This window comes from Sphingomonas sp. F9_3S_D5_B_2 (assembly GCF_054263715.1).
The window spans coordinates 404,479-498,298 of sequence record NZ_JBSZFB010000003.1; the positions used below are offsets into that span (position 1 = coordinate 404,479).

Sequence of the window (93,820 nt, forward strand, 5' to 3'; positions counted from 1 at the left end):
GCGGTCTCTCGAACCGTCGCCTCGCCCAGTCGCGGCTGATGGACGAAGTCCAGCTCGCCAAGCTGTTCGACGTGATCGCGCCGCGCTACGCGGGTCGCAGCGGCGGCTACACCCGCGTGATCAAGGCAGGCATTCGGATGTCGGACGCCGCCCCGATCGCGATCATCGAGTTCGTCGATCGCGACGTCAGCGCCAAGGGTCAGGACTCCGGCCCGGTGATGACCGAGGAAGAGTTCGAGGCAGCCTAAGCGCCTCCTCCCCGGCGAAGTCGTCGGCGGGTCCCAACACTGCACCAAGCTGAACGGCCGCAAACGCGCGGTTCACTCGTCATGCATGCCTGAAACGACAAGAACCTCAAACGGCCAGCCGTGCGTTGTGCGTCGGAGCCGGGAAGGCGTTTGAGGAGACTGGCCATGTTGGCTCTGACGAAAGTTATGGCAGGCGGCGTCGCCGCAGCCGCGATGTTCGGTGCGGCGCCAGCAGCCGCGCAATATTATCCCTATGGCGGCACCGGCTACGGCAATAGCGTCGCCGTTGGCACACAGGCTTACGGCAACAGCAACGGCTACGGTTACGGGAACGGCTATGCCGGCGGCCAGCAGGCACTGGTCAGCCAGTGCACGGCAGCGGTCCAGGCGCGGCTCGGCGGCGGCTACGGTTACGGCTCGCCCTATGGAAGCCGCGGCGGCGGCCGGGTGCTCGGTATCAGCCGCATCGAACCGCGCCAGAGCGGCGGGCTGACCATTCGGGGCGTCGCGAGCAGCAGCGCTTACAGCCAGCACCCGGATCTCACCTTCAGGTGCCGCGCTGACTATCGCGGCTACGTGACGAGCGTCGAAATCCAGCAGGCGCAGCGCGTGAATGGCTATGCCGCGCCCTACGGTGGCTCACCCTATGCCGGCTCAACCTACGGTGGCTCGCCCTACGGCTACGCGGATCAAAGCCCTTACGATTCCAGCCCCTACGATTCGACCCCATACGATCAGGGGCAGTACGATACCGGCCCTTACGGCTACAGCCGCTACTAAGCCCGATCCAAATCGACAGTGAAGGCGTCGGAGCTTCGCGGCTCCGGCGCCTTCTCCGTTTTGGAGTGCGGCCGCCGCTGGCCCGAAGCTTACGCGAGTGGCAAAGACAATTCGTGGGTTACTCGTTCGAGATCGTCCAGCAGGCCAACGTCCTCGCGGCGCAGGGTCGCGGGGCCGAAGCGCTGGCGCTGGTTCAACGAAGCATCGCCGATGGCAATCCGTTCGCCGACTTCACGCTCGGCGACTGGGCGCTTCGTGGTGTCGTGGTCCCGCAGGACACCGCTCGCGCTCGTGCTTTGTTCAAGCGCGCCAGCGATGCCGGCATGCCCACCGCGCGCAAATTCTACACGAATCTGCTCGTCGGAGGGGTCGGCGGCCCTGCTGACTGGCCACAAGCACTGGAGAGGCTCCGCGCCGAAGCCGCGACCGACAAGACACGCGCCGCAGCTCTCCAGCTCGTAGAGGCCATGCAACTCGACCCCCACGGCCGCCCCACCACGCTGCCAGCGGAAGAAGCCCTCTGCGACGCTCCGGAGATACGTCTCTTCCGCGGCCTCTTCACCCCCACCGAATGCGCGTACCTGAACATGGTTGCGGAGCCGGGTTTCCTGCCCTCGGTCGTGACTTCGGACGGCGGCGCCCGCGATCACGTCGATTCAGCGCGCACCTCGGAAGGGTCGACGATGAACTGGCTGCTGGTCGATCCGGCCATCCAGGCTCTCAACGTCCGCGTCGCAACCGCGAGCGGGACGACCGTCGAACAGGGCGAGCCGCTGCAGGTCTTGCGCTACGCCGTGGGCCAGCAATTCCGGCCTCATTCCGACTGGATCGAAGGCGCACCCAACCAGCGCATCAAGACCGCGCTCGTTTACCTCAACAGCGGTTACGAAGGCGGGGAGACGCGGTTCATCAACGCCGGCATCGACGTGAAGGGAGCAGTCGGGGACGCGATCATCTTCCGCAACGCGGCAGACGATGGCACGCCCGATCCACTCTCGTTGCATGCCGGCCTTCCGGTCACAGCGGGCGTCAAGCTGATCGCCAGCCGCTGGATCCGCGTGCGGCCGTTTGACGAAACGAACGATCGGCAGGCGCACTAACTTTACTGCGGCGCGGATGCTGCCTATCCGCCCGCCATGACGGTCCAGCCCACAGAATCGATCCTCATCGTCGACTTTGGCAGCCAGGTGACGCAGCTCATCGCACGCCGGGTGCGGGAGGCGGGGGTCTATTGCGAGATCGCTCCCTTCAACGCTGCCGAAGCGGCTTTCGATCGGCTCCAGCCAAAGGGAGTCATCTTCTCGGGCGGACCGGCCTCAGTCACTGCGGAAGACAGCCCCCGCGCTCCCCAGGTCATGTTCGACAGCGGCTTGCCGCTGCTCGGCATCTGCTACGGCCAGCAGACGCTCCATCAACAGCTCGGCGGCAAGGTCGTGACTTCTGACCAGAAGGAGTTCGGCCGCGCCTTCATCGAGATCGCCGCGCCCTCCGCCCTGTTCGACGGATTGTGGGAGGTCGGCGAGAAGCACCAGGTGTGGATGAGCCACGGCGACCGCGTCGAGACGCTCGCGCCCGGGTTCGAAGTCGTCGCCCGCTCGGAAGGTGCGCCTTACGCCATCGCGACGAACGAAGGCGCGCGGCGCTACTCGCTGATGTTTCACCCGGAGGTCGTGCACACGCCCGACGGCGGCAAGCTGCTCGCCAATTTCGTGCGTCACGTCTGCGGCTGTGCGGGCAACTGGTCGATGGCGAGCTACCGTCAGGCCAAGATCGCCGACATCCGCCAGCAGGTCGGCACCGGCAAGGTCATATGCGGGCTCTCGGGGGGCGTCGACAGCGCCGTTGCTGCCGTCCTCATCCACGAAGCAATCGGTGAGCAGCTGACCTGCGTGTTCGTGGACCACGGCCTCATGCGGCTCGGCGAGGCGGAGCAAGTCGTTTCCCTGTTCCGCAACAGCTACAACATCCCGCTGGTCCACGTCGACGCCAGCGCCGACTTCCTCGGCGGCCTGGCCGGCGTCGGCGGCCCGGAAGCCAAGCGCAAGTTCATCGGCAAGACCTTCATCGACGTGTTTGAAGCCGAAGCGAAGAAGATCGGCGGCGCCGACTTCCTGGCGCAGGGCACTTTGTACCCGGATGTGATCGAAAGCGTCAGCTTCACCGGCGGTCCGTCGGTCACCATCAAGAGCCATCACAATGTCGGCGGGCTTCCGGAGCGCATGAACATGCAGCTGGTCGAGCCCTTGCGCGAATTGTTCAAGGACGAGGTTCGCGAACTCGGCCGCGAGCTGGGCCTTCCCGAAGCCTTCGTGGGTCGCCATCCGTTCCCGGGCCCGGGCCTGGCGATCCGGATCCCCGGCGAAGTCACTCAGGAGAAGTGCGACATCCTGCGCAAAGCCGACGCCGTCTACCTCGAGGAAATACGCAACGCCGGTCTTTATGATGCGATCTGGCAGGCCTTCGCGGTGCTGCTTCCCGTGAGGACCGTCGGGGTCATGGGCGACTACCGCACCTACGACTACGTCTGCGGTCTTCGCGCGGTGACCAGCGTCGATGGCATGACCGCCGACGTCTACCCGTTCGACTCCGCGTTCCTCAGCCGAGTCGCGACGCGGATCGTCAACGAGGTCTCCGGCATCAACCGCGTCGTCTATGACTACACTTCGAAGCCGCCGGGCACGATCGAGTGGGAGTAACCGCCCTCTCGTAAGCAGCGGTTTCGCCCAGTTAATCAGTAACTTCCGGTTAGCCGCCCGCTTGACTCTTGGCGCGCGCTGCGGCTGGTTCGGCCATCGGAGGAGGGCCGGGAATGGGCTTGCGCAAGCTTTTGAAGTGCACGGTGCCCGCGGCAGCGGCGGCAATGATTGCGGGGTGCCAGACAGCACCCGCACCGAAGGTTGCCCAAACGCCGTTGCCGGCAGCGCCGAAGAACCAGCTTCCCTACAAGTGGACGCAGGGCAGTGCGCCGCGCGCGCACGAAGATGCCGTGGCCTTGTTCGGCCCGCTGCACCTGAAACCCGGGGAATATCTCTGGGCGACCAGCATGCCCAAGGAGAAGGACACTCGCGTCGTCGTCGACCTGCTCAGCCAGCTCTTCTACGTCTATCAGGGCGACGCCTTGGTCGGCGTGACGACAATCTCCAGCGGCAAGAAGGGGCGTGAGACGCCGCTCGGCTTCTGGTCGGTCATCCGCAAGCAGAAGCTCGGCCACAGCCGCAAGTACGACAATGCGCCCATGCCGTTCATGCAGATGTACGACGAGAAGGGCATCGCCTTCCACGCCGGCCCGAACCCCGGACGCCCGGCAAGCCACGGCTGCATTCGCTTGCCGCTGAAGTTTGCGGCGAAGCTCTACGACATGACAACGGTCGGCACGAAGCTCGTCATCGAAGGCTAGGAAGGCCGGCGAGGCCCATCAGGACCTCGCCAGTCCAAACGCATCGTCAGCCGCCGCGGCCGCCGAAGCTGTTCTCGCTGTTGTTGGTGCCAAGCGTCGCGGCGCTGTTCGGCTCGATCGTCGACTGCGGCTCGTTGCCCGGGTCGGTTGTCGTGCCCGCCGTCCCATCCATGTTGTGCTGGGCGTTGAGCTCCAGCTCTGTGTCCTGCGCCGATTGCTGCGAACCGCCGCCTGAACCGCTCGACTGGCGGTTGCTGCGCCAGCTGCTGAAGTCCTGATGGAACTGCTGCTGCCGCTCCCGGCAATAGTCCTGATAGTCGCGGTCCAGCGCGTCCATCTGCTGCTGCCGCCAGCTCAGGTAATGATCGTCCTGGTGGCTGCCGAACTGACGGTTCTGGCCGCTCGGCTGCTGGCGCGATTGGCCCTGCTGCCCGCCCCAGCTACCGCCGCCACTGCGCTGCTGTCCGTTCGGCCGATAATCATGCTCGTCGTCACGGAACCACTCGCGCGCCTGCTCCGCCGTCTGCGAGAAGAAGCCGCGGTCGTCGCCGCCGCGATCGCGTGATTGGTCCCAACCGCCGCCACGCTGCCCCTGCCAGTCGTCGACACGATCGCGCCCTTCGAACATGAAGCGGGAGTCGCCGCCGCCGCGGCCTCGCTCACCACGATATTCACCCTGGCGGCCACGCTCGCGCCACTCGTCGCGATGCTCCCCGCGCCAGTCGCCGCGATCGTTTTCGCGGCCGCCGTCAGGGTCGCGATCGCCGTATTTGCCATAGCCGTCGCCCAGATATCCGTGTGCCATGCTGTTCGTCTCCGTGCCGGTGCAAAGGCGGCCCTCACGGCCGTCCACCGCACAACGAACGAACGGCGCCGCGGCTGCGTGTTGCGGGGCCTGCGGCAACGGTCTGCCGCAACGCCTGTTCGCTTCAGACCGGCTGCGTGACCGGAGCCTCGGAGGGTGGCGCCTGGTCCGAGACCGGCAGCTGCAGCATGGCGATCAGGCCCGGTGCATTTTCCTCGAGCACCAGCTCGCCGCCATGCAGGTGGGCAATGGACCGCACGAGCGCCAGGCCCAGTCCCGCCCCCTCGTCCGAACGGCTGGAGTCCAGACGTCCGAAGCGCCGCAGCGCCTCGGTCCGGCGCTCCGCCGGTATGCCCGGTCCACGATCGGTCACTGCGATGATCAGCCGCCGCTTCTCCTTGATGGTGAGGAGGTGGATGTCGCCTCCCTCGGCGCCATAGCGGATGGCGTTCTCGACGAGGTTGCTCACCGCTTGCGCAATCAGCTGGCGGTGGCCGAAGATCGGCAGAGCGCCGGCGGTACGCTCGATGTCGAGGCGGGCGCCGGCCTCTTCCGCGACCGGCTCGTACATCTCGCAGAGCTCGGCGGTCAGCTCGCCGACGTCGAACCACGCGAACTGCTCGCGCCCGGTCATGGCTTCCGAACGGCTGATCTCAAGCGCCGTCGCGAGCATGCGAGTCAGGGAGTCCGCTTGGCGGAGGAGGTTGCCCAGGTGCTGGTCGCGCTCGCCCGGATCACTCGTCTCCGCTGCCGCATGGGCTGCGGCGCGCAAGCGGCCTACCGGTGAGCGCAAATCGTGCGCCAGCGTGTCGGTCACCATCCGCAACTCGTCCATCAGGGTCGAGATGCGGTCGAGCATCTCGTTGATGCGGTGGCCAAGACGGTCGAAGGCGTCGCCATTGTTCGACAGGGGAACACGACGGCTGAGGTCGCGCGCGGTGATGCGGCTGGTCACCTCGACGATGCCGCCGATCCGGCGCCCGACATAGTTGGCCAGGATGACACCGCACGCGAGGCCGAGCAGCACGGCCACCGCAAGGGCGATCAGCAGGGATCGTTCGATCGTCTGGCGCAGCGCGAAGCTGTCCGCGACAGTCCGGCCACTGACCAGCCACTGGCCGGTCGGCAAATGCCGGAAGTCGAGTGCAGCCTGCTCCGGCGTCGTCGCGCCCTGGAACCGCAGAAGACCGTTCCGGAATCCCTCGCGAAGCCGGCCCTGCGAGCTTGGCAGCGAGGCGAGGTTTCCGACCTGTTGGTGCCCGGAAGCATCGAACAGCGCGACGGCCGTTTGAGGGTCTCCGAAGGATGTGCTGTCCTGGATTGCATCCTGAAGCGCGGTCATGCCGCCGGTCCGATAAACGTCGGCAAGCACCGCGCCCTGCTCGATCACCTGCCGGCGCAGCGCGGAGGCTGCCTCATCGTGCGTTCGCCAGTAGATGAAGCCGAGGACGGCGAGGTTCGAAACGAGTGCGAGAAGCCCTGCCAGCAGGGCGATCCGGACGCTTGTCGGCACCCGCGCTAGGCCGCCAACATGTAGCCGGCACCTCGCACGGTGTGCAGCAGCGGCCGCTCGAACCCGTCCTCGAGCTTGCGGCGAAGCCGGCTCACATGCACATCGATGACGTTCGTGCCTGGGTCAAAATGATAGTCCCACACCTGCTCCAGAAGCATGGTGCGGGTTACCACACGGCCTTCGTTGCGGGCGAAATATTCCAGCAGAAGATATTCGCGCGGCTTGAGCTCGATCTTCTTGCCGCCGCGCTTCACTGAGCGTGCAAGCGGATCGATTTCGAGATCGCCAACCGTCAGCCGGTGATCGGCCGGGTTGAGCCGCGCCTCGCGGCGCCGCAGCAGCGCGTTCACGCGGGCCAGCAGCTCGGCAAAGGAGAATGGCTTGACGAGATAGTCGTCGGATCCGGACTCCAGCCCGTCGATCCTGTCGCCGACCGAGGCAAGCGCCGACAGGACCAGCACCGGCGTGGTCACCTGCGCAGCTCGGAGCGCTTTCAGAACCGCTATACCGTCAAGCACCGGAAGCATGCGGTCGAGGATGATGAGGTCGAAACTGCCGTCGCTGCCGCGGAACAGCCCCTCCTGACCATTGCCGGCGATCTCGACGCTATGGCCCTCCTGACCAAGGCCTTTGGCCAGGTAAGCGGCGGTCTCGGCGTCGTCTTCAACGAGCAGTATTTTGCGGCCCATGGGCTCTCCGGTGGAAATGTCTACGTCCGACAGCTTGCCGTCGGCAACAGTGGGGACCGCGCGGCGCGGATGGGCATCGAGTTCGGGCATCGTCGCCGCACCGCGCGGTTTCGATGCGACTACTTCTTTGCCGCTGCGGTGGTCTTTTTGGCAGCGATACGGGCATGGCTGACCCGGGCGTGCGTCTTCGCGCCTGCCTTGGCCTTCGCAGCCACGGGCGTAACCTTGGTCGTGACGGTCGTCGTCGCCTTGACCGTGCCCGCCTTGTTGGTCGTCGTGATCGTCTTGGCGGCCTTGGCCGGTGCAGCGAGCGCCGGAGTAGCGATCAGGCCAAGGGCAGCGAGTGTCGCAATCAGTCGTTTCATTGAAGCCTCCTGAAAATCCGGCAGCTGCCGGTGCCATTATGCCTACGAACGCCGCTCCTGCGGGCCGCTGGATGACAGGTTAAATGCAGTTCATTGCCTTGGCCCTGGTCCGCCCGGCGTCACGGGGGAACGCGCACGCCGGGCGGTCGGACTTGCTGACCCCGGGGGGTCAGGGTCCGGCGCATCTCCCCCACCTGTCGGGCGCATTAAGAGTTGTCCATGGAGGACGCGGCCCGGCAGTTGCGCTTGGCTCCCCTTGCGCTACCTTTCGCGGGTGCTCGCCCAGAAGACCCGTTATGCTCTGCGTTCGCTGCTGTTCCTGGTCGAAGAGGGCGGCGGTGTCCCAGTGCAACTTGGCCGCATCGCCGAAACCCAGCGCGTGCCGCCGAAATATCTCGAGCTCATCATGCTCGATCTGAAAAAAGCCGGCCTCGTGAAGAGCGCCCGTGGGCCCAAGGGCGGCTATCAGCTCGCCCGTGAGCCGGAGCTGATTTCGTTTGGCGAGATCGTGCGCAGCATGGAGGGGCCGATCGCCCTGGTCTCCTGCGCAAGTGTCAACTTCTACGCTCCGTGTGGTGACTGCCAGGACGAAGCCACCTGCGCGATCCGACGTGCATTCACGATCCTACGCGACCAGAGCACGGCGGTGCTCGATTCCATTTCGCTGGCCCAAGGCGCGGGCTGGGAGCAACGGCTCGGCGGCGCAATCTAGGCGTTTTGAGCACGCACGCATTTGCGCTACAATGCGGGTTCATCGGAGAGGGGGCTCCATGGAAGACGCCTACGCTTCTCGCGCCGTACCGCGCTGGTTCCTGGCTGCTGCGATTGCGTCTCTCCTGTTCATGCTGGTCGGCGTCGCCGGCTATGTGATGGACCTGGTCATGGACCCCCAGTCGCTGGGCGCACAGCAACAGGAGCTGATGGCTGCGCGGCCGATCTGGATGAAGGGCGCTTATGCCGTCGCAGTCTGGTCGGGCCTGGCGGGCGCCGTGCTCCTGCTCATGCGCAACCGCCTTGCCGAGCCGGTGCTGCTGCTCTCGCTCGTCGGGACGGTCTTCACCTTCATCCCATACGCGCTGGTGCCGGCGGTCCGGGATGCCGTGAGCAGCGCCGACATCATCGCCGGAGTCGTCGTCACCGCGATCGTCGCGTTGATCTACGCTTTCGCACGCCGGGCGTGTGGCCAAGGGTGGCTGCGGTAGCTCACGGCGGCTAAGGGTCGGCAATGTCGACCTTCACCATGGACACCAGCACCAGCCGGGCGACTCCGTCGCCGGTGCCGGGCAAGCGCACGACAGTGCCGGCGATCCGTTCGCGCAAGCTCGCCTCGGACAATGGCTTTGCCACCGAACAGCCGATCGTGATGCTCACCGCATACACCATGCGGATGGCCCAGCTGCTCGATCCGCATTGCGACATGCTGCTGGTCGGGGACAGCCTCGGCCAGGTCATTTACGGGCTGCCGTCCACCATCCCCGTTACGATGGAGATGATGTGCGCGCACGGTGCTGCCGTGGTTCGCGGCAGCTGGCATGCGCTGGTCGGCGTCGACATGCCGTTTGGCAGCTATGAGGGGTCGCCCGAGCAGGCGTTCGCCAACGCTTCCCGCATCCTCAAGGAGACCGGCTGCGCCGCCGTGAAGCTCGAAGGCGGCGACGCGATGGCGCCGACCATCGCCTTCCTGGCGACGCGCGGCATTCCGGTAATCGGCCATGTCGGCCTCACGCCCCAGGCGGTGAACGTCCTCGGCGGCTACGGGGCTCGCGGCCGCGAGGACGAGGAGGCAAGCAAGATCCTCGCCGACGCGCGGGCTGTCGCCGATGCGGGCGCTTTCTGCATCGTGGTCGAAGGCGTTCTCGAACAGATCGCCAGCGACGTTTCGCGCAACGTTGCGCCTCCGGTGATCGGCATTGGCGCCTCGGCCGACTGCGACGGGCAAGTGCTCGTCACCGACGACATGCTCGGTCTGTTCGAGCGCACGCCACGCTTCGTGAAGCGCTACGACGACCTCGCATCCCGCATTGGCGAAGCGGCGGCAGGCTATGCCGCCGAAGTCCGCGCCCGCACCTTCCCGACTCCCGACCAGACCTACCGTCCGAAAGCAGGAGCCTAGGTCGTCTGAAATCTTGCGTTTCAGCGCTTAGCAGGTAGACGGTTGGCCGCCAGCTTCCGTTAATCTGCATTGCGGAAGGAAGCCGCCGGCACCGACCGTCCATTCTATCTCGAGGCAAATTTGGCGCTGACTCCCGACCAGAGCGACACCTTCGTCCGCGAAGTCGACGAGAATCTGCGTCGCGATCAGGTTCGGGATTTCGCGAAGGACAATGCCGGTCTGCTGATTGGCGCCGTGATCCTGTTCCTCGCAGTCTGCGGCGGCCTGATTTTCTGGCACGAATATCGCGGCCGCAAGGCGCAGGAGCAGGTTGAGCAGCTCGCTCAGGTCTACACCAGCATCGATGCCGGTAACACGCGCACTGCTCCCCAGCAGCTCGACAAGCTCTCCGACAGCAGCAGTAAGGGCGTCCGCGCCTCGGCTATGTTCGGCCGCGCAGCGCTTGCGATCCAGCAGGGCGAAACCAAGCTCGCGCTCGCCAAATACCGAGAGATCGCCGGCGACGACGGACTCCCGAAATCATTTCGCGACCTCGCGCTGATCCGCCAGACGGCGCTCGAGTTTGACTCACTCCCGCCGCAGGACGTCATCTCCCGCCTGGAGCCGCTCGCGAAACCCGGCACGCCGTGGTTCGGAAGCGCCGGAGAGATGACCGCGATCGCACTGATCAAGCAGGGCAAGAAGGACCAGGCCGGACGCGTTTTCGGAGCGATGGCACGGGACAAGAGCGTTCCTGACGCAATCCGCGCGCGCTCCATTCAAATCGCCAGCACGCTCGGGGTCGATGCAAGCGACGCGATCCCGTCGGCACGCGCACAGTAGGATAGACGATGAAGAGAATGAACAGCATCCACGCGGGATTGCTCATGTCCCTGGCGCTTGCCGCCGGCGGCTGCAGCCTGCTGAAGAAGTCGACTCCGACCACGCCGGTCCTCGGCGAACGCATTCCCGTTCTCGCGGCCGAGGGCGACATCGAAGTCGACCCGGCCACTGCGGCTCTGCCGATGAGTCTTCCAGATCCGGCGGTGAACACCGAATGGACCCAGTCCGGCGGCAATCCGACCAAGTCGATGGGCCACCTGGCGCTCGGCCGCTCGCTCAGCCGCGCCTTCACCGTGCAGGCCGGGCGTGGCAGCGTCGTCACTGCCCGGCTGGCTTCGCAGCCCGTTGTTGCCGAGGGTCGCGTCTACGTCATCGACACGCTCGGGACCGTGCGCGCCTTCGACGGCCAGAGCGGCGCCCGCATCTGGGAAAGTCAGACGCCCGTCGACAAGGGTAACGAGCGGTCGCTCTACGGCGGCGGCATCGCCTACGACAACGGCATGATCTACGCGGAGAACGGCCTCGGCTACGTCTCTGCCCTCGATGTGCGCACCGGCGGGATCGTCTGGAAAGTGCGCCCGGGCGGACCACTGCGTGGCGCGCCGACGGTCTCCAACGGCGCCATCTACGTGGTCAGCCAGGACAACCAGATCTACTCGCTGAAGGAATCGGACGGCTCGACCAACTGGTCGGCCGCCGCTTCGCTGGAAGTCGCGGGGATCTTCGGCTCCGCCTCGCCCGCGGTCGGGCAGGGGACCGTCGTCGCCGGCTTCTCCTCGGGTGAACTCAACGCCTACCGCTACGAGAACGGGCGCCAGGTCTGGCAGGATGCTCTGCAGCGCACCGGAGTCACGACCAGCGTCTCGTCGCTGCTGGACGTCGACGCCGATCCGGTCATCGATCGTGGCCAGGTAATCGCCGTCGGTCAGGGCGGCCGCATGGTCGCGCTCGACATCACCAGCGGCCAGCGCATCTGGGAGCTCAACATCGCCGGCATTGCGACGCCGTGGGTGACGGCCGACTGGGTGTGGGTCGTGACCAACGACGCCCGCCTGCTCTGCATCTCCCGTGCGAACGGACACGTCCGCTGGATCCAGAAGCTGCCGCAGTTCCAGAAGGCGAAGTCGAAGAAGGGCCAGATCGACTATTCAGGTCCCGTGCTCGCGGGCGGGCGCCTCGTGCTGACCGGCTCGAACGGCGTGATCGTCCACATCGACCCGACCAACGGCTCCTTCCTCAGCCAGACGACTGCCGGTGCAGGGGCAAGCCTTGCGCCCGTCGTCGCCAATTCGACTCTTTACATCCTCGACGACCAGGGCCGCCTGAGCGCCTTCCGTTAAAGAGCGTCACCGCGGCTCCGAAGCGCTTCTCGCAATGGCGATGCGCTTCGGCTAGGCGCGCGCAATGCCAGTGCCCACCGTCGCAATCGTCGGCCGCCCGAACGTCGGCAAGTCGACCCTTTTCAACCGGCTGGTCGGCAAGCGTCTCGCGTTGGTGGACGACCGCCCAGGGGTCACCCGTGACCGGCGCGAGGGTGACGCGAAGCTGCTCGGGCTCGAGTTCCGGGTGATCGACACCGCCGGCTTCGAGGACGAGGACCCGCAGACACTTCCCGGACGCATGCGACAGCAGACGGAGGCCGCTGTGCGTGATGCCGACGTCGCGCTGTTTCTGATTGATGCGCGTGAGGGTCTTACGCCGCTCGACGAGGAAATCGGCCGCTGGCTCCGGGCGGAATCGACGCCCGTCGTGGTCGTCGGCAACAAGGCCGAAAGCCGTGCCGGCGAGTCCGGGATCCTCGACGCCTACCGGCTTGGGCTTGGCGAACCGATCGCCATCAGCGCCGAGCATGGCGAAGGCGTCGCCGACCTGTTCGGAGCGCTGCTGCCGCTGGTCGAGCGAGACGAGCTCGAAGAGGAAGAGGAGCCCGGCGAAGGCGCGACGCTCAAGATCGCCATCGTTGGCCGCCCGAACGCCGGCAAGTCGACGCTGGTCAACCGCATGCTGGGCCAGGAGCGTATGATCACGGGACCGGAGGCCGGGATCACCCGTGATTCGATCAGCCTCGACTGGGAGTGGAACGGCCGCCCGGTCCGGCTTGTCGACACCGCCGGGTTGCGCAAGCGCGCCAAGGTCGAAGACAAGCTCGAGCGCCTGTCTGCGAACGACACCAAGCGGGCTATCGACTATGCGGAAGTGGTCGTCCTCCTGCTCGACGCGACGCGCGGGCTTGAGGCTCAGGACCTGCGCATCGCGAGCCAGGTGCTGGAAGAAGGTCGCGCGCTGATCATCGCGCTCAACAAATGGGACGTCGCGGAGAATGCCTCCTCGCTGTTCAATGGCATCAAGGCGGCGCTCCAGGAAGGTCTCGCCCAGCTTCGCGACGTGCCCCTGCTCACCGTGTCCGCCAAGACCGGCAAGGGCACCGACACGCTCCTGGAAGTCGCATTCGACCTCCGCGAGGCATGGAGCCGCCGCGTCGGTACGGGCGAGCTCAACCGCTGGTTCGAGGCTGCGACTGACACCAACCCGCCGCCTGCTCCAAAGGGCAAGCGGATCAAGCTTCGTTACATCACCCAGGTGAAGTCACGGCCGCCGAGTTTCGTGGTGTTCGGCAATCGCACCGATGAACTCCCGGAGAGCTATCGCCGATACCTGGTGAACGCACTCCGGCGGGACCTCAATCTCGGTGCCGTGCCGGTGCGGCTCGAGTTCCGCGGGCGAAGCAACCCCTTCGACCGCGACCGTCGCTGAGCGCCGATAAGCCAAAGTTTACTCTTTGCGGCCTAATCCATTCCCGTGGGACCATGCCCGCGGTGATCGGGATCGAGGAAAAGGCATTGAACGACGACACGCTCGACATCGTCGACTGGGCACTTTTCGAGAAGTACCGAACGGAACTGGGGCCCAGCTTCATCCGAATTCTCAGCTATTTCCGTGAGGACGGCGCCAAGTCCGTGTCGCAGATCGAGCAGGCCATGCGCGAGGAGAACACGGTCGCGCTCGTGCTCCCGGCGCACACCATAAAAGGCGAATCGCGCCAGCTCGGCGCAGAGCCGCTCGCCAAGATCGCGGAACTGATCGAATCGACCTCGCGGCTGTGCGTGGAAACGCACCGCTTCCCCGACGAGCTCGTCCCGCAGGTCGTCAAGTTGCGGGCCCTGTTCGCGGATACCGTCGAGCTGTTCGACAAGGCGACGAACCCGCTGATGACGCGCGCTGCGCCCGGCGGCTTCGGGCGCAAGGCCAATAACCAGAGCTTCGGCCGCTTCTAAGCAGCCAGGCACCGCTCAATAGGCGCCCGCTTCGGCATCGGGCATTGGTCCCGTGCGACGATGCGCCCGCCAGGTGCCGACCGCCAGGATGATCAGGATCGGATAGCTCCAGAAGGCGATTGCCGCGCCATAGGCGAGCGGGATCAGTCGGACGTCGATCGCCTTGAGGACGTGCGCCATCGTGCTCGTCAGTTGCAGGCCTGCGACCCACAACGGCCAGAAGCGGGTCGAGCGGAGTGCAACGGCAACGAAGCTCGCCAACACCGCCAGGTCGACCAGCAGCAGGCCCATCTCGACGCCCGTGTAACGGACGCTCAGCGGCGAAAACGCGGCCCGGGAAGCGAGCGTCGCTCCCAGGCAGACGGCCGCGACCACCCGCTCGTCGCCGCGGCCTCGCCAAAGCGCGTAGCCGCAGCTGAGAACAAGTAGGGCCCGGAAGAAATATTGATGCGGCATTGTTGAACGACTGGACCACATCGCCGTGGCCCGGTCAAAGCCCCTGTCAGGCGACGATTCGCAGGTCGGCGCGCGCGCTTCCGCTCGCCGGCGGGCAGTCGCCGTCATCGCCCCATCCGACCGTGCGCAGTCCGGGGATGGTGCGCTTCGTCTCGACGAGCGCTGAATGGCAGCTTCCGATGCTGCCGCGAGCGGCGATCAGGTCGCGGGTGGTTGCCCCAAGCTCCTGGAAGGCGGCGTGGCTGGCGGTGAAGCCGGCATTCGTGACCGTGCGCGCGTGGACCATCTTGGTCTGCAGCTCGGCCAGTTCGACGAGCGCGGCCTCGATACTCTCCTCGACGGCGCGAATCTGGGTGGCGACTTCGTAAGCGGCGTTTTCCATCATCTGCTTGCGCATGACTGTCCCTTCCCCGGCGCAGCGGCGCCGAAGTGGCTGTCGGTCCGATCAAAGTGTCGGTGTGCTTAGTGGTGAAGCAACCTGGAGAGGCTTTCGAGCCCGGCGAGATACATGCCCGCCGAGAACGCTGCTCCGGCCGCGATCGCCGCGATCCAGAACAACCTCTGACCGACGCTCATCTCATTCCGGGGTTGGCTCCTGGTTGCATACGGCAGTTGCAGGGAAGGGCCGAAAGTGACGGCCCGTTGCTCGGTCCGGAAACCGGCCCCTTCGTCCTTCCCTGCACGGTCAGCGTGCCGAATCTGAAGTCTGACCGCCGCATCGGAATGGTCGCCGGAACCCTCGTCCTCAATGTACGGCGTTTGATGTATCAAGCGTTGATATGGCCCGCAGTGTTGCGCCACCAGCCGTGCCGCCTGCGTCCGCCGTTCGACTCCGAGGATGTGGAGCGCGCCGCGGATCCGTTGGTCGACGGTGTGCGGAGATATGGCCAGTTCCGCTGCGATCTCCTTGGACGAGTAGTGCGCATCGACGAGCCGCAGGCAGTCCAGCTGGCCCGAGCTTAGACGGGCCATTCGCGATGAAATGTCATCGTTGCCGCCGGCTTGGTCCAAACGGGTCCGAGCCACGATCGGCTCCTCCTTCAAAGCAACTGTCGACGCCCGCATCACAGCCCCTCCGCGAGTCAGATGAAAGGGCATAGCGGACAAATCAGTCCAATTCAGCGACTTTCGATGAATTGCACTGTGCAACTGACATGGGTCGGGCACAACCCTCCGCTCAGCGCAGCTTGGCGATCTTCAGTCCGTCGTCCTTCGCCCGCTGCTTCACCGATTCTTCGCTGCGGGTGAGCGCCTTGGCAATGGCTTTGAGGGCCATCCCCTTGCCTGCAAGCGTATGCAGCTTCTGGATCTCGTCCTGCCGCCACGGCTGCCGGTGCCGCTCGAAACGTTCGCTCATTGGCCGCTCCCCCGCAATTTCCGGAGCGGCTTATGCTTGGATCGCCGATCAGTCGAGCTTCAGCCGTACGAAGCCCATCGCACCAGTCGGATGATTTCCACCGTAAGACGCCGCCAGAGAGTCCGGCACGAAGTTGACGGAAAACAGGCCGCCCACCCCGGCGGAAAGGTGATCGGCGATACGGAAATCTCGCACCGCACCTGCCGAGACCTTGCCGACGCGCAATGCCGGCCCATGCGCCGCCTGCGCAAGCTCGCGGTTCTCGGTAAGCTCGCCCCGGCCGAACAGCGTCCATCGTGCATGCTTGAGCGACGCCTCGGCAGCGAAGCCGTCGTCACTGTGCTCTTCGGCCGACCTGCGGCCCCAGGCGAGCGTCGCCGCCGCCTTCCAGCCCGGCGCAACCTCGTTCGCCCACAGCGCGCTTGCCGACCAGCGCGTCTGGTCGACACCCGGCTCAAGCTGCTCGGGATCCTTGAACCGTCCCCAGCTGCCCTGCAGCGCCAGCGTGCGCGATGGATTCCACGACACGCGAAGCGAGGTCGAATCGAGCGATCCCGTCTCAAGGTCCCAGCGACGCTGGTCCGGCTCCCGAGCGTTGAACCGGCTGGCCTCGATCTTGAGTCTGTCGAGCACGACACCGCCGGTAACCACGCCGAAGGTGATGTGGGTGGAATCAAGCCAATGGTGAGTGATCGGCGCTTCGGGCGAATCCAGGATCGCCTCGCGATGCATGAAGGCTGGCGGCCCGAAGGCCGGCTCCCCGGGCAGTCCGGCGTACAGGAACACGCTGCTGTTCGGGCCGACGTTCTGCGAAACCGAAGCGGACAGCTCCATGAACAGGTCGTGCGGATGCTGTCGGTCGACCAGCCGGTCCGTGCCGTTCGCCGTTTCCCCGGCGGCGAGGAGGAGCGGATAACCGCTCCGTCCCATCAGCGGGTCGGGACTGACCATCGCCTTCAACTGCAGCGTCCCGTCGCCGAGCGGCCGCCGCGCCATGCCCATCAGCATTCCCGATGCGAACGCCTTCTCATCGCCTCGCCGCCCGCCTTGCCGATCATAGACCAGGTTGAGCACGCCGTGCGCCATGAGCGTCCAGCCGCCGCTCATCGCGTGAATCTCGCTATGCTCCGTCGTGTCCGGCTGCCAGGCCGTGCCGGAAGACTCGCGCTCCATCGGATAGGGTCCGAGCGCGCCGGTCATGGTCATTGGACCACTTGCATGCTCCCCGGCTGGCATCATCATGCCGCGCATCTCGGAATGGTCCATCGGAGTAGCCGGCTGCGGTTGGGTCGGCGTTGCCATGGACATCGCGCCGTGGTCCATTTGCCGATGGTCCGTCGGCAGCGCCTCCGGCTTCGAAGCCGCTGACCTGGCTTGAGGCTGCGTCCGCTTCGGATGCGCACCGACGGGCGGCCTCGGCGTGGCGGACCGCCTCTTTGCCGGGCGCGTCTTGGACCCTGCCTTGCGAATTGCCTTCTTGGCTGCCGCTTTCGGGGTCACCGGCATGGTCATGCCGGGCATGTTCATCGTCTGCGCCTCCGCGGGAACAGCGGCAGCGCCGAAAGCCAATGCGCTTACTGCGCCTAACAATTTCATCTTCACGCGACGCTTACCCCATCACGGCCATGAACACGGCCATGACGATCATCATCAGGTTCTCGGTCAGCGACACGAAGCCCAGCGGCACGTTGCTCGCGCCGCCGACGCACGCGCACTTGAGCGAGCGCTTGTCGATGTAAACCGCCTTGAACACGGACACCGCGCCGATCGTCCCGATGAACAGTGCGACCGGTACGGACACCCAGTTCAGAACGCCTGCGGTCATCAGCACGCCGGCAAGCCCTTCCGCGAACGGGTAGACGTACCCGTACGGCACCCAGCGCTTTGCCAGCAGGTCGTAGTTGAGGAACATGGTCGAGAATGTCTCGACGTTCTGCAGCTTCAGGAGCGCGAGCACCGTCATCGAGAAGGACACGAACCACATGGCGGCGCGGACGGTCAGGGCATCACCGGTCGCAGCATAGCTTGCCGCAAGCGCGAGCAGCGCCGTCATCGCGAACAGGGCGAGAACCGGGCGGTAGCTGGTCGCCTTGGCATCGGCGACGCGTTTGCCAAAAAAGCGACGCAGGTCGTCGTAGCCGCCGATCCGCTGCCCGGCGATGAACACCTGGGGAGTGGTTGCGACATCGTGCTGCGCCTTGAACGCGTCGGTCTCGGCGCGCGTCTTCAGGGGGTGATCTTCTACCTTATAGCCTTGCCGCCGAAGCAGCTCGCGCGCCTTCAGGCCGTAAGGGCAGGTGTGCTCCGGCATCACCATCCGGTACAGCACGGCGCGCTTCGCGGCCGTCGGATGGTTCGACATCTCGGACATGGCAGGGCTCCTTGAGTTCATGTCCGGACCCATATAGGTTCCGTACCATGGTACAGAGTCAAGAGACCCCGCCGCTTACCATCGGCAAACTTGCGGCGGCTGCCGGCGTCGGTGTCGAAACCGTCCGATTCTACCAGCGGCGCAACCTGCTTGAGACGCCAACGCGCGAGGCCGGTGTCCGTCGCTACGACTCGGAAGATCTGCGCCGCCTTCGCTTCATCCGCCAGGCGCAGACCGCCGGCTTCACGCTCGGAGAAATCCGCGAGCTACTCGAACTCGACGCCAGCGAGGACAGGAGCCGAGCGCGGGAGCTTGCTCAGACCAGGATCGAAGCACTCGGCGAGAAGATCGCCGAACTCGAACGTGCCCGCGATGCTCTGCGGCGGCTCGCCGGAGAATGCGCGTCCGGTTCAGCCGGTCCCTGCCCGATTCTCACCTCGTTCGGCGTCTGACGCCCGATCGTCAGGCGTTCTCTTTCACAGGCGCTTCCCGGCCGACCATCGCCATCTGCGCCGGAGCATAGCGGTCGCCCGCGGTCTGGATCGTCGCCGCACCCTCATCGATCTCGCGCAGGTCGTCGGGCGTCAGCTGGACCTCGACTGCGCCGATGTTCTCTTCGAGCCTGTGGAGCTTCGTCGTGCCGGGAATTGGCACCACGTAGGGACGCTGGGCAAGCAGCCATGCGAGCGCAACCTGCGCCGGTGTCGCGCCCTTCTCGGCCGCTACACGCTTCAGCAGGTCGACGAACGCCAGGTTCGTTTCCATCGCTTCCGGCGAAAAGCGCGGGCTTGAATTGCGGAAGTCGTTCTCCGCCAGCTTGGTGTCCTTGGTAATCGCACCCGTCAGGAAACCGCGTCCGAGCGGCGAATAAGGCACGAACCCAATCCCCAGCTCGTCGCAGGCGTCGAGAATGCCGCCGGTTTGGGGCGCTCGCCACCAGAGCGAGAACTCGTTCTGAAGCGCAGTCACCGGCTGCACCGCATGCGCACGACGGAGCGTCTGCACGCCGGGCTCCGACATGCCGAAATGCCTGACCTTGCCCTCGCCGATCATCGCCTTGACCGTCCCTGCGATGTCTTCGATCGGCACGTCCGGGTCGACCCGGTGCTGATAGAGCAGGTCGATGGTCTCGATGCCAAGCCGCCGGAGAGAGCCTTCCACGGCCTGCCGGATGCGCTCCGGCCGGCTGGTCACGCCGCGGTTCTCCCGCGTCTCCGGATCGATGTCGAAGCCGAACTTCGTGGCGATGACCACCCGATCCCGGACCGGCCGCAGCGCCTCGCCGACGACCTCTTCATTGACGAACGGTCCATAGACTTCGGCCGTGTCGAAGAAGGTCACGCCCCGCTCCACCGCGCCGCGGATCAGCGCGACGCCATCATCCTTCGACAGCGGCGTGCCATAGCTCTGGCTGATGCCCATGCACCCGAGGCCGATCGCAGATACCCGAAGTCCGCTGTTGCCGAGTTCACGCGTCTGCATTGGCTTGGGTCCTCCAGGCAGGAAACTACACACACGTTCAGGCGGGGCATCGAGTTCCGGCCCTCGTTCCGAACGGTGCCGCGGTTGCGCTATGCCGCGCCTAGATCTTGCCCGGGTTCACCGGGCGCAGCGCCCGGTCGACCTTGAACCGGAACGAGCTCTTGCCGCGCCGGAGCTTCGGTGAGCGGAGCGGCGGGTCGACCAAACCGGTGAGTGCCGCAAGGACGGGCATCAGTCGGGGCGATCGGCGCTGCCACAATCTCCGGCGCACCTGCAGGCGCGCCCAGCCTCCTCCGCAATATCGTTCGGGGATGTCGACGCCGAGCAGGCGTTTCGCCGTGCGCAAGTGCACGTGCATCGCGTTTCGTGCGGGCCCTGCTGGGAAGTAGCTCTCCAGCTGCTCCCAATCGACGCCTGCTTCGACGAGCCGCGGCGTCTCGATGAGGTGCCGCACGTCGATGAGGCCGCGCCAATAATCTCCGTCGTGAAGCTGATCATGGAGTATGTAGAGTAGAAGCGCGCAGGTGGGCGAGGGCAGCAGCGCCTCTCCAGCTTTCAGCTTGACCGGATTGCAAAGCGGCCGAACCCGATCGAAGTCGATGCCGAGCGCATACGGCTGCATGTCGGTATGCAGGTCGACCATGCCGACGTCCTCGCCGCGACCAAGCACGACCGAGAAGGGGGGGCCGTGGAACCCCTGGAAAGTCTCGTAGCCAAGCGATCGCAGCCCATCGAGGCAATCTTCCCGGCGCGATTGCGGCACCAGCAGGTCGATGTCCGACAGCAGCCGCCCGCGATCGCGTTGCTCCTCAATCAGCGACGCCATCCCTCGCATCACGATGGGCTGGACCCCGGCGGCGTTCAGCACCGGCAGGAACTGCGAGAACTGCGCCTTGAGCCGGCGATTGCGTTCGTGGGTCCGCTCGAGAACGTCGCGGAGCAAGCCCGTAACGGCTTCGGGCGCGTTGGCCCCGATCTCCGACCCAAGCACTGCCGAGGCGAGCATTCCGATCGTCAGGGTGTCGCTTGCAAGCTGAAGTAGCGGCTGCCAGTCGGCCGGCGCTTCAGCCTGGCCGGTGAGACTTCTCAGGAGGAGGGCGAAGGTGGGATCGTCGGCCATTGGCTTCGCTCAGCAAGGACATCAGCGGCGTCCGTCGACTCTCCATAGCAGAGCTCGACCGCAGAGGCGCCTCGGACGAGCTCGGCAAGGGCATGAAAGGTCTCGGCGGAGCAGCGGCCGCTCGGCGATCGTGCTTCCCGGAACAGCTCGGCAAGTCCCTCGCTCGACGACAGCGCCGTCAGCCGGGCTTCTTCGCCGGCGGAGCGGCGCAGGCGAACGATGGCAGTGACCTTGCGCTCGTCGGCCCTTTGCGACGTCATCGGCAGCAAGCGGGCGACGATGCCGTCGGGGCGCGTGTGGACCGGCAGTGCTTCCAGCTGCTCGGGATCAACCACGCCGAGATTCCACGATCCCGACTTCAGAGCCGGCGGCAGCGGTACGCCGGCCACCCGTCCGTTCTTCAGGACGAGAGTCACGTCGTCACAGACGTAGCCGAACCCCTGGGCGAGCAAGCTCAGCAGAAGCGTCGTCTTGCCCGCTCCCGGGGACCCGATCAGGACCAGCGTCTCGTCGCCCCGGGTGACGCAGGCTGCGTGCAGCGCCGCCAGGTATTCCGCTTTCGCGAGCACCTGCTCCAGGATTGTCCCCTTCAATCGGATGGCCGCGAGGGACTGGTGGAGGAGGACGATCTCACCGCCGCTTTCCTGGATTGCGACGAGGTCACCTGCCGGCGAAACGTCGTACGCCGCTCCGATGCGGCTTCCTTCTGCCTCCAGGTGGGCGAAGGGTGGCCACAGGAGGTCGAACAATTCGCGGGACGAGAAGCTCACCACGAAGCCGACGCCGGCAACCGAGATCGTCCGGACCCATTCGCGTTGCGGCGCTTGGCGCTTCTCAACGCGGAGAAGGTTCAGCTGCGAAATCTCGGACAGAAAAGCTTCGACCCAGCCTCTGGCCTGCAATGCATCGGCACCGTCACGCACCAGTTCGCCTTCGAGCTCGGCGTGCGTTGCCCCACCGCTCAGGCGGCGGGCGAGAAGCGCACTGGTGGCGTTGAGTTGCTGGACTTCCTGCCCGGCTTCCGAAAACAGCACGGCGCCATCGGGCAGCTCTTCGATGATCGCGCCGTCGCGCAGCGCAAACCGCATCAGGTTCAATCTACCGGCCTCAAACGAAACGGAGACGCGCTCCTCCAGGAACGCGTCTCCGCAATTTTCATCGCTGTCCAGACATTCGATCACGAACAGCGGCGGCTCACCCCTTAGTGGTTGCCGTTGTTACCGTGATTGCCGTTGTTGCCGTTGTTATTGGCGTTGCTGTTGCCACTGTTGCCGTGGCCGTTGTTGCCGGGATTTCCCGGGCCAGTGCCCGGTCCATCGTTAACCGGCGGATTTCCCGGCGGCTGCGGGTCCGGCCCGTTGCCGACGCCGTTATTTCCCTTCGGCCCGCCATTGCCGCCGCCACCGCCGGTCGACGCTGCGATCGCCGGCGAGGACATGGACGTGGAAAGAAGTGCCGTGATGACCGGCGGAGCAATGATTGCTGCCCGACCGAAGTTCGTCACGAACGCGCGACGATCCGTTTCAACTTTGCCCAACTGCGGCTCTGACATTTCAAGCCTCCCGTTAACCCGCCCAGTAAACGAGGATTTAACACAAATGCTGTGGGCGGCAAGCTAAAACTTGTCCCGATTTTGGACTCGCTCCAGGCGCTTAGCCGCGCTCCGTCGGCGGGAATGGAGGAGGCGCGGGCTCAGGCACAATCACCTGTGCGGGCGGAGGCGGCGGAGGCGCTGGAGCAGCGACCTGCTGCTGCTGCGGAGGAGCGCGCTTGCGCCCCGGTGCGGCAACGATCAGCCCGCCTTCGGCGCCCGCAAGCAACACGCCAGCAACCGCACCGCCGCCACCGCCACCGGCACCGCCGCCGGTTGAGGCAGCAATCGCCCGCGACGACATCGATGTCGCGATCAGTGCAGTGAGAACTGGAGGCGCGACGAGCGCGGCCTTGCCGTAGGTGTTCAGGAACGCCCGGCGATCTTCATCGACGAACTGGTGGCGCTTTTCGGTCGCCTCATTAACTGGTTCGTCCATTGCCCGCTCCGCAACTCGGCGTGGTTAAATTTCTGTATAAATTACTCTTGTTGCTCAAAAGTTCCACCCGGTTGCTTCGCTGACTGCCCCAAATCAGGACGGCGAGCGCCTTGGGGCTCTTCGGGATTGGCTTGTGAAAGGGCTGCTTCAGCCGTCCGCTGGACGGCCGGGCTCAGCGCCCAAACTGCAACCATGCCCACCACTCCGGCCAGTCCGTCGGTCGCGTAATGCCACCCGAGCTGGACCGACCCAACCCACACGAGGATCGTGTAAACGAGTGCGAACGGTGCCGCCCGCGGCGCCATGGCCCGCGATGCCAAAAACATCCATGCGCTGATCGCGACGTGGATCGACGGAACCGCCGAAATGCCTGCAACGAGGCTCGGCCGGCCCGATGCCATTGAGCTCCACATCAGGTCGGACTCGGCGATCACGAACCATGCTCCGCGTTGCTCCAGCGCCTCCCGCAATGGCGCGAAGTGCGTGCCGCCCGACAGGCGGTCGTAGAAGATCGGCCCGGCAGAAGAGAATGCGAGCGCCGCGACGACGCCGAGCAGGAACCAGCCGAGGACGTAGGCGATCACTACGCGCGACTTCGTTGCAGACGCCGGCTGGAGCAGGACCATGAACAGGACGATCGCCTGCGCCGGCAGCCACAAGGCGTAGATCCAGTCCATGGGCACCACTGCCCAGCCGAGCGAGCGGTCGAGTAGAAGCCACGGATCCACGGTGAACAAGCTTTGCTCGGCATGGGCGAGCGGTGCATCCAGCCAGAACGGCAGAACGCTCGGGATCGCATATTTCAGAGGCAGGAACAGGCTCGCTCCAGCGCCGACGAGGAAGGTCGCCAGCAGCACGCTGCGCCAGTTGGGACGAGCGGCGCGCCCCTGCAGAACCAGCCGTAGAACGAGCGCTGCGCCGAGCCCGGCGAACGTGATCGCGAGATACGTCCCGAGGTGCGGCGCGGGCGCAAAGCCGCGCGACCATGTTACCACCCACCAGATAAGCTCGAGCGCAGTCACAGCGGCCATGACCAAAAGCCACGGCGCATCCTTGCCGATGCTCCACACCGTCGCTCGCCGCTGCGCCGCCGTTCCTGTTCGAACTTCCACCCTCAAGCTTCGAGCGAAGCGTCAGCCGCTGGCAACCGGGGCGGGATGAGCGCTCAGCGGCTGCAGCTCGTCCACTTCGTCGGGCCAGTTCGTGCGGCGGCCAAGCCGCGGACTTGCGAACAGGACCGGCAGCTTCAGGAACAGGAGCTCGCTGTGGATGAACGTGTCGATCGCCCGTTCCCACCAGCTCGATTGCCGGCGTCCATGCGCCCGTAACCAGTCGTCATAGGGCGCCCAATGGCTCGGCTCATCCTGTTCGATGATCCGGAATATCTTCATCAGCGTTTGATCCGCGCCGACCACTGGATGGCGAAGCAGGATCTCGACCTGCCGGTGACCACGCTTCTCGGTAAGCGAGATGACCCGGCACATCCGTTCGAACAGGTCATCGCGGCCGACGATCTCGAGCGGGTCGAGGTCGTCGATTGCCGATCCGAACATGATCCCGACAAACCGGTCGATATGGCCGCAAGTACGGTCCACCGCCATCGGCATCACGCCGCGCCGCTCGAACCAGCGGCGGAACATCAGATAGTGTTTTCGCTCGTCCGCGCGGTGCTGCTGGATGCGCGCGATCAGTACATGATCTTCGGGCCAGCGGGCGCGCACCGCCGCAAGCACGCGATCGATCGCCGTGTAGCCCCGATGCTCGTTGTAGATGTAGATCGAACCCAGCAGGTCCAGATATCGACGGCGGTACCAACTGCGCATGAAACCTCGCTTCTTGGCACCCTCTGCCTCGCCCCCCGGCTCAACCGCTGTAGCTTACTGCAGTTCCTATGAGAAAGTCGCGGCGTTAGCCGCCTGGGCGGCACTTGCGCAGGGTGTCGCGCGTTCCCACCCGAACACCATTTGGCGGAGCTCCTAAAATGAACATCGATACTTTGGCTGGCGAAGGCACCGAGGTGAAGGGCCGTTTCAAGGAGACGCTTGGCACGGCGACCAATGATCCGGCGCTGCAGCAGGACGGAGTCGTCGATCAGTTGGCCGGCAGGGCGCGGCAAGGTTTCGGCGCGCTGCGCGACTTCGCCCGCAATCAGCCGCTGGCCGCGGCGGCGCTCGTCGGGGTGCTCGGGATCTCGCTAATCCGGGGCATGCGCGGCCAATCCGGATCGCGCCGCAACCGCTAGAACAGCTTCCGCAGCGTCAGCTTCACGGTTCGTCCAACCGGGTCGAGCAGGTCCGGCTGGAATCGGTTCGGCACGCGGCCGTTCGCGTCGTGAACGTGCTGGTGCGAATCCGTGATGTTGTTGAAGTCGAGCTTCAACTGCGTGTGCTTGGTCCAGGCCTGCTTGCGCAGGAAATGGTGGACGCTCACGAATGCGCCGACGTTCAATTTGACGATCGGACCGAAGTAGAGGTCGCTCGCCGGATTGTCGCTGCGGATGCGGCCGGCGTTCTGCAACCAGCCATCGATGCTGATGCCGTTCCCCAGGTAGCCGATCCCACCGTAGAAATAGGCCGTCGCGCGTGGGATCGCCCACCCCTTCACCGTGTCTCCGTGAAGCAGGTCGAGCGTCCGCGTCCCGGGGCGAAGCTGAAGCTTGTCTGTGAACCTGAAGGTTGGCCCTATCCCCCCGTAGTAATTCGGCCGATTGCCTTCCTTGCCGTCCTTTCCGGGGGCTGGCTTTTTGCCGATGACGCCGTTTGCGTTGACGGTGATGGCCAATGAGCGCTGCCGCTCGCGGTAGAAGTTGGTGGGCGCGAAGGTCACCGCCACCAGCCGCCCGCTGGAGTCCCTGACGAAACGGTCGGGGAAAATGTCCTCGAACTCGGGCGTCAGCACAAAGATGTCGCCCGTCTGGTTCCGAATGTCCGTGTCGTCGAAAGTCGCGCTGACGTTGAGCTGAGTCTTAGGGAAGGGCTGCGCGACGACGGTGATCGAGCGGCTGTGCCGCCGCTCGGCGCTGAGGTCGGGATTGCCCCCGGTCGTCAGGGTAACGACCTCCGTGCGGCCGGTCGCGAAGTCGAACACGCCGAAGTTCGCAACCCGAACCACCGGGCTCGCGAGCTTCTCCATGTCGGGCGCGGTGCCGCTGCGCTTGTCCTGGACGAGCACCTGCAGGCCCTTGAGGGGGCGCCAGTTCAGGCCCAGCGTCCGGTCATGCAATCCGCCGACGCCCGTGACTCTGCGGGTGACCGCCGAGGCATTGACGGACAGGTCGCCGACCGCCCCCAGCACGTGGTCCGCGCGGGATGTCAGCGGCACGTCCACTGCCAAGCCAGCCTCGCTGCGGGTGCGGCCGAGTTGGAGTGCGAACGGGTTGGCGCCTCGAGTTACGGAATCCGCCGAGAGCCGCTCCGCTTCGAGAGTGCCGGTCACCGTCACTTCCCCGGCCGGCAAGTGCAGCGGCATCCGGCTGACGACCAGCTTCGTCCCCATGTTGCGCGTCCGCAGCCGTGCCCGGTCGGTCAGCCGCCCGGCCAGCAGGGCAGGGTCGAGCGGCGCGAAAGGGTTCGTGCCCGCTGCGATGGCCGCGTTCGCGGGGGCGAGGTCGATGCCCAGTTCGCTGATGCCGCTGATTTGCTTCTGGTCGAAGGCGCCGGTCAGGTCCCATCGCCATCCCGCAGTGACTCCGCGCAAGGTACCGCCGCCATGGAGCGTCGTCGTCGTCTGTCGCACATGCAGCGGCTCGACTTCGGTCAGATAGCGATGCAGCAGGACGTCGTTGCCGAATGGCGAAAACGGGTTTGTCGCCGGCACCGTCAGAGTTGCGGCGGCCGGTCCTGTGGTGGACCGGTCGGTGCTCCGCTCGGCGGTCAGGTTGAGCGACCCGGACAGCGTTCCGCCGAGCTTGTTGGCAACGACGCCTTCTGCTTTCCAGGCGTCGTTGTGCGGCACCAGGTCGCGATAAGGACCCACGTCGAACAGCCGGGTTTGGTTCGCACCCGCAGCGAAGCCCCCGAGTGATCCGCTTGCGCCGCCCCCATCCGGTACCGGCGCCACGGTCACGACCTGCCCTGCGAGCTGCGACAAAGCCGGGTCGATCTCCCCGAGACCCAAGCCGGTGACATTGCCGAGCCCGTCGAACAGGAGGTCGGGGTCGGGCGCGACGTGCCGTTCCGACTGAAGCAGCGAGGACGTGTGCCGGCTCTCGAGCGCCAGCGTCACCCGCCCGTTCTTGCGCAAGCGCGTCACGTTGACGTTCCCGTTCGCCATCAGGCTGCCCGGCCGCGTGGTGCTGCCCAGACTGCCGCGAAATTCGATCTGCCGGAAACTGCGCTTGGTGATGAAGTTCATCAGGCGCCGCGTCGGCGGATAGCCAAACTTCAGCGCGGCAGCCTCCGGCAGCACCTCGACCTTTTCGATCGCCTCGGGCGGCAGCGAGCCGATCTCCTCGTAGCCGGACACGCGCTGGCCATTGAGCAGATAGATCGGTTCGCCGCCGTCAGAGGACTTTGCCAGCGGCTTGATGATGCGCAGCAGCTCGGCCATCGACGTCGCCCCGGTGCCACTGATGGCCCTGCTGTCGAAAGTCGCCACCGGCGCGACATTGGTGACTGCTGAGCGCCGGTCACCGATGATGATGATCTCTTCGCGGTTGTCGGGCTTCACCTCCGGAGGGGCAGGACGCTGCGAAACCTGTGCTTCTGCCGCGGTAGCGCCGAAACCCGCGAGCGCCAGGGCGCACACGGACAGCAGGGGAGCCCTGGGCCGAGCAAGGCCTCGAACTTCACTCGGCATGATCTCACCCGCCAAGGTTACTGACCAGCAGCAGTCACAGACCGTGCACGTCCATCCAGCACGCGCCCGCTGCACCTCGTCAGTGTAACCGCTCGACGGGTCTCCGCAACGCCTGCGACGCATCTGTCCTCGGAGGTGCTCGGTTGGCGTGTTGTCCGATGCCCGCCGCAGACAAGAAAAGGGCCGCCCGGATACGGAGCGGCCCTTCTTGTTCCTGAACCGGAATTGCCGGGCTGATTAGCCGAGCATCTCCTGCTCGAGCTTCTTGGCCATTTCTTCGATGTTCTCGGGCGGCCATCCGGGGATGTCCATGCCGAGGCGAAGGCCCATGCTGGCGAGCACTTCCTTGATTTCGTTCAAGGACTTGCGGCCGAAGTTCGGCGTGCGGAGCATCTCCGCTTCCGTCTTCTGCACCAGATCGCCGATGTAGATGATGTTGTCGTTCTTGAGGCAGTTGGCGCTGCGCACCGACAGCTCCAGCTCGTCCACCTTCTTGAGCAGGTAACGGTTGAGCTGGTTGGTGTCCGCCTGCGTCTCGATCGGCATCGCCGCGGTCGCGCCGATGATCGGCGACGGCTGCATGCGCACCTGGCTCTCGTCGAAGTGGACGAACAGCTGCAGCTGGTCCTGGAGGATCCGCGCCGCATAGGCGAGCGCGTCCTCCGGGCTGACGGTGCCGTCGGTCTCGATCGTCAGCGTGAGCTTGTCGTAGTCGAGCTCCTGTCCGACGCGGGTGTTCTCGACCTTGTAGGCGACCTGGCGGACCGGGCTGTACAGCGCGTCGACTGGGATCAGGCCAATGGCTGCGTCCGCCGGACGGTTCGCTGCCGCGGGCTGGTAGCCCTTGCCGATGTCGGCGGTGAGCTCGGCGTTGAGCGTCGCGCCTTCGTCGAGGTGGCAGATCACCAGGTCCGGATTGGTGACTTCGATATCGCCGCTGGTCTGGATCATCCCGGCGGTCACTTCCGCCGGGCCGGTCGCCGCGAGGTGAAGCCGCTTCGGGCCTTCGCCTTCCATGCGGAGGGCGATCTGCTTGACGTTGAGGACGATGTCGGTGACGTCCTCGCGAACCCCGGTCAGGCTCGAGAATTCGTGCAGCACGCCGTCGATCTTGATCGAAGTGATCGCGGCGCCCTGGAGGGAGCTGAGGAGAACGCGACGCAGCGAGTTGCCGAGCGTCATGCCGAAACCGCGCTCAAGCGGTTCGGCGACGAACACGGCGCGGCGGCGGCTGTCGCCACCGGCGGCCTTCTTCTCGAGTGCGTTCGGCTTCTTCAGTTCCTGCCAGTTCTTTGCGTTGACGGCCATTTTCATTCCTTGGCAGTTGGGGACCTGGATCCCTGATTTGGAACTTCGTGTTGAGCGGTGCCGGCAGCCTCAGCGTCCGGCGACGCTCTTAGACTCGGCGGCGCTTCGACGGGCGGACGCCGTTATGCGGGATCGGCGTCACGTCGCGGATCGAGGTGATCGTGAAGCCGACCGCCTGCAGTGCGCGGAGCGCGCTTTCGCGGCCCGAGCCGGGGCCCTTGACCTCGACCTCGAGCGTGCGGACGCCGTGTTCGGCGGCCTTCTTGCCGGCGTCCTCGGCGGCGACCTGCGCTGCATACGGAGTCGACTTGCGGCTGCCCTTGAAGCCCATCATTCCGGCGCTCGACCAGGCGATTGCATTGCCCTGCGCGTCGGTGATGGTGATCATCGTGTTGTTGAAGCTGGCGTTCACGTGGGCGACGCCGGCCGAAATGTTCTTGCGCTCTCTCCTGCGGAGACGCTGCGGTGCTTGAGCCATTGAACTATCCTGTCCCTAAATCCGGAATGCCGCCCGGTTCCGAGCGGCGAGCAAAGTCGAAGAAGCGTCCCGAAGGACCGCTTACTTCTTCTTGCCGGCGATTGGCCGCGCCTTGCCCTTGCGGGTGCGGGCGTTGGTGTGCGTGCGCTGGCCGCGGACGGGCAGGCCCTTCCGATGGCGAAGCCCGCGATAGCAGGCGAGGTCCATCAGCCGCTTGATGTTCATCGCGGTCGTGCGGCGCAGGTCGCCCTCGACCGTGTGGTCGCGGTCGATGGTCTCGCGGATGTGCAGTACCTCTTGGTCGGTGAGGTCCTGGACCCGCTTCTCCGGCCCGATTCCGAGCTTCTCGACGATGTCCTTGGCCGTGGTGCGGCCGATTCCGTGAATGTAGGTCAGCGCGATTTCCACGCGCTTGTTGGTGGGGATGTTCACCCCGGCGATACGAGCCATTCTCTACCCTTCTTCAGCTCCACGAGCGGGATTGCGGAGGGAGAGTCCAACGCATATCCACGCCCATCTCAGCGCTTCATGGTCCCGATCGAACGAAAAAGCCGACGCGCGCACGAATGCGCCGCCGGAACCGGTGGATCGGGATAGCGCGCAGATAAGATTCGCCTCTTGGAGAGTCAAGGCGGCGAGTTGACGAATTATGACGGCCGTGCGTTGCCGCCCCGTGCACGAAAAACGCGTTCACCAGATCTTCGTCGTCAGCGTCCTCGCCAAGGGCGCCCACGCGCTGTTCGAGATCGTCGCCGGCATCGCCCTTTACCTCGTCAGCACCGAGACGATCCTCCGCATCATCAACCGCTGGAGCTATGGCGAGCTCGTCGACGATCCCAACGACTGGATCGCCACCCACCTGCTCGCGTTCGGCCGCTCCTTCTCGGTCGAAGCGCACAATTTCTACGCTTTCTACCTGCTCAGCCACGGGATCATCAAAGGGGCCCTCGTCTTCGGCCTGCTGCGCGAGAGGCTGTGGGCCTACCCCGCGAGCTTCGCCGTGTTCGGCTGCTTCATTGCCTACCAGCTCTACCGCTACAGCTTCACGCACGACATCATGCTCATCCTGCTCAGCATCTTCGACCTGTTCGTGATCTACCTTGCGGTCCACGAATTCCGCCTCCTTCGCAAACACCTCCCGACGCACTAAGACCCTCGCCAATGCAGCGGCTCACCCTCGCCGGCGGCGTTCCCGACGATCTGAAGGGAAGCATCGTCGCCCTCGGCAACTTCGACGGCTTCCACCTCGGCCACCAGGCCGTTGTCGGGCGGGCGATCGCGCGCGCCTTTCACGAGCGGCGGCCGGTTCTTGTCGCCACCTTCGAGCCGCACCCCGTGCGCCTGTTCAAGCCGGACGTGCCGCCGTTCCGCCTGACCACGCTGGATCAGCGGGAGAGCCTGTTCGCTCACGCCGGCGCCGACGCCATGCTGGTCTTCGAATTCGACGCCACGCTCGCGGCAATGGACGCCGAGAGCTTCGTCGCCGAGGTCCTCGGCAGCCGCATCGGCGCGAACGGCGTCATCACCGGCGACGACTTCACCTTCGGCAAGGGGCGCACCGGCGACATCGCGCTGCTGAAGGCGGTTGGTGAAGCGCATGGCATTGGCGCGGAAGCGGTCTCGCAAGTGCTGGTCGGCGGCGTCCGCGTCTCGTCCGGCCGTGTCCGCGATGCGCTGGTGGCGGGCGATACCGCGACGGCAACCCACATGCTCAGCCGTCCCTACGCCATCGAGGGCGTCGTTCAGCCTGGCGACCGGCGCGGCCGCGAGCTCGGCTATCCGACTGCCAACCTTGAGCTCGCCGACTACCTGCGCCCGCGCTACGGCATCTACGCGGTGCGCGTCACGCTCGACGACGGCACCGAGCACCCCGGCGTGGCGAGCCTCGGCGTCCGCCCCACCTTCGACCCGCCGCGCGAACTCCTCGAAGCCTATCTCTTCGACTTCGAAGGCGACCTTTACGGCCGCAAGATCGAGGTCGCGCTCCACGCCTTCATTCGCGACGAGGAGAAGTTCGAAAGCCTCGACGCGCTCATCGCCCGGATGCGCGAGGATGAGGCGGAAGCCCGCCGCCTGCTCGGCTGACGCCGTGCGTTTGCAAAGTGTCGCCTGACCGCTAGAGCCGCGCCCAAATGGCCGACGCTCCCGACAAACCCGAAAGCTCCAAGCAAGATTGGCGCTCCACCGTCTTCCTTCCGAAGACCGACTTCCCGATGAAGGCCGGCCTGCCGCAGAAGGAGCCAACGATCCTCGCCAAGTGGCAGGAGCAGGACCTCTACGCCCGCATCCGCGAGGCGCGGGCAGGGCGCGACAAGTTCATCTTCCACGACGGCCCGCCCTACGCCAACGGCGACATCCACATCGGCCATGCGCTCAACCACACGCTCAAGGACATGGTCGTCCGCACCCAGACCCTGCTGGGCAAGGACGCGCCCTACGTGCCCGGCTGGGACTGCCACGGCCTGCCGATCGAGTGGAAGGTCGAGGAGCAGTACCGCAAGAAGAAGCTCAACAAGGACGAGGTCCCGGCGAAGGAATTCCGCGCCGAGTGCCGCGCCTATGCCCAGCATTGGGTCGACGTCCAGCGCGAGCAGCTGAAGCGCCTCGGCATCAGCGCCGACTGGGACCATCCCTATCTGACGATGGCTTATTTCGCCGAGGGCACCATCGTCGGCGAGCTCTTCAAGTTCGCCGAGTCAGGCCAGCTCTACCGCGGCGCCAAGCCCGTGATGTGGTCCCCGGTCGAAAAGACGGCGCTGGCCGAAGCCGAGATCGAGTATGAGGACATCGTCTCGACCCAGATCGATGTCGCGTTCGAGATCATCGAAGCGCCGTGCGCGCGTGATCTGGAGGACTGCCACGCCGTCATCTGGACGACGACGCCGTGGACGATTCCCGTCAACCAAGCGATCGCCTACGGACCCGATATCGATTACGTGATGCTCCACCTCAATCGAGGATCATGGAGCGGCATTAGTCACATCCTCGTGGCAGACGTGCTCGTTCCACAAGTGCTGGATCGACTTGGGCTTGGCAAAGGTGACGTAGTCGTCGCTTGGCGGGGCAAAGGCTCCGACCTCGCCGGCACCGTCGCTCGTCACCCGATGCACAAGCTTGGCGGCTTCTTCGCCAAGCCGCGTCCGTTCCTGCCCGGCGACTTCGTCACGACCGACCAGGGCACCGGCCTCGTCCACATGGCGCCCGATCACGGCGAGGACGATTTCGAGCTGTGCCGCGCCCACGGCATCGACCCGGTGTTCGCGGTCGACGCCGGCGGCATGTACCGCCCGGACTGGCTGTGGCTCGGCGGGCAGGGCAGCGTCATCAACAACAAGTTCAACGCGCCCGACGGCCCGATCTGCTCGGACCTCCGCGACGCCGGCGCACTCCTCGCCGCAAGCGCCGACCTCAAGCACAGCTACCCGCACAGCTGGCGCTCCAAGGCCAAGGTCATCTATCGCTGCACCCCCCAATGGTTCATCGCCATGGACAGGCCGATCGAGCTATTCTCGCCGATCACCCGCCCCGAACAGCGCTGGGAAAACGAGGGCGGCGGCGCCAATCCCACCGAAGATGAGCTGTCGAGCAGCCCGTCTTTGCGCAGTTTGGCGAACCGCGCCATCCGCCAGACCCGCTTCATCCCGGAAAAGGGCCGCAACCGCCTCGGCTCGATGGTCGAGGGCCGCCCCGACTGGGTGATCAGCCGCCAGCGCGCCTGGGGCGTCCCCATCGCCCTGTTCGTCGATCGCAAGTCCGGCGAGCTGCTCGTCGACCCGGCGGTCAACCGCCGCATCGTCGCGGCGATCACCGCCAACGGCGTCGATGCGTGGTCCAACGATAATGCCGCATCCTTCCTCGGCGAAGGCCGCAATCCCGACGAGTACGAGATGGTCACCGACATCCTCGATGTCTGGTTCGACAGCGGCTCGACCCACGTTTTCGTGCTCGAAGGCGGCCACTGGCCGGAGGAGCGCTGGCCGGCCGACATCTACGTCGAAGGCTCCGACCAGCACCGCGGCTGGTTCCAGTCATCGCTTCTCGAAAGCTGCGGCACCCGCGGCCGCGCGCCCTTCAACGCCGTACTGACCCACGGCTTCACGATGGACGCCAAGGGCATGAAGATGTCCAAGAGCCTCGGCAACACGATTAACCCGCTCGACCTCATGCGCGACTATGGCGCGGACATTTTGCGGCTCTGGGCGCTGTCGGTCGACTTCACCGAGGACCACCGCATCGGCAAGGAGATCCTTGCCGGCGTCGCCGACCAGTATCGCAAGCTCCGCAACACGTTTCGCTATTTGCTGGGCGCGCTTGAGGGCTTCTCGGACGAGGAGCGGCTGGCGGACGTCGCTGCCTATCCCGAGCTGGAGCGCTACATGCTCCACCTCACTGCGGCGCTGGACCAGAAGTTGCGCAACGCCGTCGACGACTTTGATTTCAACACCTACGTCCGCGCGCTGACGGATTTCTGCAATGAGGACCTCAGCGCCTTCTACTTCGATATCCGCAAGGACAGCCTTTACTGCGACGCGCCGTCGGACCCGAAGCGTCGCGCCTACCGCACTGTCCTGGACACCCTGTTCCACGCGCTTGTGCGCTGGCTGGCGCCGGTGCTGGTGTTCACCAGCGAGGAAGTCTGGGGCACGCGCTACCCCGACGGCGGCTCGGTTCACCTGCTCGAATGGCCGGAAATTCCGGCGGTCGACGCCGACGACGGCAAGTGGGGCGAGCTTCGCAGCCTTCGGGCCGAAGTTACGGAGCGCATCGAACCGCTGCGCCGCGAGAAGGTCGTGGGTTCCAGCCTCGAAGCCGAAGTGACCCTCCCAAGCGCGACCGATCCGGCCCTGCTGGCCGAGCTGTTCATCACTTCGACAGTGCACGAAGGCGATTGGAAGGTCGTGAAGACCGATCAGCACAAGTGCGGCCGCTGCTGGCGGCATCTGCCGGAGGTGACCGGTGACGGCGATCTTTGCGCCCGCTGCGACGGAGTCGTGAATGGTTGACTGTGTCGGTCACCCTGAACTTGTTTCAGGGTCCGTTTCTGCGCCCGCGACGGCGCTCACCGGGTGGATGCTGAAACAAGTTCAGCATGGCGGATCGGTGGCTCGGCGTCCCGGTCTGTCCTACAGCCCAACGGATGTGCATGGTTGCGGCGCGACACTGGCAACTGAGCGGCGCAACACCAGCTGCCTCCACCAGGTCGCGCAAGACCTGCTCGTCAGTGAGAACATTGGGAACATTCGGGGGATTTCACGATGAAGGCGCGGCCCTTCGGTTTCGCGATCGCGCTGTTGGTGTTCGCGCTCGACCAGCTGGTGAAGTGGATCGTCACGGGTCCGCTGAACCTCAATCGGCTTGGCGATCAGCTGGTGCTGCTCCCGATCTTCAATTTCACCTACACGCAGAACCAGGGCATCTCGCTTGGCCTGCTGAACGCCACGAACCCGGTCGGCCGCTGGATGCTCGTGGCATTCACCGCGGCGATTGCTATCGCCGTCGCCGTCTGGATTACGCGCGAGAAGAACCGCGTTGATCAGATCGCCCTCGGAATGGTGCTTGGAGGAGCGCTCGGCAACATCCTGGACCGGGTGCGGTTCGGCTATGTCGTCGACTTCGCCGATCTGCACTTCGGCAGCGTCCGTCCGTTTCTGGTCTTCAATGTCGGGGACGCGGCGATTAGTATCGGCGTCGTGATCCTGTTGCTGCGCGCGTTCCTGAGCCGTAAGGATCGTCCAGAGGAGACTGTCGAACATGCGTAGAGCTTTCACCGCCGTCCTGCTGGCTGCTGCGGTGGCCACGACCGGATGCGCCCATCGCGGCTCATCGACGCCGGACGAATTCGCGGTTGCCCGCAACGCGCCGCTCGTGATCCCGCCCGATTTCAGCCTCACGCCGCCGGTTGCCGGCACCGCTGGCCTGACGCCGGGCGATGCCCAGCAGCAGGCTATCGAGACCCTGTTCGGCGGCGCGGCTCCGCGCAGCGCTGCGGAAACCAGCATGCTCGACGCGGCGGGGCGTGACTCGGCACAGCTGGGCATTCGCTCCACAGCCTGGGACCCGGACACGCGGATCGTCGACAAGGGCCGCACGACGCTGGACATCCTTTCGGCACCTGCTGCCGACAGCAACATCGCCTCTGCTCAGGCTGGGCAATAGCCAACACCGGGGGGTGCAAGACGTCTGATGGCTGAACAGAACCTCTCCTCGCGACTGGTCGATATCGAATCGATGCTGGACCGGTCCCGCCGCCGTTTCGAGGAGGGCACCCGGCTGGTCGAGGAAGCGCATCAGCTTCTCGCCGACGTCCAGCAGGCCCTGCTCGGGGCACCGGCAACCGGCACCTCCGACGACAATGACGAGACGGCGTCGCGCCTGCTCGCCTCGATCAAGGCGAGCGGCGGTGAAATGCCGGAAAGCCTCTGCGGCGGCCGGCTCGCCGTCGACCAGGTCCAGCGCCTGATCCGCATCGACGGTCACCCGATCGGCATCACCGAAATGGAATATCGCGTGCTGGAGCTGCTCGCTTTCGCCCGCAACAACGTCGTCACGCGTCAGATGCTGCTGAAGCACCTTTACCGGCGTTCCGATGACCAGCCGCAGCCGAAGATTATCGACGTCTTCATCTCCAAGCTGCGCAAGAAGCTGCGCAACGCTAGCAGCGGCGCCGAATTCATCGAGACGATCCCGCAGCGCGGCTGGATCCTGCGCGACATCGACGCGTCGAACGGCGCCTAGGGATTCATCCTTTCTTAGCCACGCGGCGCCTAGCTGGTGGCTATGCTTCACCTAGTTCCCGTCCCCGAGTCGGACGCTCAGCCCTATGCCGAAGCGGTCTCCCGCCTGGCCTCGGTGCGTCACGCGATCCGCCTGGTCGAGCCGTTCGGTAGCGGCCCCGCCTCGGACATCGCTGACGACGAGGCGATCCTTGCTATCTGGGACGAAGCTGGCGAACCTCGCCGCCGCTGGTTCGACCGCCGCTCCGCTCAACTGGTCAGCGCCACCGCAGCCGGAGTCGAAGCGCTCCTCGAAGAGCGCGAGAACGGCAATGAGCCGCATGTCGAGGCAAGCCGGGCGCTGGTGGAGCAAATCCGCCGTGAGCTCGCCGAAGTCGCGCGGGTCGTCCTCGCCTAGGCGGGACCGACTGCCTTCGGGGTCGCCGGGTCGGCACCCCACTCGCTCCAGCTTCCATCGTAAAGCCGCGCTTCGGCGTTCCCGAGCAGATGCGCTGCAAAGATCAGCGAATTCGCCGTAACGCCCGATCCGCAAGTAGCGATGAACGGCTGCCTCGGGTCGACGCCGACGTCGGCGAACAGCCGCCGAAGCTCGTCCACCGGCTTGAACCGCCCGTCATCGCGGTAAAGGCTCCCGAACGGGAGGTTGCGCGCGCCAGGGATGTGGCCCGCCGCGACTCCCGGACGTGGATCGGCCTCGGAGCCCTCGAACCGAGCCCTGCCGCGAGCATCGAGCAGTTGCGCATCCGATCCGGCAAAGAGCTGGGCCTTGGCAACCACCTCGCCGTGCCGCTCCTGCGCGTCGAAGGTCGCTCGCCGCGGCTTCGGCTCCCCGCTCTCCACCGGCCGTTGTTCCGCGATCCAGCGCTGGAAGCCACCGTCGAGGATCGCCACGCGCTCTGCCCCGAAGTGGCGCAGCATGAACCAGCCGCGCGCCGCGGTGCGCACCGGTGAATTGTCGTAGACGACGATCCGATCCGAGCGGCCGACGCCCAGCGCCTCCATCGCACGTCCGAACTCCTCCGCGGGCGGCAGCATGTGCGGCGCTGGATTGGAGCGGTCCGCCACGGCATCGATGTCGAGGAAGCGAGCACCGGGAATGTGGGCCTGCAGAAATTCCTCGCGGCCGCTTCGCCCGCTCGCCGGCATGTGCCAGCTTGCGTCCACCACGATCAGGTCTGGCTCGCCCAGGTGCTGCTGCAGCCAGTCGCTGGAGATCAGCGGGTCCATGCGGCGGAGGATAGGCTTGCGGGCCCGCAAGTGCTAGTCGGCCGCGCCATGGAAACCACCCACCTCGGCAAGGCGACCGGGCTGCCTTCGTCCCCCGAAGCGGCAACGCTGGACTACGTGCCCAATCCGCGCCCCGGCGCGATTTACCTCGTCCGCTTCACCGCGCCGGAGTTCACTTCACTGTGCCCGGTGACCGGCCAGCCCGACTTCGCCCACATCGTGATCGATTATGCTCCGGACGTCACGATCGTCGAGAGCAAGAGCCTGAAGCTGTTCCTCGGCGCATTCCGCAACCACTGCGGCTTCCACGAGGACGTGACCGTCGGCATCGGGCAGCGCCTTGCGGACGAGATGAAGCCGCGATGGCTGAGGATCGGCGGCTATTGGTATCCGCGTGGCGGGATGCCGATCGACGTGTTCTGGCAGTCGGCAGCGCCGCCGGAAGGCCTGTGGCTGCCCGATCAGGGCGTGCAGCCCTACCGCGGCCGCGGCTAGCGGTAGTCGGCCTCGACTGGCGCGCGTTGGTCGTCCGTTCCAAGCGGCACCGAAGCCCGTCCGCGCGTCCAGGCGTACAGCCCCAGGATGGCCGCAATGAACAGCACTACGCTGACCGCCGGCGCCCAACCGTAGGTCTCCACCACCGCAAGGACGTTGCCGCTGTCGGCCGAACCGGCCTTCTCCGCGGCCGCGACCACCGCGGCGTAGGCAACGCCAAGCAGGCTCTCGCCGACGATCAGGCCCGTCGCCATCAGCGTTCCGAGCCGCTCGGCGAAATCCGGGTTCGGAGCGCGCGCTGCCCAGCGATTGTAGAGCCAGCCGATCAGCGCGCCCAGCGGGATGAACAAGGTCAGTTCCATGGGTAGGTAGATGCCCATCCCGACCGCCAGGGCCGGCAGGCTGTAGCGGCTGGTCGTCTTCTTCAGCACTTCGTCGATGATGACCACGACGACGCCGATGCCTGCTCCAAGGCCGATCAGGCTCCAGTCAAGGCTGCCGCCAAGGACTCCCTGCGCGATGGCCGAGATCAGCTGCGCTTGCGGCGCTGCAAGCGCGTTCGGCCCTGCACCCGGCGCGCCCTGGAAGCCGAACGCGGTGTTCAGCAGGGACAGGATCGGCGGAATGATCACGGCGCCGAACAGCACGCCGAGCACCAGCGCGACCTGCTGCCGCCAGGGCGTCGCGCCGACCAGCTGGCCGGTCTTGAGATCCTGCAGATTGTCGTTCGAGATCGTGGCAACGCCGAACACGATCGCGGTTACGAACAGCGCAAATGCGACGAGGCTCTTGCTCGCATTCGCATCGGCATGCGGGAACAGCGCGGCGAGGATGAGCGAAATGCCTAGCACTGACAGGATGCCGACGCCGGAAATCGGGCTGTTCGACGCACCGATCAGGCCGGCCATGTAGCCGCACACGGCGGCGATCACGACGCCCGCGATCAGGACATAGATGATGCTGAGCGCCACTGTCGTGCCAGGGCTCGCAGCGATCGGATTGCTCTGCGCGAAGGCGGCGAGCAGCAGGCCAATGGGCACCATCAGGACCAGGATCGTACCACCCACGATGGAGATCGGCAGGTCGCGCTCGGTCAGGGCGAGCGAGCCGCTACCTGCGGCGCGGCGGGCGCGATTGGCTGCAATTGCCGACGTGATTCCGCCGATGATCGGTCCCAGGATCCGGAGCAGGGTCCAGATCGCCGCGACGCCGATCGTGCCGGCGCCGATGAAGCGGACCTTGTGAACAAAGATGTCGTGAACCCAATCGTCCAGCGAGACGCCGGCCGCCGCCGGAGCAAGCGCGGTGTAGTGCGGGACCAGCCACACCCAGCTGATCAGCAGGCCCACGAACATCGCGATACCGACCGCCATTCCGACGAGGTGTCCGACGCCGATCAGCGCCATCGAGAGACTGGTGGAGACAGCCGAAGCGCCTGCGCCCACGCCGAACGCCTTGGATGCGGCGTCTGTTACCAGACGCATCTTCGCGAGCAGGAAGTAGCCGCCTGACGCGAGACTGGAGAGGATGATGGCGTTCAGGCCGCGCCGGTTCTCCTCGGCTCCCCCGACGCCAGCACCGACTTTGAGCACCTCGGCCGCGGCCACGCCTTCAGGGTAGGGCAGGTCCGTGCCTGTGACGAGCGCACGGCGAAGCGGCACGGAATACATCACGCCCAGGATGCCGCCGATCGCAATGACCGCGACGGACAGCCAGTAGGGGAAACCGGTCCACCAGCCGACCATGATCAGGCCCGGCAGAACAAAGATGATCGCCGACAGCGTTCCCGCGGCAGACGCGATCGTCTGGACGATGTTGTTTTCCTGGATTGTCGAATTGCTGAATGCCTTCAGCACCGCCATCGAGATCACCGCAGCCGGGATGGAGGTCGCGAAGGTGAGGCCGATCTTCAGGCCGAGATAGACGTTGGCTGCAGTGAACAGCACCGTGATCACCGCGCCGAGGATGATCCCGCGTACGGTCAGTTCGCTGATCTTCCCCGACGTCCGGAGTGCCGCTTCCTCAGTGCCTGCCATGTTCGTCCTTCGTTTGGTCTAGCTGCTGCCGGCGCACTCACCCGCCGGCGCGGGGGTCGAGTGGCGGCGGATCACGCGCCAGCGACCATCGTCGAACACCCAGACATCGGTAAGGAGGACGCAATCCTCGATCACCCGGCTCATGTACTTGATGCGCCAGCGGGCGAGGACCGTTCCGACCAGAACATGCTCGAGGACCGACGCGTCGCGAACCTCGATGTCGATCGAATCAACATCGCGTCGCTCGATCGCCTCCAGCCATTCTCCGCGGGTCATGCTGAAAGCGCCCGCCGCGCGGGAGCCGATCAGCACGAAGTCGGGGTGAAGCAGCCGCTTGAGAGCTTCGATGTCCTTCTTGCACAAGGCATCGCGCCACTGGTTCTCCAGTGATTCGATCAATTCGCAATTGCTAGCGGCCACGCATCAGACCTCCGAGGATGCCGCGAAGCAGCTGATTGCCGAGTTGGCGGCCGACCGAGCTTGCCGCTGCTCGCGTCGCCGAAACGATGACCTTGTCGTAGACGGTCGGACGGGCCGCCTCGCGTTGCGCACGCGCCTGCTGCTGGGCTTCCTGGCGCTGGCGCTGCGCATCGAGCCGCTCCTGCTCGCGCTGGGTGCGCAGCCGTTCGCGCTCGGCAGCAGCATCCGCCTTCGCCTGCTCGGCGGCGGCACGATCTTCGTCCGTCTTGGCCTTCACAGCAGCGGTTGCCGCGGCGGCCTCGGCCGTCTTCGCGCCAAGCATCTCCTTCGCGGACTGGCGGTCGACGGCCGCATCATACTTATCGGCGATCTGATCGGTGGTGACGAGCACCTGACGCTCCTGCGGGCTGATCGGGCCGACCCGAGATGACGGTGGCTTGATCAGTACACGCTGGACCGGCTCGGGGGAGCCGTCTTCCTGAAGGAGCGAGACCAGAGCTTCGCCGATCTTGAGTTCGGTAATGGCACTCGAAACGTCGATCGCCGGATTTGGCCGGAACGTGTCTGCCGCTGCCTTCACCGCCTGCTGGTCGCGCGGGGTGAAGGCGTTCAGCTTGTGCTGGACGCGGTTGCCGAGTTGGGCCGCGACGGTGTCCGGGATGTCGATCGGGTTTTGCGTGATGAAGTAGACCCCGACGCCCTTCGAACGGATCAGCCGAACCACTTGCTCGATCTTCTCCAGCAGCGCCTGCGGAGCGTCGGCAAACAGCAGGTGCGCCTCGTCGAAGAAGAAGCAGAGCTTCGGCAATGGCTGGTCGCCGACCTCGGGCAGGTCCTCGAACAGCTCGGAAAGCAGCCAGAGCAGGAAAGTGGAATAGAGCCGCGGGCTCTGCATCAGCTTGTCGGCAGCGAGGATGTTGACCACGCCGCGAGCGCTCTCGTCGACGTGCAGGAAGTCCTGCAGCTCCAGCGCAGGCTCACCGAAAAAGTGATCGCCGCCCTGACTACGCAGTTGAAGAAGCGACCGCTGGATCGAGCCGACCGACGGCTTCGAAACGTTGCCATATTCGAGCGTCAGCTCGTCTGCGCGCTGCCCCACGTTGACCAGCATCGCCTGAAGGTCGTCGAGGTCGAGGAGCGGCAGCGCTTCCTTGTCGGCGACGTGGAAGGCGATGGTCAGCACGCCCTCCTGCACTTCGTTTAGGTTCATCAGCCGCGCCAGCAGGAGCGGTCCCATCTCGCTGACCGTAGTGCGGATCGGATGACCCTGTTCTCCGAACAGGTCCCACAGCTGGACCGGACACTCCCGGTACTGCCAGCCAGCATAACCGATATCCTGCGCACGGGCCGCAAACACCTCGTGGATCTTCGACGTCGGCGATCCGGGCATCGCGAGCCCCGAGAGATCTCCCTTCACGTCGGCGACGAAGGTGGGGATGCCGGCGGCCGACATGCCCTCGACGATACCTTGAAGGGTGACGGTCTTGCCCGTCCCGGTCGCTCCAGCGATCAGGCCGTGGCGGTTCGCACGCGAGAGATTGAGCTGCTGCGAATTACCTCCGCCTGAAGCAGCTCCAATGAAAATTGCAGCGTCGCTCACGAGCTCCCTCTCAGCTGTCGCGCCACTTTGCCGACAGAGCGGGTAAGCGCAAGTGCAACAGTGGCGGATTCCCGATCCGCCACTGCCGAGGACCTTAGTGGCCGCTGATGTCCACGCCGACGAACGCTTCCGGCGAATTGCCGCGCTTCACCAGTAGAAGCACGCTCGGACGTCCGGACTGGCGGGCCGCGTTGACGGCCGTGATCACCTGCGCAGGACTCGTGACCAGCGCGCCGTTCACCGAGATGATCAGGTCGCCGCGCTGCAGGCCCTCGTCGGACGCGTCGCTGTTCGGATCGACCGCCGTGACGATGACGCCATGGACACCGGCCGGGAGGTTCGCCGCACGGGCGACGTCGGGCGTAAGCGGTGCAAGCGAAAGGCCGAGCGCCTTTTGCGCGGGCGCACTCGGAGTGGCCGTGCCGGTCCCCTCGTCGCTCGACCCGCCGCCGCTGATCTTGGCGAGTTGCTCTTCCGTCGGACGATCGCCGACGACGACGTAAACGGTCTGGCGCCGACCGTTGCGGAGCACATCGAGAGGTACTCGCGAACCGACCCGGGTGTTGGCGATCAGGTAGGAAACGCTTTCTTCCTGGCTGACCGGCCGGCCGTTCACCCGAACGATCACGTCGCCCTGCTGCAATCCGCCGCGAGCCGCCGGACCGCCGGCAACGACCGAGCGAACGAGCTCGCCGGAGTTCTTGGCGATGCCGAGCGCAGAAGCCTTGGAATCATCGTCGACGGACTGCAGTCCGACGCCGAGGTAACCGCGCTGGGGGCGCTGGCCGCGCATCAGCGATTCGATCACCGGCCGAGCGAGCTCAGTCGGGATCGCGAGGCCAATGCCGACCGAGGCGCCGGTCGGAGAGATCAGCGCCGAGTTGATGCCGATGACGTTGCCGTTAAGATCGAACATCGGGCCGCCGCTGTTGCCCATGTTGATGGCAGCGTCGGTCTGGATGTAGCGGTCATAGGCGCCGTTGCCGGTGATGCCGCGATGCAGCGCGGAGATGATGCCCGCGGTGACTGTGCTGCCGACGCCGTAGGGATCGCCGATCGCGATAACCCAGTCGCCGACGCGGGCGCGGGTGCTGTCGCCCCACTGCACGAAGGGCAAGCTGCGGCCGTCGATCTTCAGGAGCGCGAGGTCCGAAGTGTCGTCGCGTCCGATGATCCGCGCTGTATATTCCGTGCCGTTGGTCGTCGTGACCGTCACCTGGTCGACTGTACCGGTGCCGTTGAGCCCGGCGATGAGGTGGTTGTTGGTGACGATGTAGCCGTCGGGCGAAATGATGAAGCCGGAGCCAAGCGAGCCGGCTTCGCGCGTGCGGCCCTGGCCGCCGTTGGCGCCGCCGCCGCTGTTGTCCCCCTGGCCCGGGGCAACCGGACTGCCGAAGCGGCGGAAGAACTCCTCGAACGGGTCGGTTTGGGCTTTGACCGGGATTCGCTGCTTGGTGGAGATGTTGACGACCGCGGGCTGAAGACGCGCCACCAGGTCCGCAAAGGACATCGGCGCGCCGGGGCGCGGGGCGATGGAACTGGGGGCGTTTTGCGCGACCTGTGCGCCAGCCTCTCCCGTAGCGAGAGAGAATGCCGTTCCTCCGAGCAACAGGGCCATTGCGACCCCATAGGCGTAGCGCACCTTTCCGGACTCCTTCGAGATCATGGATACTCCATCAATTGGCAGGTTACGCAAGGCGGTAATGTCCCTCCGGCTGAACGCGGATTGAACGTGTCAGTTCATGGCTCAGCGGGAGTGCCCAGCGAATTCCTTGAGATAGTCGTCATTGGGTGACAGCACGACGGTGGTCGGCGCCGATGCCTTGCCGTCCTGATCGCCCACGAACGTGGTTTTGTAGCTCTGCATCGCCCGGTAGAAATCGTAGAACTGCGCGTCCTTGCCGAAGCTTGCGGCGTAGGTTTTCGCCGCGTCGGCGTCCGCCTGAGCCTGGATGATCTGCGCCTGCTTCATGCCCTGGGCGCGGATGGAGCGTGCTTCCTGGAGACGTGCGGTGCGCATGCTCTCGTAGGCGGACTGGAGCGGAGCGCCGTCCGGCAGGTCGGTTTTCTTGATCCGAACGTCGATGATCTGGACCCCGTACTGGCGCGCGATGCGGTTCAGCGAGGCGCGGACGTTTTCCATTACGCCCTGCCGCTCAGGAGACAGAAGCGCCGCGAATGGCCGCTTGCCGAGCTCGTTGCGGACTTCGGAGCCGAGGATCGGCCGAAGCTGCTCACGAAGCTGTTCCTCGTCTCGGGCGCGGATGTACATCAGCAGCGGGTCGACGATGCGGTATCGCGCATAGGCATCGACCTGCAGCCGCCGTTGGTCTGTCGATAGCACCTGCTGGGGCGCCATGTCGACGTCGAGCACGCGCTTGTCGATCCACACGACGCTCTCGGCGAACGGCAGGCGCCAGGAGATTCCGGCGCCGGGTGCGCCGATCGGGCGGCCCGCCTGGTAGCGGTTCAGGATACGGACCGGCTTCCCAAAGCGGACAACAACCGCCTGCTTGGTCTCCGGAACGATCGGGAAGCTTCCAAGCACGATCAGCAGCGCGAGGAAGGCGACGATTGCGGACAGGAGCGGCCGCTCGCGGACGAAGCTGGTCATTGCGCAGGCGCCTTCGGCTGCGAGCGCTGGACCTGGGGCAGCGGCAGGTAGGGAACGACCCCCGGCGTATCGACGATCGTCTTGTCGACCTTCGAGAGCACCTGTTCCATCGTCTCATAGTACATGCGCCGGCGGGTCACGTCGGGGGCCAGCTTGTACTGCTCATAGACCTTGTCGAAAGCCGCGGCCTCGCCCTGGGCCTTGGCAGTGATCTGCAAGGCATAGGCGTTCGCCTGGTTCACGTAGGACTTGGCGTCCTGCTGCGCGGCGGTCACTTCCTTGAACGCGTCATTGACGGCGTCCGGCGGGTCGGCCTGCTTGATGACAACGCCCTGGACCTGGATTCCGGAACGGTAACCGTCGAGAATCTGCTGCATCTTTTCTGCGACTTCGCCCTCGATCATGCTGCGCTTGTCGCCCATTGCGTCGTTCAGGGTGACGTGGCTGATGACGGCGCGCATCGCCGTTTCCGCGACCTGCTTGATGGTCTCGTCCGGCTCGGAAAGCTCGAACAGGTAAAGCTCCGGAGTGCGGATGTTCCACCGGACCGAGTAAGCGATGTCGATCAGGTTCTGGTCGCCAGTCAGCATCAGGTCTTCCGTGCTCGCCGACCCCAGGTCGACGCTCCGGATGTTCTCGACATCCAGCTTCTTCACCCGGTCGAAGGGCGAGGGGAGGGTGATGCCGACGCCCGGCCCCAAGGTAGAATTGTAGCGGCCGAAGCGGCTCACGACCCCGCGCTGGCCGGGGGAGACAGCGTGGACCGAGGTGAACACGAGCCAAAGGCAAACGAGCGCCAGGACTGCCCACACGAGCACTGAACGGTCTCTGCCGCCGGGCATGCCGCCGCCGAAGCGGGCACGGCTGCGCCGCAGCAATTCCTCGAGAGAAGCGCTGCTGTTGCCTGCCGAGATAGCCGAGCGGCGCTTGCGCGGCGGTCCACCCCAGGGGCCGTGGTTGCCCTCTTCGCCGCTGGCCGGGTGATCGTCGGCGCCGCCAGTCGAGCCGTCGCCCGATCCCCAAGGTCCCTTGCTGTCGATGAAAAGGCCCCGGACGCGGGCGCCCAGGCCAGAATGGATGGTCATGACTGCACTGTATAGGAACGGCTGGTCCCGAAAAACAGTGGCGCGAAAAACTGGCAAGTGCGGCCGTGCACCCTATGTCTGCGCAATGGACGACCTCGACACCCTTGATGCGCTACCGCACCGAGACCGCGTTCGTTCGCGGCGCCTTCAAAATGGGGTGGCGACGATCATCGCCGATGCCAGCGGATTGTCGGAAGCCGAGGGCCGGGCGCTGGAGCAGGAGCTGCGTTCCGCCGCGCTGGCGCTACCCGGCGTAACGGACGCACGCGTGGCCATCACTGCGTCGCAGCCAAGCCGAATGCTCATCGCGGTTGGCAGCGGCAAGGGCGGTGTCGGCAAGTCGACCGTCGCCGTGAACCTTGCTGTCGCTCTGGCGCGGATGGGACGCAAAGTCGGATTGGTCGACGCCGACGTCTACGGGCCATCGCAGCCAACGCTCCTGGGCAGCGATCAACGCCCCACGGCAGCGAAAGAGCAACTGATCCCGGTCGAAGCGCACGGGCTCCGATTCCTGTCGCTTGGCCATCTTGTCTCGCCCGGCCACGCGCTCGCCTGGCGTGGGCCGATGGCGACTGGAGCCCTTGCCAAGCTGATGGACGCCGACTGGGGCGATACCGAGCTCATGATCGTCGACATGCCTCCTGGGACTGGCGACGTGCAGCTGTCGCTGATCCAGAAGTCCCGCCCAACGGGTGCGGTGGTCGTTTCCACGCCGCAGGACCTCTCGCTCATCGATGCGCGCCGCGCGGTCGACCTGTTCAACAAGATGAGCGTGCCGGTGCTCGGACTGATCGAGAACATGGCGACCTACGTTTGTCCGCACTGCGGCGAAGCCTCGCACCCGTTCGGGACCGGCGGCGCGGAAGCTGCAGCGACCGAGCTCGCGATTCCGTTCCTCGGCAGGTTGCCATTGTCGCTCGCGATCCGCGAAGCCTCGGACGCAGGCACGCCGCCGGCAGCTTCGAACGGCCCAGAGGCGGACGCGTTCACAGCGATCGCCGCGAAACTGTTAGCAGCCGTGGCGCATTGACCCCTCAACAAGGAGCCTGCAATGCCGCTGACGCGTGACGAGGATATCGCCGAGCTACTTGCGAATGCCCGCACGATAGCGATGGTTGGCGCGTCGGACCGCCCCAACCGCCCGTCCTATGGCGTGATGCAGTTCCTGCAGGAGCATGGATACCGCGTCTTCCCCGTGAATCCGCAGATCCCCGGCGAGCGAATCCTCGGCGAGTTCGTCTGGACGGAGCTGGCGCGGATTGGCGAGCAGATCGACATCGTCGACATCTTCCGTCGCCCCGAAGCGGCCGGCGAGGCCGTAGACCAGGCGATTTTCGTCGGGGCAAAGGCGGTGTGGATGCAGCTGGGCGTGATCAACGAGGAGGCGGCTGCTCGCGCCGAAGCCGCTGGGCTTCAAGTGGTCATGGATCGCTGCCCCAAGATCGAGATCTCGCGCCTGCGCCAGCCGCCGATATCTGGAGACGGCGCCTAGGCCGCGCCGACGGTCATCTCAGGAACTAGAATGGTCGGCGCATCCACGCCGCGGCGCAGGACCAGGTCGGACGCTGGCTCAAGTGTCGCAAACATCTCCTTGAGGTTCGAGGCGATGGTAATCTCGGATACGGGCTCGGCGATTTTGCCACCGCGAACCATGAACCCGACGGCGCCGCGGCTATAGTCGCCGGTGACGCCGTTCACGCCCTGGCCGATCAGCTCGATGATCAAAACGGCCTCGGGGAAGGACGCAAGCAAGTCCTCACGGCTGCGGCTGCCCGCTTCCATCCACAGGTTGCTCGGAGCGGCGGCGGGAGCACCTCCCGCGGACCGCACGGCGTGGCCGGTCGGGGCAATGCCGAGCTGCCGAGCGGAGGCGCTCTCGGAGATCCAGCCCGTCAGGAGGCCGTTAGCGACGAGCTCGCGCCGGTTCACCCGAACGCCTTCGGCATCGAAGGGCCGCGAGCGCAGGCCGCGCGGACGAAGCGGATCGTCGATGATCGTTACGCCCTCGGCAAACACCAACTCGCCAAGCTGGTCCTGAAGGAAGCTGGTCTTCCTGGCTACCGACTGGGCAGTGATGACGGTCGACAGGTGCCCCAACAGGGTCGGCGACACGCGCGGGTCGAACAGCACAGGGTAGCGGCCGGGGCGGGGGCGGGTGGCATTCAGGCGCGAAGCGGCCCGCTCACCGGCGCGACGGCCAATCTCGCCGGCGCTTTCCAGGTCCGCCAGGTAACGCGTGCTATGTCCCTCATAGTCACGCTGCATGCCGGCGCCTTCGCCCGCGACCACGGCGGCCGAGCAATTGTAGCCGGTCGTTCGGTACGCGCCGGAAAAGCCGGCCGACGTCGCCAGGGCGAGCGATGTCGCCGAGGCCCCGGCTCCGGCACCGCTTGAGTTCGAGACGCCGGGCACCGCGAGAGCAGCCGCTTCCGCTTCGAGAGCACGGGCCTGCAGCTCGGCAGGAGTTGGGTCGGCAGTGTCGGCGCTGTCGAAAGGCGGAAGTTCGCCGCGCTGCAAAAGGTCGTCCGGCGCGAGACCTGCGTAGGGGTCTTCGGGTGCCTGGCGAGCCATGGCAACGCAGCGCTCGACCAGGGTCTCGAAGGCTTCTTCCGAGAGATCGGACGACGCGACGGTCGCTGACCGCTGTCCGATGAACACGCGCAAGCCCATCTCCTCGCCTTCGGAGCGGTTGACCGATTCGAGTTCACCCAAGCGCACGTCGACGCTGGTGGATAGCTGGCCGACGTAGATCGCATCTGCTGCGGACGCGCCGGCGGCGAGCCCACGTTGGACGAGCGATTCGGCGAGGCGGCGGGCGTGTTCGGGATCAAGCATGGCCGGCCGCTAGCGCGACGAGAGGCCCACGACCAGCATTGCGAAGAACACGAGCAGGCCGCAACTCCGGTTCGAGCGGAACAGACGAAGGGCGAGCGCGCCATCGCTCGGATCCGCGCGCAGCGCCTGATTGCCCAGGTGCAGAGCTGCCGGGATGAGTGTCGCGATGGCTAGCCAGTCGGGGCGAACGGACCAGATCGCCGCGCCCCAGAGCAGCAGTGCTGCTGCGTAGAACAGGCCAACTCCCAGCGATGCATTCTGACCTAGACGACGTGCGGACGATTTGACGCCTACCAGTACGTCATCCTCGATGTCCTGGATCGCGTATAGGGTGTCGTAGCCGATCACCCAGGCGATGCTTCCGAACCACAGAAGAAACGGCGTCCAGGACAGGGCTCCTGTCAGGGCCGGCCAGCCGACCAGCGCGCCCCACGAGAATACAAGCCCAAGCCACGCCTGCGGCCACCAGGTGATCCGCTTCATGAATGGATATGCCGCGACTGGTGCGACGCTGACGATCGCGACGACGGCAGCCGTGAGGTTGAGCTGGATGAGAACAAGCAGTCCGATCGCGCAGAGGACGCCAATCAGCAACCATGCGGAGCGGAGCGAAACGCGGTCGCTGGCGAGCGGGCGGAGCCGGGTCCGCTCGACCATCCTGTCGAGATCCCGGTCGACGATGTCGTTGTACACGCAGCCGGCGCTGCGCATCGCGAATGCGCCCAGCGCCAGCCACAGGAACAGTTCCCAACGCCCGCCTACGCCAGCCAGTGCGACGCTCCACGCGCATGGCCAGTAGAGCAGCCAGCTGCCGATCGGCCGGTCCAGCCGCATCAGCGACGCGAACGGGCGCAGGCGCGGGGGCAGCGCCCCGACGAAGCCTTGGCGCTCGCTGTCCGGAACGATGTCGGTGGTGGCGGTCACTGCCGCACCTAAGTAGGAGGCGGCGATGCCCGCAACCCCCGCTTGGCCACCCAAGAGCCTGCCGCGCCTGTTCGTGCGCGCGCCACTAGGCAACGCAGCGAGCATCGAGCTCGACTCCAAGCAGGCGAACTATCTGGGGAATGTGCTGCGGATGGGCATTGGCGCCGAACTGCTCGTGTTCGACGGCGCTTCGGGAGAGTGGCTCGCACGGGTCGAGGAGGCGAGCAAGAAACGAATGACGCTCTCGATCGAGCGGAAGACGCGCGAGGCGGAGACGATTCCCGACGTCTGGCTGGCGTTCGCGCCTGTGAAGCGCACGCAGACTGATTGGCTGGTCGAGAAAGCGACCGAGCTCGGCGTGGGGAGACTCGTGCCGGTGATGACGGAACGAACGGTCGCCGAACGCGTGCGCCTGGACCGGCTTGGAAGCATCGCCATCGAAGCGGCGGAACAATGCGGACGGACACGCCTGCCCGACATCGCCGAGCCAGAGCCGCTGTCCCGGTTGCTTGCCACCCGCGAGGTCGAACGCACGCTCTACTTCGCGGACGAAAGCCGTGACGGAGAGCCGGCTGGAACCGCGTTCCAATCAGGGGCCGCGCTCATCCTGACCGGCCCGGAAGGCGGCTTCACAGAGGCCGAGCGGCAGTCGGTCCGCGCGGCGCCCAACGCCATCGCCCTATCGCTCGGTCCACGCATTCTTCGCGCGGAGACTGCCGCGCTTGCAGCGCTCGCTGCTTACATGACTGTTGTTGGCGACTGGCGCTGAAGTCCCGCCACCGCTACGGCGCGCGCCGATGACGACCCGAACCGATGACGGCGAAAGCCCGCTGATCGAGACCCGTGAGGACCTGCTGGCGGCGTTCTCAGGAGGCGAGAAGCCGCTAGAGCGCTGGCGCATCGGCACGGAGCACGAGAAGTTCGTGTATCGCGTCGCCGATCACCGCGCCCCGAGCTACGATGAGCCAGGCGGTATCCGCGACCTGCTGATGGGTCTGACGGAATATGGCTGGAAGCCGATCGTCGAGAACGGCAACGTCATCGCCCTGAGCGGCGTCGACGGTAACATCAGCCTGGAGCCCGCCGGCCAGTTCGAGCTTAGCGGAGCGGCGCTCGAGAACCTGCACCAGACCTGCGCCGAGGCGGCGCGGCACCTCGACCAGTGCAAGTCGGTCGGCGAGCGGCTTGGGCTTGGCTTCCTTGGGCTGGGCATGTGGCCGGATAAGGCGCGCACCGACCTGCCGCGCATGCCCAAGGGCCGCTACGCGATCATGCTGAACTACATGCCGAAGGTCGGCATGCTGGGTCTCGACATGATGCTTCGGACCTGCACGATTCAGGTGAACCTCGACTATTCGAGCGAAGCAGACATGGTGAAGAAATTCCGGGTGGGCCTGGCGCTGCAGCCGATCGCCACCGCGCTGTTCGCAAACTCGCCGTTCACCGAAGGCAAGCCCAACGGGTTCAAGAGCTTCCGTAGCCACATCTGGGAAGACACCGACCCCGATCGGACCGGCATGCTGCCCTTCGTCTTCGAGGACGGGTTCGGGTACGAACGCTACTGCGACTACGCGCTCGACGTGCCGATGTATTTCGTGTTCCGCGACGGCAAGTACATCGATGTCGCTGGCCGCAGCTTCCGCGATTTCCTCGACGGGCGATTAGCGGAACTTCCAGGGCAGAAGCCGCGGGTCAGCGACTGGATCGATCATCTCTCGACGGCTTTTCCGGAGGTCCGGCTCAAGAGCTTCCTTGAGATGCGGGGCGCCGATGGCGGCCGCTGGGGGAAGATCTGCGCTCTTCCGGCGCTTTGGGTCGGGCTGCTTTACGATGACCAGGCCCTGGACGCGGCGTGGGACCTGGTGAAGCACTGGACAATCGAGCAGCGCGAGCAGCTCCGCCACCAGGTGCCGCGCCAGGCGCTCGACGGCACAACGCCTGATGGCGAACCGATGCGCGAATTCGCTGCGCGGGTGCTCGACGTTGCTGCGGCGGGACTGACCCGGCGGGCCCAGCTCAACAGCGCCGGCGACAATGAAGGTGGGTTCCTCGACCCATTGCACGAGGTGGTGGCGACGGGCATCACGCCCGCCGACCGCCTGTTGCCCAAGTATCATGGCGAGTGGCACGGCGACCTTTCGCGCATCTACGAGGAGTTCAGCTTCTGATGGACATGCCCGTCGCAAACCGCCGCACCCTGTACCCAGAGATCCAGCCCTACCGGAGCGGACACCTCGACGTTGGCGAGGGCCACAATCTCTATTGGGAATTGTGCGGCAACCCCGGAGGAAAGCCGGCCGTGTTCCTTCACGGCGGTCCCGGCGGCGGCATCAGCGAGGATCATCGGCGGCAATTCAACCCCGAGAAGTATAATGTCCTGCTGTTCGACCAGCGCGGCTGCGGCAAGTCCACGCCGTATGCGAGCCTGGAAGCGAACACCACGTGGGATATCGTCGCCGACCTCGAGAAGCTGCGCGAGATGCTCGGCATCGAGCGCTGGCAGGTTTTCGGAGGCTCCTGGGGCTCTACGCTTGCGCTCACATACGCGGAGGCTCACCCGGAGCGGGTCACCGAACTCGTGCTTCGCGGCATCTTCCTGTTCCAGCAGTTCGAGATCGACTGGATGTACAAGGAAGGCGGCGCATCGCAGCTGTTCCCTGACAAGTGGGAAGAGTTCGTCGCTCCGATCCCAGAGGATGAGCGCGGCGATCTGGTCGAAGCCTACCGCAAGCGGCTGACGGGCGAAGTCAAGGACGAGCAGCTTCGTGCCGCCAAGGCGTGGAGCAAGTGGGAGGGCGAGATCGTCACTCTGCTACCCAGTCCGGAGACGATCGATGAGTTCACCGACGCCAACAAGGCCGTCGCGATTGCGCGCATCGAGAACCACTACATGGCCAATTCAGGCTGGCTCGACGAAGGGCAACTGTTGCGCGACGCAGGCAAGCTCAAGGGCATTCCTGGGGTCATCGTGCAGGGCCGCTACGACTGCTGCACCCCGCCCAAGGCCGCATGGCAGCTGAAGAAGGCTTGGCTTGACGTCGAGCTCAACATCATCCCGGACGCGAGCCACATGTATAACGAGCCGGGAAACCTTGATGCTCTGATCCGCGCCACGGACCGGTTCGCGGACGCCTAGGACTCAGGCTGGCAGCGCCGAAGGTTTCTAACCCGCTCCGCATCGCCTAATGGCGCGGCGCTATGCATTTTCTCGACCAAGCCAAGATTTTCGTCCGGTCCGGTGCCGGCGGCCCCGGCGCCGTCAGCTTCCGCCGTGAAAAGTTCGTTGAGTTCGGTGGCCCTGACGGAGGTGACGGCGGCAAGGGCGGCGACATCGTCTTCGAGGCCGTGCCCGGACTGAATACGCTGATCGACTTCCGCTACACCCAGCACTTCCGTGCTCCGCGCGGCAAAGGCGGATCGGGAAGCAACCGCACCGGCGCAGGCGGCGCCGACCTGGTCATCAAGGTGCCTGTTGGGACGCAAATCCTCGCCGATGACGAAGATCGCACCCTGCTCGCTGATCTCACCGAGGTAGGCCAGCGCATTACCTTCCTAGAGGGCGGAATGGGTGGGCGAGGCAATGCGAGCTACAAGACATCGACCAACCGCGCGCCGCGTCAGCACCAGACGGGCATCCCGGGCGAGGAAATGTATGTCTGGCTGCGCCTGAAGCTGCTTGCCGATGTTGGCTTGCTGGGCCTGCCGAATGCCGGCAAGTCGACGTTCCTGAACGCAGTTACGAACGCTGCCGCGAAGGTTGGTGACTATCCATTCACAACGCTCCGTCCGCAGCTTGGCGTGGTCAGGCACAAGGGCCGAGAGTTCGTGATCGCTGACATCCCGGGTCTCATCGAGGGGGCCGCCGAAGGCGCCGGGATTGGCGACCGCTTTCTGGGCCACGTAGAGCGCACGCGGCTGCTGCTCCACCTGATTGATGGCTCCGGGAACGATCCGCTCGATGCCTGGCAGATCGTCCGCGGGGAGATCGAGGATTACGGCTCCGGCCTAGGTGAGAAGCCGGAGATCATCGCTCTCACCAAGGCGGACCTGCTGGACGACAAGCAGCGAGCCAAGCTGATAAAGGCCTTGGAAAAGGCGACGGGGCAGAAGGTCTTCCCGATCTCCGCCCCGCTCGACGAGGGTGTCGGCGTCCTGCTCGACGCGATCATCGAGCGTCTCGGCACGGCAGCCGTCGAGAGCAAGGAAGCCGCCGCTGACGAAAAGCCCTGGACCCCGCTGTGAGGCTGGCGATCACCGGTGGCACGGGCTTCGTCGGCTCGCATCTCATCGATGCCGCACTGGCAGCGGGTCATACGGTCGCCGCACTGACTCGCCGCGAGCAGCCGGAGCGGGAGAATGTGGAATGGGTCAGCGGTAGTCTCGAAGACCGCGATGCCGTCCGCCGGCTGGTGACGGACGCTGACGCGGTGGTTCACGTCGCCGGCGTGATCAACGCGCCGAACGCAGCCGCTTTCGAGCAGGGCAATGTCGCCGGAACCTTGTCGATGCTCGCTGCGGCCACGGCGGGCGGCGTGCACCGGTTCGTTCACGTGTCCTCGCTGGCGGCCCGAGAGCCGAACCTCTCCTTGTACGGTGGGTCGAAAGTACGGGCCGAGGACCTCGTCATGCGCTCCGGGTTGGACTGGACGATCGTTCGGCCGCCGGCGGTTTACGGCCCGGGCGACCGCGAGACGCTGGAGCTGTTTCGAATGGCGAGGATGGGGGTCCTGCTCATGCCGCCCGGCGGGAGGGTCTCACTCATCCACGTCGATGACCTCGCCAGGCTGTTGCTTACGCTGGTCGGCGATGCACCAGGAAACCTCATCATCGAAGCTGATGATGGGCGACCCGGAGGCTGGAGCCACCGCGAATTCGGCCGTGCGCTCGGCGGGGCCGTCGGGACGCGGCCCGTCATAGTATCGGCACCCGCTCTGTTTCTTCGCTTGGCGGCCCAGGCCGACCAACTCGTGCGGGGCTCGCGCGCGAAGCTGACCCCGGACCGGGCCGCTTATTTCCTGCACCCGGACTGGGTCATCGATCCGAAACGGGCGTGCCCCCCTGATCTTTGGCGGCCCCAGGTCGAGACAATCCAGGGGCTGAAAGACACCGCAGCCTGGTATCGGCGGAATAACTGGCTCTAGGCACCTGACTACGCGTTCGGACGGGAAATCTCGAACAGCCAATTCTTCGCGCTTGGACGCTCCGGGCCAAGGCCCCATTCCTGAAGGGTCCCAAGGCTCACGCATTTGAGGCCGGCCTTAGTGGCCAGAGACTGGAAGAAATCAGGCCCGGCTTCGGTGACCGGAAACTCGAGCCACGATCCGCGCTGATTGAAGGGCGTTCCCTCCGGCGTCACCCATGCCGAGAACCAGCCGATGCCGTCAGGCTTCAGCAGCGTCGCGGCGGCTTCCATGAAGCGTTCGACCAGCCGCAGCGGGAAATGGATGACGACGTTGAAGCTCCACAGGCGGTCGAATGTCCCTGTCGGCAGCTGATCCAGACCGAAGTCATCACTGCGGATGAGCTGCGGCTGACGCTCCAGCAGGTTGAAGTGCGCCGCAACGTCGCGCGCCGCAGCGATCCGCTCAGGGCTGATGTCGACGCCGGTATAGTGGCCCGGCTCCAGGTAACGGATCAAGGGAGTGCCGATCTGAAGCGGGCCGCAGCCGATCTCGAGAAACTGGTGCTCTGGCTGAAGCCCGAGCCGCTCCAGCATCCTGGCCTGCAGTTGTTGGTCGCCCTGCCAAACGCCGGTTGGACCCCGCATCAATTCCAGGCGGCGCTCAAGGTCGACGTCTTCAAGCTCGAGATTGTCGGTCGAAATGTGGATCATCCGCGGCCCGTAACAGCGTTCCAGCCGCGATAACAACAGACTAGCCGAGCAAGGACCGCGGTTTGTCGGACCAGGTACCGGGATCGGTCCGCCTGCCGCCGCAATCGCGCCCCATTGCGTTGCGAAGCGGGCACTCCACTATTACGAGCCACACATGCCTGACCGCCAGCAAACACTCCGCAAAGTCCTCGACCTCATCGAGCCCCTCAACAAGAAGGGGGTGACCGTCACGGAATCGACCCGTTTCGCCCAGGATCTCGAGTGGGACAGCCTCACCGTCCTCGATTTCGTCGCGACCATCGAGGACGAGTTCGACGTGATGATCACGATGAACATGCAGGCCGAGATCGAGAGCGTCGGTCAGCTGGTGGACTCACTGCAAAGGCTCACGGCCGCCAAGTGACGGACCTGTTCGCCAAGTTCCAACCCATGATCGAGGTGCGCGAGCAACTCCTCGAAAGCGGGGTCACCGACCCGTTCAATCTCGTCATGGAACGGGTTGAGAGCCCAACGGTCGCTATCTGCAACGGCCGCCGCACGATTCTGCTAGGCACTTACAACTACATGGGCATGACGTTCGACCCGGACGTCATCGCCGCCGGCAAACAGGCTCTAGAGGAGTTCGGATCAGGGACGACTGGCAGCCGGGTGCTCAATGGGACCTATGCAGGGCATCGGGCTGTCGAAGAGGCTTTGAAGGAATTCTACGGGATGGATCACGCGATGGTCTTCTCGACGGGCTACCAAGCCAACCTCGGTATAATCTCGACGCTTGCCGGCAAGGACGACTACATCGTCCTGGACATCGACAGCCACGCGTCGATCTACGACGGTTGCGCGCTCGGCAACGCGCAGATCGTGCCGTTCCGCCACAATGACGTCGGAGCGCTGGAGAAGCGGCTCCAGCGCATTCCCGAGGGCGCCGGCAAGCTCGTCGTTCTTGAGGGCGTCTATTCCATGCTCGGCGACGTTGCGCCGCTCAAGGAGATGATCGCCGTCTGCAAGGCGAACGGCGCAATGGTGCTGGTCGACGAGGCTCACTCCATGGGATTCATGGGCGAGCGCGGCCGAGGCGTCGCGGAGGCGCAGGGCGTCATCGACGACGTCGACTTCATTATCGGCACCTTCTCGAAGTCCGTAGGGACGGTTGGCGGTTTCTGCGTGTCGAACCATCCCAAGTTCGAGATTATGCGGCTGGTCTGCCGACCCTATGTATTCACTGCGTCGCTGCCGCCGTCGGTAGTTGCAACTGCGGCCACATCCATTCGCAAGCTGATGCGTTCCGGCGACAAGCGCGCCCATCTTTGGGAGAATTCCAAGCGCCTTCATGCCGGCCTCCGGCAGCTCGGCTTCACACTGGGCACGGATGAGCCGCAATCGGCGATCATCGCCGTCATCATGCCCGACCTCGAGAAGGGCGCGGCCATGTGGGAGGCGCTCCTCGACGAGGGCCTTTACGTCAATCTGGCGCGCCCACCGGCGACGCCAGCCGGAATGACTCTGCTGCGCTGTTCGCTGTGCGCTCTCCACACGGAAGAGCAGGTTGGCGAAATCCTGGACATGTTCGCTGCGGCAGGACGTGCAAGCGGCTGTATAAGCTGAGCAACTAAAGCCACGTGTGGCTTCCGCCCAATCGTTAACACGTATAGACTGAACGCATGATTGGGGACGGGGACGAAGTCCGGGTCGACTGGCGGCGCGGGGGAGCGGCGGCTGCCGGTCTGCTGGCAGCGCTCGTCCTCATGACGATGGTCGTTCTCGTCGCTTTGTCGAACGGCTCGCGCGAAAAGGCCCTTCAGGCGGAGCGGCACGCCTATGACGTCGCGCTCGTCGTGCGGAACGTCAGCTCCAACACCTCGCGCGCCGAATCCGCTCTCGCCCGCTTCGTTCTGGACGAGTCCCCTCTGACGGGGACCGTCTATTACAATGACTGGCAGCTCGCGGGATACCAGATCGAGCAGCTCGGCAAGCTGGTGCACGGCGAGGCCGAGCAGCAGAAGCGGGTTGGCGAGCTTCAGGTGCTGTACCGCAAGCGTGGCGACCAGCTTGCCCTCGCCGCCCAGGCTGCGGCGCTCGAAAAGGGCCAGAGCGGCATCAACTACTTCTATAGCGCCGGCAAAGACCCGACGGCACAGGCGCTCGACGCCAAGTTGGACCAGATTATCGCCGCCGAACGGCAGTCGCTGCGCAACCGCCAGGAACAGAGCGAGTTCTTCACGGCCCAGGCGGATCAGTTCACGGATTACCTGAGCTGGCTGGGTATTCTCGTCGGTGCCGGCGCAATCTTCCTTGGTGTGGTGGCTGTGCAGGCGCTTCGCCAGAACGCGCGAGCCCGCAAACATGCCGAATCGGAGGCTGAGCGCGCCGAAGTCCTCGAACAGGCAGTGCGTCAGCGGACGCAGGAGCTCTGGGAAGCCAACGAGGCGCTCAAGGCGGAAGCGGAAGAACGACAGGCGGCCGAGGCCCAGCTTCGGCAAGTGCAGAAGATGGAAGCGGTCGGGCAGCTGACCGGCGGCATCGCGCACGACTTCAACAACATGCTTGCGGTTGTGGTGGGCGGCATCGACCTTGCCCAGCGGCGGCTGAACGGGCCGCGCCGCGAGGTCCTGACCCATCTCCAGAATGCGATGGAAGGCGCGACCCGCGCCGCCGCACTGACCCGTCGTCTGTTGTCCTTCGCCCGTTCTGAGCCGCTGCTGCCCGAACGGGTCGACAGCAACGAACTGATTGCCAGCATGTCCGACCTGCTCGACCGTACGCTCGGCGAGCGGGTTCGCTTCAAGGTCGACCTCTCGTCTGACGCATGGCCGATCTACGTCGACGCTCACCAGCTCGAGAACGCGATCGTGAACCTGGCGGTGAACGCGCGCGACGCAATGGACGGTCAGGGAGTGCTTCGCATCAGCACCGCGAACGTGCGGCTTGGCGCCAACGAAATCGGCGACGTTCGGGCGGGAGAATATGTGCGAGTCAGCGTCTCGGACACGGGATGCGGCATGCCGCCCGACGTGCTGGAGCGAGCTTTCGAGCCCTTCTTCACCACCAAGCCGGTTGGCAAGGGTACCGGCCTCGGCCTCAGCCAGATCTTCGGTTTCGCGCATCAGTCGGGCGGCGAAGTCGGGATCCAGAGCAGGGTCGGCCAGGGGACCACCGTATCCATCTACCTGCCTCGCACCGAAGCGAAAGCGCCGGTGCGGTTTCATCCGACGGCAGCGCGGGTCGAGCCGGAAACGCATGTCCCCGGCGCGCGCATCCTGGTTGTCGAGGACGACCCGCGCGTTCGCTCGGCAACGATGGGCGCGCTCGAAGACCTTGAATATGAGCCGGTCGCCTGTTCGAGCGGTGCCGAGGCGATCGCATTGTTCGAGAGCCAGGATTTCGACCTCGTCATAAGCGACGTCATCATGCCCGAAATGACCGGGCCCGAGCTCATCCGGTACCTGAAGAGCACCTACGCTCGCAGCTTCGCCGTCCTGTTCGTGACCGGCTACGTGGGCGACGGAGAAAGCGATGACCTCCGCGGCTACGAGTTGCTGCGCAAGCCATTTACCGTCAGCGCACTGGCGACAGCGGTGTCCGGCGCCCTGACGCGCAGCGTCAGCGAACGGCGCCCGATCTCAGCAGCCGTGGCAAAACGCTAATCGCCGCCAGCAGCGGGTGGCGCCGTTGCCAGGGTTTGAGTTCGATGGCTGTACCGGCGTGCCGGTTGATCTTCCAGACTATGTAATCGGCGCCACCAGCGAAGGTCAGGCTCGCCTTGGCGAGGCGTGCTACTGAGTAGCGCTTCCCATGGGCCTGCATTCGCCGCCACCAGCGTTCAGCCTGGGGTCGACTGCGGATCAGGGGCGCCTCGCCAGTGGAACCGATCTCCTGGCCTGCGGTGATCTGCTTCAGCGCGGCGATGCCGAACCGCTCGTAACGGTCCGGGTCGGCCTCGACGAGAGAGGTGGCCCGGCTTTGGCGCTCCGCTCGAAGCTCCGCGTTGAAAGTCAGCTGAAACGCCTTGCTCCACAACAGTTGGGGAGAGGCTGTTCCAGCGATCGGGAGAGTCCATCCGAGCAACGAGGGAGCAGCCGCATTGATGGCATCGACGACTGTGCAACTTGCTTCTTGGTCAGCTGACCACACCAGCCGCGAGGGCTGCGCAAAACGAGCCGCCGTCGACACCGTCCAGGCCTCCGGGCCGCACTCGTGGGCGAAGTCGCGCTCATTGAGGACCGCATATTTGGCGACCAGCCCGGAATGCTCGAAATAGAATACGTTCGGCGGGATCAGCCGGTTGGCCGTGGCAAGCCAGCGTTTCGTGTAGGCGGCGCGATAATCCGAAACGATCAGGTAAAAGTCGAGCATCAGCCCTTCGAGCTCGCGCTGGCGCAGGCAGGATCCGTAGAAGAGCACCGCTCGGCTTGCTGCGCCGTGCTTCTCGGCGATCGCCCGCGCCATCTCACTGACGCGCGGGTCGACAGGCAGCGCCAACTCCTCGGCAACGAGCTCACGCACTTCCGACATTGAAACCTGGTTAGGCGGCGAGCTTGACGAAAGCGAGCGGAGTAGCCGGACGGAGGTGGATCGGCCGGCCGGTTTCCGCGCGGAAGGTTTCGCCGTCGAGGATGACGTTGGAGCTGTCGCCTTCGATCGTGATCTCGTCCGCTTCCTCGAAGTGGACGCCGCGCACCTTCGACCGCCCGAGCTTGCCGCCCAGCGTTGCCGCAAAGGCGCGGATCAGCGATGCCGGCTTCTCCTCGATGGCGAGCAGCTTCAGAACGCCCTTGCGCTTGCCGCCCAGCTCACTCGACAGCAGCAGCTTCTCGAGTGTGGTCACGGCCAGGAGCGAGAACTTGCCGGTCAAGCGGCTCTCGTGCTCGCGCATGGAGACGTTCAACGGCTTGGGGTCCGGCGGCAGGAAGCCTGCCTTCACGCGCAGCAACAGCTTCGCGAACAGCGCTACGGCAGTGAGCGCATGCGCAAGTCCGTTGGGCAAGCCCAGCGGATAGATCTTGTCCCGGCAGTAAAGCATCGTGTCCGCCAGCCCGGCGCCGCCAAGGAACATGCCGATGACCGGTCGGTCGTCCGTGCCCGCGGTCCTCCGGAGCGCGATCAGCTCGCGCGGAACCACGAAGGGTGCGATGTCGCCGCTGCGGACGATCTCGATGAGCTGCTCGAGCGCCGCGATCGGGTCGCCATGGGCGCCCAAGTCGAGCGCGATGAGGTTGGTCTTGCCGCTCGGAAGAACCGCGACTGGAGGCGGCCGGTCACCGAAGTGGCCGCCGTTGTACAATTCGGTCAGCGCCGCCTGCACCGTCCCGTCACCACCGTTAATGACGAGCACCTTCGGCCGGACCTGCGCGATCGTCCGCAAGGCTTCTCCGACCTGGTTGGCGTGCTCGACCTCGTAGTGGAAGATGTCCGGGTGCTCGGCGCAGAATGCGCGGATGCGGGGAAGCTGCGCGAGATTCCCTGTCGACCTGGGATTGGAAAGCAGAGCGATTCGGGAACGGGTCATCAAGCCTCTGTGCCGGCGAGATGTTCGTTCGAAACTGCAGACGTTTTCGACATGATTTCGCAAACCGCTCCGCTATAGGCAATCAGTGGACGGACCCGTTCACAACGGATGCATCCGTCCGTGTTTGCAATGTCGGTCGCCTTTGCGGCCAAATCATGGTGTTGGAACGACCGAATTGCTCCGGTTGCCGCTCATCGACCGATACCTCGCGCGTTCCATCGCCGTCCCTTTGTTCGGCTCGCTGGTCCTCGCGGCGATGCTGCTCGTGCTCGATAAGATGCTTCGGCTCTTCCAATACGTGGTCGACGCGGGTGGCCCGGTCAGCGTCGTCTGGCGGATGCTTGCGAACCTCTTGCCGGAATATCTGTCGCTCGGGATCCCGATTGGGCTGATGCTGGGAATCCTGCTGGCGTTCCGAAAGCTGGCGCTGTCCTCCGAACTGGACGCGCTGCGCGGCATCGGGGTGGGCTACGGGCGCCTGCTGCGAATTCCCTACGCCTTCGCGATCCCGCTGATGCTGCTGAACCTGTTCATCGTCGGCTATCTCGAGCCCTGGTCGCATTACAAATACGAGGGATTGCGGTTTGACTTGAAGTCGGGGGCGCTCGGTGCGGCAATCAAGGTCGGCGAGTTCAACCAGCTAGGACATCGGCTGACGCTGCGGATCGACCGTAGCGAGAGGAAAGGTACGCAGCTCCAGGGCATATTCATCCAGATGGATGACAGGTCCGGCATGACGGTGGCCGCGACGGCGGAGCGGGGACGATTTCTGTCGACAGACGACCCCAACACCATCCTCTTTCGGCTCATCAATGGCCGCCTGATACAGGACTCACCCAAGTTCACGACACCCAGGACGCTGTCCTTCGACTCGTACGACTTGCCAGTCAGCTTGCCTGCCATCGATCAGTTCCGTGGCCGAGGGGGGACGGATTTCGACGAATTGTACCTGCATGAGCTTGGGCGGCTGGGATACGGCAGTGGCGCCATCGATCGGCATCAGCGGCTTGAGGCACAGGCGACACTCCACTTCCGCCTGGTCGAGGTGATCATGATGCTGATGCTGCCATTGCTGGCCATCGCGCTCGCCGTGCCGCCCAAGCGGAGTTCGTCGTCGCTCGGCATTTTCCTCGGAATCGTGATTGTCGTCGCGTACCACAAGGTGAACCAATATGCGGAGCAGGCGGGCGCGCAGGGCCGCATCGAGCCGGTCCTGGCCTTGTGGGTTCCACTGCTTGTGCTCGGCGGGCTGATCATCTGGATGTATCATGTCCTCGCCCACAAGCCCGGGGGCCAGCCCATCGGCGCTCTCGAGCGCGGGGCGGCGAAAGCATGGCGCGCGATCCGCTCGCTCTTTCCAAAGGCGCGAACGGCGTGATCAGCCTCAGGCTTTTCCCGTCCGGACGGATCGCGATTTACACGGTTCGGCTGTTTCTTACCCGGAGCCTGGCGGTGCTGCTCGCGCTAGTACTGATCCTGATGACGCTCGACCTCCTGGGCGAGTCGGGCAAGATCCTGGCGGTGCCCGGCAATGGCGATCCCCAGCTGTGGCAGTATGTCGCGCTTCGCCTGCCGCTGCTGGTCTCGCGCTTCCTGCCATTTTCGGTCCTGCTCGGAGCGCTCATCGCTTTCGTCGGGCTGAACCAGCACAGCGAGGTGGTTGCAATGAAGGCCGCCGGCATTTCTGCGCACCAGCTGCTGGCTCCGCTCATCATCGCGAGCATCGTGATCGCTGCGGCACTGTTCGCTTTTAACGAGACGGTCGTGGTCAAATCCGGTCGCGTGGTCACCGCCTGGAGCGACAACGATTACAAGCCGATCCCGCCGGAGACTGGGATCGTCAGCAATGTGTGGTTGATGAACGGAGAGGACTTGATCCGGGCGGGGCATGTCGGTGGCTCCGGGAGGGCATTCCATGCCGAGACTGTCAGCATCTATGATCGCACCGGCGGCGCGTTGCAGCGCGTCATCCGCGCTGACCGGGCAGTGCCAGTGGCGCCGGCCAGCTGGCGGCTCGAAAATGTCCGGACCTACGATGCCAATATGAACCTGGTCGTCCGCAAGCCGGAGATGATCGGGCTTGCCGGCGTCACGCCACAGCAGCTTACGCTGGCCAAGGTTGATCCAGCCGAGCTCGATTATTTCACGCTGAAGCAGCGGATCGGCGAACTCGAGCGGGCCGGCCGACCCAGCGACGAAGCGAAGGCCGGCCTCGCCCACAAGATCTCCGGACCCCTGTCCACCGTTCTGATGCCGCTGCTTGCGGCCGTCGCTGCGTTCGGGCTTGCGCGCTCTGGCCAGGTGCTGGTGCGTGCAGTCGTCGGCATGGCGCTCGGCTTTGCCTATTTCGTCGCCGACAACTTCAGCCTCGCGATGGGCAACGTCGGCACTTATCCGCCCATGGTCGCTGCCTGGGCGCCGTTCCTTCTGTTCCTGCTGATCGGCGAGACGGTCCTGATGAGGACCGAGGAATAGCGGCGCGCCTCGTTTTAGAACGCCATCCCCGCGCGCAGCCCCCAGCCGTGAATGGCGCCTACGTCAACCCAGCCGGACAGCAAGGGGGCCTTCCGGCCGCCACCAAGCCCGACGCTCAGTCGTCCCGAGGTTCCGCGCCGGCCCAGATTGATCCGCTCGCCTTCATCACCATTGCTGATGCGAAGGACGTCGGAGCCGGAGAATTGATGGAACAGCTGGCCCTCGGCAAACAGGTGCAGCGGTCCCGCTAGGCTGGCCCTGACACCAGCGCGCCCGCGTACCCGCGTTTCGTCATCCGTGTCGAACCGCGTGCCGTCGATCTCGAATCCATCCAATTTCGACTGCACGAGGGACATTCCAAGCTCAAGGTCGAGCGATGCCGGCAACAACGCCGTGCGCCAGCCAAGTTCGACGTCAGCTCCGCTCGACCGCCCGTCGAGCTTCGGTGCCGCGATCGTCGCATTGTGGAACCGCACGCCGTAGCGATCGTGTTTGAGGGTCAGCACGGCGTAGGGGCCGACCGCTGCGCCCACTGTCGCGTAAGCGCCGATGTTCCAACCGCTCGCCGAGAGCCTTGATGACCCACCAGCGTCGCTGCGTGCCCTCTCGTAGCCGGCCGTCGCGCCGACCAACGCTGGACCTGCACTAGCGTCCAAGCCGAGCTGGCCGCCCAGCCGATCGGTGTCGAGCCGCGTTGAGATCGGCGTGTCCGCTCCGAACAGCTCGACGTGGCGCTGTCCACCGGAGCGATCGCTGCCGCCATAAGCCTGACCCCACACACCGAGCTTCGGGAAGAAGCTGCCTCGTCCCGAAATGCTTGCGCGCAGCGCATCGAAGCTCTGGAACCACATGTCGGAACCCGCCCGCCCGATTACCGCCAGATCGGTCGCCGCTGGGTCGAGCGCCGCAACGATGTACAGGCCGTCGTCCCGCGCCCGCACCACAGGTGCGAACAGGCCGTAGTCGCCAAGGCCCTGAATCGTGAACGCATGCGCGTCCGCCGATCCCTCGACCAGGCGCACGCCGGCGGCGTTCACCGGAGCGTTGCTGTCGAGCCAGTTGATGGAGAGCACGGTGTTGCCGCTGATCGTGCCGTCGACGGCAAGGACATCCGCGACATCCAGCGATCGGCTGATGTCCAGCAGAACCGCTGCGCCGGTGCCGCCGCTGTAATCACCGGTCAGACGCAGCCGGTCGCCGGCAACGCCGTTCTGCAGGCTGACCGTCCCGCCGGCGTTCTGGAAAGCCTCGAGGTGCGCCAGCGTGACGTTGCCCGAGGTGTTGAGCTGGCCCGTGTTGGCGAAGAGGTCACTGCCGCCGCCGAAATCGCTGTCGCGGCTGATCGAGATCTGCCCCGCATTGTCGACCCGGTCTTCACCGTCACCGAAGTTCAGCTGGCCAGTGACGGAACCCGTTTCGGCAACCGAAACATGAACGGGCCCGCCGAAAGCCTGGATCGCCGGCCCTTCCGCCGACGCAACCGCTCCGGCAATGTCGAGGGTCGTGGCGCCGGCGTTCGATATGATGCCGCCCGTGAGTCCGGACACCTGGCGGCCTGCCTCCAGAGCGAGAGAGAATGTCGAAGCGTCGCCGACCAGGATGGCCGTTCCCTGCTCGCTGACGATATTGCCAAGGATCTGCGGTGCGAGGTTCGTCGCAAAGGACGAACCAGGGAGGGCATCGGCGGCAATCCGGATCCCGTCTGCGCCATCGCCGGAGACGTGCACCCCGCCCAACCTGAGGTCGTAAACCATGTCCGTGGTGGAGGGATGGATGTTGATGCCGTGGGACTGCACGCCCGTGGTCGTCACCTGGCCAGTCGCGAGGGTGATGAACTGATAGCCGGACACCAAAACGCCGACACTGTTGTCGCCGCTCGTCGTCACGTCGCCCGTGGTCAGGATCGTGTCGGCGACATTGACGCCGTTGCTGTTGTTCCCGGTCGTGACGATGTTTCCGACGGTGCCGATGGTACCACCGAAAGAATAGCTCCGCAGCCCGTCGGCGTCATTGCCGCGGGTAGTGATGTTTCCGAGCGAGAACATCGTTTCGTTGAGGTCGGCGCCGGCGCTGCCGTCTCCTTGGGTGGAGATGTCGCCGCAAGTGGCGAAAACGCGGCCGTCGCTGCCGTAGGTCCGCAGGCCAACGCTGTTGCCTCCCGATGTCGCAATGCTGCGGCAGTCGAGATGGATTGCGCCGTCATGGGTATTTAGGACGATGCCGCTGCCGCCGTCGCCGGTTACCTGGACGTCCAGAACTTTCAGGTCGATGTCACCGAAGTCCAGCGTGCTGACGCTAACACCTGCATGATTGGCGATGACATTGCCCAGGTTGATGGCGCCGGTCTCGGTCGCGACGCTGACGCCGTCCGACCCTGCCCCGGTCGCGCTTACGTCACCGCAGGCCAGCGTGGCGCTCGAGCTTGCGAAAACGCTGACGGCGTTCGCGTTCGCGCCCGTCGTGCTGACATTGCCGCACTGGACCGACGCTCTTGAGAAGGTGTCGAAGAATGACAGGCCGGCCGTTACGCGAACGCCGTTCGCGTCGGCGGCTTCGGTGCTGACATTGCCGACGCTTACAGTTACGTCGCCGTCCGCACCCGCCAGCAAACCGGCCGATCCCCCTCCGAACGTTTCTAGATTGCCGTCCTGCCGGTAATCGATATTCCCGCCGGCGGTGAGCGAAACGGCCCCAGCGCCGGCGGATAGCGTGCGGATGTCACCGACGATTGTCCCGCTCAGGTCCGCGCCGCTGGATCCCAGCAGCCCCTCGCCGGGTATTACGCTGCCCGGTGTAGCCTGGCCGGTTGCGGTGACGCTGCCGTTTTCGACGCAGTCCACCTGACCGCCGGCGCTCTGGCTGCACACGGCCTGAGCGGCCGCCTGCCCGCCCACGAAGAGTGGAACTGCCGCGACCCCCGATAACACCGACGATCGATACGCCATCAACTTACGCAACACCGCAGTCCCCCCGACTCCAGCCCGGTCACGCTCCGTCGGCGAGACCGACAGTTGCGATGTGTTCAACGTAACATGAACTTCCCGCCGGTGGATACGGAAACGGCTGCCGCTAATTTAGGCGCGGATTGCGAGAGCTTCCCGCCTGGGACTTCTCACTCCCGCTAGCTCGACTGGCCGGTAAAGCTTGGTAGCCATTGAGGAGCGATGGTGGAGAGGGCTGGATTCGAACCAGCGTACGCTTGCGCGGGCAGATTTACAGTCTGCTGCCTTTAACCACTCGGCCACCTCTCCACGAGGCTCGCCACGCGCAGACCATCACGAGGACGGTTGAGCATGACTTAGGCAAGGCGCGCCAAATGGCGGTGCGAGCGCAGTGTGTCAACGCGAGGTTCGCCTAAGTTTTCGGCTCGCCAGATGCTCCGCGCCGCGCACGCTGGGTCGCTCGGCTGATTAGGCTGGAGCGGGTGAAGGGAATCGAACCCTCGTCGTAAGCTTGGAAGGCTTCTGCTCTACCATTGAGCTACACCCGCGGGCTTTGGGAAGGACGGAGCGTCTCCCCAGGCGCCTAGACGCTTGTCGATTGCCACAACGAACTCGCCCGGGTCAACTAAAGGCGGTGGCTCGCGTCTGCGGGCGAGCCCCGAACTTCGCGCATCTGACAAGCGCGGCCAGGCCTTACTCGAGGCGCAGTTCGAATGCGGCGTTTCGGGGCGAATGTCCGAAAACGCGCCGAAAGGCGTGGCTGAAACTGCTCGCACCGGCAAATCCGTAGTCGTCGGAAACATGCGCGATCGTCACGCGGCGGCGCTGGGCCTCGGCCATGGCGGTGCGGAGGCGCAGCTTGCGATGGTAGCTCGCGGGCGTCTCACCGAAACAGTGCTGGAAGGCTCGCAGCAACTGGAACGGAGAACTGCCTACCACTCGCCCAAGCTCATCAAGGCCGACGGCCCGATGCAAGATGCTGTGGAGGAAACTCTGTGCCAGCGTAGCCCGACGAAGCATTTCGTAGCGAGTTGCTGCCTTGGCAGCCTTTACCTGAGCAGATTGTTCGAGGAGCGATCTCGTGACGACAGGAATCTTCGTGCGCAATGCTGTGACCAACTGGGCTGCGACAAGTTCCGGGCGGCCAGACTTCAGGAGGGCGCCGGCGGATTCACGCATCACGTCCCCCACCGGGGTACAATCCGCACTGACGACTAGCGGACCCAGGTTATGCAAGCGGCAATTCGACGAACCGGCGAACTGCGGGCGTTTCGCGGCTGGTTCAAACGAAGGCGGAGATCATTGGGCACGGTTGCGTATGGGTCCATTTCGTTTCGGCTCCTCCGCGAAGTGTAGCGTTTCAGGGCGGGCGGAAGTTGACGGTTCTTGCGCGATTGCAGGCAGGGCGCGGCCTTTCGACTGCTCACTGGCTGCGCGCTTACGAACTACCCCGCTGCTGACCGTGCCCCGCTTGACCGGGTGCAAGCCCTTGCCTAGCAATCGATTCGATGACGCGCCCCCTCGCCCCTGCTGCTGCTTACCGCTGGTGGCGGACGTGCGGCTTTGCGGCGCGATGGCGCGACTGATCGACTGACAACCGATCATCGCCAGCCCGCCCGCCACCGGCGGGTTTTTTTGTGCCCGCGTCATCAAGGAACCCTAAGATGCTCACCACTGCCAAAGCCGCTCCAGCCCAAGCTCCGGCTGCCCAAGCGGCGTCGCATCCAGTGCCGAACCCGTTGCCAAAGCTCCTCACCGGCGAGGACCTGCCGATCGAGGATTCGGAGCACCTGTTCGAGCGTCTCGTAATCGGCAAGCTGGAGCCGGCCGAGATCGCCGGGATGCTCATTGCGCTGCGAATGAAGGGGGAGACGGCGGAAGAGATGATCGGCGCCGCAAAGGCGCTGTCGGCCGCTGCCCTCCCGTTCGAGCGGCCGGATTACCTCTATGCCGACTGTTGCGGGACCGGCGGCGATTCCTCGGGGCTGATCAATGTTTCCACCGCCACCGCCTTTGTCGCGGTCGCCTGCGGTCTGCCCGTGGCCAAGCACGGCAACCGGAGCATCAGCTCACGTTGCGGGTCGGCGGACGTGCTGGAAGCGTTGGGCGCGAAGATCGAAGTGCCGCCCGAAAAAGCGCGGGCATTGCTCGACGAAACAGGGTTCTGTTTCCTGTTTGCGCCGGCTTACCACCCCGGAATGAAGCATGCGGCGCTTGTTCGGCGCCAACTTCAGGTGCGAACCATCATGAATTTGCTGGGACCGTGCATCAATCCGGCGCGGCCACCGGTGCAGTTGCTCGGGGTGGCGGACCCAAAGATGCTGCGCCGGGTCGCGCAGACGCTCGAAGCGATGGGCGTGCATCAGGCGCTCGTCGTGCACGGGTCCGGCCTCGATGAAGTGGCGCTGCACGGGGAGACGCGCGCGGTGCGCCTCTCGAACGGCACTATGGACGAGATTGAGCTCTCGCCCGAAGACGCGGGTCTCGAACGCGCGCCGCTGAAGGTGGTCACCGGGGGCGATGTCGAGGAAAATGCGGTGCGCTTCAAGGCGCTGCTCGCCGGGCGCGGGACCAAACCCGAGGAAGACATCGTTGTCCTCAACACCGCGGCATTGCTGATGACTGCGGGACAGGACGAGAGTTTGCGCGAAGGTGCGGCCCGGGCTCGCCAGGCGATCGCATCGGGCGCGGTGGCAAAGGCGCTCGCGGCCTATGTGGAGGCGAGCCGTGACTGAGAGCGTTCTGGGCGAGATTGCTGCCCGCAAGAAGGTAGACCTCGCGGCGCGATATGGTGGGGTGACGCTCGACAGGCTGCGGGAGCAGGCGACGCCGACCGACCGCAGCCTAGTCAAGGCAATCGCCCGGCCGGGTGCCCGCTTCATCCTGGAAATCAAGAAGGCCTCGCCTTCCGAAGGGGCAATCCGCGCAACGGCAGACCCGGCCGGCTTGGCGGCGGCATATAGCGGCATCGCCGATGCGCTGAGCGTGCTCTGTGACGAGCCCTACTTCGGCGGCTCGCTGGACGATCTCACTGCCGCCCGAGGCAGCTTCGACGGGCCAATCCTGGCCAAGGACTTCTTCCTCGATGTGCGGCAGGTCGTCGAGGCACGGATCGCCGGCGCGGATGCGGTGCTCGTGATGCTCTCGCTCCTCGATGACCAAGCCGCCCGCGAGATCATCGGCGAGGCGAACCGCTTCGGGATGGATGCGCTGGTCGAGGTTCACGACGAAGCGGAGATGCACCGCGCGCTGGCGCTCGGGGCTCCACTGATCGGCATCAACAACCGCGATCTTCGCGACCTCTCGATCGACCTTTCGGCGACCGAGCGCCTCGCACAGCTTGCACCTGATCGCCTGCTGATCTCGGAATCCGGGATCCGGAGCCGCGCCGACGTCGAACGCCTTTCCGGTCAGGTCGATGGGTTCCTGGTTGGCACCTCGCTGATGCGGGCCGCCGAGCCGAGCCAGGCGGCGCGTGAGCTGGTGTTCGGGCGGGTGAAGCTTTGCGGATTGAACCGGGAAGAAGACATCGCCGCAGCGAGCCTGGCGACGTTCGCCGGTCTCGTGTTCGTGCCCGAAAGCCCGCGGTACCTGACCGCCGAGCAGGCCGCGCCGCTTGCAGGTCTCGCGCGGCGATCAGGCATCCTGCCCGTGGGCGTGTTCCGCAATGAGGAACTGGGCGTCGTCGCTGACGTCGCAACGCTGCTCAACCTGCACGCGGTACAGCTGCACGGTGAGGAGGACGCCGATTACATCAGCGCGCTGCGGGAGCATCTGCCACCCGCGACCGAGATCTGGGCCGTGGCAAGCGTCGGGCGGGGCGGGCTTTCGCCGCGTGGCGCCGAACGGATACTATTCGACAATGCCGACGGCGGTTCGGGCCGCGCCTTCGACTGGAGCGCCATCGCCGATCATCCGAACCTCGCCGGTGCGATCGTCGCGGGAGGGATTGGCGTCGAGAACGCGCGAGCGGCGCAGGCGTTGGGAGCATATGCGATCGATGTCGGCTCGTCGGTCGACGAGACCCCAGGCGTGAAGTCCGCTCAGAAAATTGCCGAGCTGTTCAACGCGTTGCGGCCCGCGTGCAGAGAGGCAGTGTCGACATGCGCCTGAACGGCCGCTTTGGCCGGTTCGGCGGCTGCTATGTTCCCGAGATCCTCGTTCCTGCGCTCGAGCAGCTCGAGGCTGCGTTCCTCGACGCCCAGGAGGATTCCGCCTTCACGACCGAGCTGAATGGATTGCTCGGAGAATATGCAGGGCGCCCGACGCCGCTGACCCGCTGCCGCAATCTCCCGTCCAACCTCTACCTCAAGCGCGAGGACCTGCTTCACGGTGGCGCGCACAAGACCAATCAGGTGCTCGCCCAGGGGCTGCTTGCCAAGCGCATGGGCAAGACCCGCCTGATCGCCGAGACGGGCGCGGGCCAGCACGGCGTGGCGACGGCGATCGTCGGCGCTCTGCTGGGTTTCGACACGGTCATCTACATGGGCGCCGAAGACGTCGAGCGGCAGCAGCTGAACGTGTTCCGGATGCAGCTGATGGGCGCGACGGTGGTGCCCGTCGAAAGCGGGGGCCGCACCCTCAAGGACGCCATCAATGAGGCGCTGCGCGACTGGTCGGCGAGCTTCGAAACCACGCACTACCTTCTCGGCACTGCCGCCGGCCCACACCCCTTCCCGCTCATGGTGCGGGAGTTCCAGCGCGTTATCGGCCGTGAAGCCCGGGCGCAGATCATCGAGCAGGTCGGGCGCTTGCCGGACGCGGTCGTTGCCTGCGTTGGCGGCGGGTCGAACGCAATCGGGCTGTTCTCCGACTTTGTGGACGACGACGTGCGGCTGGTCGGCGTCGAGGCGGCGGGCAGGGGTCTCGACGGTGCCGACCATGGCGCCACGCTTCTTAAAGGACGCCCGGGCATCCTGCACGGTGCCGAGACCTACCTGCTGCAGGACGCGGAGGGGCAGGTGGATGACACCTGGTCGGTATCCGCCGGCCTCGATTATCCCGCCGTCGGGCCCGAACATGCGCACCTCAAGGACTCGGGACGCGCACAATATATAGGCGCGACGGACACCGAGGCGCTGGCCGCCTTCACGGCTCTGGCAGAGAACGAGGGCATTCTCTGCGCCTTCGAGTCCGCGCACGCGCTCGCCCATGCGCTGAAGCTCGCGAGCGACCATCCGGAAAGCGTTATCGTCGTTGGACTTTCCGGTCGAGGCGACAAGGACGTGGCCCAGGCGCAGCAGCTGATTGGGCCGTCCGCGTGAGCCGCTACGCAGCCATGTTCGAGCGTCTCGGGCGCCGGGGCGAGGCGGCGTTCGGCGCTTTCCTGATGCTCGGCGATCCCGATCTCGAGAGAAGTGCCGCGCTTCTCGACGTCGTCGTCGAGGGAGGTGCCGATATGATCGAAGTCGGAATTCCTTTCTCCGACCCTGTGGCTGATGGACCCGTCATCCAGGCGGCCGGTCAGCGGGCGCTTGCCGCCGGTGTTCGGGTGGGCGACTGCTTCGCCCTAATCGCGGCATTCCGGCAAAGACACCCGGACGTGCCGGTCGGCATCCTGACATATGCGAACCTCGTGATGGCTCGCGGCGGCTTCGCCCGCGATGCGGCCGAGGCGGGGGCAGACAGCCTGCTGATCGCCGATGTCCCCTCCATCGAAGCGGAGCCGTTCGCCCTGCAGATGGAGCAGGCGGGCATCGAACCGGTGCTCATCGCGGCGGCAAACACTCCGGACGCTGCGCTGGCGCGCATCGCTTCTGTGTCGAAGGCTTACACTTACTGCGTGAGCAGGTCGGGGATCACCGGAACCCACGTTGGGGGCGCGTTCGATCCAACCCTCACCAGCCGGTTGCGAGCCGTGGGCGCTCCGCCGCCGGTATTCGGCTTCGGCATCTCGAAGCCGGAGCACGTCCGAGTTGCCATTCACGCAGGAGCGGCAGGCGTCATCTGTGGCTCGGCGATCGTCGATTGCGCGGCGCAGGGGAGTGACGTTGCAGCGCTGGTCCGCAGTCTCAAGGCGGCGACACGGAACGACTCGGCTGCGCAATGATTGAATCGTCCCAGCGAAGGGAGACGATATCATGGCCGCGAGACCGATCTGGCGAGGACAAATCCGGCTGGCGCTGGTGTCCATTCCGGTCGAGCTTTACTCGGCGACCAAGAGTGGCGCGGCCATTCAGTTTCACCAGGTCCACGAGCCGACCGGCAAGCGCATCAAATATGAAAAGGTGGTGCCCGGCGTCGGACCGGTAGACCGCGACGAGATCGTCAAAGGCTACGAGGTGTCGAAGGGACATTACGTGCTGCTCGATCCTGAAGAGATCGAGAGCGTGAAGCTCGAAAGCCGCAAGACGCTCGACCTCGTCCAGTTCGTCGACGCCGACGATATCGATGCCATGTACTTCGACCGGCCGTACTTCATCGTACCGGCTGACGATCTCGCCGAAGAAGCGTTCGTGGTCCTTCGCGATGCGCTGCGGGCGGCGAAGAAGGTCGGCGTCGGACAGCTTGCCATGCGCGGACAGGAATATGTGGTGGCAATCAAGCCGTGTGGGCGCGGGATGCTGCTGGAAACGCTGCGCTACGCCGACGAGGTCAACAAGGCGCAGTCCTATTTCCGCGAGATCGGCGATGAGAAGCCCGACGCAGACCTGCTCGACATGGCGTCGATGCTGATCGAGCGGAAAACGGGCAAGTTCGATCCATCCGAGTTCCACAACCGCTACGTCGATGCGCTTCACGAGCTCATCGAGGAGAAGAAGCGGGCGAAAGGCGAGAAGGTGATCCAGGATCCGGACGCTGATGCGCCGCCGCCGAAGGGCTCCAACGTCGTGGACCTCATGGCCGCTTTGAAGCGCAGTCTTGGCAATCAGGATGAGGCGGGCAGCGCGAACGACAACGCCGGCGCGAAGAAGAAGGCCACCGCCGCCAAAAAGGCTCCGGCGAAGAAGGAGCCTGCGAAGAAGGCCGCCGGCGGCCGCAAGCGGGCATAAGCCATGGCCCGGCGCGTGCCGCTCGACATCGACACCTACAACCGCAAGCGCGACTTCTCGAAAACGAAGGAGCCCAAAGGCCGCAAGCTAAAGGGCAAGGGCGACAGCTTCGTCGTCCAGAAACACGACGCGTCGCGGCTGCACTGGGATTTTCGGCTGGAGCTCGACGGCGTGCTGAAGAGCTGGGCGGTGCCGAAAGGTCCGAGCCTCGATCCGGGGCAAAACCGGCTGGCGATGCGGACCGAGGATCATCCGCTCGACTACGGCACCTTCGAAGGCACGATCCCGGCCGGTGAATATGGCGGCGGCACGGTGATGCTGTGGGACCAGGGTCGCTGGATACCGGAACCGACAAAGGACCCGAGCAAGACGATCGAGGAAGGTCACCTCCACTTCACGCTCGAAGGCGAGCGGATGAAGGGCGAGTGGGTGATGTTTCGCTTGAAGCCCAAGCCCGGGGAGAAAGCCGAGCCGTGGATGCTGAAGAAGGTCACGGACGAGTTCGCCGCTCCCGACGACGGCGACGCGCTCGTCGACAATTGCGTGACCAGCGTGACGACGGAGCGGACGATGGCCGAGATTGCGGCGGGCGAAGACGTCTGGCGTTCGAACCGCGGCGGTCAGAAGGGCGGGCGGGCGAAGAAGTCCGCAGCGAAGGCGCCGCCGTTTGAGGAGCCACAACTCGCTACCCTTGTCGACGAAGTCCCGACCGGGAACTCGTGGATCCACGAATACAAATATGACGGCTACCGGCTGCTGCTGTCCGTCGGCGATGGAGTGGCGACCGCCTGGACGCGCAACGGCAAGGACTGGAGCGACAAGTTCAAAGCGCTGGTGAAGGCGGCGGCGAAGCTGCCCGCCGGCTGCCTGCTCGATGGGGAAGCCGCGGCGCTCGATGACGAGGGGCGCCCGAGCTTCCAGCTGCTCCAATCCACGCTGAAGGACAGCAAGGGCGCCAACCTGGTCTTTTATGCCTTCGACCTGCTGATCGACCGAGGCGAGGACATCCGCAAGCTGCCCAACATCGAGCGCAAGGCGCGCCTGGCGGCGCTGCTGGAGGGCGTGTCGCCGCCGATCATTTATGGGGACCATGTCGTCGGCCGCGGCGAGGCTTTGTTCACCGAGGTCTGCAAGCAGGGCGGCGAAGGAATCATCTCCAAGAAGGCGGACGCTCCGTATCGCGGCACCCGCACGCGTTGCTGGCTCAAGGTCAAGTGCATCCAGCGCCAGGAGTTCGTAATCGTCGGTTGGTCGGAGAGCGACAAGCGCCGCGGTTTCCGGTCGTTGCTGCTGGCGGCAAGGGACGGCAGCAAGCTGAACTACGTCGGCAAGGTCGGCACCGGCTTCAACGCCAAGCTGATCGACGAACTGATGGAGCGGATGGCGCCGCTCGCCGTAGAAAAGGCGCCGGTGAAAGTGCCCCGTGGGGATCAGCGCGGCGCACACTTCATCAGGCCGGAGCTGGTCGGAGAAATCGCGTTCACCGAGTTCACGACCGACGGCGTGCTTCGGCACCCCAGTTTCATCGGCCTTCGCGAGGACAAGCCCGCGTCACAGGTGGTCCGGGAAACTCCGAAGCATCTCAAGAACGCCGAGAAGAAGAAGGACAGGCCGACGGTCGAGAACCTCGGCATCAAGCTCACCAACCCCGAGCGGCTGATCTTCCCGGACGAGAAGCTGACCAAGCTCGACCTCGCCAACTATTACACTGCCGTGGAACCGCTGATTCTGATCGACGCGGCGAACCGTCCGATGACCCTGATCCGCTGCCCGCAGGGACGGGCGAAGAAATGCTTTTTCCAGAAGCACGACAGCGGCTCGTTCGGCGAAGAGGTCAAGCACGTCCCGATCAAGGAGAAGGACGGCTCCATCCAGGACTACCTCTACTTCGAAGACATCAGGGGCCTGCTTGCCTGCGTGCAGATGGGCACGATCGAGTTCCACGGCTGGGGAAGCAAGATCGAGAAAGTCGAATATCCGGACCGGCTCGTGTTCGACCTGGACCCGGACGTCGGCCTCGATTTCGCCAAGGTGAAGGAAGCGGCGGTTCGGCTAAAGGACCTACTCGGCGACCTCGGGCTGAAAACCTATCCGCTACTCTCGGGGGGCAAGGGCATCCACGTCGTGGTGCCGCTGGACGCGTCGCGTGATTGGACGGCGGTTAAAAGCTTCGCCGAGCGGTTCAGCCGGGCAATCGCCGAAGCCGAGCCGGAGATGTTCACCGCCAACATCCGCAAGGTGCAACGGCAGGGACGGATATTCCTCGACTGGCTGCGCAATCAGCGGGGCGCGACGGCAGTGATGCCCTACTCGGCGAGGGCCCGCGAAGGCGCTCCGGTGTCGGCGCCGATCGCGTGGGAAGAGCTCGACCGCTACAACAGCGGACACCACTTCAGCATCCGTGATGCCGACGAGCTTCTCGAACGCGCAAGTTCGAAGATGCTTGCAGGCTGGGGCCAGGCCAAGCAATCATTGCCGGATGCATAGAACCCGCCGCGCCGCCTTCCTTCCGCTACTGCTCATCCTCACTGCTGCCGCGCCTCCCGAACTCGCCCGATGGCGCTCGGAAGCGGCTCGCGTGACGATCACGCGCGACGAGTGGGGCATCGCGCACGTGCACGGCAAGAGCGATGCCGACGCGGTCTTGGGCATGATCTATGCGCAGGCCGAAGACGACTTCCCACGGATCGAAGCGAACTACCTGACCAATCTGGGGCGCACGGCGGAGGCAGATGGCGAGAAGGCGATCTGGCAGGATCTGCGGGCACGGCTCTACGTTAGCGAGAGCGAATTGAAGGCCGAGTACGCGGAGAGCCCCGCGCCGATGCAGCGGCTGATGAACGCTTGGGCCGACGGGTTGAATTATTTCTTGGCGACTCATCCGAATGTCCGTCCGCGTGTGCTCACCCGGTTCGAGCCATGGATGGCCTTGAGCTTCACAGAAGGAAGCATCGGCGGCGATATCGAGCGCATCGATCTGGATCAGCTGAAGTCGTTCTACTCGCGCCGTCATGATGACGTTGTTTCAGTATCCGTTCCGCAGACTGCAGCTGCCGCGAACAGATGGGCCCGGAAACAAACGCGGAGTGACGATTACACGCGCGACACCGAGCCGCGGGGCTCCAACGGGATTGCAATCGCCCCAAAGCTGACCGGCGACGGTGCGCTGCTCCTCATCAATCCGCACACTAGCTTCTACTTCCGCTCCGAACTGCAGATGTCGAGCGATGAGGGGCTGAACGCTTACGGCGCGGCCACCTGGGGACAGTTCTTCATCTATCAGGGCTTCAACCCGCACGCGGGCTGGATGCATACGTCGAGCGGCGTCGACAACGTCGACGAGTTCGCCGAGACCATCCGGCGGCGGGGTCGCGGCTTCTGCTATCGCTACGGCAGTGAGTGCCGGCCCGTGGGCGTGCGGCCGGTGACCATCGGCTACCGTACTGCCGCCGGCCGCCTCGCGTCGCGCAGTTTCACGACCTACCGCACGGGACATGGGCCAATCGTGCGCTCGGAGAAGGGACGGTGGATTGCATTCGCGATGATGAACCGCCCCATAGAGGCGCTTCAGCAGAGCTTCCTGCGCACGCGCGCCACCGACCTGCAGTCCTTCATGAAAGTGGCGGAGTTGAAAGCTAACAGCTCGAACAACACGGTGTTCGCCGACGACAAGGGCGAAATCGCCGTGCTCGCGCCGCAGTTCATGCCGAGGCGCGACAACCGCTTCGATTACACGAAGCCGGTCGACGGCAGCGATCCGGCAACGGACTGGAAGGGGCTGCACGCCGTCTCGGAGCTTCCGAACACCATCAATCCGCCGACGGGCTGGGCGTTCAACAGCAACGACTGGCTGTATTCGGCGGCAGGGCAATATTCGCCGAAACCGAACAACTTTCCTGCCTATCTGGACATGGCCGGAGCCAATTACCGGACGGTGCATGATGTTCGGCTGCTCAGCCAACCGGGGCGCTGGAGCCTCGACCGGCTGCAAGCCGCCGCCTACGACAGTGCGCAGCCGGCGTTCGAGGCACTTGTGCCGATGCTGGTCAGGGCTTGGCAGGTGCTGCCGTCCAGCGATCCACGCCGCGCACGCTTCGCCGACTCGATCGCTGCGCTGAACAGCTGGGACAAGAGGTGGTCGGTAGGCTCGGTGCCGAATACGGTCGCGAACTTCTGGGGTGACGAGCTCGCCAAGGCAGTCAACGGCCGCACTTGGGCAGACCACGACAATGCCTTCCGCCACATGGAGCGCCTAAGCAGCCAAGAGAAGCTCGTGACCTTCGGGCGGGCTCTGGACCGGCTGCAGCACGACTTTGGCGGGTGGCGAGTGCCGTGGGGCGAGGTGAACCGTTTCCAGCGCATCTCGCCCGCGATCGACTCGCCGTTCGACGACAAGGCGCCGAGCATTCCGGTGGGCTTCACGTCCAACCGCTGGGGATCGTTGGCGTCGTTCGGCGCGACGCAGAAGCCGGGCACGAAACGATGGTACGGGACGAACGGCAACAGCTTCGTCGCGGTAGTGCAGTTCGGGCCACGGGTGCGGGCGCGGGCAGTGACGGCGGGCGGCGAGAGCGGGCACCCGCAATCGCCGCACTTCGCCGACGAGGCGCAGCGTTACGTCTCGGGCAACCTGCGCGACGTCTACTTCTACCCGGACCAGCTTCGCGGCCACACCGAGCGTGCCTACCGCCCGGGCCAGTGAAGCTCAGGCAGCGAGAGCCTCGCTTGCGAGCTCATCAGCCTGTTCTGCGAGGCTGAGCCGCATCAGCCGCGCCGGAGCGTCCTCGCCACGCGCGCAGCTCATGCGCGGAACCACGATGCCGACCGGTTCGAAGCCGAGCTTTTCGAGCACTCGCCCCGACGCCGGATTGTCGAGGAAGTGCGAACCCTCGAGCTGCTCGAGACCAAGCGCGCGGGCAATCTCGATGAGGGCCGAGCAGGCCTCAGTGGCGAAGCCGCGGCTCCAGTAGGAGCGGGCGACCCAGTAGCCCATCTCGACGGCGCCGGACCGACGCCGGCCGAGGCCGCAGGAGCCGATCAGGTTCGGTGCGCCGCTCGTGCGCTCGAAGATCAGGAAGGACGGCAGCAACGGATCTCGCGGGCTGGCGAGGAACGCTTCGGCGTCGCGCATGCGATAGGGCCACGGCGCCGTCGTGAGATTGCGGACGATCGTCTCGTCCCCGATCGCCTGCGCAAGCGCGGGCGCATCCTCGGGAAATCCGGGCCGAAGCAGCAGTCTTGGCGTCCTTGCGAACATCGTCCTTCTCCTCGCGCGCCGCGTAGCAGCGGCGTGTGACAGTTCGGGAGAAGGCATGAAAAAAGGGGAGACCCCTTCCGGGGCTCCCCTTCTCCCTTGATGGTCTCGATCCCTTGGGATCTCGTCCGGGCCGCCCCTGGTGGGAACGGCCTTTGAACCGTTCCTATTCTGCTGCTTCCGTAAGCATGGGCATAATATGCACGTACTTGCGGCCGAGCTTGCCGTCACGGAACGTGACTTGGCCGTCGGTGAGCGCAAAAAGGGTATGATCCTTGCCCAGGCCGACGTTGTCGCCCGGGTGCCACTTCGTGCCGCGCTGACGCACGATGATGTTGCCCGCGCGTGCCGACTGGCCGCCGAACAACTTCACGCCGAGGCGCTTGCTTTCACTGTCGCGGCCGTTCCGTGACGAGCCGCCTGCCTTTTTATGTGCCATGACTGTTACTTAGCCTTTGGAGTCTTCTTGGCCGCTGCCTTAGCAGGCGCAGCATTTTCTGTCGACGGGGTTTCGGCCGTCGGCTTGGCCTTGGACTTCGCAGTCTTTGCCGGCTTGCCGTTGCCGTTGCCGTCGCTCGGCGGATTGGCCTGCTTCTCGTTGTCCGGAGCCGGGTTTTCGGTCGGCTGCGTCTCCACCTGAGCAGGTCCGCTTGGGGCGGCGGCCGGGGCCGGAGTCGGCGAAGCTTCGGCCGGCTTTGGCGCTTTGGCTGCCTTTGCCGGAGCCTTCTTCTCTTCCTTCTGGTCGCCGATCGAGACGATCCTCAGGATCGTGTGCTGCTGGCGATGGCCCTTCTTGCGGCGATAATTGTGACGGCGGCGCTTCTTGAACACCGTGACCTTGTCGGCCTTCGCCTGAGCGACGATCTCGGCGGCGATGGTGAGGCCGTCCGTCGACTTGAGGTCAGATCCGTCGCCTGCGAGCAGGACGTCACCAAGGGTGATCTGGTCACCGGCATTGCCGTCGAGCTTTTCGACGACGATCTTATCTCCAGGGGCAACGCGATACTGCTTGCCGCCGGTGCGCACGACTGCGAACATTGGCTCTTCTCTTCTCTTCGAAACTGACTTCCCGCGCGCCTGTGCGTGTCTCGGCACCGCAGCGACCGGGAAAGCGCGCGGCCTATGGCAGGGGCTCCGCGGTGTCAACCGCACGGCCGTCGCAGGTGTCATGTTGCACCGCAACAACACTTTTCCCGAAATTTGCCGAGTGTGGGCGGCGAGAGGTTGCAAGCGAAAACCCTTATCCCATCTGCCGGACACGGTCAGCTGCTCACCCCAGAGGGAACAGACCCGTCCACATCACCAGACAGGCGTTCGCGCCTGAATGGACCTTACAACCTCTTGGCAGCAGGGCAGAGGACAAAATGTTTCAGCGTCACACTCAGGGTCAAACCGATCATTCCAGGAACGCCGCTCTAAGCGCGCGGGCAGCGAAGCTCGTGACCGCATCGGCAATGGCTCTGCTGTGCTCGGCACCGCTGCAAGCGCAGGTCACCGCCCCAACTCAGACGCCGGCCGGGCCGACCGGAGCCGCCCAGGACCAGCAGGGCGCCAGTCCGGCTGCGGCGCCAACGCCGCAATCGAGCGCGGACGCAACGACGCCGACGGCAAGCGGCGACATCGTCGTGACCGGCACCCGCGCGCCGCGGCGCTCGCGGCTCGATACCGCCTCGCCGGTGGACGTGCTCTCTGCAGCGAGCCTCCAGCATCAGGGCACGACCGAGCTCGGTGCGGCGCTCGCAACTGTCGCTCCCTCGATCGACTTTCCGCGCCCGTCGGCAACCGACGCCACGGACGCCGTTCGCCCGGCAACGCTGCGCGGCCTTTCACCAGACCAGACACTGGTTTTGATCAACAACGTCCGCGCGCACCCGGCCGCGACGCTCAACACCAACGGAACGGTCGGTCGCGGCTCGGCCGCGGTGGATCTCAACACGGTCCCGACACCGGCTCTCGACCGGATCGAAGTGCTGCGCGACGGCGCTTCCGCGCAATATGGCTCGGACGCGATTGCCGGCGTCATCAACCTGCGCCTGCGCCAGGCGAGGACCGGCGGCGCGATCTCGATAACGCACGGCTATTATCATACGCACGCCGTCACGGCGCGCGATGATCGTGACATTACGGGCGAGCCGACGACCACTGTTCAGGGCTGGAAGGGCCTCGGCTTCGGCTCGGACGGGTACGTCACAGTCTCCGGCGAATACGTTAGCCGTTCGCCAACCAACCGCTCCGACGCTCCAGCACCGAATGCTGTGACGCCGGTTTCCGGCCCGACCGTGCGGGGCCGGTTCGGTGACCCTTCGGTCAAGCAAGCGTCCGGTTTCGTGAATGCCGGCACGAGCATTGCACCCGATTGGCAGCTTTACGGCTGGGCCGGCTACCAGCGCCGCCACACCTCAAGCGCGGCCTTCCCGCGCCCGACCAGTGCCGGCACGGTCGATTTCGCGGCGCTCGCGGGCTATCCCAACGGGTTCCTGCCGCTGATCGACACCGTTTCGAAGGATCTCAACAGCGCCGTCGGCGTGAAGGGTGTCGTCGGCGACGGCTGGAACGTTGACGTTAATGCGAGCTATGGCCGCAACAAGGTCAGCTTCCGTACCGAGAACTCCGCCAACTATTCGTATGGCGCGGCTTCCCCGCACGACTTCTACGACGGCGCGCTCATCTATGATCAGCTGGTCGGCAACCTCGACGTCACGAAGACGCTGCCGGTGTTCCAGTCGCTCAACCTGGCGATCGGCCTGGAAGGGCGCCGGGAAGGTTACCAAATCACCCCGGGTGAGCAGGCTTCGTTTGGCTACCCCGCAACGGGTGCTGTGCCGGGCGCAGCACCGGGCGCGCAGGGATTCGGCGGCTTCTCGCCCCTGAACGCGATCAAGCGGCACCGGGAGAACGGCAGCGCCTACCTCGACGCGGAAGCTCAGATCACCGACAAGCTGCTCATCGCGGCGGCCGTGCGTGGGGAAACCTATTCCGACTTCGGGCAGGTCGCGACGGGCAAGCTGTCCGCGCGGTACGACTTCAGTCCCGCGTTCGCTTTGCGCGGCACGGTTTCGACGGGGTTCCGCGCGCCCTCGCTCCAGCAGCAGTATTTCACGTCGATCGCGTCCGTCATCACCAATGGCGCGCCGGTGCTCACCGGAACCTTCCCTTCCACGGCGCCGGTCGCTGTCGCGCTGGGCGGACGCCCGCTGCAGCCGGAGAAGTCGACCAACTACTCGCTCGGAACGGTTGTGCGCCTCGGCGGCTTCGACCTGACCGTAGACGGCTATTACATCCGCCTGCGTGATCAGCTTGGGCTTTCGGAAAGCCTTTCGGCGTCGTTCAGCCCTGAGGTCGCGGCGCTGCTTGCTCCTTATGATGTCAGCGCCGCGCGCTTCTTCATCAACGGATTGGCGTCGCACACCCAAGGCATCGACGTGGTCGGCCACTACCGGCTGCCGACGTCGACAGCCGGCGTTTTCGACTTCACCGTTGCGGGCAACGTCAACAAGACCAAGGTGACGCGCGTTCCGACCACCACATCGGCTCTGAACCCGGCTCCGACGCTGTTCGCTCGCAGTCGGATCCTGACGCTGACGGAAGGCACGCCTGGCGAGAAGGTCACCGGAACGGTCGACTGGTCGCTCAAGCAGTTCGGAGCGACGGCGCGCGTGACCTACTATGGCGACGTCAACGAGCCGGGTACGACGGAAGCGGCTGACATCCACACCGGTAAGCACGCGATCACCGATGTTGAACTGCGCTACCAGCCGCGGCATGGCCTGCAACTGGCGTTGGGCGCCCAGAACCTGTTCGACGTCTACCCCGATCGCGTGCCCGGCACGCTGAATGGTCCGAGCGGCGTGCTCGGGTTCCCGTACTACTCACCGTTCGGCTTCAACGGGCGTTACCTGTACGGACGCGCCGGGATCAACTTCTAAGGCTGACCAGCGGGCGGCGCGGACTTCGGTTCGCGTCGCTTCTCACTGGCGGTGCTCAGGCCGGAGGCGGTAGCCGGTCCCATCGGTCCGATCGAACATGGTCGCGAGCGCCGGGTGTTCGAGCGGCTCGTCGCTGTCGTCGACCACCAGGTTCTGCTGGCTGACGTAGGCGACGTAGCCGTTCTCCGCATTCTCGGCGAGCAAGTGGTAGAAGGGCTGGTTCTTGGCCGGCCGGATCTCCTCGGGGATTGCGGCGTACCACTCGTCCGTGTTCGAAAAGACCGGATCGACGTCGAAGATCACACCGCGGAAATCGAAGATGCGGTGACGGACCACATCGCCGATGCCGAAACGTGCCAGCGGCATGTCGATAGCAGGGGTCATGGGTGGTGAACGTTCGAGTGGCGACATGGCTTCATATCTAGGTGCCCATCGAGACTAGGCAAGGCGACGGGCCGCTGCTAAGCGCCCGCCCGACCCGCAGCCGGCATCCGACCGGCAGTGCGCGCCCTTCGCGGAGAGGTGGCTGAGTGGTCGAAAGCACCGCACTCGAAATGCGGCGTATGGGCAACCGTACCGTGGGTTCGAATCCCACCCTCTCCGCCACGCACACAGCAAAACAGTCTCTGTTTGAGACCTTAGCCGCTAAGGCTCGGGAATACGCAGGTTTGTAAGTGCTGAACCCTCGCGGGTGCCGACCTTCTAGGGTCGGTCGTCCGCCGAACAGGGCCAATCACACGGAGCCAGTCTCCGCGGCTGCCATGGCCGGTCCGCTTCCCTGATCAAACAGGAAGAACAGGGAAAATTTGACATTTGGCGCCTAGAAACAGGCTCGATAGCGGCGGATGGCAATGCCGCAGCCGGCAGGAGGTGCAGTTTTCCGCCACTTCAGTGCGCCCACGCGACGCTTCCCTGTTCTTCGCCAGATCAGGGCCTTAATTCCTCAAAACAGGGGCATCATCCAGCTTAAGCAGGCCACTTCATCGACTTAACAGGTGTTGAGGATGAGCGCCGAATCTAGCGGCCCGCGAGCCGTTCTTCCGATCTGAGTGTCCGTTAGAGGCCAAGCGCCGCGGCGATCTTACCCGAGTTTCCCGGCTCATTCGTCGTTGCCGTTGGTGTGTCTGCAAGTGGCCGATAGCAGACTGTCCGCAATCCCAAAAACACCACGCAATTCCGACCCAGATGCGGCGCGTACATGCGGGACTTTTGGTAATAGAGGCCTTGCCCCGAGGCCGGTGACGTGCCGAGGTCGCCAAGCCAGGCCTGCCCCGTGTACTGGAAGCGGCCGACGTTGGTTGGCTGCGGCTTGCCGTATTCGTCATACTTGTTGATCTGCGTGACGGCGGCATTGTCGTCGGACAAGGCGATAATGCTGCCGCGCTCGTCGGCGGTCAGCCAGGTGCAATCGCCGGCGGCGTCCAAGCTGACCAGCTGCTGGTCTATTTTGGCGCCAACACATTGTTCCGATCACGTAGTATTTGCCGAAAAGAAATATGAATTAGGGTCGTTTGTGAAGCCATTATCTGGAACGCATGGTCCGTCGGGTTCACGCTGCTATTCCGTGGAAGCCATATTATTACTCTAAGCCTGTTGATGTCCGCAATTAGTGCAGACCCGATGCGGCTTCGCCAGTAAGGTTCGATAGGGATGCGCTCGATCAAAATAGACGCTCGTCCCGCATTGTCGGCACCGAGTAAACCAAGCCAGCGCTCCGTTGAAAATAAGCCAACCCGCAAGAGCAATAAAGTTATTCAGGAATAGGCCAAGAACAAGTGCTACGGGAACGAGCATCACCACTACGGGGCGCAACGCTACGGCTGTCGCATAATTATTCATATCAGCAACCCAAATCATAGAGCTTGGGCGTATGAAGTCCGATCGACGCTCCGCCATTGGCGAAACCGATCGGGCCACCAACTTTTCCGACTGTGACACTGTTCTGCCCAGGGCTGGTTCCGAGAAGGGTTCGCGTGCCGACGACACCAATTCCGTACCCTCCACCAAACTGTGTGATGACGTTGGCAGAAACAATCTTGTTGCCGCTTGACGAGAAAGTCGCAGTCGGTCCGGCTTCAACCCCAAGTCCAACACCGACAGCAACATAGGCATCACCGCCGAACTGGCCCGTCGTAAAGTCGGCCTTGTAGCTTCCTCCTACGGATCCACCCAGACCAGCATAAAGATCGGCTCCACCACCAAGGTCAACATTACCCACGTAGCAAAATGCTTTTTTCAGCGATGAGCCGGCCCGGCTCAGGAAATTTCTCGGCGACAGCAAATCCTGGCTCCGGGACACGAAAGCTGCGAAAAGGCTAAGCGCACCTCCACCTCCGCTTGCGCCTGCAGCACCGCTGAGCCCCGTTGCGGGACAGGGGCCAGGAATGCCCTCACCTGGATCGAAGTGTCCGTTGGTACTAGTCCCAACGGCACACGCTATTAGCCCCAGCGGGTCGACCAAATTCACCGGATCATTCAGCACATAAGCATAGAGGTTCAGCCCGTCGCCCGCATATCCAATCGGGTCCGGCTGCATGAAGCGGCCGAGATGCGGCGCGTACATGCGGGACTTTTGGTAATAGAGGCCCTGTCCCGAGGCCGGTGACGTGCCGAGGTCGCCAAGCCAGGCCTGCCCCGTGTACTGGAAGCGTATACGATGCCACTGCTAATCAGCGCCTGCACACGCGCCATGTTAGCACGCCTGTAGGGCACGTTGATCTTCGCAGTCTCGTAGAGATTGGTGAAGCTCAGCGGCACCAAGATGTCACTTGCCCGTACCGATTGAACGATCCTCGTCAGCGCGGCATGCTCCTCGGGATACCGTTCTTTGTCCCACGAGCCGCGGGCCAAGTTGACCCACGCGTTCTGGTCAAAATATGCGATGCGAATCACGCTCACCTACAATTGCTGTAGCTCACGACTTCATCGAACGTCGGCTCTCGAGTCCACTTCAATTGCTCTTGCACGACGCACAACGGCAACTAGCAGACGCTTGGGCATCAGCTGAACGAACGACTGGTTGCGGACACAGAGCTCGTCACCCGGAGCGATCTGGAAATGGCGCACAACCGAATGGCAGCGAGTGGCCGTTAGCGAGCGTCGGCTAATGGCAGCTTTCGACCCATTGCAGACATTAGGCTCAATCCCGCCGCCGACCGTCAACGTAGAGATGAACCGACCAGAGAGCTTGCCGAATGGCTTCAATCAGGTCAGCTGACAGCGGAGTATCGCACGCCGCGAGACGGGCGGGATGGCTGGTGCTCGACCACCTAATCTCGATCTCTCTGAGCTTGTTCATCAGCGGCGCGTCCTCAGGCCGTTCATCATGAAAGCAAACCAAAGGATCAGGCTGCTCACCAAGGGGACGGAAGGGTTGAAGCTTCGCGCGAAAATCCCCTGCGTCTGCGCGCGAGACCCGGAAATGTTTTTCAGTGTTGCCGTGCCTCGTTATAACGCGACCATCAGCCGAAACAGCGACATCGTAGTTGGGGCAAACTCCCGAACATACCGCGAACCAAGGCCGTCGAGACAGAGTAACCGTTTCCTGCGGAGCCGTCGCGGCAGAGGCCACACCGGCAACTCCGAGGATGGCCGCGACTGCTAAACGACGGAACGGCTTTGTCATTGCGCACTTGTAACGCGCCAATGTCTGCATTCCACCCGAAGCTGCCGCCGGTGCGCTCGGCGGCATGGTCGCCATCCGCCCTTTAGGTCTGCGGGACTACTGAAAGTCTCCCCTCGATCGACCCGGTCTGCGTGTTGGCAGAATGCATCTATTGCATGGCACCTGGAACTCGGTAAGATAATGGATCTAAACGATTATCAGGTGCCCCAATGTCGAAGTCGATGCAACACAACCTACTCGCCTTGGCTGTTCTCGCTTTGCTTGCGCTGTCATCGGTTGAACTCGGTGGGTTTCACGCCACGATCGATGCGGCGTACGACCACGGGTATGCTGTAGGCTCGTTCCTTCGATCAACCGTGCACGGGAACTCTGCGACCTGACCGAAACTCGGAGCTGGACGCTTACTGAAGGTTAGCTACTTAGGCCCGCTTTCCACCCGAAGCTGTCGGTAGGGGTTAGCGTCTGGGTTCGACTCATTGCAGACATCAACGTGAAGCGTAGAGTTCGCGTCCATGGGGTGGATGCAGAAGTCGACGGCCGTAACTGTGCTGCTGCTGCTGCTGCTGAGTGCCGCGGACAATCCGCCCCGCGCGTACTTTCAGGAGATGACCGGAACAACGGTTCAGCGTTTCACACTCATCGCTGACAAGGTCTGGCTTTCTCAGAATCTCCGCGATCTTGATCCTTCAGGTTGAGAAACCACGATCCTGACTGGGAAGCCAATCGGAAGCGTTGTCGCGAAATCGGGGGGTCACCCTATGCGCATCGAGCGACTTGGCCGAGAACGACCTGATTTATCGGCTGCGAGGCAAGCGAATATTCCCATTGCCGCTGCCCATTGCGGGGGTAAGGTTGCCAAGTGAACCTGGTCAGCGCGTTCCTGCTCGTGGCAAGCTCGTCCGTGTCGAATCAAACTGAGCTGCAGAAGCGACTCGATGCAGTCGCCGTCCGATGCGATCTATACCGCCATCATCATCGCCTGCAGGCGCTGTCGGCAACCGAAGTCGCGATCAATCCGCTGCCAAATGTTCGAGCCCTGCCGCCGCCTCAATATGTTATCGAGTGCGTGCGCGCCGAGCTGAGGAAGCTGCCGGGCGTTACCTTGCATGGCTACCCGCGCTGACGAGCCAGCGTCCTTTCGATCGCCGACGGCAAGATAAACGCTGACAGGTCCTGGACTCGATCGACAGCTCTCCGGGCTCGTCATATCGGAGCAATGCCGCTGCTTGCGTGCTCCAGACCGCCCGACAACGAAGCCGCTCGATTGAACGAGCGCGATCGCGAACCCTCGCAAGCTGTCGCTGGATGGTGTTCGCTATTCGGCTCAAGTGATGCTTATTCCATGCCGGCAAGCTTGCTACTTCGGGCGGCGATGGAGATCACCCGGCGCGAACCCGCGGGCGCACTGTCCAGTTTCCAGCCGAACCAGACATGAGTCCCCGCGGCGGTTCGCTTCCATATTCGCGCTGCTCGCATCCGATCGACGGTCACAGGCGTTAGTTCAGCCGGAGGTACTCGTGCGCAAAATAGTGGTCCTTATTGGAGTGGCAGCCCTACTTGGCGCCTGTGCGCAAACACCTGGTTCTGTCGCAGACGGACAGAGCGCATCATGGGCCGGTAAGTCGGCAAAAGCGGCTGCACCGGGCGACAAGAAGCTCTGTCGGCAGGACATAGGCACCGGCTCGGTTATGCTGAAGAATGTCTGTCATACCAAGACCGAATGGTCGACTATCGATGCGCAAAACGGTGCCGAAACGGAACGTTTCAACAGGGAGCGTTCCGGATCGTCCCGGGCAGCGAACGACTAGGCCTGGGCACGGAACGTCTGGTTTCCACTCATTGCAGACCCGCCGTTTGACCGTGCGCCTCGACGCGGTCGATCGGCTGGCCGATAAGGGTCGGCAGTGCTGAACCGGCATTCACCAGAGCTACTGCTGTGGCGCTTCGATTTGGCGCTCGTCTCGGCGGCATTCCGCCGCACTTTCAACAGTGTCTTCGACATCCTGCTCTTAATTGCCGTCCTCGTTGGAGTCCTGATCGGGATCGCCTATGCGATCGATCACGCGACGACCGTCCCGCTCGCCCGAGAAGCCGCCGTGTTCATACTGCTCAGCTGGCCGTTAGCCTACTGGGTGGCTCGATCGGCTCGCAAACGGCTGTCCTGGTTCGAGGAATGCACGCCGTTGTGCGCCGTGGCTCTGCAGCCGTCAGCAGGCCGCAACTACCTGCTCGTTCCTCTTCTTGCTGCTGCCGGGCTATTGATCGGGCCTGTGCTGGTCGCAGCCCCGGAGATCGTCAGCAGATTTTCGATCGGTTCCTTGACTGCCGTCGGCCTTATCTGCGGTAACTTGCACGGGCTGGTATGGGCCTCGTCCGATGCGGTGCCGTTTGCGTCCGTGCGTGGGAAGTTGCCTCCGGGCCACGGCGCCCGGCTGCTCGCGTTTGCTGTCATGCGTTCACAACTGTTCGGGTTGCCGCCAAGACCTGTTGTGCTGACGATTCTGGCAGCCACGCTATTTTGCTCGGTCGCAGCGGCGTTCCTCGTTGCAAACGGCTCAACAGCGGCAGTCGCGGCGGCGGCGGTCACGGTCGTCACACTGGCGGCCTTTAGCCGACCCGATTTTCAATTGTCCAAGTGCGCTCCCAGGGCCGGCTTTGGGCCAAGCGCTGTCATCGTGGCGCACGGACTGTTGCCGCTAGGTATCGCACTCGTAAGCACGCTTGCGGCCTTCCTCGTCCGCGGCGCTAGTGCGGCGTTCCTGGCTTTAACGTGGGGGGCGTGGGCGCTCTTTTTCACTTCCATGGTGCTGAGCGCGTTGCGTTTTCCACGCGTTTCGAAGCAGGCTGCCGTATTGCGGCTGTTGGCCGACATGGTGATTCTCGCGGTGCTTGGCATGGTCTTCTTTCCCATGCTGATCGTCGGTGCCCTTGGCATCATGGCTCACGCAGCGATCGCTCATCGGAGGCTGCTTTGGAGACTGGACTAAACTACGCCGTGAGCGTGCGCGATGTCGTGGTCGCAAGATCGCGATTGCCGGTAGTTTGCGGCGTGTCGCTCGATCTGCGTGCGGGTTCGTGGGCCGGCCTCGTCGGGGCCAATGGAAGCGGCAAGACGACGCTGATCCGCGCACTGGCGGGGCGTCTGCCGGTCGGCAAAGGCGACATTATCGTGCATGGCCACCAATGCGCCAACGACCGGCTGTTCATCGCGACAAAGATCGGGCTCTCGCCAGACGTCCAAGACCTTCCGACCAACCTCTCCGGCAACGAATATTTGCGTCTATGCATCCGAAGATCGTCCGATCGCTCGCGCCTCGACGAACTTGAAGCGGCTCTCGATTTTCGCAGCTTTGCCATGCGAGCGTTGGGCGAAATGTCAGCGGGGATGAAGCAGCGGATTGCGATTTACGCCGCCTTCGTGAACGGTGAGTCGACGGTCTTCCTCGACGAGCCCTTCAACTGGCTCGATCCGGTCTGCTCCTTCAATACGAAAAGGGCTCTACGGTCTCTGACGCAAGAGCATGGGTACACTATCCTGACGGCGCTCCACGACATGGCGACACTGACCGTCCACTGCGATCACGGCTTCCTCATGTCGGCCGGAAAGATAGCGCGAGAGCTCAATCGGGTGGAGCTTCGAGCCGGCGCGAAGGACTTCGCTGCCTTCGAGGCGACGATGATCCAGAGCCTGCTCCGAGCAGGCTAAGCTCTGCTCTTCACCCATTCCAGCGCACTCGATATTCGGAGCTGGAGAGCAGAACCGAAAGGCTCGAGGCGATCACGAGTTTCCGGGCGGATAGCTTCGGCGGGCCATTGACCGCGACTGGCCGAGGTACCCCGACCAACAGCGGTTACGACATCACCTACACGTACCCAGACAGTGCTTCGTGAACCGCTGGCGTCAACAGGCAGGGCGCTTGCGTTAGACGATCGTGTCACGAAGCGGCGCACGCCAGGAAACCCGTTTCGACCCATCGCAGACATTAACCGTGTGAGCTGAAAGGTCGGTGGCCGCCGTGTCCGTCGAAGCGGACCCTAGGTTCTGATCACGATGTCGACCCGATCGGGAGTCACCTCGAACAGAGCAGCAATTTGCCGCCGAAACTGGTCCAAACGATCACCTCGGCTTACCTCCGGGTAACTCGGGGACGGCTGAGAATGTGTAGACCTAGGCTCTGAATCATCATCGGCGATCCCGCTCATCAATTGCATCCAACTGACTTCGAGTGCCTTCTCCAACTTCAACATGACTTCGATTCGAGGCATCACGCCATTCTCTTCCCAATTGTGCACGGCGGTCGGGCTCACAGCCACCCGACGAGCCAAATCAGACTTGCTGAGGGCCGCAAGTTCGCGGAAGCGCTTGATTCGACCGCCTACAAGTCTTGCCCTGTTCATGACCGTCACTCCACGATGCTCCTGGAAGAAAGCCATTAAACTAAACTTTGAGTTCAAACAATAGTTGGCTATACGGCTCAAAAAGAGCCGGGAACGTCAGCTTTCCACCTAAAGCTGCCGTTAGCCGCGTGTCTGCTTTCGACCCATTGCAGACGTTAGCGGCTCGTAGCCGCTCCACTGCATTTGCGAAGACCGGGACGTGGCGCCGCCACTGTCAATTCTTGGGCAGTCTAGCGCGGGGGGTCAAAGGGCGGCCCCCAAGTGTAAGAGATCGCGAGGAAGCCCTTAATTAGTGAAGCTCCCGTGCGGGGGGCACGTTCGAAGCGCCGCCCCTCTAAACTCTGTCCGCCAGACTCGGTTGCCAAGCACTCGTCAGGATTCAGCAACGCCCAGCTAGGCGTCTAAGTTAGTGAAACACGCCTTCAACGTCGTCGATGAATGTACCGCCTGCTTCGTCAGCTGTGACCCAGTGCAGCTGAGCCCGAGCGTCCGAACGTGACGTTCCGATCATAACGATTTCACCGATGTTCAGGTCTGCCCCTGCATGTTCGACCTTGAACCCCCGGCGCGACAAGTCCTTGAATGTGACGGGCAGCCTGACGCCATCAGAATTGGTCAGTTGCGCTTCGAGGCTGACCTCGATGCGCTTCTCCCGCTCCGGTTTTCTTCTGATCTGCATCAGAGTCGGGTCGCACCTCGAGATGTAATCTAAGTTAACTTCCCGGCGATTTAGCTGAGCTTCCTCGCGTGAGGCTGCCGAGCTTGCTTCGCTCCGACCGATGACGATCCCGCAGCCGTGGCAGATACGTCTTCGAGACGCGCTCGGTAGAAGCTGGAGGCGGTGCAAACGGTGCTGCATTCCAAATGAACGCCCAGTGGTTCCCCGGTCGCCTGTCGGCTGAGCCAGCCAAAGCTGGAAGATCCCCGTTTCGTTTCGGACGATTTCGTTAGGACCAGGTGCCAATCACGCAGGCCGACGTGCAAGTTTGCGCGAAGGCACTTGGAGACTGGAAGGGCGCAGAGATCGGCGCCCTCCGTTGATTCCTGATCGACCCGCCGCCCTCACCGTCCGTGAACGACTTCAAGCATCCAGGTCGTGAGGTCCTTCTCAAGTGAGGGTGCCGGTTCTAGGTTGTGATTTGCTCCTCGATAGACACGCACTATCAAGTGCGTGTTGCCGCCACTTGCCAGCGCTCCGCGGATCGCATCGACGCTTGCAATCGGCGGCACGTTCTCATCGGAGCTCCCTTCAGCAAGGAACACGGGAACTTTGACACGGCGCCAGAACACCTGGGGGTCAGTGTCCAAGTTCAGCCACCGCAAGTAGGACTTGCGGTCCTGCTCTGAGGGAATGCGACGAGGTAGCGTGGTGAACTTTGCCCACCGCTCTTGCGCTGCCGCCTCCAGCATGGCTTGCATGAGCCCTCTGTCTCCGCCCCTCCGAATGAACTCATCGAGCCGTCGTTGGACCCTCATGGCTTGTTCGATCTCAGCGGGTGAGAAGTGCAGGGATCGAAGGCGGATCGCATCTGCGTAGAGCGTTACTTCGGCGAAGCTCACGCCGGGCGCAGCGCACGCCACGATGAATGCGAACGGATGTCTGCTGGCGGCAATGGGTGCCACCCAACCGCCTTGGCTATACCCCCAGAGACCGAGCTGCTTCCTGTCGATGTCCTTTCGTGCCTCAAGCATTGCCGCAGCGGCAACAACGTCGCTCGCGAGGACCTCGAGACTCGCGGTGCCCCCATTGGTCTCAGCACCGGTCGGTCGCTTGTCGTAGATGAATGCAGCTATGCCGTGACGGGCAAACAGGTCTGCGAAGTAGCGGTAATCGTTCCGATCCGGTGTGCTCGAGCCGTGGATCAGGATCACTGCCGGAAAGGGCCCTTGGCCCTCCGGCATGAGCAGCGAGCCGGAGAGCGGCACCGTTCCACTGGAGAACTTCAGTAGCGCCTCCCGGTATGGGCGCCTGACTGGACGTGCCCGGCGAAACTCCATCGCGATCGTATGACCGCCACCGGTGGCCTCGCCTTGCAGTAAGCCGCCGCGTAAGACACCTGCAAATCGGAGCGGCGCCTCGCGGGCAGGCAGATCGAAGTTAATGGTCGATCCACTCGTATGAACTTCCGAGAGAGGCTTGCCGAGCAGGCGTTCAGTCGGAAGGCTCATGCTGCCGGCGAGTTGATCTCCGCGGGGCCAAAAATTCAACTCCATTGGAATCCGACGTGTGCGATCCTCGACTTGGCCCACCCAACGGCCATCCAGCTTCGCCAGCGGAAGCACAGTTACCGGGTGGCAGGAGCCGACCAAGCCAGCTACCACCGCAACCGCCGATACCCTGCGTACTGCCTGCATCGTTCGCATGATGTGGCAGACGATCAGAAACGCAAGCACTCCTTCGCTCGCCCAGGGTTGATTGGCAGCTTGCGAGTGAGTAGCGGAGCCTGCGTTGGGGAGTAGCTTCCGACCCTCTCGGTCGGCCCCGCGTCAACACACTTGCGCTTCGGCGCATGGCGCGGGAGCGGCATCGCCGCCTAGCGAGACCAGCACGGATCAGGGCCTGCCCGGGCGTCCTGACACGTGCTGCGTGCGCCCGGCGGAGCAACAAGATGACACCCTTCTCGATTGCCGTTCTGGCCTTCAGCATGTCGGCGGACGCGTGCGCAGCGGCCATCGCGCGCGGAGCCTCAACGCGTCCGACGATCCGCGCGGCTGTTTTGAACGGTGCGGTTTTCGGACTGGTCGAGGCGCTTACACCTCTCGTCGGATGGGCCATCGGCCTTGCCGCCAGCCGCTACGTTGCGGCGATTGACCATTGGGTCGCATTCGTCCTGCTGGGAGGCGTGGGTGGCAAGATGGCCTTTGAGAGCGTCGAACGGATCTTCGGGGCTGCCGAACTGGAGGAAGACGCGCCGCGCCATAACGGGATCCTGACGCTCGTCCTAACAGCAGTTGCGACCAGCATTGATGCGGCAGCCGTTGGGGTCACACTGGCGCTGGTAAACGTGAACATCGTCTCGGTCGCTCTGGCAATCGGCGCTGCGACATTCACCATGGCAACTGCTGGCTTGCTCGTCGGACGCGCCTTCGGCGTCAGATTCGGTCCCGTCCTCGAGCTGATTGGTGGTCTGGGCCTGATTGGGATCGGGACCGGCATTCTGCTCCAGCACACGGGTGTTGTTGGCTGAAGCAGGTGCTCGAGCTGCTAATTGCAGTGCGATCTGCAAGTGCTTGAATTTACTTGTCAGAAAGGAGCGCTTCTTTAGCATCGTGCCTCCGGACGAGGAGTGTCGCCCGGGTGTAGGAGCACAAGTTTATGTCACATGGGACTTCAGGGGACGACGATTACAGCGGGAGCGGCGGCGACGACTCGTATGAGGGGGGCGGCGGTGACGACCGGTTGAGCGGTCGTGGTGGCGACGATAATCTGTCAGGCGGAAGCGGCAGTGACGATCTACGCGGCGGGGACGGTTCGGACGATCTGTCTGGCGACGAT

91 protein-coding genes, 3 tRNA genes, 2 pseudogenes and 1 riboswitch (1 of these 97 cut by a window edge) are annotated in these 93,820 nt (G+C 64.6%); of the genes and pseudogenes, 49 read left to right on the forward strand and 47 right to left on the reverse strand.

Features of this window, described 5'->3' with window-relative positions; translation table 11 throughout:
* The 5 genes from rplQ to ACUXST_RS10670 all read left to right on the forward strand — a co-directional run.
* Positions 1–248 carry the 3' portion of a 50S ribosomal protein L17 gene (gene rplQ / locus ACUXST_RS10650; protein ID WP_458389949.1) on the forward strand. 172 nt of this gene lie to the left of the window's left edge, so the window shows 248 of its 420 coding nt (coding positions 173–420); its start codon lies off the left edge, out of view; its stop codon occupies positions 246–248.
* A 165-nt stretch (positions 249–413) separates the two neighbouring features.
* Positions 414–1,028 (forward strand): hypothetical protein, encoded by a 615-nt coding sequence (locus ACUXST_RS10655; protein ID WP_458389950.1) that lies wholly within the window; start codon positions 414–416, stop codon positions 1,026–1,028.
* Positions 1,029–1,141: 113 nt separating this feature from the next.
* Positions 1,142–2,128: a 2OG-Fe(II) oxygenase gene (locus ACUXST_RS10660; RefSeq protein WP_458389951.1), complete on the forward strand. Its 987-nt coding sequence runs from the start codon at positions 1,142–1,144 to the stop codon at positions 2,126–2,128.
* Between the two features lie 36 nt (positions 2,129–2,164).
* The gene (guaA, locus tag ACUXST_RS10665) at positions 2,165–3,724 is read left to right on the forward strand and encodes a glutamine-hydrolyzing GMP synthase (RefSeq protein WP_458389952.1); all 1,560 of its coding nucleotides are present in this window, start codon (positions 2,165–2,167) and stop codon (positions 3,722–3,724) included.
* A gap of 113 nt (positions 3,725–3,837) precedes the next feature.
* Positions 3,838–4,425 carry a L,D-transpeptidase family protein gene (locus ACUXST_RS10670; protein ID WP_458389953.1) on the forward strand — a complete coding sequence of 196 codons (588 nt, stop codon included), beginning with the start codon at positions 3,838–3,840 and terminating at the stop codon, positions 4,423–4,425.
* Between the two features lie 46 nt (positions 4,426–4,471).
* Here the strand turns inward: ACUXST_RS10670 and ACUXST_RS10675 are convergent, their stop codons facing one another.
* From ACUXST_RS10675 to ACUXST_RS10690, 4 genes are all read right to left on the reverse strand, one after another.
* Positions 4,472–5,230 (reverse strand): hypothetical protein, encoded by a 759-nt coding sequence (locus ACUXST_RS10675; RefSeq protein ID WP_458389954.1) that lies wholly within the window; start codon positions 5,228–5,230, stop codon positions 4,472–4,474.
* Positions 5,231–5,354: 124 nt separating this feature from the next.
* Positions 5,355–6,743 carry a sensor histidine kinase gene (locus ACUXST_RS10680; protein WP_458389955.1) on the reverse strand — a complete coding sequence of 463 codons (1,389 nt, stop codon included), beginning with the start codon at positions 6,741–6,743 and terminating at the stop codon, positions 5,355–5,357.
* Positions 6,744–6,748: 5 nt separating this feature from the next.
* Positions 6,749–7,432, reverse strand: coding sequence for a winged helix-turn-helix domain-containing protein (locus ACUXST_RS10685; protein ID WP_458390053.1), 684 nt, complete (start codon positions 7,430–7,432; stop codon positions 6,749–6,751).
* Between the two features lie 119 nt (positions 7,433–7,551).
* Positions 7,552–7,797 carry a hypothetical protein gene (locus ACUXST_RS10690; protein WP_458389956.1) on the reverse strand — a complete coding sequence of 82 codons (246 nt, stop codon included), beginning with the start codon at positions 7,795–7,797 and terminating at the stop codon, positions 7,552–7,554.
* A gap of 256 nt (positions 7,798–8,053) precedes the next feature.
* On the opposite strand from ACUXST_RS10690, the gene ACUXST_RS10695 reads away from it, so the two are divergent.
* The 7 genes from ACUXST_RS10695 (at position 8,054) to ACUXST_RS10725 (ending at position 14,007) form a co-directional block, all read left to right on the forward strand.
* Positions 8,054–8,509, forward strand: a complete 456-nt coding sequence (locus ACUXST_RS10695; RefSeq protein ID WP_458389957.1) for an RrF2 family transcriptional regulator — start codon at positions 8,054–8,056, stop codon at positions 8,507–8,509.
* A gap of 58 nt (positions 8,510–8,567) precedes the next feature.
* Positions 8,568–8,999: a hypothetical protein gene (locus ACUXST_RS10700; RefSeq protein ID WP_458389958.1), complete on the forward strand. Its 432-nt coding sequence runs from the start codon at positions 8,568–8,570 to the stop codon at positions 8,997–8,999.
* A gap of 23 nt (positions 9,000–9,022) precedes the next feature.
* Entirely contained in the window at positions 9,023–9,910 is an 888-nt protein-coding gene (panB, locus tag ACUXST_RS10705) for a 3-methyl-2-oxobutanoate hydroxymethyltransferase (protein WP_458389959.1), read from the forward strand.
* 69 nt (positions 9,911–9,979) lie between these two features.
* Positions 9,980–10,732 carry a tetratricopeptide repeat protein gene (locus ACUXST_RS10710; RefSeq protein WP_458389960.1) on the forward strand — a complete coding sequence of 251 codons (753 nt, stop codon included), beginning with the start codon at positions 9,980–9,982 and terminating at the stop codon, positions 10,730–10,732.
* 8 nt (positions 10,733–10,740) lie between these two features.
* Complete coding sequence (locus ACUXST_RS10715; RefSeq protein WP_458389961.1) at positions 10,741–12,072, forward strand: outer membrane protein assembly factor BamB family protein; 1,332 nt, start codon at positions 10,741–10,743, stop codon at positions 12,070–12,072.
* 64 nt (positions 12,073–12,136) lie between these two features.
* Complete coding sequence (der, locus tag ACUXST_RS10720) at positions 12,137–13,486, forward strand: ribosome biogenesis GTPase Der (protein WP_458389962.1); 1,350 nt, start codon at positions 12,137–12,139, stop codon at positions 13,484–13,486.
* A gap of 53 nt (positions 13,487–13,539) precedes the next feature.
* The gene (locus tag ACUXST_RS10725) at positions 13,540–14,007 is read left to right on the forward strand and encodes an Hpt domain-containing protein (protein ID WP_458389963.1); all 468 of its coding nucleotides are present in this window, start codon (positions 13,540–13,542) and stop codon (positions 14,005–14,007) included.
* A gap of 15 nt (positions 14,008–14,022) precedes the next feature.
* Here ACUXST_RS10725 and ACUXST_RS10730 read toward each other — a convergent pair whose 3' ends face one another.
* The 6 genes from ACUXST_RS10730 to ACUXST_RS10755 form a co-directional block, all read right to left on the reverse strand.
* Positions 14,023–14,463, reverse strand: a complete 441-nt coding sequence (locus ACUXST_RS10730; RefSeq protein ID WP_458389964.1) for a hypothetical protein — start codon at positions 14,461–14,463, stop codon at positions 14,023–14,025.
* A gap of 46 nt (positions 14,464–14,509) precedes the next feature.
* Positions 14,510–14,860 (reverse strand): hypothetical protein, encoded by a 351-nt coding sequence (locus ACUXST_RS10735; protein ID WP_458389965.1) that lies wholly within the window; start codon positions 14,858–14,860, stop codon positions 14,510–14,512.
* A gap of 65 nt (positions 14,861–14,925) precedes the next feature.
* Positions 14,926–15,489: a LuxR C-terminal-related transcriptional regulator gene (locus tag ACUXST_RS10740; RefSeq protein WP_458389966.1), complete on the reverse strand. Its 564-nt coding sequence runs from the start codon at positions 15,487–15,489 to the stop codon at positions 14,926–14,928.
* Positions 15,490–15,640: 151 nt separating this feature from the next.
* Positions 15,641–15,820, reverse strand: coding sequence for a hypothetical protein (locus ACUXST_RS10745; RefSeq protein WP_458389967.1), 180 nt, complete (start codon positions 15,818–15,820; stop codon positions 15,641–15,643).
* A gap of 48 nt (positions 15,821–15,868) precedes the next feature.
* Entirely contained in the window at positions 15,869–17,347 is a 1,479-nt protein-coding gene (locus ACUXST_RS10750) for a hypothetical protein (RefSeq protein WP_458389968.1), read from the reverse strand.
* An 82-nt stretch (positions 17,348–17,429) separates the two neighbouring features.
* Complete coding sequence (locus tag ACUXST_RS10755; protein ID WP_458390054.1) at positions 17,430–18,182, reverse strand: MauE/DoxX family redox-associated membrane protein; 753 nt, start codon at positions 18,180–18,182, stop codon at positions 17,430–17,432.
* Positions 18,183–18,238: 56 nt separating this feature from the next.
* Here ACUXST_RS10755 and ACUXST_RS10760 point away from each other — a divergent pair, with 56 nt between their 5' ends.
* The gene (locus tag ACUXST_RS10760) at positions 18,239–18,643 is read left to right on the forward strand and encodes a MerR family transcriptional regulator (RefSeq protein ID WP_458389969.1); all 405 of its coding nucleotides are present in this window, start codon (positions 18,239–18,241) and stop codon (positions 18,641–18,643) included.
* Between the two features lie 10 nt (positions 18,644–18,653).
* Here the strand turns inward: ACUXST_RS10760 and ACUXST_RS10765 are convergent, their stop codons facing one another.
* The 7 genes from ACUXST_RS10765 to ACUXST_RS10795 form a co-directional block, all read right to left on the reverse strand.
* Positions 18,654–19,673 carry an aldo/keto reductase gene (locus tag ACUXST_RS10765; RefSeq protein ID WP_458389970.1) on the reverse strand — a complete coding sequence of 340 codons (1,020 nt, stop codon included), beginning with the start codon at positions 19,671–19,673 and terminating at the stop codon, positions 18,654–18,656.
* 100 nt (positions 19,674–19,773) lie between these two features.
* Positions 19,774–20,793, reverse strand: coding sequence for a nucleotidyltransferase family protein (locus ACUXST_RS10770; RefSeq protein ID WP_458389971.1), 1,020 nt, complete (start codon positions 20,791–20,793; stop codon positions 19,774–19,776).
* Entirely contained in the window at positions 20,760–21,881 is a 1,122-nt protein-coding gene (locus ACUXST_RS10775) for a hypothetical protein (protein WP_458389972.1), read from the reverse strand. Before ACUXST_RS10775 ends, ACUXST_RS10770 begins: the two co-directional genes overlap by 34 nt.
* Before the next feature lie 113 nt (positions 21,882–21,994).
* Positions 21,995–22,345 carry a hypothetical protein gene (locus ACUXST_RS10780; protein WP_458389973.1) on the reverse strand — a complete coding sequence of 117 codons (351 nt, stop codon included), beginning with the start codon at positions 22,343–22,345 and terminating at the stop codon, positions 21,995–21,997.
* A gap of 100 nt (positions 22,346–22,445) precedes the next feature.
* Positions 22,446–22,823 (reverse strand): hypothetical protein, encoded by a 378-nt coding sequence (locus ACUXST_RS10785; RefSeq protein ID WP_458389974.1) that lies wholly within the window; start codon positions 22,821–22,823, stop codon positions 22,446–22,448.
* Between the two features lie 41 nt (positions 22,824–22,864).
* On the reverse strand, positions 22,865–23,935 hold the full coding sequence (locus ACUXST_RS10790) for a phosphatase PAP2 family protein (protein ID WP_458389975.1): 1,071 nt from the start codon (positions 23,933–23,935) through the stop codon (positions 22,865–22,867).
* 21 nt (positions 23,936–23,956) lie between these two features.
* The gene (locus ACUXST_RS10795) at positions 23,957–24,646 is read right to left on the reverse strand and encodes a ferritin-like domain-containing protein (protein ID WP_458389976.1); all 690 of its coding nucleotides are present in this window, start codon (positions 24,644–24,646) and stop codon (positions 23,957–23,959) included.
* A 158-nt stretch (positions 24,647–24,804) separates the two neighbouring features.
* Between ACUXST_RS10795 and ACUXST_RS10800 the strand changes: the two genes are divergently transcribed.
* Positions 24,805–25,065 carry a CsbD family protein gene (locus tag ACUXST_RS10800; protein WP_458389977.1) on the forward strand — a complete coding sequence of 87 codons (261 nt, stop codon included), beginning with the start codon at positions 24,805–24,807 and terminating at the stop codon, positions 25,063–25,065.
* Here ACUXST_RS10800 and ACUXST_RS10805 read toward each other — a convergent pair.
* From ACUXST_RS10805 to rpsM, 4 genes are all read right to left on the reverse strand, one after another.
* Positions 25,062–27,491 carry a hypothetical protein gene (locus ACUXST_RS10805; protein ID WP_458389978.1) on the reverse strand — a complete coding sequence of 810 codons (2,430 nt, stop codon included), beginning with the start codon at positions 27,489–27,491 and terminating at the stop codon, positions 25,062–25,064. The two genes, ACUXST_RS10800 and ACUXST_RS10805, sit on opposite strands and share 4 nt — an antisense overlap.
* Positions 27,492–27,857: 366 nt before the next feature.
* A complete protein-coding gene (locus ACUXST_RS10810) occupies positions 27,858–28,928 on the reverse strand; it encodes a DNA-directed RNA polymerase subunit alpha (protein WP_458389979.1) in 1,071 nt (356 codons plus the stop codon).
* A gap of 88 nt (positions 28,929–29,016) precedes the next feature.
* Positions 29,017–29,406 carry a 30S ribosomal protein S11 gene (gene rpsK / locus ACUXST_RS10815; RefSeq protein ID WP_458389980.1) on the reverse strand — a complete coding sequence of 130 codons (390 nt, stop codon included), beginning with the start codon at positions 29,404–29,406 and terminating at the stop codon, positions 29,017–29,019.
* Positions 29,407–29,487: 81 nt separating this feature from the next.
* Positions 29,488–29,856 carry a 30S ribosomal protein S13 gene (rpsM, locus tag ACUXST_RS10820; RefSeq protein WP_458389981.1) on the reverse strand — a complete coding sequence of 123 codons (369 nt, stop codon included), beginning with the start codon at positions 29,854–29,856 and terminating at the stop codon, positions 29,488–29,490.
* Positions 29,857–30,079: 223 nt separating this feature from the next.
* Here rpsM and ACUXST_RS10825 point away from each other — a divergent pair, with 223 nt between their 5' ends.
* The 7 genes from ACUXST_RS10825 (at position 30,080) to ACUXST_RS10855 (ending at position 36,537) form a co-directional block, all read left to right on the forward strand.
* Entirely contained in the window at positions 30,080–30,556 is a 477-nt protein-coding gene (locus ACUXST_RS10825; protein WP_458389982.1) for a DUF2127 domain-containing protein, read from the forward strand.
* Between the two features lie 11 nt (positions 30,557–30,567).
* Positions 30,568–31,491, forward strand: a complete 924-nt coding sequence (locus ACUXST_RS10830; protein WP_458389983.1) for a bifunctional riboflavin kinase/FAD synthetase — start codon at positions 30,568–30,570, stop codon at positions 31,489–31,491.
* A 47-nt stretch (positions 31,492–31,538) separates the two neighbouring features.
* Entirely contained in the window at positions 31,539–34,409 is a 2,871-nt protein-coding gene (gene ileS, locus ACUXST_RS10835; protein WP_458389984.1) for an isoleucine--tRNA ligase, read from the forward strand.
* A 252-nt stretch (positions 34,410–34,661) separates the two neighbouring features.
* A complete protein-coding gene (lspA, locus tag ACUXST_RS10840) occupies positions 34,662–35,165 on the forward strand; it encodes a signal peptidase II (protein WP_458389985.1) in 504 nt (167 codons plus the stop codon).
* Positions 35,158–35,562 (forward strand): DUF3035 domain-containing protein, encoded by a 405-nt coding sequence (locus ACUXST_RS10845; protein ID WP_458389986.1) that lies wholly within the window; start codon positions 35,158–35,160, stop codon positions 35,560–35,562. The genes lspA and ACUXST_RS10845 overlap by 8 nt, the downstream gene beginning before the upstream one ends.
* Before the next feature lie 27 nt (positions 35,563–35,589).
* Complete coding sequence (locus ACUXST_RS10850) at positions 35,590–36,141, forward strand: winged helix-turn-helix domain-containing protein (RefSeq protein ID WP_458389987.1); 552 nt, start codon at positions 35,590–35,592, stop codon at positions 36,139–36,141.
* Positions 36,142–36,177: 36 nt separating this feature from the next.
* Positions 36,178–36,537 carry a hypothetical protein gene (locus ACUXST_RS10855; protein WP_458389988.1) on the forward strand — a complete coding sequence of 120 codons (360 nt, stop codon included), beginning with the start codon at positions 36,178–36,180 and terminating at the stop codon, positions 36,535–36,537.
* On the opposite strand, the gene sseA is transcribed toward ACUXST_RS10855, so the two are convergent.
* Positions 36,534–37,367 carry a 3-mercaptopyruvate sulfurtransferase gene (sseA, locus tag ACUXST_RS10860; protein ID WP_458389989.1) on the reverse strand — a complete coding sequence of 278 codons (834 nt, stop codon included), beginning with the start codon at positions 37,365–37,367 and terminating at the stop codon, positions 36,534–36,536. The two genes, ACUXST_RS10855 and sseA, sit on opposite strands and share 4 nt — an antisense overlap.
* Before the next feature lie 48 nt (positions 37,368–37,415).
* Between sseA and queF the strand changes: the two genes are divergently transcribed.
* Positions 37,416–37,862 carry a preQ(1) synthase gene (gene queF, locus ACUXST_RS10865; RefSeq protein WP_458389990.1) on the forward strand — a complete coding sequence of 149 codons (447 nt, stop codon included), beginning with the start codon at positions 37,416–37,418 and terminating at the stop codon, positions 37,860–37,862.
* Here the strand turns inward: queF and ACUXST_RS10870 are convergent.
* From ACUXST_RS10870 to hflK, 6 genes are all read right to left on the reverse strand, one after another.
* A complete protein-coding gene (locus tag ACUXST_RS10870; RefSeq protein WP_458389991.1) occupies positions 37,859–39,898 on the reverse strand; it encodes an OPT family oligopeptide transporter in 2,040 nt (679 codons plus the stop codon). The genes queF and ACUXST_RS10870 overlap by 4 nt on opposite strands.
* Positions 39,899–39,916: 18 nt before the next feature.
* Entirely contained in the window at positions 39,917–40,297 is a 381-nt protein-coding gene (locus tag ACUXST_RS10875; RefSeq protein WP_458389992.1) for a nuclear transport factor 2 family protein, read from the reverse strand.
* Between the two features lie 10 nt (positions 40,298–40,307).
* A complete protein-coding gene (locus ACUXST_RS10880; protein ID WP_458389993.1) occupies positions 40,308–41,918 on the reverse strand; it encodes a helicase HerA-like domain-containing protein in 1,611 nt (536 codons plus the stop codon).
* Positions 41,919–42,012: 94 nt separating this feature from the next.
* Positions 42,013–43,584, reverse strand: coding sequence for a Do family serine endopeptidase (locus ACUXST_RS10885; protein ID WP_458389994.1), 1,572 nt, complete (start codon positions 43,582–43,584; stop codon positions 42,013–42,015).
* A gap of 81 nt (positions 43,585–43,665) precedes the next feature.
* Positions 43,666–44,532 carry a protease modulator HflC gene (gene hflC / locus ACUXST_RS10890; protein ID WP_458389995.1) on the reverse strand — a complete coding sequence of 289 codons (867 nt, stop codon included), beginning with the start codon at positions 44,530–44,532 and terminating at the stop codon, positions 43,666–43,668.
* Entirely contained in the window at positions 44,529–45,617 is a 1,089-nt protein-coding gene (hflK, locus tag ACUXST_RS10895) for an FtsH protease activity modulator HflK (protein ID WP_458389996.1), read from the reverse strand. The genes hflC and hflK overlap by 4 nt, the downstream gene beginning before the upstream one ends.
* An 85-nt stretch (positions 45,618–45,702) precedes the next feature.
* Here hflK and ACUXST_RS10900 point away from each other — a divergent pair, with 85 nt between their 5' ends.
* Together ACUXST_RS10900 and ACUXST_RS10905 are read left to right on the forward strand one after the other, a co-directional pair.
* Positions 45,703–46,647, forward strand: a complete 945-nt coding sequence (locus tag ACUXST_RS10900) for an Mrp/NBP35 family ATP-binding protein (protein ID WP_458389997.1) — start codon at positions 45,703–45,705, stop codon at positions 46,645–46,647.
* A gap of 21 nt (positions 46,648–46,668) precedes the next feature.
* Entirely contained in the window at positions 46,669–47,109 is a 441-nt protein-coding gene (locus tag ACUXST_RS10905) for a CoA-binding protein (protein ID WP_458389998.1), read from the forward strand.
* On the opposite strand, the gene ACUXST_RS10910 is transcribed toward ACUXST_RS10905, so the two are convergent.
* Together ACUXST_RS10910 and ubiA are read right to left on the reverse strand one after the other, a co-directional pair.
* Positions 47,106–48,452, reverse strand: coding sequence for a TldD/PmbA family protein (locus ACUXST_RS10910; RefSeq protein ID WP_458389999.1), 1,347 nt, complete (start codon positions 48,450–48,452; stop codon positions 47,106–47,108). The genes ACUXST_RS10905 and ACUXST_RS10910 overlap by 4 nt on opposite strands.
* Before the next feature lie 9 nt (positions 48,453–48,461).
* Positions 48,462–49,376: a 4-hydroxybenzoate octaprenyltransferase gene (gene ubiA, locus ACUXST_RS10915; RefSeq protein ID WP_458390000.1), complete on the reverse strand. Its 915-nt coding sequence runs from the start codon at positions 49,374–49,376 to the stop codon at positions 48,462–48,464.
* 25 nt (positions 49,377–49,401) lie between these two features.
* Here ubiA and ACUXST_RS10920 point away from each other — a divergent pair, with 25 nt between their 5' ends.
* The 5 genes from ACUXST_RS10920 to ACUXST_RS10940 all read left to right on the forward strand — a co-directional run bounded on the left by ACUXST_RS10920 (position 49,402) and on the right by ACUXST_RS10940 (position 54,517).
* Positions 49,402–50,145, forward strand: a complete 744-nt coding sequence (locus ACUXST_RS10920) for a 16S rRNA (uracil(1498)-N(3))-methyltransferase (RefSeq protein ID WP_458390001.1) — start codon at positions 49,402–49,404, stop codon at positions 50,143–50,145.
* A 28-nt stretch (positions 50,146–50,173) separates the two neighbouring features.
* The gene (locus tag ACUXST_RS10925) at positions 50,174–51,544 is read left to right on the forward strand and encodes a glutamate--cysteine ligase (RefSeq protein ID WP_458390002.1); all 1,371 of its coding nucleotides are present in this window, start codon (positions 50,174–50,176) and stop codon (positions 51,542–51,544) included.
* A gap of 5 nt (positions 51,545–51,549) precedes the next feature.
* Complete coding sequence (gene pip, locus ACUXST_RS10930) at positions 51,550–52,512, forward strand: prolyl aminopeptidase (protein ID WP_458390055.1); 963 nt, start codon at positions 51,550–51,552, stop codon at positions 52,510–52,512.
* Between the two features lie 62 nt (positions 52,513–52,574).
* The gene (obgE, locus tag ACUXST_RS10935; protein WP_458390003.1) at positions 52,575–53,618 is read left to right on the forward strand and encodes a GTPase ObgE; all 1,044 of its coding nucleotides are present in this window, start codon (positions 52,575–52,577) and stop codon (positions 53,616–53,618) included.
* Complete coding sequence (locus ACUXST_RS10940) at positions 53,615–54,517, forward strand: NAD-dependent epimerase/dehydratase family protein (protein WP_458390004.1); 903 nt, start codon at positions 53,615–53,617, stop codon at positions 54,515–54,517. Before obgE ends, ACUXST_RS10940 begins: the two co-directional genes overlap by 4 nt.
* Positions 54,518–54,525: 8 nt before the next feature.
* Here the strand turns inward: ACUXST_RS10940 and ACUXST_RS10945 are convergent, their stop codons facing one another.
* The gene (locus tag ACUXST_RS10945; protein ID WP_458390005.1) at positions 54,526–55,209 is read right to left on the reverse strand and encodes an SAM-dependent methyltransferase; all 684 of its coding nucleotides are present in this window, start codon (positions 55,207–55,209) and stop codon (positions 54,526–54,528) included.
* Positions 55,210–55,363: 154 nt separating this feature from the next.
* Here ACUXST_RS10945 and ACUXST_RS10950 point away from each other — a divergent pair, with 154 nt between their 5' ends.
* From ACUXST_RS10950 to ACUXST_RS10960, 3 genes are read left to right on the forward strand one after another with little or no spacing between them, the layout of a single operon-like run.
* Positions 55,364–55,612, forward strand: coding sequence for an acyl carrier protein (locus ACUXST_RS10950; protein WP_458390006.1), 249 nt, complete (start codon positions 55,364–55,366; stop codon positions 55,610–55,612).
* Positions 55,609–56,811, forward strand: a complete 1,203-nt coding sequence (gene spt, locus ACUXST_RS10955; protein ID WP_458390007.1) for a serine palmitoyltransferase — start codon at positions 55,609–55,611, stop codon at positions 56,809–56,811. Before ACUXST_RS10950 ends, spt begins: the two co-directional genes overlap by 4 nt.
* A gap of 56 nt (positions 56,812–56,867) precedes the next feature.
* On the forward strand, positions 56,868–58,850 hold the full coding sequence (locus tag ACUXST_RS10960) for an ATP-binding protein (protein ID WP_458390008.1): 1,983 nt from the start codon (positions 56,868–56,870) through the stop codon (positions 58,848–58,850).
* Here ACUXST_RS10960 and ACUXST_RS10965 read toward each other — a convergent pair.
* Positions 58,807–59,718: a hypothetical protein gene (locus ACUXST_RS10965; RefSeq protein WP_458390009.1), complete on the reverse strand. Its 912-nt coding sequence runs from the start codon at positions 59,716–59,718 to the stop codon at positions 58,807–58,809. The two genes, ACUXST_RS10960 and ACUXST_RS10965, sit on opposite strands and share 44 nt — an antisense overlap.
* A gap of 10 nt (positions 59,719–59,728) precedes the next feature.
* On the reverse strand, positions 59,729–60,712 hold the full coding sequence (locus tag ACUXST_RS10970; protein WP_458390010.1) for a diacylglycerol/lipid kinase family protein: 984 nt from the start codon (positions 60,710–60,712) through the stop codon (positions 59,729–59,731).
* 175 nt (positions 60,713–60,887) lie between these two features.
* On the opposite strand from ACUXST_RS10970, the gene lptF reads away from it, so the two are divergent.
* Together lptF and lptG are read left to right on the forward strand one after the other, a co-directional pair.
* On the forward strand, positions 60,888–62,090 hold the full coding sequence (gene lptF / locus ACUXST_RS10975; RefSeq protein WP_458390011.1) for an LPS export ABC transporter permease LptF: 1,203 nt from the start codon (positions 60,888–60,890) through the stop codon (positions 62,088–62,090).
* Positions 62,045–63,187, forward strand: a complete 1,143-nt coding sequence (lptG, locus tag ACUXST_RS10980) for an LPS export ABC transporter permease LptG (protein ID WP_458390012.1) — start codon at positions 62,045–62,047, stop codon at positions 63,185–63,187. Before lptF ends, lptG begins: the two co-directional genes overlap by 46 nt.
* A 14-nt stretch (positions 63,188–63,201) precedes the next feature.
* Here the strand turns inward: lptG and ACUXST_RS10985 are convergent, their stop codons facing one another.
* The 4 genes from ACUXST_RS10985 to ACUXST_RS11000 form a co-directional block, all read right to left on the reverse strand.
* Positions 63,202–66,132, reverse strand: coding sequence for a hypothetical protein (locus ACUXST_RS10985; RefSeq protein ID WP_458390013.1), 2,931 nt, complete (start codon positions 66,130–66,132; stop codon positions 63,202–63,204).
* A gap of 220 nt (positions 66,133–66,352) precedes the next feature.
* Positions 66,353–66,438: transfer RNA gene (locus ACUXST_RS10990), tRNA-Tyr, on the reverse strand.
* Between the two features lie 165 nt (positions 66,439–66,603).
* Positions 66,604–66,677 (reverse strand) — tRNA-Gly (locus ACUXST_RS10995).
* A gap of 145 nt (positions 66,678–66,822) precedes the next feature.
* Entirely contained in the window at positions 66,823–67,308 is a 486-nt protein-coding gene (locus tag ACUXST_RS11000) for a helix-turn-helix transcriptional regulator (RefSeq protein ID WP_458390014.1), read from the reverse strand.
* Between the two features lie 485 nt (positions 67,309–67,793).
* Between ACUXST_RS11000 and trpD the strand changes: the two genes are divergently transcribed.
* Genes trpD through ACUXST_RS11035 form a run of 7 tightly spaced genes read left to right on the forward strand, consistent with a single transcriptional unit; the run spans position 67,794 to position 77,823 of the window.
* Complete coding sequence (gene trpD, locus ACUXST_RS11005) at positions 67,794–68,864, forward strand: anthranilate phosphoribosyltransferase (RefSeq protein ID WP_458390015.1); 1,071 nt, start codon at positions 67,794–67,796, stop codon at positions 68,862–68,864.
* A complete protein-coding gene (gene trpCF / locus ACUXST_RS11010) occupies positions 68,857–70,242 on the forward strand; it encodes a bifunctional indole-3-glycerol-phosphate synthase TrpC/phosphoribosylanthranilate isomerase TrpF (protein WP_458390016.1) in 1,386 nt (461 codons plus the stop codon). The genes trpD and trpCF overlap by 8 nt, the downstream gene beginning before the upstream one ends.
* Positions 70,212–71,393, forward strand: a complete 1,182-nt coding sequence (trpB, locus tag ACUXST_RS11015; RefSeq protein ID WP_458390017.1) for a tryptophan synthase subunit beta — start codon at positions 70,212–70,214, stop codon at positions 71,391–71,393. The genes trpCF and trpB overlap by 31 nt, the downstream gene beginning before the upstream one ends.
* Complete coding sequence (gene trpA / locus ACUXST_RS11020) at positions 71,390–72,178, forward strand: tryptophan synthase subunit alpha (protein WP_458390018.1); 789 nt, start codon at positions 71,390–71,392, stop codon at positions 72,176–72,178. The genes trpB and trpA overlap by 4 nt, the downstream gene beginning before the upstream one ends.
* A 31-nt stretch (positions 72,179–72,209) precedes the next feature.
* Positions 72,210–73,121, forward strand: a complete 912-nt coding sequence (ku, locus tag ACUXST_RS11025; protein WP_458390019.1) for a non-homologous end joining protein Ku — start codon at positions 72,210–72,212, stop codon at positions 73,119–73,121.
* 3 nt (positions 73,122–73,124) lie between these two features.
* On the forward strand, positions 73,125–75,608 hold the full coding sequence (ligD, locus tag ACUXST_RS11030) for a DNA ligase D (RefSeq protein WP_458390020.1): 2,484 nt from the start codon (positions 73,125–73,127) through the stop codon (positions 75,606–75,608).
* Positions 75,601–77,823 carry a penicillin acylase family protein gene (locus ACUXST_RS11035; protein WP_458390021.1) on the forward strand — a complete coding sequence of 741 codons (2,223 nt, stop codon included), beginning with the start codon at positions 75,601–75,603 and terminating at the stop codon, positions 77,821–77,823. Before ligD ends, ACUXST_RS11035 begins: the two co-directional genes overlap by 8 nt.
* A 3-nt stretch (positions 77,824–77,826) precedes the next feature.
* Here ACUXST_RS11035 and ACUXST_RS11040 read toward each other — a convergent pair whose 3' ends face one another.
* From ACUXST_RS11040 to rplU, 3 genes and pseudogenes are all read right to left on the reverse strand, one after another.
* The gene (locus tag ACUXST_RS11040; protein ID WP_458390022.1) at positions 77,827–78,378 is read right to left on the reverse strand and encodes a GNAT family N-acetyltransferase; all 552 of its coding nucleotides are present in this window, start codon (positions 78,376–78,378) and stop codon (positions 77,827–77,829) included.
* A 163-nt stretch (positions 78,379–78,541) separates the two neighbouring features.
* Positions 78,542–78,814 carry a 50S ribosomal protein L27 gene (gene rpmA, locus ACUXST_RS11045; RefSeq protein ID WP_458390023.1) on the reverse strand — a complete coding sequence of 91 codons (273 nt, stop codon included), beginning with the start codon at positions 78,812–78,814 and terminating at the stop codon, positions 78,542–78,544.
* A gap of 242 nt (positions 78,815–79,056) precedes the next feature.
* Positions 79,057–79,413 (reverse strand): annotated as a pseudogene (rplU, locus tag ACUXST_RS11050) (50S ribosomal protein L21); the annotation flags it as partial.
* 416 nt (positions 79,414–79,829) lie between these two features.
* On the opposite strand from rplU, the gene ACUXST_RS11055 reads away from it, so the two are divergent.
* Positions 79,830–82,301, forward strand: coding sequence for a TonB-dependent receptor plug domain-containing protein (locus tag ACUXST_RS11055; protein WP_458390056.1), 2,472 nt, complete (start codon positions 79,830–79,832; stop codon positions 82,299–82,301).
* Positions 82,302–82,343: 42 nt separating this feature from the next.
* On the opposite strand, the gene hspQ is transcribed toward ACUXST_RS11055, so the two are convergent.
* Positions 82,344–82,685, reverse strand: a complete 342-nt coding sequence (gene hspQ, locus ACUXST_RS11060) for a heat shock protein HspQ (RefSeq protein WP_458390024.1) — start codon at positions 82,683–82,685, stop codon at positions 82,344–82,346.
* Between the two features lie 132 nt (positions 82,686–82,817).
* Here hspQ and ACUXST_RS11065 point away from each other — a divergent pair.
* Positions 82,818–82,907 (forward strand) — tRNA-Ser (locus tag ACUXST_RS11065).
* A gap of 450 nt (positions 82,908–83,357) precedes the next feature.
* On the opposite strand, the gene ACUXST_RS11070 is transcribed toward ACUXST_RS11065, so the two are convergent.
* From ACUXST_RS11070 to ACUXST_RS11080, 3 genes are all read right to left on the reverse strand, one after another.
* Positions 83,358–83,726 (reverse strand): hypothetical protein, encoded by a 369-nt coding sequence (locus tag ACUXST_RS11070; protein ID WP_458390025.1) that lies wholly within the window; start codon positions 83,724–83,726, stop codon positions 83,358–83,360.
* 415 nt (positions 83,727–84,141) lie between these two features.
* Positions 84,142–84,954: an RHS repeat-associated core domain-containing protein gene (locus ACUXST_RS11075; RefSeq protein WP_458390057.1), complete on the reverse strand. Its 813-nt coding sequence runs from the start codon at positions 84,952–84,954 to the stop codon at positions 84,142–84,144.
* Positions 84,955–85,440: 486 nt separating this feature from the next.
* Positions 85,441–85,599 carry a hypothetical protein gene (locus ACUXST_RS11080; RefSeq protein ID WP_458390026.1) on the reverse strand — a complete coding sequence of 53 codons (159 nt, stop codon included), beginning with the start codon at positions 85,597–85,599 and terminating at the stop codon, positions 85,441–85,443.
* An 839-nt stretch (positions 85,600–86,438) separates the two neighbouring features.
* Between ACUXST_RS11080 and ACUXST_RS11085 the strand changes: the two genes are divergently transcribed.
* From ACUXST_RS11085 to ACUXST_RS11100, 4 genes are all read left to right on the forward strand, one after another.
* Positions 86,439–86,621, forward strand: coding sequence for a hypothetical protein (locus ACUXST_RS11085; RefSeq protein ID WP_458390027.1), 183 nt, complete (start codon positions 86,439–86,441; stop codon positions 86,619–86,621).
* Between the two features lie 206 nt (positions 86,622–86,827).
* Positions 86,828–87,049, forward strand: coding sequence for a hypothetical protein (locus tag ACUXST_RS11090; protein WP_458390028.1), 222 nt, complete (start codon positions 86,828–86,830; stop codon positions 87,047–87,049).
* A 781-nt stretch (positions 87,050–87,830) separates the two neighbouring features.
* Entirely contained in the window at positions 87,831–88,913 is a 1,083-nt protein-coding gene (locus ACUXST_RS11095) for a hypothetical protein (protein ID WP_458390029.1), read from the forward strand.
* Between the two features lie 62 nt (positions 88,914–88,975).
* Positions 88,976–89,632 carry an ATP-binding cassette domain-containing protein gene (locus tag ACUXST_RS11100; RefSeq protein ID WP_458390030.1) on the forward strand — a complete coding sequence of 219 codons (657 nt, stop codon included), beginning with the start codon at positions 88,976–88,978 and terminating at the stop codon, positions 89,630–89,632.
* A gap of 329 nt (positions 89,633–89,961) precedes the next feature.
* Here the strand turns inward: ACUXST_RS11100 and ACUXST_RS11105 are convergent, their stop codons facing one another.
* The 3 genes from ACUXST_RS11105 to ACUXST_RS11115 form a co-directional block, all read right to left on the reverse strand.
* The gene (locus tag ACUXST_RS11105) at positions 89,962–90,360 is read right to left on the reverse strand and encodes a helix-turn-helix domain-containing protein (protein WP_458390031.1); all 399 of its coding nucleotides are present in this window, start codon (positions 90,358–90,360) and stop codon (positions 89,962–89,964) included.
* A 370-nt stretch (positions 90,361–90,730) separates the two neighbouring features.
* The gene (locus ACUXST_RS11110) at positions 90,731–91,003 is read right to left on the reverse strand and encodes a PilZ domain-containing protein (protein WP_458390032.1); all 273 of its coding nucleotides are present in this window, start codon (positions 91,001–91,003) and stop codon (positions 90,731–90,733) included.
* Between the two features lie 383 nt (positions 91,004–91,386).
* Entirely contained in the window at positions 91,387–92,679 is a 1,293-nt protein-coding gene (locus tag ACUXST_RS11115; protein ID WP_458390033.1) for an alpha/beta hydrolase family protein, read from the reverse strand.
* Between the two features lie 88 nt (positions 92,680–92,767).
* A riboswitch (yybP-ykoY riboswitch) is annotated at positions 92,768–92,859 on the forward strand.
* A 74-nt stretch (positions 92,860–92,933) separates the two neighbouring features.
* On the opposite strand from ACUXST_RS11115, the gene ACUXST_RS11120 reads away from it, so the two are divergent.
* Both ACUXST_RS11120 and ACUXST_RS11125 read left to right on the forward strand, forming a co-directional pair.
* Entirely contained in the window at positions 92,934–93,512 is a 579-nt protein-coding gene (locus tag ACUXST_RS11120) for a manganese efflux pump MntP (RefSeq protein ID WP_458390034.1), read from the forward strand.
* A gap of 128 nt (positions 93,513–93,640) precedes the next feature.
* Positions 93,641–93,820: pseudogene (locus ACUXST_RS11125) on the forward strand (calcium-binding protein); the annotation flags it as partial.

Excerpts from the sequence above, each read along its gene's own strand:
- ACUXST_RS10655 (WP_458389950.1), top strand. The coding sequence starts at position 414 with ATGTTGGCTCTGACGAAAGTTATGGCAGGCGGCGTCGCCGCAGCCGCG.
- guaA (WP_458389952.1), top strand. The coding sequence starts at position 2,165 with ATGACGGTCCAGCCCACAGAATCGATCCTCATCGTCGACTTTGGCAGC.
- ACUXST_RS10670 (WP_458389953.1), top strand. The coding sequence starts at position 3,838 with ATGGGCTTGCGCAAGCTTTTGAAGTGCACGGTGCCCGCGGCAGCGGCG.
- ACUXST_RS10675 (WP_458389954.1), bottom strand. The coding sequence starts at position 5,230 with ATGGCACACGGATATCTGGGCGACGGCTATGGCAAATACGGCGATCGC.
- ACUXST_RS10685 (WP_458390053.1), bottom strand. The coding sequence starts at position 7,432 with ATGGGCCGCAAAATACTGCTCGTTGAAGACGACGCCGAGACCGCCGCT.
- ACUXST_RS10690 (WP_458389956.1), bottom strand. The coding sequence starts at position 7,797 with ATGAAACGACTGATTGCGACACTCGCTGCCCTTGGCCTGATCGCTACT.
- ACUXST_RS10700 (WP_458389958.1), top strand. The coding sequence starts at position 8,568 with ATGGAAGACGCCTACGCTTCTCGCGCCGTACCGCGCTGGTTCCTGGCT.
- panB (WP_458389959.1), top strand. The coding sequence starts at position 9,023 with ATGTCGACCTTCACCATGGACACCAGCACCAGCCGGGCGACTCCGTCG.
- ACUXST_RS10715 (WP_458389961.1), top strand. The coding sequence starts at position 10,741 with ATGAAGAGAATGAACAGCATCCACGCGGGATTGCTCATGTCCCTGGCG.
- der (WP_458389962.1), top strand. The coding sequence starts at position 12,137 with ATGCCAGTGCCCACCGTCGCAATCGTCGGCCGCCCGAACGTCGGCAAG.
- ACUXST_RS10725 (WP_458389963.1), top strand. The coding sequence starts at position 13,540 with ATGCCCGCGGTGATCGGGATCGAGGAAAAGGCATTGAACGACGACACG.
- ACUXST_RS10730 (WP_458389964.1), bottom strand. The coding sequence starts at position 14,463 with ATGCCGCATCAATATTTCTTCCGGGCCCTACTTGTTCTCAGCTGCGGC.
- ACUXST_RS10735 (WP_458389965.1), bottom strand. The coding sequence starts at position 14,860 with ATGCGCAAGCAGATGATGGAAAACGCCGCTTACGAAGTCGCCACCCAG.
- ACUXST_RS10745 (WP_458389967.1), bottom strand. The coding sequence starts at position 15,820 with ATGAGCGAACGTTTCGAGCGGCACCGGCAGCCGTGGCGGCAGGACGAG.
- ACUXST_RS10750 (WP_458389968.1), bottom strand. The coding sequence starts at position 17,347 with ATGAACATGCCCGGCATGACCATGCCGGTGACCCCGAAAGCGGCAGCC.
- ACUXST_RS10755 (WP_458390054.1), bottom strand. The coding sequence starts at position 18,182 with ATGTCGAACCATCCGACGGCCGCGAAGCGCGCCGTGCTGTACCGGATG.
- ACUXST_RS10760 (WP_458389969.1), top strand. The coding sequence starts at position 18,239 with ATGGTACAGAGTCAAGAGACCCCGCCGCTTACCATCGGCAAACTTGCG.
- ACUXST_RS10765 (WP_458389970.1), bottom strand. The coding sequence starts at position 19,673 with ATGCAGACGCGTGAACTCGGCAACAGCGGACTTCGGGTATCTGCGATC.
- ACUXST_RS10770 (WP_458389971.1), bottom strand. The coding sequence starts at position 20,793 with ATGGCCGACGATCCCACCTTCGCCCTCCTCCTGAGAAGTCTCACCGGC.
- ACUXST_RS10775 (WP_458389972.1), bottom strand. The coding sequence starts at position 21,881 with ATGCGGTTTGCGCTGCGCGACGGCGCGATCATCGAAGAGCTGCCCGAT.
- ACUXST_RS10780 (WP_458389973.1), bottom strand. The coding sequence starts at position 22,345 with ATGTCAGAGCCGCAGTTGGGCAAAGTTGAAACGGATCGTCGCGCGTTC.
- ACUXST_RS10785 (WP_458389974.1), bottom strand. The coding sequence starts at position 22,823 with ATGGACGAACCAGTTAATGAGGCGACCGAAAAGCGCCACCAGTTCGTC.
- ACUXST_RS10795 (WP_458389976.1), bottom strand. The coding sequence starts at position 24,646 with ATGCGCAGTTGGTACCGCCGTCGATATCTGGACCTGCTGGGTTCGATC.
- ACUXST_RS10800 (WP_458389977.1), top strand. The coding sequence starts at position 24,805 with ATGAACATCGATACTTTGGCTGGCGAAGGCACCGAGGTGAAGGGCCGT.
- ACUXST_RS10810 (WP_458389979.1), bottom strand. The coding sequence starts at position 28,928 with ATGGCCGTCAACGCAAAGAACTGGCAGGAACTGAAGAAGCCGAACGCA.
- rpsK (WP_458389980.1), bottom strand. The coding sequence starts at position 29,406 with ATGGCTCAAGCACCGCAGCGTCTCCGCAGGAGAGAGCGCAAGAACATT.
- rpsM (WP_458389981.1), bottom strand. The coding sequence starts at position 29,856 with ATGGCTCGTATCGCCGGGGTGAACATCCCCACCAACAAGCGCGTGGAA.
- ACUXST_RS10830 (WP_458389983.1), top strand. The coding sequence starts at position 30,568 with ATGCAGCGGCTCACCCTCGCCGGCGGCGTTCCCGACGATCTGAAGGGA.
- ileS (WP_458389984.1), top strand. The coding sequence starts at position 31,539 with ATGGCCGACGCTCCCGACAAACCCGAAAGCTCCAAGCAAGATTGGCGC.
- lspA (WP_458389985.1), top strand. The coding sequence starts at position 34,662 with ATGAAGGCGCGGCCCTTCGGTTTCGCGATCGCGCTGTTGGTGTTCGCG.
- ACUXST_RS10845 (WP_458389986.1), top strand. The coding sequence starts at position 35,158 with ATGCGTAGAGCTTTCACCGCCGTCCTGCTGGCTGCTGCGGTGGCCACG.
- ACUXST_RS10850 (WP_458389987.1), top strand. The coding sequence starts at position 35,590 with ATGGCTGAACAGAACCTCTCCTCGCGACTGGTCGATATCGAATCGATG.
- sseA (WP_458389989.1), bottom strand. The coding sequence starts at position 37,367 with ATGGACCCGCTGATCTCCAGCGACTGGCTGCAGCAGCACCTGGGCGAG.
- queF (WP_458389990.1), top strand. The coding sequence starts at position 37,416 with ATGGAAACCACCCACCTCGGCAAGGCGACCGGGCTGCCTTCGTCCCCC.
- ACUXST_RS10870 (WP_458389991.1), bottom strand. The coding sequence starts at position 39,898 with ATGGCAGGCACTGAGGAAGCGGCACTCCGGACGTCGGGGAAGATCAGC.
- ACUXST_RS10885 (WP_458389994.1), bottom strand. The coding sequence starts at position 43,584 with ATGATCTCGAAGGAGTCCGGAAAGGTGCGCTACGCCTATGGGGTCGCA.
- hflC (WP_458389995.1), bottom strand. The coding sequence starts at position 44,532 with ATGACCAGCTTCGTCCGCGAGCGGCCGCTCCTGTCCGCAATCGTCGCC.
- hflK (WP_458389996.1), bottom strand. The coding sequence starts at position 45,617 with ATGACCATCCATTCTGGCCTGGGCGCCCGCGTCCGGGGCCTTTTCATC.
- ACUXST_RS10900 (WP_458389997.1), top strand. The coding sequence starts at position 45,703 with ATGGACGACCTCGACACCCTTGATGCGCTACCGCACCGAGACCGCGTT.
- ACUXST_RS10905 (WP_458389998.1), top strand. The coding sequence starts at position 46,669 with ATGCCGCTGACGCGTGACGAGGATATCGCCGAGCTACTTGCGAATGCC.
- ACUXST_RS10910 (WP_458389999.1), bottom strand. The coding sequence starts at position 48,452 with ATGCTTGATCCCGAACACGCCCGCCGCCTCGCCGAATCGCTCGTCCAA.
- ACUXST_RS10920 (WP_458390001.1), top strand. The coding sequence starts at position 49,402 with ATGCCCGCAACCCCCGCTTGGCCACCCAAGAGCCTGCCGCGCCTGTTC.
- ACUXST_RS10925 (WP_458390002.1), top strand. The coding sequence starts at position 50,174 with ATGACGACCCGAACCGATGACGGCGAAAGCCCGCTGATCGAGACCCGT.
- pip (WP_458390055.1), top strand. The coding sequence starts at position 51,550 with ATGCCCGTCGCAAACCGCCGCACCCTGTACCCAGAGATCCAGCCCTAC.
- obgE (WP_458390003.1), top strand. The coding sequence starts at position 52,575 with ATGCATTTTCTCGACCAAGCCAAGATTTTCGTCCGGTCCGGTGCCGGC.
- ACUXST_RS10945 (WP_458390005.1), bottom strand. The coding sequence starts at position 55,209 with ATGATCCACATTTCGACCGACAATCTCGAGCTTGAAGACGTCGACCTT.
- ACUXST_RS10950 (WP_458390006.1), top strand. The coding sequence starts at position 55,364 with ATGCCTGACCGCCAGCAAACACTCCGCAAAGTCCTCGACCTCATCGAG.
- ACUXST_RS10960 (WP_458390008.1), top strand. The coding sequence starts at position 56,868 with ATGATTGGGGACGGGGACGAAGTCCGGGTCGACTGGCGGCGCGGGGGA.
- ACUXST_RS10965 (WP_458390009.1), bottom strand. The coding sequence starts at position 59,718 with ATGTCGGAAGTGCGTGAGCTCGTTGCCGAGGAGTTGGCGCTGCCTGTC.
- ACUXST_RS10970 (WP_458390010.1), bottom strand. The coding sequence starts at position 60,712 with ATGACCCGTTCCCGAATCGCTCTGCTTTCCAATCCCAGGTCGACAGGG.
- lptG (WP_458390012.1), top strand. The coding sequence starts at position 62,045 with ATGGCGCGCGATCCGCTCGCTCTTTCCAAAGGCGCGAACGGCGTGATC.
- ACUXST_RS10985 (WP_458390013.1), bottom strand. The coding sequence starts at position 66,132 with ATGGCGTATCGATCGTCGGTGTTATCGGGGGTCGCGGCAGTTCCACTC.
- ACUXST_RS11000 (WP_458390014.1), bottom strand. The coding sequence starts at position 67,308 with ATGCGTGAATCCGCCGGCGCCCTCCTGAAGTCTGGCCGCCCGGAACTT.
- trpD (WP_458390015.1), top strand. The coding sequence starts at position 67,794 with ATGCTCACCACTGCCAAAGCCGCTCCAGCCCAAGCTCCGGCTGCCCAA.
- ku (WP_458390019.1), top strand. The coding sequence starts at position 72,210 with ATGGCCGCGAGACCGATCTGGCGAGGACAAATCCGGCTGGCGCTGGTG.
- ligD (WP_458390020.1), top strand. The coding sequence starts at position 73,125 with ATGGCCCGGCGCGTGCCGCTCGACATCGACACCTACAACCGCAAGCGC.
- ACUXST_RS11035 (WP_458390021.1), top strand. The coding sequence starts at position 75,601 with ATGCATAGAACCCGCCGCGCCGCCTTCCTTCCGCTACTGCTCATCCTC.
- ACUXST_RS11040 (WP_458390022.1), bottom strand. The coding sequence starts at position 78,378 with ATGTTCGCAAGGACGCCAAGACTGCTGCTTCGGCCCGGATTTCCCGAG.
- rpmA (WP_458390023.1), bottom strand. The coding sequence starts at position 78,814 with ATGGCACATAAAAAGGCAGGCGGCTCGTCACGGAACGGCCGCGACAGT.
- ACUXST_RS11055 (WP_458390056.1), top strand. The coding sequence starts at position 79,830 with ATGGCTCTGCTGTGCTCGGCACCGCTGCAAGCGCAGGTCACCGCCCCA.
- hspQ (WP_458390024.1), bottom strand. The coding sequence starts at position 82,685 with ATGACCCCTGCTATCGACATGCCGCTGGCACGTTTCGGCATCGGCGAT.
- ACUXST_RS11080 (WP_458390026.1), bottom strand. The coding sequence starts at position 85,599 with ATGAACAAGCTCAGAGAGATCGAGATTAGGTGGTCGAGCACCAGCCAT.
- ACUXST_RS11085 (WP_458390027.1), top strand. The coding sequence starts at position 86,439 with ATGGGGTGGATGCAGAAGTCGACGGCCGTAACTGTGCTGCTGCTGCTG.
- ACUXST_RS11105 (WP_458390031.1), bottom strand. The coding sequence starts at position 90,360 with ATGGCTTTCTTCCAGGAGCATCGTGGAGTGACGGTCATGAACAGGGCA.
- ACUXST_RS11110 (WP_458390032.1), bottom strand. The coding sequence starts at position 91,003 with ATGCAGATCAGAAGAAAACCGGAGCGGGAGAAGCGCATCGAGGTCAGC.
- ACUXST_RS11115 (WP_458390033.1), bottom strand. The coding sequence starts at position 92,679 with ATGCAGGCAGTACGCAGGGTATCGGCGGTTGCGGTGGTAGCTGGCTTG.
- ACUXST_RS11120 (WP_458390034.1), top strand. The coding sequence starts at position 92,934 with ATGACACCCTTCTCGATTGCCGTTCTGGCCTTCAGCATGTCGGCGGAC.